Here is a 112357-nt window from a genome sequence, read left to right as displayed (position 1 = left end):
GGAGGTGCCGGTCTTCTCCGCCTCGGAGAACACGTTCCGTCCGACGGCGATGATGTACCGCAACCTCGCGGCGATGGCGGTCGAAGAGACGATGCGCGCGCAGCCCATCGACGGCGCGGTCTTGCTGGTCGGGTGCGACAAGACCACGCCTAGCCTGATGATGGGCGCGGCCTCCACCGACATTCCCTCGATCGTCGTGACCGGCGGACCGATGCTCAACGGTTGGTTCCGCGGGCAGCGCGTCGGATCGGGCACCGCGCTGTGGCAGATGAGCGAGGACATCAAGGCGGGCAAGATCGGCCGGGAGGATTTCCTGGAGGCCGAGCAGGCGATGAGCCGATCCTCGGGAACCTGCAACACGATGGGCACGGCCAGCACGATGGCGAGCATGGCGGAGGCTCTCGGCATGGCGCTGTCGGGCAATGCGGCCATTCCGGCGGTGGATGCCCGCAGGCGCGTCATGGCCCAGATGTCGGGTCGGCGCATCGTGCAGATGGTCAAGGACGATCTGAAACCGTCGGACGTGATGACGCGCGCGGCGTTCGAAAACGCGGTCCGCGTCAACGGGGCGATCGGCGGCTCGACCAACGCGGTGCTGCACATGCTGGCGCTGGCCGGGCGTGTCGGGGTCGAGTTGACGCTCGATGACTGGGACGCGCTGGGCCGGGACGTGCCGACCATCCTCAACCTGATGCCGTCGGGCGAGTACCTGATGGAGGAATTCTTCTACGCCGGCGGCTTGCCTGTGGTGCTCAAGCGGCTGGGCGAGGCGGGTCTGTTGCATCGTGACGCGCTGACCGTTTCGGGCGGGGGCATCTGGGACGAGGTCAAGGATGCGCGCAACTGGAACGAGGATGTGATCCGGCCCGCCGACCGTCCGATCACCGCGAGCGGCGGCATCGCGGTGCTGCGGGGCAATCTCGCGCCCGAGGGGGCGGTACTGAAACCGTCCGCCGCGTCGCCCCGCCTGATGCGGCATCGCGGGCGCGCGGTCGTCTTCGAGGACATCGACGACTACAAGGCGCGGATCGCCGACGATGCGCTCGACATCGACGAGACCTGCGTGATGGTCCTGAAGAATTGCGGCCCACGCGGCTATCCAGGCATGTCCGAGGTCGGCAATATGGGCCTGCCGCCCAAGGTGCTGAAGAAGGGGATCACCGACATGGTCCGCATCTCGGACGCGCGCATGTCGGGCACCGCTTACGGGACCGTGGTCCTGCACACCGCGCCGGAAGCGGCCGTCGGCGGGCCGCTCGCCGTGGTTCGGGACGGGGACATGATCGAGATCGACGTGGCCGCGCGCCGGTTGCATCTCGACGTCCCGGACTCGGAGCTCGCCGCCCGGCTGGCGGACTGGACGCCGCCGGGTGATGCGCCCACGGGTGGTTATGCCAGACTGTTCCACGACCATGTCGAAGGGGCCGAGACGGGGGCGGATTTCGACTTCCTCAAGGGCTGCCGGGGACGGGAGGTGCCACGTGACAGTCACTGAGATCGCGCTGGTCGGCATCGGCAAGATCGCCCGCGACCAGCACATCCCCGCCGTCCAGGACAATCCTGCCTTCCGGCTGGCCGCGACGGTCAGCCGCTCGGGCGGGGTGGAGGGGGTCGAAAACCACGCGACGGTGGAGGCGCTGCTCTCGGCCCGGCCCGATATCTCCGCTCTGTCGCTGACCATGCCGCCGGGGCCGCGCTACGAGGCCGCCGCCTGCTGCATCGCGGCGGGGCGCCACACCATGCTGGAAAAGCCACCCGGCGCGACGGTGGCCGAGGTGCTGAAGCTGGACCGACAGGCCCGCGCGGCCGGTGTGACCCTGTTTGTGACCTGGCATTCGCGCCATGCGCGCGCGGCGGATGCGGCGCGGCGCTGGCTGGCCGGACGCGCCGTGCGGTCCGTCCGGATCGACTGGCGCGAGGATGTGCGCAAGTGGCATCCGGGGCAGGATTGGATCTGGCGGCCCGGCGGGCTGGGCGTCTTCGATCCGGGCATCAATGCCCTGTCGCTGGCGACGGCCATCCTACCGGTGGAACTGCACCTGACCGCGGCGACGCTGGTTTTTCCGGAAAACCGCGATACGCCGATCGCCGCCGATCTCACCTTCGCCGGCCCGGAGGGGATCGAGGCGACGGCGGGCTTCGACTGGCGCGAGCAGGGCGGGGAGACCTGGCAGATCGCCGTCGAGACCGATGAGGGTCCGCTGGTCCTGACCGATGGCGGCGCGCGCCTGATGATCGACGGCGCGGACCAGCCGGTGGAGGGGCCGGGCGAGTACCCATCGCTCTACCGCCGGTTCGCGGAGTTGATCGACACGGGCGCGAGCAGCGTCGATGTCGAGCCGCTGATCCACGTCGCCGATGCCTTCATGCTGGGGCGGCGCGTGACCGTCGCGCCTTTCCACGACTGAACGACCGGAGTTTCCATGACCGAGCTTACTGGACAGCACTATATCGCGGGCGACTGGGTCGACGGCGGTGGGAGCTTTTGCTCCGACCCGGTGTCGGGATCCCCTTTGACGGTCTGCGCGGGTGGGGCGGCGGAAATGGACGCGGCCCTGCGCGCCGCCGAGGAGGCTTTCGTCACCTATGGCTGGATGCCGCGGGAGCGGCGGGCGGAGTTCCTCGACGCGATCGCGGAGGAGATCGAGGCGCGCGTCGATGCGATCGTGCAGGTCGGGATGGCGGAAACGGGATTGCCCGAACCGCGCCTCAGGGCGGTGGAGTTGCCACGAACCGCCAATCAGCTGCGCCTGTTCGCCGCGCATGTCCGCGACGGAGCCTATCTCGACCGACGCCATGACGCAGCACTGCCGGAGCGCCAGCCGATGCCGCGCCCGGATCTGCGGATGATGCAGCGGCCGCTCGGCCCTGTGGGCGTGTTCGGCGCGTCTAACTTTCCACTCGCCTTCTCCACCGCGGGGGGCGACACCGCCGCGGCGCTCGCCGCCGGGTGCCCCGTCGTCTATAAGGGCCATCCGGGTCATCCGGGCTGTGGGGAGCTGGTCGCCCGCGCGATCGCGGCGGCGGCGGGGAGGACCGGGATGCCCACGGGCGTCTTCGGCTTCGTTCAGTCGAACACCAACGAGGCAGGCGAGGCACTGGTCACGCATCCCCTGACGCGGGCCGTCGGATTCACCGGGTCCTATCGCGGCGGCAAGGCGCTGTTCGACCTTGCGATGGCGCGCGACGAGCCGATCCCCTTCTTCGGCGAATTGGGAGCGGTCAATCCGGTCTTCGTCCTGCCCGCGGCACTGGCCGCGCGGGGAGAGCGGATCGGTGCCGACTGGGCGGCTTCGCTGGTCATGGGGGTCGGTCAGTTCTGCACCAATCCCGGTGTCGTGGTGCTGCCCAACGGTGCGGGGCAGGACGCGTTCGTGGAGGCGGCCCGCGCCGCACTCGCAGGCACGCAGGCGCAGCCGATGCTGACGGCGGGGACCGCGGGGGCCTACCGGGACGGGCTCTCGGCGTTGGCCGGGGTTGGCGGCGTCGAGACGCTGCATTCCGCTCCGGGCGAGGGGCGCGAGGGTGGGCCGGGGCTGTTCGCCGTGTCGGGCGACGACTGGCTGCAACAGCCGGAGCTGGCGTACGAGGTCTTCGGTCCGGCGGGGCTGGTCGTTCGGGCCGCCGACGCCGACCAGGTGCAGGCCATCGCGCAAGGGCTTTCGGGACAACTGACCGCGACCCTGCAGATGGAGGACGAGGACCTGCCGATCGCGCGGGCGCTCATCCCTGTGCTGGAGCGCAAGGCCGGGCGGGTCCTGGTCAACGGCTTTCCCACCGGGGTCGAGGTGGCGGATGCGATGGTCCATGGCGGGCCGTTCCCGGCCTCCACCAATTTCGGCGCGACGAGCGTGGGGACGCTGGCCATCCGGCGGTTCCTGCGGCCCGTCTGCTATCAGAACATGCCTTCGGAACTGCTGCCGGAGGATCTGAGGGACTGAGTGTCCCTCGCACGGAATGGCCGGACACCGGGGGGAACCGGGGTCCGGCCTGACAAAGGGGTCGTCGCGAAAGGACCAGCCCCGTTCATCAAAGGGAGTGAAACAATGAAGAGCATACTTTTGGCAAGTGCCGCGATCGTCGCGGGCACCGCAGCCTCGGCCCAGACGGTCGGGTTCTCGCAGATCGGATCGGAATCGGGCTGGCGTGCCGCCGAAACGACGCTGACCCGTCAGCAGGCCGAGGAACGCGGGATCGACCTGCGCTTTTCCGACGCGCAGCAGCGGCAGGAGAACCAGATCTCCGCGATCCGGTCCTTCGTCGCGCAGGGCGTGGACGCGATCCTGCTCGCCCCGGTCGTCGCGACCGGCTGGGACAGCGTGCTGGAGGAGGCCGCGGAGGCGGAGATCCCCGTCGTCCTGCTCGATCGTCTCGTCGACAGTTCCGACGAGCTTTACCTGACGGCGGTCGGCTCCGACCTGGTGCACGAGGGGGAGGTCGCGGGCCAGTGGCTCGTCGACAACAAGCCCGAGGGCGAATGCCGCGTGGTGGAGCTTCAGGGCACCACCGGCTCTTCCCCCGCGATCGACCGCGCGACGGGATTCCGCAACGCGATCGAGGGCAATGCCGATATCGAGATCGTGCGCAGCCAGACCGGCGACTTCACCCGTTCGGGCGGCAAGGAGGTCATGGAGAGCTTCCTGCAGGCCGAGAGCGGCAACGACATCTGTGCGCTCTACGCCCATAACGATGACATGGCGCTGGGGGCGATCCAGGCGATTACCGAGGCAGGCATGGATCCGGGCGGTGACATCCTGATCGTGTCGATCGACGCGGTGCCCGACATCTTCCAGGCGATGGCGAACGGGGATGCGAACGCGACGGTCGAGCTGACGCCGAACATGGCCGGTCCCGCCTTCGACGCGCTGGAGGCGTACTGGGCAGACGGGACGGAACCGGAGAAGTTCATCCAGACCGAATCCCGTCTCTACACGCAGGCCGACGATCCGCTGGCAGAGTACGAGGCTCGCAAGGATCTGGGCTATTGATCGGGAGGCCGGGGTGGGTCACCGCCCCGGCCACTTCCGGCGACGAGGACGAAACGATGCTTCTGACCATCCGTGACCTCAGCAAGTCCTTTCCGGGGACGAAGGCTCTGGACGGCGTGGATTTCGACCTCGCCGCGGGCGAGGTCCATGCCCTGCTCGGCGAGAACGGTGCGGGCAAATCCACGCTCATCAAATGCATGACCGGCGCCTACCGGCGTGATGCCGGGGAGATTCGGCTGGACGGAGAGGCCGTCTCTCCCGCCAGTACGGCGGAGGCGCAGGCGCTGGGCATCGGCACGGTCTACCAGGAGGTCAACCTGCTGGAGAACCTGACCGTGGCGCAGAATCTCACCTTCGGGCGGGAGCCGCGCCGCTTCGGCCTGGTGGACGGGCGCAGGCAGCGGCGACAGGCGCGGCGGATGCTAAAGGACTACGGACTCGACATTGATGTCGGGCGGGATCTGGGCAGCTATTCGGTCGCCATTAGACAGATCGTGGCGATCGCGCGCGCGGTCGAGGTCTCGGGCAAGGTCCTGATCCTCGACGAGCCAACGGCGAGCCTCGATGCGACCGAGACGCGAATGTTGTTCGATATCGTCCGGCGCCTTCGGGATCGCGGGCTGGGCATCGTCTTCGTCTCGCATTTCCTCGACCAGGTATTCGACTTGACCGACCGGGTCACGGTGCTTCGCAACGGGTGCAAGATCACGACGGAGAAGACTGCCGAACTCGACCGGCTCTCACTGATCCGGCACATGCTTGGGCGAGAGCTGGAAGCCGTGGAAAGTGCCGGGGCGCAGGCCCCCGCGCAAGGCGTCGGCGGCAAGGAGGCCGTGCGGTTCGACGGGTTCGGCCGGGCAGGGCTGGTCGAGCCGTTCGACCTGACCGTGCGCGAGGGGGAAGTCATCGGTCTGGCGGGGCTGCTCGGATCAGGGCGGACGGAAACCGCCGAGCTGATGTTCGGCGTCCGTCAGGCCCAGACCGGCACGGCGACCGTGGACGGAACGCCGACCGCGCTCACGTCCCCGCGGGAGGCGATCGCCGCCGGGTTCGGATTCGCCCCCGAGGACCGGAAGATCGACGGCATCGTGCCGGACCTCTCGGTGCGAGAGAACATCATCCTCGCGCTGCAGGCGAGGCGCGGATGGGCCCGTCCCATCCCGCGGGCCGAGCAACACCGACTCGCCGAGGACTATATTCAGAAGCTCGATATCCGCACTTCGGATGCCGAGAAGGCCGTGGGCGAGCTGTCCGGCGGCAACCAGCAGAAGGTCGTGCTGGCGCGCTGGCTGGCGATGAACCCGCGCTTCCTGATCCTGGACGAGCCGACGCGCGGGATCGATGTCGGCGCGCATGCCGAGATCCTGCGCCTGATCGCACGTATTACCCAAAGCGGCATGTCGCTGCTGGTGATATCGTCCGAACTGGACGAACTGGTCGCCGCGGCCGACCGGATCATCGTCGTGCGCGACCGCGCCCATGTGGCGGAACTGACCGGCGCGGACGTGTCGACCGACGCGATCGTCCGTGCGATCGCCGCCCCCGACGAAGGGAGGGCCGCCTGATGCCCCGCGCAATTCGCCGCTGTTTGCCGCAAATCGTCACGCTGGCCGTGCTGATTGTGCTGGTGACGCTCTTCTTCCCGCAATTCCTGACGATCTCGCTGGAGAACGGCCGCCTGACCGGGCCCGTGGTCGACATCTTGAAGCGCGGCGCGCCGGTCGCCCTGCTGGCCGTGGGCATGACGCTGGTGATCGCGACGAAGGGCATCGACCTGTCCGTCGGGACGGTGATGGCGATATCGGGGGCGGTCGCGGCCTGGACGCTCGCATCGGGGATGGGCGTGCTGCCGGCCTTGGGCCTGGCGGTTCTGGCCGGGCTCGCCTGCGGGCTGTGGAACGGGTGCCTGGTCGCCTTCGTCGGTATCCAGCCCATCGTGGCGACGCTGATCCTGATGACCTCGGGCCGTGGCATCGCGCAGCTCATCACGGAGGGGCGTATCCTGACCTTCTCGGAGCCCGCCTTCGCGTGGTTCGGGTCCGGCACGGTCGTGGGCATACCCGTCCCCGCCCTGATCTGGCTCGTCACCGGCGTTGCGGTCGCGGTCCTGATGCGGCGCACCGCCTTGGGGCTGCTGGTGGAATCGATCGGCATCAATCGCGCGGCATCGGCGCTGGCGGGCGTGAACGCGCGGGTGTTGCTGTTGGCCGTCTACATGGCCTCCGGTCTGTGCGCTGCTTTGGCCGGGATCATCGCAACGGCCGACATCCGCGGAGCGGACGCGAACAATGCCGGGCTGTGGCTCGAACTTGACGCGATCCTCGCCGTGGTGATCGGTGGCAACTCGCTGCTCGGCGGGCGCTTCTCCATCGCCGCATCCGTGCTGGGCGCGCTGATCATCCAGACCGTGGACACCGGCATCCTGCTGGCCGGTTTCCCGTCCGAATACAACCTGATCATCAAGGCGGGGCTGGTGCTGGCGATCCTTCTGGTCCAGTCCCCGAACCTCGCGGCGCACTGGTATTTCCTGCGCGCCCGGCTGGGACGAGGGCGGGATGCCGGGACACTCGCCGACAAGGAGGCATCGTGATGTCCGTGAACCCCAGACTGTTCCCGCTGCTCGCCACCATCGCGATCTTCGTGGCGGCCTACATCATCTGCTGGCTGCAGTTCCCGTTCATGCTGTCGACCCGCGTGGCCGGAAACCTGCTGACGGACAATGCCTATCTCGGCATCGTCGCCGTGGGGATGACGGTCGTCATCCTGTCGGGCGGGATCGACCTGAGCGTCGGCTCGGTGATCGCGTTCTCGGGCGTGTTCATCGCCGTCATGCTTCGCGATACCGGTCTGCATCCGCTGGTCGTGTTCGCCCTCCTGCTGATCGTCACGACGGCCTTCGGCGCGGCGATGGGAGCGATCATCCACTGGCTCGCGATGCCGGCCTTCATCGTGACGCTGGCCGGCATGTTCCTGGCGCGCGGCGTGGCCTACATGCTGACCATCGATTCAGTGGCGATCGACCATGCCTTCTTCGACATGCTGCAGGACGCCTATTGGCGGATGCCGGGCGGGGGGCGGTTCACGCTGATCGGGGGGCTGATGCTGCTCTCGATCCTTCTGGGGACAATCGTCGCCCACCGGACCCGGTTCGGGGCCAGCGTCTTCGCCATCGGGGGAGGGGCGGCGACCGCGCGGCTGATGGGGGTGGAGGTCGCGCGGACCACGATCGGGATCTATGCGTTTTCGGGGCTGATGGCGGGGATCGCGGGGATCGTGTTCGCGATCTATACCGGCTCGGGCTACCCGCTCGCGACCGTGGGAACCGAGCTGACGGCCATCGCCGCTGTCGTCATCGGTGGGACGCTCCTCACCGGGGGGGCGGGATACATGTTCGGAACGCTGTTCGGCGTCTTGACGATGGGCTTGATCCAGACCTACATCGTCTTCGATGGGTCACTTTCTAGCTGGTGGACCAAGATCGTCATCGGGGCTCTGCTGCTGTCGTTCATCGTCCTGCAGAAGGGGTTGCTGAGACTGACCTCACCGACCTGACGGCGCGGACGGACCGGTTTGGTCGAAGGCGTCGCGGTGCTCTGCCGCCGCCGATCGCTATGGCTCGATGGACAGCCAAAGCTCGTCAGGGTCGAGATGCGTGTAATCCAGGCGCTGGGCTTGCAGCCAGCGTTCGAGATGGCGCAGGAAGTCGGCGGGGCCGTGCTGGACCGGGCGGTAACGCGGGCTCCAGCCCGGCGATCCGCCCCAATTGTCCCACGGACGCTCGGCATTCAGATGCGGTCCGAGGCGGCAGCCGACGAGGGCCACCTTGCCGACGGACTCAAGCGTCTGCCGGGAGATGATCCCGCTGCGGTCTGAGCGGGAGCCGAGCGAGACCTCGCAGGCCGGATGATCCGCCGAGGCGTAGGGCGTCGCGCGGACGCCCTCGAACCATTGCCGGGCGACGAAATGGTGGCCGGGGGCCGTGCCCTCTGCCGTGAAGTCGCAGTCGTGGCAGACGAAGCCGTGGGCCGCGTCGATCCGCGTCGACGGGGCGAGCGCCCAGGTCCGGTCGGTCCGCCCGATGCGCGTGCGGATCTCGCAGCGCTCGAACAGGGCCGTCGCGCCCCCGAAGATGAAATCGACATCGCCTTCGATGAGGCAGTCGGTGAGGTGGGTCCGGCCCGTCCCCTGGAGGTAGAGCGTGTCCTGATGGCTGGTGAGGCGCAGATCGTGCGCGTGCAGCCCGTCAGCCTTCGCCATGTGCAGGGCAACGGCCTGGTGCTGTCCGTCCGCGTCGGGCCGGTCGCAGGCGTGAGTGTTGGTGATGTCGAGATGGGCGAGATGGGTGCCGTCACGCTCGACCCGCAGGACGGCGCTGTTGTCGGTGCCGATATGGGTGCGGGCCGCGATGCGCTCGTGGATGGCGCGGCTGGCCGGGTGAGCCTGCCGGAAGACATTGCCGTAGCGGCGCCGGTACTCTGCGCCCGGCATCCGTGCATCGATATCCGCGACGAGCCGCGCGCGGTCGGGTCCGGGCCGTCCCCGGATCGTCAGGGGCGGTCCGGGGCGCGGGATGTAGACGGGGCCGGTATGGGATCCGGGTGCAAGCTCGACGGTCAGACGCCGGTCGCCGCCTTGCAGGCTGGCGTGATCGACAGCTTGCTGGAGCGTCGCGAAAGCCTTGGGACTTGCGGGATCGACCAGAAGATCGGGCGGGGCGTCACGGGGCGGGGGGCCTGCCATGTCGGGGCCGAGAACCGCCGTCGCGAGGTCGGGCGCGCGCGGCATCAGCCCACCGCGATCTCGGCGGAGAGGTCGGAGCGGACCAGCGATGCGGCCATCATCAGCGGGCCGACCCCCTTGGGATCGTCCACGCGCAGCCGCTCGGATACGTAATAGGCCGCGGTGCCGTCGCGGTAGCGTCCCTCGAACTGCCCCAGACCGGCGACATGGCAGATCCGCTGCATCCGGCGCTGTCCGTCCGGGTCACGCTCGACGCAGGCCGCGACAGCCCGCAGTGCGCCGCGCCCGTCCGGTGCGGCGAGGCCGAGGGAGGCGGCCTTGAGAAAGGCATAGGTGAACATGGCCGAGGCGGAGCTTTCGGCATAGTTGCCCTCCAGATCCGGCTGGTCGATGACCTGCAACCACAGGCCGTCGGAACGCTGCACCTCTCCCACCCGGCGGAGGAGCGATTCCGTCCGGGTGCGAAATGGGGCGAAGCGGTTGGGGCCGACCAGCTCCGCGATATCGACCAGCGCCATCGCCAGCCAACCGAGCGCACGCGCCCAGTGCGCGGAGGTCTGGCCGGTGTCGGGGTCGGCCCAGGGCTGCTTGTGCGTCTCGTCGACGGCGTGGGCGTAGAGGCCGGTCGCGGGCACATGAGTCATCTCGAGCGCGGTGTCGAGCTGCGCGAGCGCGTCGTCCACCAGCGCAGGTGTACCGATCCGTTGGCCATAGCCGATCTGGAACGGCAATCCCATGTAGAGCCCGTCGAGCCAGACCTGCCAGGGATAGCGCAGCTTGTGCCAGTAGACGCCCGAGCGCGTCCGTGGGTGGGTCGAGAGCTGATCGGCCAGCCGGGCCGCCGCGGCGAGGTAGCGCGGATCGCCCGTGATCTCGTCCAGCGCCAGCAGGGCGCGGCCCGAGAGGATGTTGTCGATGTTGTAGTCGTGGGGATCGTAGCCCGCGAGCCGGTTTCCGTCGCCGATCTGCGCGTCGACGAGGCGGACGAGGTGGTCGCGCCAGCGCGCCTCTCCGGTCTGCCGCCACAGCAGTTCCAGCCCGCGGTAGAGCAGGCCGTCCTCGTAGCACCACGCGCCGCCCTTGTAGGGGACGTGGGCGGTGGCGTAAGCGTCGAAATAGTCGCTCAGCATGGGGTCTCCTCGGAACTGGTCCGCGCGACGGTGTCGACGGTGCCGCTCACCTCGGCGAACTCGCTGAGCATCGCGATGCCGGCGACGGCCGCCACATGCAGGGCCATCAGCGGCGGGGCAGGGGGGGCGTCGGCGACGGAGATGCTCACATCGTCGAGCCGGATGCCGGACACCGGCGCCTCCGGCAGGCCCAGGATCGCGACACCCGCGCAGGTGACGTCGCGGGCGGTGACGCGCGACAGGGCCACGTTCTCGATGACGGGGGTGTTTTCGTCGACGGCGCGCGGGGCGCGGGACTGAACCCAGTCGTCCTTGCCGTCGGGGTCGCAGAAATAGAAGGCGTTGATGGCGAGCGGGGTCGCGACGCCCGTCATCGCCACGTCCTCCATCACGATGTTGCGGATGCGGCCGCCGCGTCCGCGCCGGGTCTTGAGACGCAATCCGCGATCGGTGCCGACGAAGTCGCAGGCGGAGATGCGCACGTTCTCGACCCCGCCCGACATCTCGGAGCCGATGACGACCGCCCCGTGTCCGTGCTGCATGCGTGAATGGCGGATGGAGAGGCGGGTGCAGGGGGCGAGGTGATCGTCCTCGCCCGCGGGTCCCCGCTTGCCCGCCTTGATCGCGATGCAGTCGTCCCCGACCGAGAAGTCGAGTCCGGTGAGCCGGGCGTCGGTGCAGCTTTCGGGGTTGAAGCCGTCGGTATTGGGGCTGTCCTTAGGGTTCAGGATGGTCAGCGCCGCGGCGCGCAGGCGGTCGCAGCGATAGGGGTGGATGGTCCAGCTCGGTGCGTTGCGGCAGGTCACGCCGGTCAGGATGACGTCGTCGCAATAGAGCAGGTGCATCAGGCGCGGGCGGCGCGCGCCGTCGCGCGTTTCCTTCGGCCAGCTCCACCAGTCGCCGCGATCCCCGCCGCCGTCGAGCGTGCCGCGCCCCGTGATGGCGAGGCGGGGGCAGTCGATCGCGGTGATGAGGGCGGCGAAGCAATTTTCGGGCAGACCTTCCCACGAGCCGAGAGGGCGTCCCGAGCGGTCACGGGCGGGCAATTGCGGCCAATCGGCGCGTGAGGCGGGCGCGGCCAGTTCCGCGCCGCCCGCGAGATGCAGGACCATGTTCGGGCGCAGGAACAGGGGGCGCGTCTCGTAGCGGCCCGGCGGGATGTGGAGCGTCCCGCCCTCGGGCACGGCATCGAGGGCGTGTGCGATGGCCTCGGTGCAATCGGTGTCGGGCGCCGCGCCGTGATCGGTTATATCGACGAGCCCTGCGCAGGCGGACGTGCGGAAAGTCATTTCCCCGAGCCGGGTCGCCAAGCGATAGTCGGTCGCGGGCACGAGGTCGTCGAGGAACAGGGTGCAGGCCTCCGCCCGCCCCGTCTGCACGGGCTGCTTGGTGCCCGCCTGCTCCAGCTGCCAGTCGAGCGGGCGGGGTTGCGCGTGGCGCGCGCCGGCGGGCGCGATGAGAAGGGCGGCCGTTCTTGGCGTGACGGCGAGAACCTCGAAAACGGTCATGTCATGCGATCTTCAATCGAAGCGGAAAGTGGCGGGGCGGGCAGCGGGTCTGCCCGCCCCGGTGACGGCGGGACGTCAGCTTTCGATGTCCTCGAGCACTTCCTCGATGGCCATCATCATCTCGGCGGCGGCTTCGCGCGCGTCGATCTCGCCATAGGCGAACAGTTCGAGGTTGTCCTGCAGCGCGGAGCGGACGTCGGGATGCTCCATGAACGGATGGATCGCGGGCCCCTCGGCGTCGAGAACCTTGTTCTGCGCATCCATCTGCGCGGGGGCGATGGCGTCCGCGCCGACCAGCATGTCGCGCGCGCCGTTGGAGGCGGGCACGCCGCGCGTCGCGCCGAGGGCCATGACGCCCTCCTCCTCGTTCAGCAGGCAGTTGAGGATCTGCGCCGCGGCCTCGGGGTGCTCGGAATTGGCCGAGATGGCGAAGACCATGGACGCCTTGCGGTAGACGCCGGGCGTCTGCTGCCCGTCCTGGCCGAGCAGGCCGACATATTCGATCTCCTGACCATCGGCGAGCGGGTCGGAGATCTTGAAATAGGTCGAATCCCACTGGTAGGTGCCCGCGATCCGGCCTTCGGTCCAGTCGGGGTTCTCATGCAGCGGGATGTTGCCTGCCGCCGCGTGATCGGGCCAGGAGGGCACGACGTGGTTGTCCACCAGCGTCTGGTAGAACTCGATCGCCTCCACCAGCTCGTCCTCGGTCCACAGGAGCTCGTTCGTGGCCGGGTCGATCAGCGGCTTGCCCGTATTTTGCGTGCCGTAGAGGGTCACCAGCAGCGAGGCGTCGAGGCCGATGCCCTCGAACGGGTAGTAGTCCTCGCCCAGCCGCTCCGCGAAGATCGGGCCGGCGGCGATCAGGTCGTCCCAGCTTTGCGGCAGGTCCAGGCCCGCCTGCTCCCACGTCGTGGTGTTGAAGACGAAGAGCCGCCCGGTCGTGGACACGGGAATGCCGTTGAGCGCGCCGTTCTGCGTGCCGCTCTCGATCTGGGCGTCCGACCAGTTCGAAAGGTCGATGATGTCGGAATGGTCGTTGAGATCGGCGAGCCCGTCGCCATCGGGCGAATAGATCGGCAGCCACGGCCAGTTGACCTGCATGATGTCGGCCTCGGTCCCGCCGGCGATCTGGGTCGTCAACTTCTCGAAATGGCCAGACCAGCCGGTGAATTCGGGCCGGATCGTGTGCCCGTGCTTGTCTCCGCAGGCCTGGAGCGCGGCCTGCGTCGCCTCGTGGCGGCTGTCGCCGCCCCACCAGCTCATCCGCAGATCCTCGGCCAGCGCGCCGGTCGCCAGGATCGTCGTGCCGAGCGCCAGAGCGATTGCACCTGTTCGTGTCATGTCTTCCTCCCTTGTTATGGTTCAGTCGTTGCTTAGTGAGATGTTCGCGCCGTCTTCTCCGGTCGCGAAGAGGTGGATCTGCGGGCCGCGGGGCATGAGACCCAGCCGGTCGCCGCGGGAGACCGCCGCGATCTCGGGGGCGGAGGGCGCCACCGCCACAAGCGTTTCGGGGCCGACCCGGACGTGCAGGTTGACCTCGTGGCCCATGAATTCGACGTTCACGACCTCGCCGGTGAAGGCGTCCGCCGCCTCTGCCGGGACGATGTCGAGATGCTGGGGCCGGATGCCGAGGCGCACCGGGCCGTCGGGTGCGGATATGCGGTGGGCCAGGCCGTCGGGCACGCTGACGGTCTGGCGATCGACGCTCAGGCGCGGGACGCCGCCCTCCCGCGTCAGGACCGCGTCGACGATGTTCATTTCCGGCATGCCGATGAACCCGGCGACGAAGGCATTGGCGGGCCGGGCATAGAGCGTGCGCGGATCGGCGACCTGCATGATGCGGCCGTCCTTCATCACGCAGATGCGGTCGCCCATCGTCATCGCCTCGACCTGATCATGGGTGACGTAGACGACGGTGGCCGGACGGCCTTCGCGGCGCAGACGCTTGTGCAGGTCGGTGATGCGCACCCGCATCGACGCGCGCAGCTTGGCGTCGAGATTGGACAGCGGCTCGTCGAACAGGAACACGTCCGGGCTCTTGATGAGGGCGCGGCCCAAGGCGACTCGCTGGGCCTGCCCGCCCGAGAGCTGCTTGGGCAGGCGATCGAGCAGGCTTTCGATCTCAAGGATGCCTGAGACGTCCTCGGTCGCGCGGGCGATCTTCGGCTTGGCCATCTTGCGCAGCTTCAGCCCGAAGGAGAGGTTTCGCGTCACCTTCATGTGCGGGTAGAGCGCGTAGTTCTGAAACACCATCGCGATGCCGCGCTTGCCGGGCACCAAGTCGTTGACCACCCGGTCGCCGATGCGGATCTCGCCGCCGCTGACGGTTTCGAGCCCGGCGATCATGCGCAGCGTCGTCGACTTGGCACAGCCCGAGGGGCCGACGAGGACCATGAACTCGCCCTCCTCCACGTCGAGGTCGATACCGTGCACCGCGCGGAAGCCGTTGCCATAGGTCTTTTCGAGGGACCTGAGTTGAAGTTCGGCCATCAGCCTTTCACCCCCCCGGTGGATATGCCCTGGATGAAGTATTTCTGGGCGAGGAAGAACACGACGAGCGAGGGCGTCAGCGCCAGCACGGTCATCGCGAGGATCTGGTTCCAGTTGAACGCCTCGGTCGTGTCCACCGCGAGTCGCAGCGCCAGGCTGATCGGGTAGTTCTCGACCGAGGAGATGTAGATGAGCGGCCCGAGGAAATCGTTCATCGTCCACATGAACTGAAACAGGCAGACCGAGATCAGCGCGGGCGTCAGCATCGGGATCACGATGTAGATCAGCACCTGGAAGGTGTTCGCCCCGTCGACGCGGGCCGCCTCCTCCATCTCGCGCGGGATGGAGCGAAGGAACTGGATCAGCATGAAGACGAAGAACGCCTCCCACGCGAACCATGACGGCACGAAGAGCGGCAGGTAGGTGTCGAGCCAGCCGAATTCGCGGAAGATCAGATATTGCGGGATGCGCGTGACCACATCGGGCAGCAGCAGCGTCGCGATCAGGATCACGAAGAGCGCCTTCTTGCCCGGAAACTCGAACCGGGCGAAGCCGTAGGCGACCGCGGTGCAGGAGATCGCGGTGCCGATGACCTTCGGGATGACGATATACATCGAGTTGAGGAAGAACCGCCCGAACGTGTAGGGCGTGGAGGTCTGCCAGCCGTCGATATAGCCCTGCAGGGTCGGGTTCTCGGGCCAGAACCACGGGGTCGAGAAGATCTCTTGGTTGGTCTTGAAGCTCGCCCCGATCATCCACAGAAGCGGATAGATCATCACCAGCCCCACGACGATCAGCAGCGTGTAGCGGATCGCGGCGGCGACGCGCGCGCGGCGGCGCAGCTTCAGCTCCAGGTGGGTCGGCGGGCGATAGTCGGCCGGGGCGGCCATGTCGGTCAGGTTCACCATGGCTCAGCTCCTCTTGTCGCCGGCGTAGTAGACCCACTTCTTCGACGACCAGAACGCGATCAGCGTCAGGGTCATGATGATGGCGAAGAGGATCCAGGCGATGGCCGAGGCGTAGCCCATGTCGAAGCTCTTGAACGCCTCGTCATAGATGTAGAGGGGCAGCAGGTAGGTGGATTTCAGCGGGCCGCCTTGCGTGATGATGTAGGGGCCGTTGAACTCCTGAAACGCCTGCACGGTCTGCATGATGAGGTTGAAGAAGATCACGGGCGTGATCAGCGGCAGCGTGATGTGGCGGAAGATCTGCCACGGTCCCGCCCCGTCGATCGACGCCGCCTCGTAGAGCGTCTTGTCCACCGATTGCAGCGCGGCGAGGAAGATCACCATCGCGGAGCCGAACTGCCAGACGCGCAGCAGGGTGATGGTGAAGAGGGCGTTCTGCGGATCGCCGAACCAGTTGACCGGCTCGAACCCCAGACCGGTCAGGATCATGTTCACCAGCCCGGTATTGGCGAAGATGAAGCGCCACAGCACCGCGATGGCGATGGACCCGCCGAGGATGGAGGGCACGTAATAGGCCGTGCGGAACAGGTTGATGCCGCGCAGGCGGTAGTTCAGCACCACCGCGATGAACAGCGCGAAAGCCAGCTTGAACGGCACCGTGATCGCGACATAGGTCAGCGTCACCTTCAGCGAGCGGTCGAAGGTCCGGTCGCGGGTGAAGAGCTTTTCGTAATTGTCGAGCCCGACCCATTCTGGCGCGGACAACAGGTCGTAATCGGTGAAGGACAGGTAGAAGGACGCGATGAACGGGAAGGCGGTGAAGAGCACCAGCCCGATGATGTAGGGGGAGACGTAGAGCAGCCCCAGATATTTGCTGTCGCCGCCCATGCTATGCCGCCCCCCTCAGACCGGCCGGAAGGTGGTGCCCGGTGGCGGTCAGCATATCTCCGAACAGGGTGCGGGCCGTGTCGCGCGGCAGGTGGGCGACCAGCGGGTCGGCGTGGAACAGATCGAACAGAGCCGCGCCGTCTTCGGTCATTACGGCCTGCAACAACGCCTGTTGGCGTGTCGCGTGATCGGCGACGATCGCGGTCAGGGCCGGGGGCAGGGCGCCCGCGTGCACGGGCTGGACGCCGAGGCCTGAGAAGATGGCATTGCTCTCGACGATGGCGCCCTCGGGCAGGCCCGCGATCTGGCCGCGATTGGGAAGGTTCACGTTGCTGACATGCACCCCGCCCCCCATCAGGGCGACGACCTGATCCACCATCGCCTCGTCCGAGCGGGCGACGTTCACCGGGCCGGTCCCGTCCGCGAGCGCGTCGGCCTCGGCCTGCTTCGCCGCGCGGTCGCGGATGCGGTAGTCCACGGGCGTGAGAGCGAAGCCCCAGCCCTCGGGATCGGCGAGATAGTCCGCGACCGGCAGGAACTCGGCCAAGTGCCGGTCGCCCGCGGCGGCGGGGATGCCGAACCGGTCGAGCAGGTCGAACGCCACCCGGTTGCGCGTGCCGAAATAGCGCGCATGTTCGGCATCCTTGCCCGGCTCGGTCTGCGCCCACCCCTCGGCCAGATGGCGGGCGGCGAAGGCGCGGTAGGCGGGCAGCATGTCCCGCCCGGCCAGCGCAATCCGGTCGACGAAGGTGAAGTGGTTGATGCCGAGCACGTTGACCTCGACATCGCGGTGGGTCCAGCGGTCGCCGCCGGCCTCGGCCTCGGCCTCGGCATTGGCGATATGGGCGACCTGTCGGCGGATCTTGGTGACTTCGTGACACTCGCCCCAGGCGCGGATCTGCGGGAAGGCGGCGTAGAGCGCGCCGGTCAGCACGCTCATCGGGTTGGTCAGGTTGCAGACATGTGCGCGGGGGGCATGCTCGGCGATCGCGGTGGCGATCTCGGTGAGCATGGGGATGGCCCGCAGCGCCCGGACGAACCCGCCCGGACCGACCGTGTCGCCCACGGCCTGCGGAATTCCGTAGCGGGCCGGGATGTCGATGTCGTGGGCCATGTCGGCGAAGAGGCCGGGCAGGATCGAGATGACCACCACGTCCGCCCCCGACAAGGCCTCGGTCAAGGTGTCGCAAGCGCGGTAGCGGGCAGGGGTCCCGACCGAGGCCTCGGCGAACCGCGCGCCGATGCGCGCATTGCGCCGGGCGGCCGCCGAGTCGACATCGTAGAGCCGCACCTCCGCGGCGAGGCGCGTCTCCTGCGCCAGATCGGCCATCAGCACGCGCGCCCAGTTCAGCGACCCGCCGCCGACGAAGGCGATCTTCACGTCAATTTCGAAGTCGATATCGTGCATCTGATCCTGCCGTGGACCGCGCCCTTCGACGCGGCACCGCTGGCCATCCTCCCATTTGGCGGATCTCCCTCTCGTGTTGCCCGAGATTTGACCCTGTACGCCATACTAATATGCTAGTTATATATCGAGAATGATGTTAAGCGGATAAAAGAATGGACAAAACCGAACATCTGCCGCTGCGCCACATTCCGATGCAGTCGCTGTCGCTGCGGCTGGCCCGTTCCACCATCCGTATGGTGCACGGGCCACGCTGGACCATCGAGAAGGTCAACCCGGTCCACGACCTGGTGATCTGCCTGTCGGGTTCGGGCCTCTACCATGTCGGCGAGGCGCGCGAGGAAATCCTGCTGCGCCCCGGCGACGCGATGCTGATCCCCGCCTTCACGCGGTTCACCGGGCGGCACGGCGGGGGCGACGCGCCGCTGATCGGGCTTGCGCAGCATTTCTCGCTGGACCTGTTCGGACGCGGCGACGTGGTGGCGGAGATGGCGCTGTCTCGCGCGGTGGCCCTTCCTGACTGGCCGCAGCTGGAGCCATTGGCCCGGCTGTTCCGCGATCAGCCGCCGGGTCGGGCGCTGACGTTGAGCCAGCATCACCAGTTCATGGTCCTGCTGCTGGCCTATCTGGAGGTCGCATTTCTCGGCTGGCAGACGCCGACCACGTCGCCGGCCAATCTCGATCCGCTGTCGATGCAGATCATGATGGTCGCCTCGCGCCTCGCCACCGATCCGCTGGGGGGCGGTGTGCAGGATGCGCATGACGGGGTGCCTTACAATTCCGACTATTTCCGACGGGCCTTCAAGAAGAAGATCGGCGAGACCCCGCAGAAGTTCCGGGAGCTCAAGCGGATGGAATTCGCGGCCAGCCGGTTGGCGCAGGGCATGGCGGTCAAGACCGTCGCGGCGGAGCTGGGCTATACCGATCCCTACTTCTTCTCCCGCATGTTCAAGCGCCACATGGGGGCCAGCCCCTCGACCTTCCGCGACCGGGCCGCGGGTCAGCGGGAGATGCAGGAGGCGCGCTGAGCCTCACATGACCGCGCCGATCTGCCAGGGCAGGAATTCGTTGTCGCCGAGGCCCAGCAGCTCGCTGCGCGTCCTCTGCCCCGATGCCGTCGCGAGGATCAGGTCGAGGATCTGGCGGCCCTTGTCGCGCAGCGAGACCGGACCGCCGAGGATATCACCGCAGCCGAGGTCCATGTCGTCGGCCATGCGCCGCATCAGGTCGTCATTCGTCGCAAGCTTGATCGTCGGCGCGGGCTTCGATCCGAAGGCCGATCCACGCCCGGTGGTGAAGACGACGATCTGCGCGCCGCCCGCGATCTGGCCCGTGGCCGACACGGGGTCGAAGCCGGGCGTGTCCATGAAGGACAGCCCGCGCCTGCGCACCTTCTGCCCGTAGGCGAGCACATCTTCCAGCGGCGTCGACCCGGCCTTGGCGACGGCGCCGAGGGATTTCTCCAGGATCGTCGTCAGCCCGCCGGCCTTGTTGCCGGGGGAGGGGTTGTTGTCCATCGAGCCGCCATTGAGACGGGTGTATTCCTCCCACCATTTCAGGCGCTCGCGAAGGGCTGCGGCCACGACGTCGTTTCGGGCGCGGCGCAGCAGTAGATCCTCCGCGCCGTAGATCTCGGGCGTTTCGGACAGGATGACGCCGCCGCCCAGCCCGACGATCATGTCGCTCGCCAACCCCAGTGCCGGGTTCGCCGTGATGCCCGACAGGCCGTCGGACCCGCCGCATTGCAGCGCGACCGTCAGGGCGGAGACGGGGGCAGGGGACCGTTCGATGCGGTTCACCTCGGGCAACAGGGCGCGGACCTCCGCGACAATGCGGGCGATGGTCGCGCGGGTGCCGCCATTGTCCTGGATCGTCAGGCCGTGGAAGCGGGTCTTCTCCTCCGCCCCGAACATCGCCTTCATCCGGGCGATCTGCATGATCTCGCAGCCGAGCCCGACGAAGACGGCGGCACCGACATTTGGGTGGGTGGCATGACCCCAGAGCGTGCGCTGGAGGTTTTCCCATCCCGGCCCTTCGGAGGCCATGCCACAGCCGGTGCCGTGCGACAGGGCGACCACATCGTCCACTTTGTCGTAACGGTCTAGGATGCCCGAGGCGCGGATCTCCTCAGCCGCGCGCCGGATGACGGTGGCCGAGCAGTTCACGGTCGCGATCAGCGCGATCATGTTGCGCGTCCCGACGCTGCCATCCGCGCGATGGAACCCCTGGAATTCACACGCGGGAAGGCGGGGGATCGCCGCCTCGGCATGGGCCAGATCCTCGCCTGCCAGGGCCGTGCTGGCGTGGTCGCCGAAGGACAGGTTGTGGACGTGGACGTGATCGCCTGCCGCGATCGGCGCGCTGGCATAGCCGATGAGCTGCCCGAACTTGCGGACCGGCGCACCCGGCGCGATGGCGTGGCGGGCGATCTTGTGGCCGGTGGCGACGCGCTTTCCCGCGATCTCGGTCGGTGCCGTCAGGATCGCGACGTCGTCCCGGTCGTCGAGGGTCAGAATGCCGCTCACCGGACCGTACCGGCGACGGCCGCGCGCGCGCCGCTGTTCACCAGCGTCTTGTAGGCGGATGTCACGGCGGCGGCGAAGCGGTCATCTGTCGCGAGGTCGGAGCCGAAGACCTGCTCCACGTCCAGCAGCGCGGCAACCGTCGCGGCGGGACTGTCGGCGGACTGCGACAGCGATTTCAGCCGCGCGGCCAAAGGATCGCGCACGTCTATGTCGGCTCCGGTCTCGTCGATACCGCCGACATAGCGCATCCACCCGGCCACCGCGAGGCAGAGCCCGCGGGGCACCACGTCACGGGCTAGATTGCCCCGGACCGTGCCGAGGATACGTTGGGGCAGCTTCTGGCTTCCATCCATCGCAATCTGCCAGGTCCGGTGACGGATCGCGGGGTTGGCGTAGCGCGTCAGCAGCGAGTCGGCATAGGCGTCGAGGTCCTCGCCCTCGGGCCGGGGCAGGGTGGGGATGATCTCCTGCTGCCAGAGCATCCTGCACAGGGCCGCGAAGGGCGGGTCGGCCACCGCCTCCGCCACGGTTTCGTGCCCGGCGAGGTAGCCGAGATAGGCGAGCGTCGAATGCGTGCCGTTGAGCATTCGCAGCTTCATCAGTTCATGCGCATCGACCGATTGCACGAATTGCGCGCCCGCGTCCTGCCAGTCCGGGCGGCCTGAGGCGAAGCGGTCCTCGATGACCCATTGGCGGAACGGTTCGTGCACGACCATGGCAGGGTCGTGCCGGCCCTCTTGCTGGGCCAGCCGGGCGATGTCTGCATCGGTCGTGGCGGGGGTGATCCGGTCCACCATCGTCGCGGGGAAGGGGATCGTGTCGGCGATCCAGTCGGCGAGGTCTGGCTCACGCCGCCGGGCGAAGTCCAGCACCACCCCGCGCGCGAGCGATCCGTTCGACGGCAGGTTGTCGCACGACAGGACGGTGAGCGGCGGCGCGCCGTCGCGGCGGCGCTGCGCGAGGGCTGCGCAGAGGAACCCGATCGCCGAGCGGGGGCTGTCGGGGTGATCGAGATCGTGGACGATATCGGGATGATCGGGATCGAGCGCCCCGGTCGCGGGGTTGTGGCAGTACCCCTTCTCGGTGATCGTCAGCGTCACGACGCGCACCGCCGGATCGGCCATAGCCGCGATGACGGCGGCCTGGTCCTCGGGCGCGACCAGCACCCTCGCGATCGAGCCGATCAGGCGGTGCCGACGCCCCTCGGGTCCCAGTTCGACGGCGGTATAGAGCCCGTCCTGCGGTTCGAGCTGGTCGCGGGCGTCGGGCGAACGCAGCGAGACGGCGCAGATGCCCCAATCGCCACCTGCCGCCGCCATCGCCTCGTCGGTATAGATGGCGTTGAAGGCGCGGAAGAACGCGCCCGGACCCAGGTGGACCATGCCCACCTTCGGCGCGGGGTCCTGCCGTGTCGGTCTAGCGGGCAAGCCAGCCTCCATCGACGTTGAGGATGGCTCCGGTGACATAGGCCGAGGCGGGCATGCACAGGAAGGACACGGCCCCGGCAATGTCGGCCGGATCGCCCCAGCGCCCGGCCGGGATGCGGTCGAGGATCGCCTTGTTGCGATCCGCGTCCTCGCGCAGGGCCTGCGTGTTGTTGGTCGCGATATAGCCGGGGGCGACGGCGTTCACATTGATGCCGCGCGTCGCCCACTCGTTGGCGAGGATCTTGGTCAGCCCCGCCACCCCGTGCTTCGACGCGGTGTAGGAGGGCACGCGGATCCCGCCCTGGAAGCTGAGCAGCGAGGCGATGTTGACGATCCGGCCCGCGCCCTGCCGCGCGAACACGTCGCGCGCGAAGGCCTGCGACAGCTGGAACACGGCCTTGAGGTTCACGTCCATTACCGCATCCCAGTCGGCCTCGGAGAAATCGACGCTCTCCTCGCGCCGGATGATGCCGGCATTGTTGACGAGGATGTCGATGTCGGGGGGCAGGCCGGCGCGCGCGGCGGGCAGGTCGGCGAGGTCGAGGATCAGCTCCTCCGCCGTGCCGCCCGCGGCGTCGATCCGCTCGACCGTCTCGGCGCAGGACCGGCGGCCCGCCGCGACGACGTGCGCCCCGGCCTCGGCCAGACCCACCGCGATAGCCTGGCCGATGCCGGTATTCGCCCCGGTGACCAGCGCGCGACGTCCGTCGAGGCGGAAGGCCGCGCTCATCGCAGATCCTCCATCGGGACCATGTCCATGTCGGTGAAATCGACATTGTCCCCGGCCATCGCCCAGCAGAACGTGTAGGCGGACGTGCCCGCGCCGCAATGGATCGACCAGGGCGGCGAGATCACGGCCTCCTCGTTGGCCATGACGATGTGGCGTGTCTCGTCCGGCTCACCCATGAAGTGGAAGACGCGCGCATCCTGCGGCAGGTCGAAATAGAGATAGGCCTCCATCCGCCGGTCGTGCAGGTGCGCGGGCATCGTGTTCCAGATGCTGCCGGGCGTGAACTGGGTGTAGCCCATCAAGAGCTGGCAGCTCTCGCAGACCTCGGGATGCAGGAACTGGATGATGACGCGCTCGTTGACCGTCTCGGACGCGCCGAGCTCGACCCGGCGGGCATCCTCCAGCCGGATCAGCTTGGTCGGGCACTGGCGGTGGGCGGGAGCGGACAGGATGTAGAACCGGCCGTCGCCCCGGAACGTGACCGGCCCGGCGCCGAGGCCGACATAGAGCACCTCGCCGCGGGCAAGGGTGTGGGTCTCGCCCCCGACCTCGATCTCGCCGCTGTCGCCGATATTCAGGAACGCCGCCTCGCGCCGGTCGAGAAAGCTCGGCGTTCCCGTCTCAGGCACCGCATCGAGGGTGAGCGATTCCCCGGCGGGTACGGCGGAGCCGAGGATCAGCCGGTCGTAATGCGAATAGACCAGCGTGATCTCTCCTTTCGCGAACAGGTGGCCGACATGGAAGTGATCGCGCAGCCCGGTGGTGTCGAGCCCCTTGGCGGTGTTCGGATCGATGGCGTGGCGGATCTGGGCGTTGGTCTGCGACATGGCGGGGTTCTCCTAGAGGAAGTCGGTACGGCGTGGGGTGAAGGTGTCGATCAGGCGCCCGGTCACGAGGCACTCGCAGCCATGCTCGGCCCCCGACGGGATGACGAAGCTGTCGCCCGGTCCGACTTCGAAGCGTTCGCCATCTATGGAAAAGGCGAAGCGACCGGACTCGACGTATGTCGCCTGCACGTGCGGGTGCGAATGCAGCGCCCCGATGCCCCCGGTCTCGAAACCAAAGGCCACGACCATCAGCTCGGGGCTGTCGGACAGGACCTGGCGGGTCACGCCGTCCCCGGTCGGTACGACCGGAAAAGACTGGGTCGGGGTCATGCGATCCTCGCTCATTTGAACAGCGACGGCAGCCAGAGCGACAGCGCCGGGATGTAGGTGACGAGGACGAGTGCGAAGACCGCCGCGCCGTAGAACGGCCAGATCGTGCGGATTGCGGTCGAGATCGGGAGTTTTCCGACCGCGCATCCGACGAACAGCACCGCTCCCACCGGCGGCGTGCAGAGCCCGATCCCGAGGTTGAGGATGAGGATGATCCCGAAATGGACGGGATCGACGCCGAAGGCCGTCGCCACCGGCAGGAAGATCGGCGTGGTGATGACGATCAGCGGGCTCATGTCCATGAAGGTGCCCAAGAGCAGCAGGATCACGTTGAGCAGCAGAAGGATCACCAGCGGGTTGTCCGAGAGGCCCGAGATGAACGTGACCATCGAGGTCGGCACCCGCAGGTAGGCCAGCAGCCACGCGAACGCGGCGGCCGAGCCGATGACCAGCAGCACCATCGACGATGTGCGCACCGCACCCAGCGTGGCCGCGACGAACTCCGACCAGGGCAGCGAGCGATAGACGAAGATCGTGACGGCGATGGCATAGACGACCGCGATGCAGGAGGACTCGGACGCGGTGAAGACGCCCGAGCGCACCCCGCCGAAGATGATCGCCACCAGCAGCAGGCCGGGGAAGGCGTTGATGAACAGCGACAGGATCGCCCGCCCGCCCGGAAACGGTTCGGTGTCGTAGCCGCGCTTGCGCGCCACGAACCAGGCTGTGAACATCAGCGACAGCGCGAGGATCAGGCCCGGCAGGATGCCTGCGGTGAACAGATCGGCGATCGACATGCGGCCCCCCGCGGCGATCGCGTAGATGATGAGGTTGTGCGAAGGCGGCAGCATCAGCGCGATGATCGAGGACATGACGGTGACGTTCACCGCGTAGTCGCGCCCGTAGCCGCGCTCCTCCATCTGCGGGATCATCAGGCCGCCGATGGCGCTGGCATCGGCGGCGGCAGAACCCGAGATGCCGCCGAACAGCACCGAGGCCGAGATGTTGACCTGACCCAACCCGCCGCGCAGATGCCCGACGCCCGCGCCCGCCAGCGCCACAAGGCGTCTGGCGATGTCGCCGCGGACCATGAGTTCGCCCGCGTAGACGAAGAAGGGGATGGCCATCAGCACGAAGACCGAGATGCCGGAATTCAGCCGCTGGAACACCACCACGGGCGGCAGGCCCAGATAGACGATCGTCGCGAAGGACGAGATGCCGAGGCAGAACGCGACCGGCGTTCCGATCAGCAGCAGCACCGCGAAGGTGCCGAAGAGAATCCAGAGTTCCACCTACGCGGTCTCCTCGTCGACCGGATCGTCTCCGAACCGGCGGGTGGGCAGGCCGACGGCGCGGCGCAGCAATCTCTCGACCGCGAACAGCGCCATCAGCACGCCGCCCGCGATCAATGCGAAATATTCGATGCCGCCGGAAATCCCCAGCAACGGCACGGTGTTCTGCCAGGTCCGCGCCGCAAGCTGCACGCCGTAGACGACCATGCCGAGGGAGAAGACGAGCACCACGATGTCCGAGATCGAATGGAAGATCAGGCAGACGCGTCGCGGCATCACATAGAGCAGGATATCGAAGCTCAGGTGGTTGCCCTCGCGCAGACCTACGGCGGCGCCGAGCAGGATGAACCAGCCCATGACGAGGACCGAGCTGACCTCGGTCACGGTCGGCGTGTCGTTGAGGACGAAGCGGCCCCAGACCTGCCAGGCGATCAGGACCGTCATCAGAACGAGCCCTGCGCCCGACAGCCACAGGGCCGCCTTGGCGACGACGCCGATGGCCGCCGACAGCTTGATCATCGTCTCACGCACGATGGGCTCCCTTCCGCAAGCGGTCCGGGGCACCGAACGGGTCGGTGCCCCGGAGATATGCTTACTCGGTTTCCTGGATGCGGGTGACGAGCTCACGCAGCGCGTCGGAGGTCACGTGGGTGTCGTAGACCGGGCCCATCGCCTCGATGAACGGGGTCTTGTCGATGTCCTCGATGATCTCGACGCCCGCGGCGCGCACCTGCTCTTCGGACGCGGCCTCACGCGCCTGCCATTGCTCGCGCATGTAAGGCACGGCGTCCTTCGCCGCCTGGCGCACCAGCTCCTGATCCTCGGCCGAGAGGCGATCCCACGCTGTCTTGGACATGACCAGCACCTCGGGGACGATCAGGTGTTCGTCGAGCGTGTAGTAGCCCGCCACCTCGTAATGGCCCGAGCTTTCGAAGGACGGCCAGTTGTTCTCGGCGCCGTCGATCGCACCGGTCTGGATCGAGGTGTAGACCTCACCATAGGGCATCGGCGTCGCGTTGCCGCCGAGCGCGTCGACCATGTCGACGAAGACGTCGGACTGCATCACGCGGAACGACATGCCCTCGATGTCATCGATCGAGGTGATGGGCTTCTGGCTGTTGTAGAACGAGCGCGCGCCACCGTCGAAATAGGCGAGGCCGACGAGGTCATGCTCCTCGAACTCGGCCAGGATGTCCTGTCCGATCTCGCCGTCCACCACGCGGTGCATGTGGTCGACCGAGCGGAAGATGTAGGGCAGGGAGAAGACCTTGGTCTCCTCGATGATGTTGTTGAACGGGCCGAGGCTGACCCGGTTCATGTCGATCACGCCGAGCTGGGTCTGCTCGATCGTGTCGGCTTCCTCACCCAGCTGGGCGGAGTGGAACACCTCGATGCACAGGCGCCCGTCGGAGCGTTCCTCCAGCAGTTCGCCCATGTGCTGCACCGCGGTGACCGTGGGATAGCCCTCGGGGTGCGTGTCCGAGGAGCGCAGCGTGACCTCGCAGGCCATCGCGGCTCCGGTGCCGACCATAAGGGCGGCGATCGCAGTCAACGTCGTCTTCATTCTTCTTCCTCCCTGAAGATGGCTGATCAAAGTCTGTATGCTTCTTTCGCCAGCCGGTAAGTGAGGTCGTGGGCGACCTCGAAAGCCTCGCTCTCGCGCAGGCGTCCCGTCGCGACGAGCGTCGCGAGATAGGCGCAATCGGTTCGCCGGGACACGTCGTGCCGGGCCGGGATCGAACAGAAAGCGCGTGTGTCGTCGTTGAAACCGGCGGTGTTGTAGAAACCGGCCGTCTCGGTCGTGGCCTCGCGGAACCGCAGAATGCCCTCGTAACTGTCAAAGAACCACCAGGGCGGGCCGAGTTTCAGCGCCGGATAGGCCCCCGCGAGCGGGGCAAGCTCCCGCCCGTAGACGGTCTCGTCGAGCGTGAAGAGGATGATTGTCAGGTCTGGCTCCAGCCCGACGGCGTCGAGCAGCGGCTTGAGCGCGGCGACGTAATCGGTGGGGCCGGGGATGTCGAAGCCCTTGTCGCGGCCGAACGCGGCGAAGATCGACGCGGAGTGGTTGCGGCGGGATCCGGCATGAATTTGCATGACCAGCCCGTCATCGAGGCTCATCCGCGCCATCTCGGTCAACATCTGCCCGCGGAAGGCGTCGGCATCCTCGGCGCTGGCCGTCCCCGTGCGCACGCGATCGAAGAGCGCAGCGGCCTCCGCGTGGGGCAGATCCTCGGTCCGCGCGGATGGGTGGCCATGGTCCGTGGCCGTTGCGCCGTGCTGCTTGAAGAACGCGCGGCGCGCGCGGTGGGCGGCGAGGTAGCCGTCCCAGGTTGCGGTATCCTCGCCCGTAAGCGCGCCGAGCTTGTCGAGATTGTCGGCGAAGCCCTCGAATTCGGGATCGACGACGGCATCGGGGCGGTAAGTGGTCACGACGCGGCCCGTCCAGCCGCTTTCCGCGATCATCCGGTGCCAGGCGAGGTCGTCCAGTGCGCTCTCGGTGGTGGCAAGCACCTCGATGCCGAACTGGTCGAACAGCGCGCGAGGCCGGAATTCGGGGCGGGCGAGCTTCGTTTCGATGTGGTCGTAGACCGCGTCCGCATTCGCGGCGGAGAGCGGCTCCGTCAGGCCGAACACATGCTCGAACGAATGATCGAGCCACATCTGCGATGGCGTTCCCCGCAGCGAGGCTATGTTTTCCGCGAAACGCCGCCAGATCGCGCGCGGGTCGGTCTCGGTCCGGCCGCCATCGGCCCGCGGCACGCCGAGGTCGGATAGGGGGACACCCTGACTGACCAGCATGCGGAAGATGTAGTGATCCGGGATGACGAAGAGCTGCGCAGGGTCCGGAAACCTGTCGTTCTCGGCGAACCAGCGCGGGTCGCAATGGCCATGCGGGCTGATGATCGGCAGGTCCCGCACGCTTTCGTAGAGCGCACGCGCACGATCCCTCAGCGCAGGTTCGGCAGGGAACAGCCTGTCGGGATCGGTGAGGGTCATCAAGGGCGGCTCCGGTCGCATCGTGGGGTGATCTGCTGCGTTGATAATCTAATATGCTAGAATGGAGATTGAGTCAAAAGCAATTCACGGCTAATCTGCAACCGACCATTTCGAGGGAGAGGCATGACGGAGCTGACGACGGAACCTGTGACCTTGCCGCTGACCAGACCCAAGGTACCGACGGCGACCGATCTGGCTTTCCAGAGCCTGTTCGACGCCATCGTGGCGCTGAGGCTGCCGCCCGGCGCGAAGGTGTCGGAGACCGATATCGCCAAACAGCTCGACATGTCGCGCCAGCCGGTGCGCGACGCCTTCTTTCGCCTGTCGAAGCTCGGCTTCCTGTCGATCCGCCCGCAGCGCGCCACCCTCATCACCAAGATTTCCACAACCGCGGTACTGGACGCGGTGTTCATAAGGACTGCGGTCGAGGTCGAGTGCCTGCGCGCGACCGCCGCGGCCATCGACGCGGATGGCATCGCCCGGCTTCGGCGCATCATCGATGATCAGCGCGATTGTATCCATGACGCCGATCCGGCGCGGTTCCACCAACTCGACGATCGCTTCCATGCTGCGCTGTGCGACATGGCAGGGCAGGCGGGGGCCTGGGAGCTGATCCAGGAGCAGAAGGCCCACATGGATCGCGTCCGTTTCCTGAGCCTCTCGACCGACCGCCGGCAGCGCGTCCTGAAGGAGCATCAGCGGATCGTCGATGCGCTCGAAGCCGGCGATCCCCGGCAAGCGGACGTGGAGATGCGAACGCATCTGGGCGATATCATGCATGTGCTTCCGCGGCTGCGCGAGGCGAACGAGGCGTATTTCGAAGATGAACACTGAGACGATCGTCGCGATCGGCGAGGCCATGGTCGAGTTCTCGCGCGGGGACGAGGGGCACTGGCATCAGGGGTTTGCCGGCGACACGCTGAATGTCGCATGGGCGGCACGGGCGTTGCTGCACAACGGGCAGGCCGTCGGGTACGTGACCCGCGTCGGAGAGGATGCCCTGTCTACGCGGTTCCTCGGGATGCTGGACAGCGTCTCGATCGGAACGGGATGGATCGGCCGCGATTCCGAGAGGACAATGGGCCTCTATACGATCGAGACCGATGCGGAGGGGGAGCGGAGCTTCTCCTACTGGCGTGGTCAGTCGGCGGCCCGACGCATGCTGGCCGAACCGGACCGGATTTCGGAGGCGCTCGCACGGGCCGGTTTGGTCTATTTCAGCGGGATCACGCTCGCGATCCTGAGCCCGGAGGATCGGACACGGCTGCTCGACCTGCTGACCCGAGACGGGCGCGGGTTCCGCGTGGCCTTCGATCCCAACATCCGCCCGCGCCTGTGGGAAAAGGACGACATCCTGCGCGAGACGATCGAGGCGGCGGCCCGCGCGTCCGACATCGTGCTTCCCACCTTCGACGACGAGGCCGCCGCGTTCGGCGACGGCTCGCCGGAGGAAACGCTCGACCGATACCGAGGACTCGGTGTCGGCGAGGTGATCGTCAAGGACGGGGTCAACCCGACGCGCTTCTGCGCCGACGCGACGGGTGAGGTGCCGGTTCGCGATCCGATCCGCGCGATCGACACGACCGGGGCGGGCGACAGCTTCAACGGAGCCTATCTGGCGGGCCGCCTCTTAGGTCGATCGGTGCAGGATGCGATCGGGATGGGGCAGGCGGCTTCACGCGCCGTGGTCGCAACACGCGGCGCCCTGCTCGACATGGCCGCGCTGCGACGCGCCTGCGCGTGATCCGCCTCAGACCTCTCGGTTCGACCCGTGCGTCAGGGCCATCGCGACGCCCCGGATTTCCGCCAAGCCCTTCAGGCGCCCGATGGCAGGGTATCCCGGTTGCGCTCCGCGCGTGTGGTCGTCGAGGATGTCCTGCCCATGATCGGGCCGCATCGGGATCGTCGCATCGGCGCGCCCTGCGGTCCGGCGGCGCGCTTCTTCGGCCATGACGGCGCGGATGATGGCGACCATGTCGGTCGATCCCGCCAGATGCTCATCCTCGTAGAAGGATCCGGGCACGGTATCGTCCTCGCGCCGGACCGATCGCAGATGCAGGAAATGGATATGAGAGCCCAGCCGCTCGATCATGCCGGGCAGATCGTTGTCGGGCCGCGCGCCGAGCGATCCGGTGCACAGCGTGATTCCGTTCGACGCGCTTGGAGCCGTCTCGACCAGCCAATGGTAGTCGGCCTCGGTCGACATGATCCGCGGCAAGCCCAGCAGCGGCCAAGGCGGATCGTCGGGATGGCAGCAGAGCCGGACACCCAGCCTCTCGGCCTCCGGCACCACGCGTTCGAGGAATGCCGCGAAATGGGTGCGGAGGGTGTCGGCATCGATCGCATCGTAGCGTGACAGGTGCCCGCGCACTTCGTCCAGTGTCCAGTGTTCGGCGGCACCGGGCAGGCCCGCCAGGATATTGGCGGTCAGCGCCTCGGCGGCCGCAGCGGTCAGACCCGCGTGGCGCTCGGCGGCGGCGGCCTGGACCTCTCGCGGATAATCGCCCGCGGCGGCGGGACGCTTCAGGACATGCACGTCGAACATCGCGAAGTCGATCAGGTCGAACCGCATGGCTGCGGCACCCGATCGCATCGGAGCGCGCAGATCGGTCCGGGTCCAGTCCAGCACCGGCATGAAGTTGTAGCAGATCACCTCGATCCCTTCGGCCGCGAGATGCTCCATCGATGTTATCCAGTTGGCAATATGGGCGTCCGCATCCGGCCCGCGGGTCCGTATATCCTCGGAGACGGGTAGGCTCTCGACCACGGACCACTCCAGCCCGGCCTCCTCGATCAGGGCCTTTCGCGCGGAAATGTCCTCCCGCGGCCAGACCTCACCCGGTCGCCGATCATGGAGCGCCGTGACGATTCCTGTCGCACCGGCCTGCCGGGCGTCGGAGAGGGTCACCTTGTCCACCGGACCGAACCATCGCCAGCACTGCTTCATCGTCGCATCCACCTTCCAACTTGCGAGGATGTTGTGGCGAAGCGCGGTTGCGCTGACAATGGAGGAAATCGACCCCGGCGAACCATCGCCATCGTGATCGGTGGGTCTGTCGAGGCACTATACGGCTGTGACCGAAGCCATATTTCGATCTTAGAGCGGCTTCTTCTAGAGAGACACGACCTGCTGAATCGCCGTGATCTGACTTTGCCGCAATGATGTAAGCCACAGGTCGGCCTGGACGCCACGCCAACGCTCGTAAAGTCCGCTCGGAGCTGCGATCCGACGTCCTGCAGCCCTCCCTCGTTCCGAGGTCGTTGCCACGCCAAAGCCGTATTGCGCCAAAGGCATAATCAGAACGTGTAGCAAAACGCCCGAACGTGCCGTTTCACAAGCCGTGCGCGCCTGAGAAGGCTGCTCGAACTGCCGATTTTCTGGAGTTGATCCACTGGAATAGTGGCGGAGAGACAGGGATTCGAACCCTGGAGACGGTCTCCCGCCTACACACTTTCCAGGCGTGCGCCTTCGACCACTCGGCCACCTCTCCGTGAGGCGGGTTATACATTCTGGCGGGCGGAGCGCAAGAGGTCGTGCGGGTCCAATTCCATGCGCTGTCGAGTATGCCGTGACGCATGGACCTGTGCTATTCCTGCGCCGGTTTCAGGTGAAAGGAGCCCGGCCATGAAGGCATTTTGCAAAGCGGCGATCGGCGTCGCCTTCGCCACCCTGTTCTGCGGATCGTCGATCGCCGCGCAGACCGAGGTCGATCCTCGGGACTTCATCTCCGAGTTGGAGGGGCGGACAGCCTGGTTCCGGTCGCTCGACGGCGCGCTCGTCGGCATCGAACGGTTCGAGGGCGATGGCTCGACCTTGTGGCTGCGCTCGAACGGCAGCTGCACGCGCGGTCGTATCACCTACGAGGACGGCGCGCTGTGCTTCCGCTACGAGGATTCACCGTCGGAGCTTCATTGCTGGCGCACCTTCCGGGATGGCGAGCGTCTCGTCGTCGTGGAGGCGACCGCGGGGCTCTCGGTGCAGGTGATCGACCGGATATCGAACGCACCGCTCGACTGCGCGGCGCCGGATGCGGGAGTCTGATCGCGACTGTGCGCAAGCGCACCGACTTACAGCGATTCGAGGCGTATCCATGAGTCGACATCGAAGGGCGATATCAGGAATGTCCCAACGCGGTGCGCATGGCGGTCCATCGTTTCCTGAGGGAGCGAAAGCCGTGTCGCCGCATACCCTCCGCCCTTGGATGTCTGACTGGTGCCCGCACACGTCCCTTGGGTATCCCGTCAAGCCGGAGCGCGGATCGGCCCCCCATCCGCGTTCCGGCGCCATTCGGCCCGCGCGGTCACTCCCCTTTCAGGATATTGGTGGTTTCCAGCAGCACGTCCGGTCGGAGGAAAGTGACGCTGCCGCGCCGGGTCTCGATCAGCTCCTGCTGGACCATCAGGCTCAGTTCGCGGCTGACGGCCTCGCGGTTGGCGCCGACATGTGCGGCCATCTCGGCGTGGGTGGGGGCGGGTTTGAGCACGCCGTCCGATTCCAGCACACCATGCTCGAGCCCTTTGCGCACGAGGTACAGCCGAAGTCGGTCGGCGAGTTTGAGCGCCGTCAGCTCGAAGCTGCGCTGGGTCAGGTCGCGCACCCGCTCGACCATGTCGGCGAGCAGGAGGCGGGCGAGCTCGGGCTCGTCCTGCAGCAGGGCCCGCAGCGTGCGGCCGGGGATGCGGGCCAGCATGGCCGCGGACCGGGCGAAGACGCTTGCCGACCGCTCGCCGCCGCCGATGGCTGCGATCTCGCCGAAATAGGCGCCGGGCCCCATCTCGCCCAGCGCGACCTCACGCCCGCGACCCGAGATCAGGATGGCCATGACCCGACCCTCGAGGACGAGGTAGAAATCGTCCGAGGCGTCGAGATGCTGGACGACCAGTTCGCCTCGTCGGGGCCGGACGATGTCCACGCGTTTCGCCAATGCGTCGAGCGATCCGTCCGAAAGACTGGACAGAAGCGGCACCTGCCGCAAGCGCGAAGGGATGTCACTTCGTTTGGTCATGTCGCAAGAATCCCCCGAAACGCGGTCCCCCGATCCGCGGGCTCACGGCCCGCGAGCCGGACACAGTTAGGACATCGGCCATGAGCGAGGCAAGGAAAACACGCGTGCTCATCCTCGGCGGCGGGTGCGGCGGGGTCGCTGCCGCTCATGCCCTGACTGCCTCGGAGGCGCGCCGGGCCGCGTTCGACGTGACGCTCGTGAGCCAGGGGTGGCGCATCGGCGGCAAGGGGGCGAGCGGGCGCAACCAGTCGGACCACGACCGGATCGAGGAGCATGGGCTCCACCTGTTCCTCGGCTTCTACCGCAAGGCCTTCGGTATCCTGCGGGACGCCTACGCATCGCTGGACGGACCGGCGGACGGCGTGTTCGCCTCCGTCGCCGAAGCGTTCACGCCCCAACATGAGGTCACGCTATGGGCGAGCCCCAACGATGGCGGGGCGGGGCGCTGGAAGCATTACACCCTGCGCGCACCAGAATGGCCGGGGATGCCGTGGGACGCCGATCCCGCAGACCTCGAACGCGCTCCTGCCCGTCTGGCGTCGCTGCTGCGGGTCGGCGCACGGCAGGCCGACGCTCCGCATCTGGCAGAGCCGCTCGCCCGAGACCGGCTCGACCCTGCCGACGCACGAGAGAGCGAAAGCCTGATGCGCTGGTTCCTGTCCGAGTTGAAGGATATGGACTGGGGGCTGGGCCTCCATGTCCTGCGGGATCTGATGGAGATCGGCGGCGCGGTACTGCGGGGCTATTTCGCGGATATCGCTCCGCATGGCTGGAACGCGTGGCACCGGATCGACCATCTCGATTTCCGGCGCTGGCTGATCTCGCACGGCGCGCGCGAGCAGGCGGCGTGGTCGGAGATGATCCGCGTGCTCTACGACCTCGCCTTCGCCTATCGCGGCGGGGATGCGGACGACGTGAACGATGCCGATATCGCCGCGGGGGCGTGCCTGAAGCTGGTGCTGGACCTAGTCGCGGGCTATCGCCATGCGCCGATGTGGCGGATGAACGGCGGCATGGGCGACGTGGTCTTCACGCCGCTGGTCAAGTGCATCGGCCGCAATGGCGGCGAGATCCGGCTGTTCCGCCGGATCACCCGGATCGAATTCGACGATGGCGGCGTGTTGCGCGTCCATATGCAGGTTCAAGCCCGGCCCGCGGGGGCACGTTACGATCCCTTCATCCGCGTCGATGGCCGCGACTGCTGGCCGAGCGCGCCGCTCTGGGACCAACTCGAGCCGGACACGCCGCGGGGGCGGTTCGAGAACCCTTGGGACCACAGCCATGTCGGGACCGAGATGCTCGAGCGCGGTCGCGATTTCGACCATGTGATTCTCGCCATACCGCCGGCGGCCTCGGCGGAACTGACGGAAGACCTGACGGCGCGCAGCCCGCTTTGGTCCGACATGCTGGAGCATGTGGGCCGCTTTTCGGTCGCGACCCATTCGGTGCAGTTATGGGTCGATCGCGCGACCGGCTGGCTAGAGAGCGATACGGTATCCGGCGCCTATGCTCCCTCGCTCGGGACTTGGGCCGACATGACGCATCTGCTGACGCATGAGAGCTGGCCGGAGGGCGAGACGCGCGGGTGCCACTACCTCGTAAGTGTCATCGAGTTGCCGTGCGACCTGCCGCCGTTCACGGTCGGGGCTCCCGAGGTTGTCGCGGCTGCGGATGCGCAGGGTTGCGCCGTCACGGATGCGTGGCTGCACGACAATGCCTGGCGGATGTGGCCCGATCTGTGCAGCAATACCGTGTTCGACCCTGCGCGTGTCGTCAGCCGCCACGACCACGTGAACATCGCGCCGTCCGAGCGTTATGTCCGCACACCGCCGGGCAGCATCGCGCATCGCCTGCCGCCCGACTGGGACGGCGTGCCGAACATGAGCCTGGCGGGCGACTGGACGATCACCTCGATCAACGGCGGCTCCGCCGAAGCGGCGATGGAGAGCGGGCTGACCGCCGCCGACGCGCTCGCCCGCCGACACGGTGTCGCCTAGCGCTGCCAGAGGGTGATGCCGTTGCGCGTGGTGAAGTCGAACGACACCCAGAAGGCGAAGCGCGCCTCGGTCGACAGCCACTCCCCGTTGCGTTTGCCGGTCAGGCCGAGATCGTCGATGATGCGATGGCTGGCGCAGTCGCGGAACGAACAGGTCCATTCGCCCGCGATCAGCCCTCCGCCATGCACCTTGTCGAGATGGGCCGGGCTTTCGGTAACGGCCTGGTAACAGGCGCGGGTCCAGTCCTCCGCGGCGCGGAACTGCTTGAGATTGACCACCGGCACCACGAAGTCGAGTGCCAGCTTGCCGATATCCCATGCGAAGGCCATACCCTCCACCACCGTCTCGATGAGCCCGCGCGAGTGACGCATGTTGCCGCGGATCGCCTCCAGAAAGCCCGCGACATCGTCGAAATCGTCTCGCAGGGCACTCGACGCGTTGTGGCCCGTCGCACGGATCAGGGGTGCGTTCTCGACAGCACGCGCGCTGTCCGAGAAGGTCGGGAAGATCGTCGTGCGCGCCTCGAACCCGCCGGGTCCCGGATCCGTCATCAGGTCGATCTCGCCGATCGTCTTGCGATATCCCCAGATCTCCCGCCCGACGACGAGGCCGGTGTCGACATTGATCAGCAGGTAGGGGACGAAGAAGGTCAGGCGCGGAAAGGTCGCGCCCTCCCGATACTCCCAAAGCGGCACCCAGATCATTGCCTCGCGGTCGCCCTGCACGCCGATGGTCTGGCTGAGGGAGGTCGCGGCCTCAACCTCCAGGAACGTCAGGAGCACAGTGTCGCCAACGGGCTCGTAGCGCAGGCTCGGGGCGCAGGCGGCGTTGAGCTGGCTGTCGACCAGCGCCTGCAGCGCGGTCGGGTCGGCGTCGAGGCCAAAGGCGTAGGCTGTGGCTCCCTTAAGGGCGAGCGGTTGGGGGAAGCAGATCTCCCCATGTCCCAGCCGGTCGATATAGGGGGGGAGGTCGCGCGTGTCGGTCATAGTCGCCGGTCCTTCACAGGTAATGCTCGCCGGGAACGACGAGGGGGATGCCGCTGATCGCGCGAGCGGCTTGCATCCCGCTCATCACCGCGGATTCCACGCAGGTGGTGTTGAGGCCGGTACGAAGATGGCACCCGGCCAGCACGAGATTGTCGAAGCCCGATCCGTCGGCGGTCAGCCGATAGGCGACCTCGCCCGCCGCGGCCCCGACGCAGCATTCCGCGGGGTCGATATTGGCGCGGATATAGGTTTGCTGGGTCGAGAGGGGTTGCGGCTCGCGCAGACACCAATTCGTCGTCGCGTTGGCGGCGATCCAGTCGTCGAACCGGGCCGTCACGTCGGCGAGCGCCTCGGCCTGCACATTGGCGGTGGCGGGGGCACGGAAGGCGTCGGTGCCATAGGCGCCGCAGAAGTAATGGATCGAACCGTGGCCGCCTTCGAGCGGCATCAGCTGGCTCATATCCGCCCAGATGTCGAACGGGCCGGGACCCGCCACGGTCGCCGGTTGCCGATCCCAGCCCAAGGCGTGCGTATCGGTCGGCAGCCAGACCTGCGCGGCGAGGGTCGGCACGAGGCCGATATTGGCGCACATGTCCGCGAAGGGACCGCCCTCGTCGATCAGTTCCTGAGCGAGGCTTGGTTCCGTGTCGTTCACGGGCTTGTAGCCGCCCATCGCGATCCCGAGGATCACCCGGTCGAAATCGCGCCCGCGGCGCAGCTCGATCTTCTCTGTCTTGTAGGGCGGCGACCAGTGGTTCTCGAAATCGACCCCGGCATCGCGCAGGGCCTCGCCGTCTTCGAGCTGGTCCCAGTAGGGCTCCGAAGGCCAGGTCGGCACGCCGTCGATCACCTTCGTCGCGATATATTCGTCCTTGGGACGCGCCTGTCGGGCGAGCGTGATACGGTTGACTGAGGTCCGCGCCGCATCGAGATGCAGGCCGGTCGTCTTGTGGAAGAAGTTGATCTTCACCCCGCGCGCGCGCAGCACGTCGTACAAGGGAGCCACCACGGCTTCGCCCATGCCGGCCTTGACCGTGAACATCACCGACTCCTTGTAGGTGGTCACGATGCGCAGGATGACGCGCAGCGCGGTGCCGGTGCCGACGGAGGGTCGATCATGGTCACCTTCGAGATACCAGAAACAGCAATCGTAGATCGCGCGCACGACCGACGTCGTGTCCACCAACTCGGCATCGGCCCCGTGGGATTTCAGCCAGTCGCGGAACTCGATCGCGTTGAGGTCGTCGAGGCTCTTGCGCCGGATCAGCAGGTCGCAGACCGCCCCCGCCGCTAAGGCGGTGCCCAGATGGAGGACGTCGGCGAACAGTCCGCCCATAGGCAGGCCGCGCTGGCGGTGCGGGCGGAACCTGTCGCGCAGATCGGCAAGGTCGTCATGGGCGTGTTGGTCGGGACAGGCGCCGTTGCCCAAGACCTCGCGCACGTGACCGAACTTGTGATGCTCACGCGCGACGGCCGCGTGGTCGGGATCGTCGTCGTCGCGCAAGGCACCGTGCATCAGGTCCTTCAGCAGCGAGGCGAGCTGCGTGATCATGCCACGAACGGACAACTGGACATGGCCCGATCCGCGCGTGTCGCAATTGTTCGGCCACTCGACGTTCCAGAACCCCCACTCCCCATCCTCCTGACAAGTCCAGAGCGGGGTGAAGTCCTGAGGCTGGAAGGCGTCGAGCCCGGTCTCGAACGGACAGTCGGCCGGGCGGTCCTCCCACTCCGCGTAGATGTCGCGCAGCAGGGCCCAGGCGTTGTCGTAGCATCCGAACCAGAAATGCAGGCCGTGTTCGAGGATGCGGTTGCGCGCGTCCCGCCCCGTGGCGCACTTGCCGCCCAGCCGCCAACCCATCTGCCAGATCTCGACCTCGTAGCGACGACGCAGGCGTGGTGTGGCGCTGAGATGCCACGCGGCGGTCAGCGCTCCGAACCCGCCGCCGAGGATCGCGATCTTCTCCCGCATGGATCGTCCTCCCTGATCGCGATGCCCTAAGGCCCGAAGCGCGTCGACAGGGTGTCGGGGCCGGGGACACCGAAGATCGAGGCGAGCCGGGTCGACTTTTGCAGCAGGCGCGCCGAGGGATCGGTGCGTTTTCGCACAGTCGCGTCATAGTAGGTGGCGGCGGGGCGGGCGATCGGCACCTTGCGTGAGAAGCGCCGCAGGATCCTGGCCGCCTCGCGTGCTTGCGGCATCCAGCCTTCGGATACGCACAGACCCGCCGTCCAAGCCAGAGGCGTCGCGAGATGCCAGGCGGCAGGCGGCCGTTCGCGGGCGAGACGCAGTACTTTATCCACATGCTCTTGCGCATCGGCAGCGTCGCCTTTGCGCGAGGCGATGACGGCGAGCGCGGCGTGGGTCAGCAGACGCTCGGCGGAATTGAGTTGCGGATGGTCGACAAGCCCGGCCAGAACGGAGCCGCTCTCGTCAGGGATTGGCGAATCGGCATCGAGCGCCGCCCCGACCCGCGCGGTCTGAACCCAGACCCGGATCTGCGCGCTCGCGCGGCGGTCGATGCCTTGGACCAGTGAGATCAGGTCGGGATCTTCAGGTCGGAGTGCGCCGCGCGCAAGGCGCATGTGCAGATGTGTCGCGAAGGCTTGCCGCCAGCGGCCCAGCGCGCCGATGCGGTCGTAGAGCGTCATGGCCCGCCTTGCCGCCGCGTCAGCGGTCTGCCAATCGCCGCGACCGGCATGCAGGACCTGTGAGACCAGCGCGGCGAAGGCGCGGTCGGCGTCCTCTCCGCGCTCCTCCGCTGTGTCCCGCGCGCGACCGTCATAGTAGTCGGCCAACGGCGCGAGGCTGGACGTTTCGAACCCGATGGAGAGCGCTGCATACCCGGCGACCATTTCGGGCACCCGTCCGATGCGCTCGGCCAGGTTCAGCGATTGCAAGGTGTGCAGCAGGACATCGCCCAAGCGCCCGTCGAAATAGTAGATCTCGGCCAGGTTCTTGTGCGCCATCGCCGCGATGTCGCCCTGTCGGATGTTGGCCGGGCGGGGGGAACCGACCCGATGGCGGATCTGCCGCGCGAGAGCACCAACCAAGGCTCCGGCCTGACGCACTTGGCTGCGGGGCCGGGGATGGCCGATGCAGTCCAGCAGATCGAGAAGACGGCTCTCGGCAAGCCGCAGCTCGACCGCCTCGAGGGCGGCGAAACCCTCGATCATCAAGAGGTCGGCGTGCATATCGGGCGGCAGCGACGATCCCGTGCGCCCGGCGATCGCGCGCGCAGCCGCGGCATGCGACATGGCGGCGTCATGCGCGAAGAGAGCGGCAGCCTCCCGCGCGAGTTGCGCATGGCAAGCGCTCGCCTCGCGCGGTCGATCGGCGCCGGCCCAATGGCGCGCCGCCGAGGCAAGGTCGTCCGTCTCCGCCAGCATCAGGTGCAGCTTGCGGCGATCCTCGTAAGGCAGCGCGGAATAGGAGACGTCGCGCACGAGGTCCGAGGCGAAGCGGAACCCGTCAGCGGTCTCTTCGAGCAGACCATCTTGCACGAGAGTCCGGGCGGTCGCGGTCGGGTCCGCGCCAGGGCCCAGGTCGAATAGGACACGCGCCTGCACGTCGTTCCCGATCACGGCCGCGACGGACAGCATCTGCCGCGACTCCGCCGACAGCCGATCGAGGCGACCCGTCGTCAGATCGCCGAGCGTTCCGGCCACCCTGGGATCGGTGTCGCTTTCGAGCATCCCGGTGGTGGGCAGGCGCAGTGCGCCACCGCTGACGGACAATTCGCCCGAGCGGTTGAGCGCGATCGACAGCTCCTTGAGGTAGAGCGGGTTTCCGCCGCTGCGCTTGTGAAGTTCGACCAGCGTGTCGCGTTCGCATCGCGGAGAACCGAGCGTCTGCGAGACAAGTCTGTCTGAGGCGTCGAGGTCCAGTGGCGACAGGCGGATGGCGTCCTCCCCGACAGCGCCTGTTTCATCCGTTCGGTAGGTCAATGCAGCGGAGACGCCGCGCGCCACGAGCGCGTCGAGCACGATCCGCGAGGCGGCGTCGAGCTGATGGGCATCGTCGATCAGGATGAGCGCATGTCGCCCCTCGGCCCATTGGGACAGGACCCGCGTCAGGGCCTTCTCGATGCGGACCGATCGGCTTTCGGCGGTACCGGACGCCGTGTCGATCGCTGGGAACAGGCCCTTGAGCGGGTCGAGCGTAGCGAGCAGGCCAGCCGCCTCGGCGGGCAGATCCGGCTTTATGCTCGCATCATCCAGCACCGAGGCCGCGAGACGGGCGGCGGCGTCGAACGGGTTGTCCGTGCCGTCGGGTCGCAGGACCGGTTCGAGTACGGACCAGCCGTCTTCGCGCGCCCGCTGACCGAGGGCGCGCAGTTGGTGCGTACGACCGATCCCCCGCGGGCCCGTGATCCCTATCTCGCCCGGACACCCGCGCTCGAGCCAGGCCGCCAGGCCTTCGCAAAGCTCGCGCTCGCCACGGGCGGGCTGGCTGTCGAGCGACATCACGTCGATCGGCCGGACCCAACCCTTGACATCGATTGGACGGGGCGGGCGCAAGGGGGCATCGTCCGCGCGCTCGGCCGTCGCCATGTCCACCAGGGGCATACGCTCGGCCCGTTCCATCAGCCGCGTCGCCAAGGCGCTCGGGCTGCCGATGGCCGAGACGGTCCAGCTCTCGTCGTGCCCATGCGCGGTCAGGAACATTCGGCCGCTTGCCACGCCGATGGCGCAGCCCAGTTCCGCCGCGATCGCACCCGCGGCCTGCAGCGCACGGCTCTCGCGTCCTGCCGGACCGAGCGGCGGCAGGCCGAAAAGGACGTGGAAGACGATGCCCTTGCGCTCACTGAGCATGTTGACGGCGATTCCGCCCCAGATCGCGCAGATTTCGAGCGCGCGATCGAGTGCGGGCCCGGTTCCCCCGCAGGCGTCCGACAGGTTGCACGACAGGACGGTGACATCGCGGAAGCCGCTTCGCTCCCGCGTGCCCCACATCCGTGCCCAGCTTCGGGCCAAGGGCGTCCTGTCGTGACGCGGGCGAACCGGAAGGGGATCGCCGGGCACGCCCGATCCGCCGATGCGATCCACCGTGCGGCCCGGCATCGCCTGACCGTTCAGGCGCGCGGCCTCCGCCACGGCGGAACCTTCGGCCAACCACAGCTCGGACCCGTCGGCCCCAGTATGGCATATCAGATCGACGCCTCCGCGCGCCAGGCTGATCCGGCACGTCAGCGGCGCGGTCAGCGCGGCATGTGCGGCAGCTGTGGCGGAGCGGGCGGCCTCCGCATCCCCTTGCCACAGCGCGAGGATCGCATCGCCCGCGAAACCGATGATCTTGCCGTCATGCGCCTCGACCGCTCCGATGACGGCATCGAAGTAGCGTGCCATCGCGGCGGAGAGCTCCTCCGCCCCGCGGGGGCCCTTCGCGTCCAACTGCGCGGCCAAGGTGGAGAATCCGACAAGATCTGCCTGCATCACGATCGCATCGCGATAGGTGGCGACCTTGCCGTCGCGCGTCCGATCAGCCTTGGTAGCGGCGTCCCACATGAAATGTCTGTCCCGAACGGCACCGGATGTCCCGCCCGGCCCTTCGGCGAAATCTTGCCGATAGGCGGCCGGATTGCAAATCTCATCGGAACCCGACGTCACCTTGTCATCGCATCTGTGGCGATTATGACTGCCCTGCCTTGGGAGGAGATCAAGCGATGACCGATTTCAGCGCAACGCGGGCCCGGTTCGCCCTGCCGGCCGATCTCATCTATCTCGACGGCAATTCCCTCGGCCCCGTGCCGCGCGCCGCTACCGAGCGCGTGTCGGGCGCGATTTCGGACGAATGGGGCAGGATGCTGATCGGCGGGTGGGTTCAGGCAGGCTGGATGGATCAACCCATGCGTCTTGGCGACCGGATCGGTCGACTGATCGGAGCGGAGCCGGGACAGGTCGTGCTGGGCGACACGCTCTCCATCAAACTCTACCAAGCGCTGGCGGCGGCGCTTGCGCAGACGTCGCGGCGGGTGGTCCTGACCGATACGGGGAATTTTCCATCCGATCTCTACATGGCCGAAGGGCTGATGCGGACGCTCGATGCCGGTCACGAACTGCGCCGCGTCGCGCCCGAGGAGGTTGAGGTGGCGCTGACCGATGAGGTCGGCGTGCTGATGCTCACCGAGTGCGACTACCGGACCGGACGCCTGCACGACATGGCTGCGCTGACCGCCCGCGCGCACGAGGTCGGCGCCCTGACGATCTGGGATCTGGCCCATTCGGCCGGTGCCCTCCCCATCAACCTTGCAGGTGCGCGGGCGGACTATGCCGTGGGATGCACTTACAAATATCTCAATGGCGGACCGGGAGCGCCCGCGTTCATCTATGTCTCTCCACGGCACTCCGACCGCGCATTGCCCGCGCTGAGTGGTTGGCTGGGCCATGACGCGCCGTTCGATTTTTCGCCCGATTACGTAGCCGGGCAGGGCGTCTCGAGGATGCGGGTCGGCACACCGCCGGTACTGCAGATGGCCGCACTCGACGCGGCGCTCGACATCTGGGAGGGGGTCGACATGCAGGCCCTCCGCCGCCGGTCGATCGAATTGTCCGAGCTTTTCATCCAGACCGTCGAGGCGGGAACCGATCTGGAACTCGCGAGCCCGCGCGATGCGTCCCGGCGTGGCTCCCATGTCAGCTTCAGGCACGACAGCGGATATGCCGTGATGCAGGCGCTGATCGCGCGCGGCGTGGTCGGGGATTTCCGCGCGCCCGATATCCTGCGGTTCGGCATCACGCCGCTCTTCCTCGACGAGGGCGATATCCGCAAGGCAGCGGACACGCTGATCGACATCCTCGCGACGGGGGCGTGGGACCGGCCGGAATTCCACAGGCGCAAGGCCGTTACCTGACACTTGCCCGTCCGGCCCGCGGACGGCAAGGTGCCGCCATGAGATACCTCCTTCCCTTTCTGATGGTCCTGCCGCTTCACGCACAGGATTTCGGTCCCGTGAGCGACGGCGATTATGTCGAGACCGATCCGGCCCTCGTGGCGCTGGGACGCGACTTGTTCTGGGATCCGATCCTGTCGGGCAATCGCAACATTTCCTGCGGGACCTGCCACCATCCGCGCTTCGGCACCGGGGACGGGCTGTCGCTGGGGCTGGGGGAGGGCGGCATCGGGCTGGGGCCGGACCGGCGTGCCGACGATGCCAACCTGCCCGAGCAGTTGATCCCGCGGAACGCGCCCGCGCTCTTCAACCTCGGCGCGCGCCAGTTCACCGTGATGTTCCACGACGGGCGGCTGGAGGCCGATCCATCGCGGCCATCCGGTCTGCGCACGCCGATCGAGGACGACATGGTCGCGGGCTTTTCCGGCGTGTTGTCCGCACAGACCATGTTTCCCGTGCTCAGCCCCGACGAGATGGCGGGTCACTACGCCGAGAACGAGATCGCCCAAGCGGTCCGGCAAGGCTTCATCACGGGCGAGGGCGGAGCGTGGAGCCTGCTGACGGCCCGCGTCGCGGCCATTCCGTCCTATGCGAACCGGTTTGCCGCCGCGATGCCCGAGCTTGCCGATCGCCCGCTCGATTTCACCGACATCTCGGACGCGATCGCGGAATTCGTCGCCTTCGAGTGGCGGTCGGATGACAGCGCGTTCGATGCCTGGCTGACCGGCGCGCCCTTGCCGGCGGAGGCCGACTTCGGACGGGAGCTTTTCTACGGAGAGGCGGGGTGCTCGGACTGCCACTCTGGGCCGTTCCAGACCGATCACGGATTTCACGCGCTGGGCGTGCCACAAGCGGGGCCGGGCAAGGCGGCCCGGTTCGAGAGCCATAACCGCGACGAGGGGCGGGGCCGCGTGACGGGCCGTGCCGAGGATGCCTATGCCTTCCGCACGCCATCGCTGCGCAATGTCGCGCTGACGGCACCCTACGGGCATAGCGGCGCCTTCGCGACGCTGGAGGGGATCGTCCGCCACCACCTCGATCCGGCGGATCGTGGCGACGCGCCGGTGCTGGTGGCGGGCTTCACGGCCACCGAACTGTCGGACGTGGATCGCGAGATCCTGCGTGAAGCCGCGCGTCGGGACGATCTGCCCCGGCTCGACGATGCTCAAGTCGCCGCGATCGTCGCGTTTCTCGAATCGCTGACCGGGGCAAGCGCGACCTCGGGTCGGCTTGGTATCCCGGAGAGTGTCCCGAGCGGTTTGCCCGTCGACCGCTAGCGCGTGATGCGGTGCACCGCGCCCGAGCTCAGCTCGCGCCAGTCGGAGATCGCGCCGTCCGGCCAATGCATGCGCATCTCGGCCGCCTCATGGCGGCCCAGCCCGAAATGGTGGGGCAGGGCCTGCCCCCCGCCATGACCGCCGCCGACCGTGATCTCGCGCCAATAGGTGCGGCCGGGGGTGCGCAGCTCGATCCAGCCGCCGACGGCGCGGGCATTGCCGCCGGGCTGTCGCGGATCGACGGCCAGCCAGTGGCCTGTCCCCACGCTGGTATTGCGATAAAGCTCGACCGGCGCGCGGCGGTTCACCACGACGATGTCGAGCATACCGTCCGCGTTGAGGTCGGCCAGGGCGGCGCCGCGACCGCGCGCCATGCTCGCCAGCCCGGCGCTCTCCCCTTGTTCCGCGAAGGTGCCGTCGTCCCGACCCATCAGCAGATTGTTGGGATCTCGCATCGCGGCGTCGGGCATCTGGTCGACATTGCCCTTGGCGATGAACAGGTCGTCGCGACCGTCATTGTCGATGTCGCCGAACTCCGCGTGCCAGCCGGTCGAGGGCCTGCCGTCGCCGCCCGTATAGGGGCGTTGCGAGGCCGTGCCGGTGGCGAAGGGGGCATCGCCCCAGCGCGCGCCGCCCTCGTTGATCTGCAGTCGCTGGTCACCCATCGAGGTCAGCATGATTTCCTGTGTACCGTCGCCATCCAGGTCACGGCTGGCGATGCCCATGCCCCACAGCATGTGCCGCTGCCACCCGTCCGCTTCGGTCAGCAGGCGTGGCTCGGCCTCCAGCGTCCACATCTGCTCGGCCCCTTCGCGCACGTAGTAGTGGCGGTCATTCGACAGGCGCAGCATGGGGGTGCCCGAGCGGACGGGATCGGAAATCAGCATCGAGAGCGGACAGAACCCCGGATCGAGCTGCAGCGGGGCCGCCCAGCCCTCGGCATCGGGGCGATAGAGGAAGTTGGAGTCGCAGGTTCCGAATGGGCCATCGGGGTCCGACCGGTCGACATAATTCCCGATCGCGAGGGTGGGGAACCCGTTGCCTTCCCAAGTCGCCGAGAACGCCGTGCTCCACCTGTCGGCAGTATCGAACGTCCAGGGCGCGGGTGCGAAGCCGCAGTCCGCATCGCCTTCCAGCAGAATGTTCTCTCCGGCCCGCATCACGGCCAGATCGATATGCCCGTCCGCGTCGATGTCGAGCGGCCAAGCGCCGGTGACACCGACGATGCCGGTCGGCTCGGCTTCGAACAAGAGGGCGCCGCCCGGTTCGGAGCGGTTGCGGGCGAGCGTCGCGGGATCGGCACCTCCGGCCAGGAACAGGTCGGGCCGCGTGTCCCCGTCGCAATCCATGACCGCCACGCCACCGCCGACGAAGTGCTCCCAGCCGCCGGTATAGTCGTGGCTCCATCCCTGTGTCGGCGCGTCGTCGACGAAGGAAGGCTGGGCGCTCGCCGATGCCGCCGCGCATAGCAAGGGCAGGACGCTACGCATGGATCACCTCTCCGGACAGCAGCCGCTGCGACAGGCGGTCGAGCGCGTATGCCGCCGCACCCTTGGCCCAGAGCTGATCTTCCCACTTGTGCACGCGGAACTCGACGGGCTTCTCGCCGAGGTCGAGCGTGTTCGCCTCGATCTGCTGGCGGACCTCGTCTCCATAGAGGTAGTCATAGCGCAACTGCTCGCCCGAAAGGATCACCAGTTCGGGGTCGAAGATGTTGACGATATTCGCGAGCCCCACGGCAAAGAGACGCGCGGCCCGGCGGAAGATCGACCGCGCGGCCAGGTTGCCCGCCTTCGCCTCGGCGAAGAGCTGGTCGAGCCGGTCGGGGTCGGCGCGCGGCACATGGGGCAGGGCCATCTCCGCCTCGCGCAGCAGCGCGTAATCGGCGACATAGGCTTCGAGACACCCGCGCTGGCCGCAGCGGCACAGGGCGCCCTCGGGCTGTATCTTCATGTGGCCGAACTCCACGCCCCGTCCGCGCGCACCATGATAGAGCCGGTTGTCGAGCACGATGCCCATGCCGACACCCTGTTCGATCGTCACGACGATGAAGTCCTTGCGCGTTCGCCCGACGCCGAACCACAGCTCAGCCAGCGCCAGAAGGTTGGCGTCGTTGTCGATCTCGACCGGGCAGCCGAGCTCCGCCTGCGCGAGGTCGCGCAAGGGAACCTGCCTGCGAGCGAGGAGCGGCGACCAATGGACCAATCCAAGTTGCGCATCGACGAAGCCTGGCACGCCGATGCCGATGGCGGAGATCGCCTCCCGCGTCAGTCCCGCCTCGGCCAGCCCCTTGTCGAGCACCTGGGCGAGGAGTGCGACGACGCTGTCGGCATCCGAGAACTGGGTCTTGTGGGTGACGCGCGTCTCGACGATCTGGCGTCCCTGGAAATCGAGGAGAACGAGCGTGGTGAGACGATCGCCCAGCTTCACACCGGCGACGACATGCGCGGGTCCCTTTAGCTGCAGCGCCACCCGCGGTCGGCCGCGCGCGGGCCCTGCGGCGGGAGCATCTGCGACCTCCTCGATCAGACCGCGGGCGATCAGGTCGGCAGTGAGGGTGGTGACGGTCGCCGGGCTGATCCCGAGCGCACGCGCGATCTCGACCCGCGCGACCTGGCCGCGGGCGCGGATTTGCTGGAAGATCAGCTCCGTCGCGGAGTGTGCCGCGCCAGTCGTGCTGAAACCGCTTGGTCCGTATCCTATGCCCAGTTCCACGCCTTTTATTCACCTCCCTAAATTTAAACCGCTTTGAATTATCGTGCTGCACCTGCGAAAAGCAGGTGGTCGGGTGTTTGTCTTGTCCGACGCTGCATTTTATGGCGAAATTCGTCAAATATTTTTTGACATGCGAATTTAATGACGCAATGCTCTCGTCACGTACCGGAAGCTCGCGAATCGTGGGCTATCGGACCAATAGGGAGAAAGACATGAAAATCACGAACATCGTCGCAGCAGCGGCCGTCGCAGCCGCTGGCTTCGCGACCCCGACCCTCGCACAGGATCTCACCGTCGGCGTCAGCTGGTCGAACTTCCAGGAAGAGCGTTGGAAGACCGACGAGGCCGCGATCGTTGCCGCTCTCGAGGAAGCCGGGGCCGAGTACATCTCCGCCGACGCGCAGTCCTCGTCCTCCAAGCAGCTCTCCGACATCGAGTCGCTGATCGCACAGGGCGCGGACGCGCTGATCATCCTCGCGCAGGATGCGTCGGCCATCGGCCCGGCAGTCCAGCAGGCCGCGGACGAGGGCATTCCGGTCGTCGCCTATGACCGTCTGATCGCCGATCCCCGCGCGTTCTACCTGACCTTCGACAATGTCGAAGTGGGTCGGATGCAGGCGCGTGCCGTGCTGGAGGCGCAGCCCGAGGGCAACTATGTCATGATCAAGGGCTCGCCCACCGACCCTAACGCGGACTTCCTGCGCGGCGGTCAGCAGGAGGTCCTGCAGGAGGCGATCGACAGCGGCGCGATCACCATCGTCGGCGAAGCCTACACCGATGGCTGGCTGCCCGCGAACGCCCAGCGCAACATGGAGCAGATCCTGACCGCACAGGACAACGAGGTCGATGCAGTCGTCGCCTCCAATGACGGCACCGCCGGCGGCGTCGTCGCGGCCCTGACCGCACAGGGCATGGAAGGCATCCCCGTGTCCGGCCAGGACGGCGACCACGCCGCCCTGAACCGCGTCGCGATGGGCACCCAGACCGTCTCGGTCTGGAAGGACGCGCGCGACCTGGGCGCAGCGGCGGCCGAAATCGCGGTCAGCCTCGCCGGCGGCACTGAGATGGCGGACGTGGAAGGCGCCGAGATGTGGACCTCGCCCGACGGCATCGAGATGTATGCCGAGTTCCTGGAGCCGATCCCGGTGACGCAGGAAAATCTGGGCACCGTCGTCGATGCGGGCTGGATCGAGAAAGAGGCGCTCTGCCAGAACGTGGCAGCGGGCACCGTCGCGGCCTGCGACTGATCCCGACCCTCTGACCATCCTGGTCGGCCCCCCTCCACGCGTGGGGGGCCGATCGCGCGCATCCGGGGCGGACAGGCCCCGGCGGCCTTGCGGCGGCCATAGCCACGCGGCCACTCCATCCGACACCTGAACTCACGGGACACCACCAGATGAGCCAGACCGGCACCTCCGATTCCCAAACCAGCCCCTCCGCCGTACCGGCGCCGACCGGCTTCGCCGCGCTGGGCCTCGACATGCGACTTCTCGGAATGATCGGCGCGCTGCTGGTCATCTGGGTGGGTTTCGCCCTGTTTACCGAATGGCGATTCCTGACGCCGCGCAACATCTTCAACCTGACGATCCAGACGGTTTCGGTCGCGCTGATGGCGACCGGCATGGTCTTCGTCATCGTGACGCGCCATATCGACCTCAGCGTCGGGTCTTTGCTGGCTGTCTGCTCCGCCGCGATGGCGATGCTGCAGACGCAGTTCCTGCCCGATCTGCTGGGCCTCGGCTCGCCGCTGATCTGGATCCTCGCAGTACTCGCGGGGCTGGTCGTCGGCACGACGATCGGCGCTTTCCAAGGCTGGATGGTCGGCTATCTCGCCATCCCGTCCTTCATCGTCACGCTCGGTGGCCTGCTGATCTGGCGCAACGTCGCCTGGTACCTCACGAACGGGCAGACCATCGGCCCGCTCGATCCGACCTTCTCGATCTTCGGCGGCATCAACGGCACGCTGGGCGAGGGGTGGAGCTGGATCGTCGGCCTCGGCCTGACCGTCGCGGCGCTGGTGCTGCTGGTGCAGTCGCGCCGCAACAAGGCCGCGCATGGCTTCCCGGTGAAACCGATCTGGGCGGAGGCCGCGCTAGGCGCGATCTTCACGGTCGTCATCCTCGGCTTCATCCTGATCCTCAACAGCTATTCCATTCCGTCCCGCCGACTGGAGCGCCAGTTCGAGGCGCGCGGCGAGGTCATGCCCGAGGGGCTGGAGATGGGCTATGGCCTGCCGGTCTCGGTGTTGCTGCTGATCGTCGTCGCCATCATCATGACGGTCGTGGCGCGTCGGACGCGGCTGGGCCGCTACATCTTCGCGACCGGAGGCAACCCTGACGCGGCAGAGCTGTCGGGCATCAACACCAAGCTGCTGACCGTCAAGGTCTTCGCCATCATGGGCGCGCTCTGTGCGATTTCGGCAGTCGTCGCCTCGGCGCGTCTGACGAACCATTCCAACGATATCGGCACGCTCGACGAATTGCGCGTCATCGCCGCCGCCGTGATCGGGGGCACCGCGCTGTCGGGCGGGCTCGGCACGATCTACGGGGCGATCCTGGGGGCGCTCATCATGCAGTCGCTGCAATCGGGCATGGCCATGGTCGGCGTGGATGCGCCGCTGCAGAACATCGTCGTCGGGGCCGTGCTGGTGCTCGCCGTGCTCGTCGACATCGTCTACCGCCGCCGCGCTGGCATCTGAGGGAGGACAGACTCATGAAAACCGGAACCCCTCTCGTCGAGATGCGCAATATCTCCATCGCCTTTGGCGGTGTCCAGGCGGTCGACGACGTGTCCATCGATGTTCATCCCGGCGAAGTGGTCGGCCTGCTCGGCCACAACGGCGCGGGCAAGTCGACGCTCATCAAGATCCTGTCCGGCGCCTACCGCGCGGATTCGGGCGAGATCCTGATCAACGGAGAGAAGGTCGATATCCACAGTCCGCGCGACGCGCGCGACAACAATATCGAGACGATCTACCAGACCCTCGCGCTTGCCGACAATCTCGACGCGGCCTCGAACCTGTTCTTGGGGCGCGAGATCACCAATGCGCTCGGCCTCGTGAACGATGACGCGATGGAGGCGGAGACGCGCAAGATCATGGCGCGGCTCAACCCCAACTTCCGCAAGTTTTCGGCGCCCGTTTCGGCCCTGTCAGGCGGCCAGCGGCAATCCGTCGCCATCGCCCGCGCGGTCTACTTCAACGCCAAGATCCTGATCATGGACGAGCCGACCGCAGCGCTCGGCGTGCATGAGACGCAGATGGTCGCCGATCTGATCAAGGAATTGAAGGAGCAGGGCCTCGGCATCTTCCTCATCAGCCATGACACGCGCGAGATGCTGGAGCTTTGCGACCGCGTCTCGGTGATGAAGAACGGACAGCTCGTCGGGACCGAGCGTGTGGAGGACGTGACCGAGGACGATATCCTCGGCATGATCATCATGGGCAAGAAGCCGGAGCGGGCCGCCTGATGTATCTCGGTCTCGATCTGGGAACGTCCGGGCTCAAGGGCCTGCTGATCGACGGTGATCAGGCGGTCGTCGGGCAGGCCACCGTCCCGCTCACCGTCGATCGGCCCCGCTCGGGCTGGTCGGAGCAATCTCCCGCGGCCTGGATCAGCGCGGTTGCGTCGGTCTTCGATGCGCTGGCCGCCCAGCATGACCTGTCGCGGGTCCGGGGCATCGGCTTGTCGGGACAGATGCATGGCGCGACGCTGCTCGACGCGTCCGACGAGGTGCTGCGCCCGTGCATCCTGTGGAACGACACCCGTGCGCACGAGGAAGCGGCGGCGCTCGACGCCGATCCCAAATTCCGGGCGATCACCGGCAATATAGTCTTCCCCGGGTTCACCGCGCCGAAGCTCGCATGGGTCGCGAAACACGAACCGGACGTTTTCGCACGCGTGGCGAAGGTCCTGTTGCCGAAGGATTACCTGCGCCTGTGGCTGACCGGCGAACATGCCACGGACATGTCGGACGCCGCTGGAACCAGCTGGCTCGATACCGCGAAGCGCGACTGGTCCGACGATCTGCTCGCCGCGACCGGGCTGCGGCGCGACCAGATGCCGGGGCTCGTCGAAGGTTCGGCTGTGTCGGGCACGGTCCGCGCGCAGCTTTCCGCACGCTGGGGTCTGTCCTCCGATGTCGTCGTCGCGGGCGGGGGCGGGGACAATGCCGCCTCGGCGATCGGAATGGGAACGGTGCGCGCCGGACAGGCCTTCCTGTCTTTGGGCACGTCCGGCGTACTCTTCGCGGCGACCGACCGGTTCGCGCCGCAGCCCGAAACGGCCGTGCACAGCTTTTGCCACGCTGTTCCGGGGCAATGGCATCAGATGGGCGTGATCCTCGCCGCAACCGATGCGCTCAACTGGTTCGCCAGGATGTGCGGTACGGCAGCGCCCGAGCTGACCGCGACCCTGGGTGACGTGATCGCGCCAGGGCCTACGACATTCCTTCCATATCTGGGCGGAGAGCGAACGCCGCTGAACGACGCAAGCATCCGCGGCGCCTTTATGGGCATCGGTCATGCCGCCGACCGCGATGCGCTGACCCGCGCCGTGCTCGAGGGTGTTGCCTTCGCCTTCGCCGACTGTCGGGACGCCCTGGCGGCGACCGGCACCGTCCTCGAACGGGCGACCGCGATCGGGGGAGGATCGCTGTCGGAGCATTGGTTGCAGATCATGGCGAACGCGACCGGACTGTCGCTCGACATTCCGCAAGCCGGAGATTTCGGCGGCGCATTCGGTGCGGCCCGTCTGGGACTGATGGCGGCGGAGGCCGCCGGGCCCGAAATCGCGACCCCGCCGGAGATCTCCCGCAGCATCGAGCCCGATCCCGGCCTGGCGGACGCTTTCGCCGAGGGGCATGCTCGCTACCGCGAAGCCGCCCGGCTCGCCGCAGCGTTCTGATCACGGCGATCCGCTGGACATCCGCGGCTGGCGCACCGATATTCGGCGTCCGGTCAGGGGGCGGCGACTAGCATGAGTGCACGCAGGAGACGGCTCAGGGTTCTGACCCGACGCGAGTTCTGGCGCGTGGTGCGTTTCCTGACCGTCGGCGCGGGCGTCGCGCTGACCTATGCCATCCTGTTCTTGGGCGCGCGAGAACTCGGCGCCCGTTTGTGGGAGGCGAACACGATCGCCTACGCGGCCTCGGTCATGGTCCAGTATTTCGCCCATACGCTCTGGACCTTCCGCGGCAAGGTTCGCGACATGATGCAGCAGGGCCGGTTCCTCGGCGTCATCGGCTTCGGCGCGATCTTCAGCTTCGTCGCCACGACCAAGGTCGGACCTGCGTTGGACTGGCCCGACGAGGCGGCGGCCGCGCTCGTCATCTTCGGGCTGCCGGTCTTCAATTACATCCTCTACCGCTTCTGGGTGTTCCGCGGGAAGCGCTAGTTCCGGATCGAGGTGATGTCGGCCACCGCGACCTTGCGCCCGTCAGCGAGGATTAGCGCCATGCCATCGCCATCCGCTCGCGCTTCGACGACGCGCGAATGAACCGCGGGTCGGGCGATCAGGATATCGCCATCTGCGACCGGTCCGCGCAGTTCGAATGCGTAGTCGCCGTGCCGCGCCTCCAGGCCCGAGGCAAGCCTCCCCGACCAGCCTTCGCCATCGAAGGGGCCGTCGTGGACGACATCCCCCATCCCGTCGCGGACGACGAGACGCGTCGAGGGCGGCAGGTCGGCTTGGCGCCCGAAGACGATCGGTTCCCCCGAGTATCGCGCCTGTCCTTCGATCGCCACGTCCCGATCCAGCCATGCCGCGAGGGAGCCGGCATCCTGCGCGGTCAGGCTCGCCGTCAGGGCGTCGAGCTTGAGGTTCATTTCCACCTGCTGCTCGACCGAACTGAAGGTCGCCAGCTGTTCGACGAATTGCGTCGATTCCATCGGTTTGAGAGGGTCCTGGTTGCGCATCTGTGTCGTGAGCAGGGTCAGGAAGGTCTGGAAGTCGGTGCTCGTCGAGGACAGGCTTGGCGCGCTTGGCGCGCTTGGCGCACCGAAGGTCCCCGCTGGGTGGGTGGGCTGGATGTCCATGGAATCTCCCTAGATCCGCAGGTCGAGACGACCGGTCGATCTGCTATCTGCATGGCTGACGGCAATCGTTTCCACCCCATCGGAGTCGGATCGGGCGTCGTCCGTGTCGTCGAACTCCGCCTTGCCGTCATCGCGGAATTCCAGCATCGAACTGCCGAGACCTGCATCCTCTAGCCCGATCCTGATCAGGTCGGAATGGCGCCGCATCAGGTCCAGGGCGTCGTCACGCTCCGCGCTTACATTGATCTGCAGGACGCCATCCTGCCTGTCGAAGGTGATCAGCAGACGTCCCAGTTCGGGCGGATCGAGACGCAGTTCGGCATGCCCGCTCCGCCGATCGAGAGAGAGCGTCGCGACACGATCCACCACCTGCCGCGTGGCGAGCTGGGCCAGCTTCAGAGTATCCATGCCTTCGGATTTCAGGGTTGGAGCGGTTGCCGATAATCTGGTTTCGCTGACACCCGGATGTTCTGCCGATGTCGATGGAGCGAGGGCGGCATTTACGTCGCCCACGACTTGGCTCATCGCCTTGGCGGCATTGCGGCCGTGTGGACGAGTCATGGCGCCGGTCGAGATGGCGTCACCGAAAACGGCCTGCGAGAGCTGACCGGAACGGGATACTATGGAGGCGGTTTGGTCCATTGTCGAAGATGTCGAAGCCGACGTGAAAGCCACGCCCTCGGCACGTTCGGAACGATATTTCACTGGCGGGACATGCCGAAGCTCGACGCCTGGATTTTCCGATGCTCGCGGCTGACTATCGGGCATCGAGGCGCGACTGAATGCCTCCGTATCGGCCAGCGCGATGTTGCTCGCCGGAGCCGAATTCTCGACAGCGCCTTGCCGCTCTCGACCGGGCGGCTCAATTTCGGTATCGATCGATGTGGAAGCGGCGTCATGCGCCTCGTGTCTCGGTATCGCTGATCTCACCCATTCTCCGGCTGGATCGAGCGAAGGAATGCGGCCACGGGCGTGGAGATCAAGCCTTTCGGCGGCCACTTCCACAAGCCTGTTTGCGGCATCGGATGGACGTGGTCCCGCTTCGGTCCCCTCGGCTTGCTCGCCTTGAATTACCGCCGAAGGCATCGATTCCGACGCTGCGTTCTCCAGGAAGAAGCCCTCCCCGGTACGGTCGAAAGCCGCCGCAGGGCCCTGGATAATAGTAGCGTTGGCCAAGCGCGCCGCATGATCTGCCGTAGTCACAACATTTTCCATGTCCCCGTCGTTAGCGCACGAATCCTTACGATTTGTTTACGCGTCCGGGTTCATTTCTGGTTTCGAAGGAGAACGAGATGATCGACCCAATTCCGACTGCGCCTCCGAGACTTCCGCAGCAAAGCGCGCCAACACATGCGCGCGCCCAACAGCTCGCGCTAGAGTTCGAGGCCGCGTTCCTGGCCGAGATGCTCAGCCATGCAAGTTTCGGGGCACCGCGGCAGGTCGCCGGGGGAGGCGCGGGAGAGGATGCGTTCGCCTCCCTGCTCGCGCGGGAACAGGCGCGCGACTTCGCGAGCAACGGTGGCCTCGGCCTAGCCGGGAAGATCGCCGAAAGCCTGCTGCGACGCGACGAATGATGATGTCGGGCCGGTTGCACGACGTGCGGCAGCTCCTGCTGAACCAGCGGCAGGCGATCCTGCGCGGGGACTACGTGGCCGCCTGCGAGATAGGTGCAATCGAATGCTTGCTGCCGGATCTTTCTCTCGAAGATCTCGACGACGTCTCCGGACTGCTGCGACGCAATCTGGAGTTGCTGGCCATCGCCCGTGATTCCGTGGCCTCCAGTTCCATCCTTTCTCGCGACGTCATCTACGCTGCCGATGGCGGAACGGTCCCGATCGGCGCGCAGCCCCGGTTCGACCAGAAGCGTTAACGCGCGTTCATGCTGATCGAACGAAAAATTTACCGCCTGTTAAGCCGACCCACCCCATCACCGGAGTGCGATTGAAACCAATCGGCGCGCGGTAAGCGGAACGACTTGCGGCGCACACGTCAGAATGACGTTTCCCGGCCGACGGCTTGTCGGTTCATCGAAAGACGGTGCCGAATGCACCGCACAGGAGACTTACATGTCAAGCATTCTGACCAACAACAGCGCCATGGTTGCGCTGTCCACGCTGCGCAACATCAACACGAGCCTAGCACAGACCCAGAACGAGATCTCCACGGGTCTCAGGGTTTCGTCCGCCGCGGACAATGCGGCCGTCTGGTCGATCGCGCAGACCATGCGATCGGACGCCGACGGGTTCGGGGCCATCTCCGAAAGCCTCGCGCTGGGCAACTCGACCGTCGCGGTCGCGCGGCAGGCGGCAGAATCGATCACCGATCTGTTGAGCGATATCAAGAGCCAGGTGATCGCGGCGCAGGAAAGCGGCAACGACAAGACCAAGATTCAGACCGAGATTTCGGCACTGCGCGAACAGGTGACCTCGATCGTGAACGCGGCGCAGTTCCAAGGCATCAACTTGCTGAAGGGATCCGAGGCGATCAGCGTGCTGTCATCGCTCGACCGCAACGGCAACGGGGATGTGTCCGCCTCGCGCATCACCGTCAATCGCAACGATCTTTCGCAAACCCAGCAGACCGCCGGCACGACGGCCGTGACGGCCGGCGACCTGATGACGGGTACCCGGACCGGATCATCCTTCGCCGGCGATGCGACGACGCCAACCGCGCTCGTGGCCTTCACCGATGGCGGTGTCGAAGAGGGCGCGACCTACACGATCACGCTGAACGGCACGGGGACCGGATCCGCCACCGGAGGTACGCAGAGCTTCACCTACGTCGCGACCGGGAACGATACCGAATTGACGGTGTCCAGCCAGCTGAAGAGTCAGATCGACACCTACATCGCCGACAATTCGCTAAGCAACTTGAGCACCAGCCAGAACGCGACGACCGGAGAACTGACGATCAGTCTCGGCGGCGGATCGGGTGCCAACGACCTCACCGTCGACTTCGAGGAGCATGTCGGTGGTGTGCTGGCAGGCGGCCTCGCGGCTCTTGCCGACATGGACGTGACCACGGCAAGCGGGGCGCAGACCGCCCTCACCGACATCGAGGCATTGATCGATACGGCCATCGATGCCGCCGCCTCGTTCGGATCGGTCCAGGGCCGGATCGAGACACAGGCCAACTTCGTCAGCGGGCTGACCGACTGGCTGAATTCCGGCGTCGGTGCCCTGGTGGATGCGAACATGGAAGCGGCGTCCGCGCGGCTCCAGTCGCTGCAGGTCCAGCAGCAGCTGGGTGTCCAGTCGCTGTCGATCGCGAACCAGGCTCCGCAGACGATTCTGTCGCTCTTCCGCTGATACGGTCGGGAGGGCAGCCCGCCCTCCCGCCTCCCATACGGAACCCGATTGACAGGAGACCTGTAGATTGACTGCCCAGCTTGCTCACACCAGCTATACTTCCGCCCGAACGACCGTCGGCAGCCTTGCGCAGAACGAGTACGGTATCATTGCGCGGATCACAGCGCGGCTCGAAGATGCAATGGACCTCGATACGGTGACCACCGGCTATGCGCGGCTTGCCGAGGCTTTGTTCGAGAACAGGCGCCTCTGGCTGGCGCTCGCGTCCGATGTCGCACATCCTCAGAACGCGCTGCCCGCCGAATTGCGGCAGCGACTTTTTGCACTCGCAGCCTTCGTGCAGGTTCACAGCGAGCGCGTTCTGCAGGGTTCTGCAGATCCCGCCGATCTCGTAGCGATCAATCGCGACATCATGAGCGGGCTCGCAGGTGCGGACGGATCCCACGGATGAGCGGCCTCATCCTCAAACTGCGCCCTGGGGAGCGGGTCCTGATCAACGGCGCCGTCATCGAGAATGGCGATCGCAGGGCACGTCTGGGCATCTTGACACCCGGTGCCCATATCCTGCGGCTCCGCGACGCAATCCACCCGGATGACGCAACGACGCCGACCGGCCGACTCTGCTATCTGGCGCAACTGATCATCGCGGGTGAGGCGGAGCCGGAGGAAGGGCTCGCCCGTCTGTCTCAAGGCGTCGAGCAGCTGGGGCAGGTCTTCACATCGGGTGACGGTCACGTACTGCTAACCGAAGCGAAGTGGCATCTCGATTGCGGTCAGACCTACAAGGCGCTGCGCAAGCTCAAAAGCCTGATGCCGATCGAGGCGGCCCTGTTCGAGCTGTCAGCCATGCGAGCCTAGGCAAAGACGTGCAAGACGGAAGAGGCTGACAGTTCAACGCCCCTCGCTGCCAAGAAGGGCTGCGAGAACATCGAAAGCTTGGGTCGACGTCTCGAAATCGTTTCGCAGGCAAAATTCTTCCAGTGATGGGATGTTGTGGGAAACCTCTTCGAGGGACTTCCGAAGCCTGTTCTTCACATCGGAGGTCATTTCAAGCGCTGGCCCCGCGAGACCGTGCCGTAGCCGTCGAGAGAGTTCATACCGATCAGATCCGAAAACCCTCGGGGCGAGGCGCGACCTCGACCTGGCGATGTCGCAGACGGGATCGACACCGGTTCGCAACGTTTCCTCGAAAGCGATGACGTTGTCGAAGGATTGATAAGGATCTTCATCAACGTCTTTCCAATCGTTTCGGTATATGGATGCCAGAACAAAGGACGTGATCGGTCCGGTGCGGATTTGCGGCTGACCCGAAGGAGGGACCAAGACGCGCTCTGCGTCTCGCAGCGGAGCTCGCAAATCGATGCTCCGGATCTCCCTCGGCCCGATTGCCCGCCGATCGATGAAGAGGGCCACGCGTGCCCCTGCGCGGCTGTACAGTCTCGCGAGCCTGAGCGCACTGTCGAGGAGGAGGGTCCGCATTGCCGGAGACGGATCGCCGCCGGTCCTCATGCGGACCATTCTGGACGGCTGCCTATCATCGGCGGGTGCGTCGAAATCTTCACCCCCGTCGCCATCGAAGCCGACGAGGATCGTGACATCGGCATCGATCCGCTGCGAAAGACGCGCGGTGAAGTGCGACCGATCAGCGGTATCCGGCCAGTAAACGGCGTGGGCCACTCCCTCGATGACCGGCGCGAGAGTATCGATGGCCGCCAGTCCCGTATCGATCTGGCGAAACTGCACCCGTCCCCCCGTCCCGTGGCGGAAAGCCGGGAGAAGCGGAGGCTTGCCCCGACCATCGAGCGGCCTTCCGAGCGGATCGATCACCCTGCCACGCCAGTCGCGCCCTCCGTCGAGATCATGCAGCGTGATCGCGCGAACCGCCTGGCCGCAGCGCAGCTGATCAATCTCACATAGAGGTACGATCTCGCAAGATGTCGACGACACGGAGGTCACGCGCGCATGCAGCCGGTCGTCGACGAGACAGATCTGCCCGAGCGATATGTCAGATCCCATACCGGACACTTTCACCGAGTCCACGGAGATTTCGGTGAGCCGCCCGTAGCGACGCGTGCTTTCGATGCTGCGGATGCGGGCTTCGCGTTCCTTCAACCCTGCCATGTGCCGAACCTCCTCGCCTTTGATTACCCTTTGTTCACTTCCGAAGGTTAAGCCGAGGTTGAGAACCGAAGGGAGAAGCCCGGATGAGCGACAGCAACTCGATCCTGTTCCACGCGGCGAATGCGGCCCGCCATGCCTCGGCGCGCCAGGCCGTGCTCAGCAGAAACATCGCCCACGCCGATACGCCCGGCTACATCGCCCGAGATCTCGAACCGTTTCGGGCGCTCGTAGACGGCGTGATGAGCGCCCATGCCACACGCGCGGGACATGTCGGTGCCGGGGGCGACCGGACCGGCTGGCGCAGTCTGGCCCTGACACAGGCGCAGCTGGGCAGCGCAAACGGCAACACGGTCGATCTCGAGGACCAGATGATCCGGGCCGCCGATACGCGACGGCAGCACGACATGGCCATGACGCTCTATTCCAAGTCGATGGACATCTTGCGTCTTGGCCTTGGGCGAGCGCGGTAAAGGGAGCGCGACGTGACCGATTTTCTCGATTCGATGCGCAATTCCGCTTCGGGAATGAGCGCCCAGACCATGCGGATGCGGATAACCTCCGAAAACATCGCGAATGCCGATACCCCCGGCTATCGGCAGAAGACCGTCAGTTTCGAGCAGACGACCGCAACCGGCGGTGTGCGTGCCCTTCCGCCCGAACTGAGTGAACGCCCGCTCGAGCGAATCTTCGCACCGGACCATCCGCTCGCAGATGACGACGGCTATTACGATGGCTCCAGCGTCAACCTGATGGTGGAGATCGCGGACGCCCGGCAGGCGCAGCGCAGCTACGAGGCAAACCTGCGCATGTTCGATCAGGCCCGCTCGATGGCGTCGTCGCTTCTCGATCTCTTGCGCCGCTAGAAAGGAGGCTTTCATGGATATTTCGAGCAACTCGGTCGGTCAGGCCTATGCCGCCGGCCGTCAGGCGATCAAGGCGCCGGCCCCGCAGGAAAGCCCATCCGTGTTCGCGCGGGCGGCGGGCAGCTTCACCGAAGCGATGCGCGCGACCGAGAACACGGCGATCGGAGCACTGTCTGGCCAGGTCGACACACACTTGATGGTGCAGGCGCTCGCGGAGACCGAACTCGCTGTCGAGACGGCGGTGACCTTGCGAGACAAGGTCGTCGAAGCCTACCAGGAAATCCTGAGGATGCCGGTATGACCGAGGGCGCATTGCTCGATCACCTCAGGGAGGCTCTCTGGTCCGCGCTCATCGTGTCCTTGCCCGTCCTGACGGTCGCACTCGTCATCGGGCTGGCGATCGGCCTGTTGCAGGCCCTGACGTCGGTCCAGGAAATGACGTTGACCTTCGTGCCGAAACTCGCGGGCATCCTGGTCGTCTTCTGGATCACGATGGACTATTCGGGGCGGGTCCTCGTATCGCTCTGGGATCGCAGCATCCTGCCGGCCATCGGCGGATCGTGAGGCGGCGATGGAACTGACCAGCCATATCGCGCTGTCCCGGCAGACATCGCTCGAACGCGAAATGCGCACGATCGCCCAGAACCTCGCCAACATGTCGACCACCGGCTACAGGCGCGAAGGCATGATTTTCTCGGAAAGCGTGCAGGCCCTCGAAAGCGGTGGCTCGGTGTCGATGACGGCGCTCAATGCACGCTATTCGTCCGAGCTCGCGGGCGGGATGACCCGCACCGGCGGGACGTTCGACATCGCCATCGAGGGGGACGGTTTCTTCCAGACGATCGGAGATGCAGGAGCGAGACTGACGCGGGCGGGCGCCTTCGTCATGGATGCTCAGGGCGCTCTCGTGACCACACTGGGCGAACGTCTTGTCGATGCGGCGGGCGCGCCGGTTGTTCTTCCTCCGGGTGCTTCCGACATAACGATTGCCGGGGACGGGACGATGACCGCGGATGGCGAGCCGGTCGCGCAGATCGGCCTGTGGACCACCGCGCCAGGCGCGTCGCTCGAACGGGAGGACGGCGTCAGGTTTCGGTCCGACCAGCCCTTCGTCCCGGTCGAAGAGGGCGAGATGCGACAGGGCTTCCTCGAGGATTCTAACGTGCGCCCGGTCGAGGAGATGACGCGGATGATCGAGGTGCAGCGCGTCTACGAATTCGCTCAGACGCTGCAGGACCGCGAGGACGAGCGGACGCTGAACACCATACGCACCTTGGGCCAGGCGCCCCGGTAGGACAGGAGAACTTCCATGAGAGCATTGTCGATCGCGGCCACGGGCATGGATGCGCAGCAGATGCGTGTCGAAGTGATCTCGAACAACCTCGCCAACATGAGCACCACCGCCTACAACGCGCGGCGCGCGGAGTTCGCCGACCTGCATTACCAACAGGTCAGCAGGGCGGGGACCATCAACGCCTCGGACGGCACGGTGCTGCCCACGGGCGTGCAACTCGGACTCGGCGTTCGCGCGGCTGCCGTCACCATGCACGTGGCGCAAGGCTCGCTGCGGGCAACGGGGGGCGAGCTCGACCTCGCGATCGAGGGGAACGGCTATCTGGAAATCGCTTTGCCGAGCGGGCAGGCGGGCTATACCCGCGACGGCGCGCTTAAGCGCGGGGGGGACGGACAGATCCTCACCTCCGACGGTTACGCTCTCGTACCCGACATCACCATACCGGCGGACGCCCGCAGCCTCTCGGTGAATGCACAGGGCGAGGTCTACGCCTATTTCTCGGACGAGGTCGAGCCGCAGCTGATGGGGCAGATCACCCTCGCGGACTTCACCAACGAAAAGGGTCTGGAGGCGATCGGTGGCAACCTGTTCCTGGAGACGGAGGCCTCCGGCCCGCCGGTGATCGGGACGGCGGGGGAGGATGGCCTTGGCACTTTCCGCCAAGGCTATCTGGAGGACAGCTCGATCGACGCGGTCCGGGAGATGACCGAGCTGATCGAGGCGCAGCGCGGCTACGAGCTGAACGCGAAGGTCATCACGGCGGCCGACCAGATGCTCGCCGCAACGACTCAGATCCGATGATCCGGGCCGCTGTCCTGATGATGCTATGGGCGAACGTCGTCTGCGCGCAATCGGTGCAACCGCTTCGCGCCATCCGTCCCGAGCAGGTCATCGGACCGCAGGACGTGGTCGCGATGGCGGACTCCTGGCCAGGCGCCGTGACGGCGATCGATGCCGTCGTGGGGTTGGAGGCGCGCGTGACCCTCTATCCCGGCCGAGCGATCCTCGCGTCCGATCTGGTGGCGGAGGCGACCGTCGAACGCAACGCGGTCGTCATGCTGACATACCGCTCAGGCGCGCTTTCCATCTCGGCAGAGGGACGTGCGCTAGGCGACGGGCGTCCGGGTGAGCGCATCCGCGCCATGAATATCGCGTCGCGCACGACGGTCTGGGGCACGGTGATGCCCGATGGAACCTTGGAGGTCGGACAATGAGAAGACTCGCCTTGCTTGTGCTGCTGGGTGGCTGCGCCACGTCGGAGATCGGGCAGACCCCCGACGTCACGCCGATCGACGCGCCGGAGAACCGGATCATAGCCGCGGTCAGCCCCGAACGTCTCGCGCTCAGCCAGGCGAGCGCGCGGTCTCGCGATCCGCTGGCGGCGGGCGGTTCCCTCTGGACCTCGGGGCCGAGTTCCCTGTTCGGGGATCGTCGGGCGAGTGCGCTGGGTGATATCCTGACTGTCGTGATCGACATCGACGATGGGGCCGAGATCCGCAACGCCACCGACAGATCGCGGTCGGGGCAGGAAGGGCTCTCCATCGATTCCCTGTTCGGTCTGGCGGACTCGATCGCGGATTCGGGGGTCGCGCTTTCACCCGGCGTATCCGCGAATTCGGCCTCCGGCTCCTCGGGGAGCGGCCGCACCCGGCGGCAGGAGGAGATCGAGATGCGCATCGCCGCCACGGTGGTGGATATCCTGCCCAACGGTCATCTCGTCGTGCTCGGTAGTCAGGAGGTCCGCGTGAACTACGAGCTGCGCGACCTCCAGGTCGCGGGCATCGTACGCCCCGAGGATATTTCCCGCCGCAACGAGATCACCTATGACAAGATCGCGGGCGCGCGGATCGTCTATGGCGGGCGGGGTCAGATCACCGACCTGCAGCAGCCACGCTATGGCCAGCAGATCCTCGAACGCGTGCTGCCGTTCTAGGAGGAGACGATGCGCAAGATCCTGATCGTGCTCGTTCCCGCCTTGGCCATTGTAGCCGGCGGGGCAGCGGCTTGGATGCAGCGGGACGGTACCGTTCAAACGCCGCAGCCCGAGGCCGGGGGGACCGAACTCGTCGAACTGCCCAATCAATTTGTGGTGCCGCTGACCCGCGGCGACGACATCGCCGGGCTGATCGCCGTCTCGCTCGCCGTTGAAGTGGCGGAAGGGCACTCCGAAGCGACCCTCGCGCAGGAGCCCCGCCTGCGCGACGCCTTCCTGCAGGTCCTCTTCGACCATGCGCGCAGCGGCGGGTTCGCGGGCGACTTCACCGGCGGGACGAGCATGGGCGAGTTGCGCGCGCATCTCGCCCTGACCGCGCGGGAGGTGGGCGGACCAGCGCTTAAAAGTGTCCTCATCACCAATCTTGCCAGGCAGGATTTCTAGGACCGGTCGCGCTGCTGTCCGCGGCAACCGCGATCAGAGGACCGAAGCCTTCTTCCGCATTTGTTCGGCGAAGCGCAGCGCTGCCGCGATCGCGCGATAGGTATCTTCGGGAATCTCGGCTCCGACCGGCAAATCCGCGTGCAATCGCCGTGCCGTCGGTACGTCGCGGTAGATCGGAATGCCATTTTCCGCCGCGACCTCGCGGATGCGCGCCGCAATTTCACCCGAGCCCTTGGCGAGGCAGACCGGGGCGGACCCCGGACTTCGGTCCCAGCCGAGCGCGACGGCGATCTGGGTCGGATTGACGAGGATGACATCGGCGTCGGGCACGTTCGCCATCATCTGGTTGCTCGCGATCTCGCGCGCCCGCCGCTGGCGCTGTGCCCGCTGCGTGGGATCCCCTTCGCTTTCCTTCGTTTCGTCGCGAAGGTCCTTATAGCTCATCCGCAGCTTTCGCCGGTGATCGAACCGCTGCCAGAACAGATCGACGACGGCCATGACGCAGGCGATCAGCGCAGCCAAGCTCAGCAACGCGATCGTCAGCCGCCCCAGATAGAGTGCGAGCGCCCGGGCGTCCGCGGTCGCGAGGCCGATCATCTCATCATAGGACGCGGCGAGCCAGATAGCGAAGGCGGTCGAGATGATGACAAGCTTGAGCGTGCTCTTCCCGAACTCGAACAGCCCGGCCGCGCCGAACTTCTTCTGCGCGCCCTTGAGCGGACTGATGCGATCGAGCTTCGGCACGAGGTTCCCGCCGGTGAAGACGATACCGCGCTGCGCGACAAGCACCAGTGCGACCACGGCGAGCGGCACGACCAGCAGCGAAGCCACGGTCCCAGCGACCCGCGGCATCGCGTGCGAGGCAGCGGCACCGGGCCGAGGGAGTGCCGCCATGTCGAATTGCCGCGCCAAGGTCGTTCCGAGATCTTCGACGGCGGTCGCCCCGATGACGAGCAGCGCGAGCCAGAGGCCGAGATAGGACGCAGCCACCAGCACATCCTGGCTGCGGGCGATGTTGCCCTTGCGGCGCGCGTCGTCGAGCTTCTTCGCCGTCGGCTCATGGGACTTCTCCCCACTGTCCTCGCCAGCCTCGCTCACGGCATCGCTCCGAACGGATCGGCCAGGACCCCGCCGATCGCTCCGGTCCAGAGCGTCAGGATCGCCGGTGCGCTCACCAGCATGAGCAACAGCGCTGCCCCGGTAATGGCGGGCGCGCCGACAAAGGCGACCATCAGTTGCGGCATTGCCCTGTTGATGGCCCCAAGCGCGAGGTTATAGGCGAGCGCCGTCACGATGAACGGCGCGGCGAGCGTGACCCCCATCGCGATCGCATCGGCGGAGCGACGGATCGCCCATCGGGCCAGTTCATCTGACGGGGGGAACCGTCCGACGGGCACGGCATCGTAGCTCAGCACGATCGCCTCGACGATCCGGACATGCAGCCCGAGCGCCAGCGCGAGGGTGATCCCGGCGAGGGTCAGGATGCTGCCGAGCGCAGGCATCGGATCGGGCATCGCGGCTGCGTTGCCGATCTGGGCTATGGAGGTGGACTGGCTGGCGATGGAGCCCGCGAATTGCAGCGCGAAGACGAGGAACCGAACCGAGAGGCCGAGTACAACGCCGACTGCGATTTCGACGAAGAGGCCCGGCAACAGATCCACGTGACGCCCGGTTTCGACCAGCGGCCAGACGGCTAGGGTGAAGCCGATCGCCACCACCAGTCTGACACGGGCCGGAAGCAGCGTGGACCCGAAGCCAGGCATCAGCAGGACCGCCGCCGCCACCCTGCAAAACAGCAGGATGATCCCCTGCAGGTTGGGGAGGACGGCCGACAGGACCTGCTCGAGCAGTTCCGTCACGCGGGAACGGAGCCGAGCATCGCGGGGCGCACCTCGCGGTCGATTTCGTCATAGGACAGGACCGGGTTGCGGATGCCGCGTGCCGACAGGATCGAGCGGACGAACCGCCGACGCCGGGCCGGGAGGATGATGGCCGGATTGCGCCCGACCTCCGCGAACTTGCGCGACTGTTCCGCGACACCGTCGGCGAGCCGGTTGATTTCGGCCGGGGGCAGGGCGACCGTTTCCGCGTCCTCGGACTCGTAGCGTGCGAACAGGGCCTCCCATCCCATGTCGAGCTGGATCAGCGGAAGCGCGCCATCGGCCTCCAGCAGCGGTGCGGTCAGTTGGAATGCCAGCCGTCGGCGCACATGCTCCGTCAGGATGTCGGGCGGGGTCGATTTCGGGCCGGCCTCGGCCAGTGCTTCGAGGATCAGCGGCAGATTCCGGATTGAAATCTGTTCGTCGAGCAGCAGGCGCAGGACTGTTTGCAGCGTGTCGAGGGGAACGGGATCGGGCAGGTACTCGTCGAGCAGACGCTTGTTGGCCGCCGCGCGATCGGCATCGGACACCGTGACGAAGGCGTCCAGCAGCTTGCGCAGCGCACGGCGGGTGAAAAGCCGGGCAAACTGCCCTTTGAGCAATTCCAGAAGGTGCGTGGCGATGACCTCCGTCGGGGTCACGATGGTCAATCCCGCCCGCTCCGCCTCGCCACGTTGCTCAGGCATGATCCAGCGGGCTGGGGCGCCGTAGACCGGCTCAAGGACATCGCGCCCCTCGGGCGCATCGGCGGCGCGATCGGGCAGCAGCATCAGCAGGGCCTTCGGATCGATCCGGTCGCGCGCGACCTCAACGCCTTGGATCCGCACGGAATATTCGCCCGGAGCCGAGGCAGGGTCGTCGGTGAGCCGGATCTCCGGCAGGATCAGGCCGTAGAGTTCCGCGATGTGGTTGCGCATGTTGACGATGCGCGTGTCGAGACCCGAGGCCGGGTTCATCGCGGTGGTCACCAGGTCGGGGGCCACCGTCACATGGATCTCGTCGAGATCGAGGATGTCGCCGATCCCGCGCACTGGCACTGTCGAAACGGTGCCGGCCTCGGCACCGGCACCGGCAGGCTCCAACGTCTCGAGGGCCGCTTGGCGTTTGAAGCCGTAAAAGGCCGTCGCGCCCAACCCGATCGCACCGATGACGAATGGCAGGAAGGGCAGCCCGGGCACCACGGCGAAGACGAGCATCAGGGCCGCCACCGTGGCGAGCGCCATCGGGTGTTCTCCAAGCTGCGACAAAACCGCCTTGTCGGCCGCATCCGTGGCCCCGCCCTTGGCCAGCAGCAGCGCGGTTGCGATCGAGATGATGACGGCCGGGATCTGGCTCACCAGCCCGTCGCCGACGGTGAGGATCGCATAGGTCTCGAAGGCCAGGCCCGCGGGCATGCCTTGCGCGAACATGCCGATCGACAGGCCCACCACGAGGTTCAGCAGCGTAATGAGCAGGCCCGCGATCGCGTCGCCCTTCACGAATTTCGACGCCCCGTCGAGCGAGCCGAAGAAGGTCGTTTCCTCCTGCTCGATGCGGCGGCGTTCCTTCGCCTCGTCATGGGCCATCGCGCCCGCGGCCATGTCGCTGTCGATGGCGAGCTGCTTGCCCGGCATGGCGTCGAGCGCGAAACGCGCGCCGACCTCGGCCATGCGGCCCGCTCCCTTGGTGATTACGATGAAGTTGACGATCAACAGGACGCCGAAGACGACGAGTCCGAGGAAGACGCTGCCACCCATCACGAACATGGCGAACCCCTCGATCACCCCGCCTGCCGCGTGGGTCCCGGTATGGCCCTGACCGATGATCAGCTTGGTCGAGGAGACGTTGAGCGACAGGCGCAGCATCAGGCTCGCCAGCAGAATCGTGGGGAAGGCCGAGAAATCGAGTGGGCGCGAGATGAAGAGCGTGTTGGCGAAGATCAGGATCGCCAGCCCGAACGACGCCGCCAGCCCGAGATCCAGCACGAAGGCGGGCACCGGCAGGATCATCATGATGATGATCGCCATCAGCGCCAGCGTCATCAGGACCGTCGGCTGGTAGAGCGTGCGGATGTCGAAGCGCCCCATCTCAGCGCCCTCCGAGTGGACCGGTCGCGCGCCGCAGCAGCGGCCCGGTCGCGCGAGTCAGCAGGCCGGACGTGCTGGCCGTCCGCACCGGGCTCGCGGGGACTGGTGGCTCCAGCGCCTCGGCGATTTGGGTGGGCAGGTCCGCGCGGATCGTGTCGAAGCGCGCGCGGTATCGCCGGGCATGCTCGGGCGTTCCCGAATGATACCGCCCCGCCGCCGCCGACCAGTCGCCGCGTTCCGCGTAGTGGGACGCCAGGTAGCGCGCCGCGTAATCCGCATTGGCAGAGGGGTCGAACATCGCCGTTACGGTTCCGAAATACTCCCCATGCCAACGCCAGTTGAGCTGGAAGCATCCGACATCGAAGCTGGTCCGTCCGTCCGACAGCGCCTGCCGGGCGAAGGCCTCGGCCGATTGCCGGTCGTCGAACCAATGCCCCTGGCCTTCGAGATTGATCGTCCAGGGCCAAGGCCGAAATGCGTCGTCGCGCGTGCGCCCCGTCTCGGTCAGCGTGATCGCATGCAGCACGTCCGGCGGGACGTCATGTGCCGCAGCGGCCTCGGTCGCGCTCGCTTCGCAGATCGCCGGATCGGCCTGCGCGTTCGACGCCCAGGCCATCGCGAGCGCGATGACGTATCGCATGGCGGATTCTCCTGCCTCGTATCCCTTGTCGAGTCAGGGTTAATCGGCGAACGTTACCGGAACCTTTCCACCGCTGCTATTTCGCCAGATGCGCCAGCACCTTCTGCGCGGTCAGCCGGGAGACGCGGACGTTGCTCTCTCCCGTCACACCGGCGATGTGCGGCGTCAGGATCAGGTTGGGCAGGTCGGGCAGGTGACTTGCCTCGGCCAGCGGCTCCTCCTCGAACACGTCGAGCGCGGCGCCGGCCAGCCGACCTTCCGTCAGCGCGGCCCCGAGCGCACGCTCGTCAACGACTCCGCCGCGCGCGGCATTGACCAGAACCGCGCTAGGTTTCATCCGCGAAAGCGCGGTCGCGTCGATCAGATGGCGGGTCTCCTCGGTCAAAGGCACATGTAGGGACACGGCGTCCGCCCGGTTCAACAGCGTCTCGAGCGGCAGTAATTCCACCCCCTCGACCGCATCCACGAACGGATCGTGCGCGATGACTTCCATGCCCAGCGCCCGCGCCCGGCGCGCCGTCTGCCGCGCGATGGCGCCGTAACCGATCAGGCCGAGGGTCCGCCCCCCGATCTCGCTGCCCATCAGCGCCTGCCGCGGCCACTCCCCGGCGAGCATCCGCGCGCGCGCCTGATAGGCACCGCGGATCAGCATCATCACGGCCGCGATGACATATTCCGCGACGGCGTCGTCATTGGCGCCGGTGGCCGGATAGACCGTGACGCCCGCCGCGTCGCAGGCTGCAACGTCGATATTGTCGAGCCCGACGCCGAGCCGCCCGACGCATCGCAGCCGATCGCCCGCAGCAAGGATTGCGTCGCGGACCTGCGTCCGGTTGCGCACGATCAACGCCCGGACATCGGCCATGCGCGCGGGAATGTCGTCCTGCCTGTCGGCAAGCTCGGGCGCATAGTCGACGGAATGAGTTTCGCGCAGCAGGTCGACCGCCGCCTCGTCCATGAACTCCGTGATGAGGATATCGGCCATCAGGCGAAACTCCGTTCGTGAAAGGGTCGAAGATCGACCGGCAGCCCGGTCCGCACCGATTGCTCGGCCGCGGCGCCGACGGCGACGGCGATCAACCCGTCCGCGACGGTGACGTCGGGCGCACCACCCTCGCGGATCATGCGGGCGAATCTTTCATGCTGGAAGAAGGTCGAGCCGTGATGATCTCCGGCCGCAAGCACCGCCTGGTCGACATGGATGTCGTGGACCTCCTCCATCCGGGTGCCGCGGTTGGAGATGACAAGGCGCGAGGCCCGCTCGCTGCCGCCGGGGGCGAAGCGGGCGGGGCCGGGGATCATCGCGTCGATGCGCGCCTTGTCGCCGGTGGCCGAGATCACCTCTTGCCAGTAGGAGCCCTCGGCGAACATGCACAGATCAAGCATCGCGCGACTGCCATTGTCGAATTCCACGATCACGAAGGCATGGTCGAGTATGTCGGGCACCCGGCCGTCGACGCTCTCCCCCGCATGGTTCACCCCGCCCGAGCCGGAGGCGAAGACGCGGACCGGCTCCGCCTGCAGGATCAGCCGCATCAGGTCGAAGAAATGGCAGCATTTCTCGACGAGGGTGCCGCCGGTCTGTGCGTTGAAACGATTCCAGTGGTTCACCTTGTCGAGAAACGGGAAACGATGTTCGCGGATCGAGAGCATCCGCAGATCGCCCGCGCGGCCATCTGCGACCTCCTCGATCAGGCGGGCCACGGGCGGCATGTAGCGATATTCCATCGCGACCCAGACCGGGGCGGCGCGGTCCTCGGCCCAGCGTGCCATGTCCTCGCACTCGGCGACCGAGATCCCGAGCGGCTTCTCGCACAGGATCGGCAGGTCCGTTTCCATGCAGTCACGCATGATCGCGTGGTGCAGGTGGTTGGGCGCGACGACGATCAACGCGTCGAGTCCCCCCGCAGCGATCATCTCCGTATGCGTGAAATAGGTGCGTACGCCCTCACCGGCGAGTTGCTGCGCGCTGCCCAGCATCGTGCGGTCGGGGTCTGCAATGGCGACGACCTCCGCATCCCCCAGCAACTGGACGTTGCGGATGTGCTCCTGCCCCATCATGCCGGTTCCGATGATCCCGTATCTCAGCGTCATGTCAGATCTCCAGCACCGGTACGCCCATCGCCCCTGCCGCTCGGCGCAGCGCGGCGCGATGGTCGCCATAGGCAAGCGCCATGTGATGTTCGAGCCCGCTGTCGATGACGTCCGACAGCACGTCACGGGCGGGCCGGTCGAAGCGGACCACCCCGGAGGTGCCGGTGAAGGCGTGGGGACGGTCGAGCATCTCTCCGCCTCCGATCACCATCCGGGTTTGGCCGTGCGCCTGGCTCAGCCGCAGCAACGTGACGCGGCCGGCCTTGAGGGCGAACTCGTAGAGCAGGGGCATCTTCCGGTTGGTGTGGATCGTCGCCGAGGGCTGCTCCGCCGCCATCGACGCCGGGGCCTGGCCGCAATGCCAGACGATACCCGTATCGTCCTTCACGTCCATGTCGACAAGATCCACGAGGAATACGGGCGCGTCCGCGGCCTCCTGCAACAGCATCTGCGTGACGGAGCCGTAGACATCGGCCTCGCACGCACATGGGACGCGGGCCTCGCCCAGCATCGCGACAGGCCCGCAGACCGCACCGCCATATTCCGTGAAGGTCTCAGGCCAGCAGCGGATCGCGAAGGCGTCGTAGCGCCCCTCGGCGCGAATGTCGTCCAGCGCCAGTTTGAGCCGCAGGGACCGGTCTAGCTCATCCTGGTCGACGGATCCGAGGCCGGTCAGCGTCCGGTCCGCCTCGACGCGCAATGTATTCGCCCGATCGGCATCGACGCTCCTGGCCGTCTCGAACAGGGTTTCGAGGGGAAGTGACTCGACTTCCACACCGGTCAGGCTGTGCAGGGCGTCTGCATCATAGGCGCAGGTGTCGAACCCGTCGGGATGCGTACCGATCCGCCCGACACGTCGTCCGCGCAGGGCCTCGACGATCGGGGAGCTGTCGCTGGCAACGGGCTCCGGCTGCAGCCGCCCCGCCCGGCGGCCGCCCGCCAACAGATCGGCGAGATCCTCGCGGGCAGAAGGCTCCGGCGCGGCGTAGAGCCAGCCGAAAGCCCGCCCGTTGAGACCCAGCGCATGGCTCGCCAGATTGAGGCCGCAAAACGCATTCAGCCTTAGCCTCCCGCCGTCGCGGGGTTCCGGAATGGCCCAGAGCGCGAGCGGAGGATCGGGGAAGGCCTTGGCGATCTCCACCGTCATCGCCGCGTCGGTGAAGGTGACTTGAAGGATCAGGATACGGTCCAATCCGGCATCGTGCAGATCGCGAACCGCACCGCGCGCCGCCTCCGCATCGAATAGCAGGTTGCGCGGCCCGATGATGTCGTGCGTGCTGTCCTCCAGCAGCCCGATCATCGAGTCGAGCATCTGCGCCGCATAGTCCGTGTCGAACGTCGCCCGCCCAAGCGGAAGGATCCCGATGCGCGCCATCAAAGCTCTCCATAGCCGGTGCGGAAGCTTGCATCGGAAGGGATGAAACGCGGCCCATCGGGGCCGTAAGCCTCATGCGCATGCCACGGCGTCGCCTCGGCGCGGGTCAATTCGTTGATCTGCCGCATATACGCGACCGCATCGCCGTCGAGCTCGGCCCGCATCGCGTCCCAGTCGGGGAACTTCGCAAAGGCATCCAGCCAGATCGCGCGGCCCGCAAGGTACCCGCTCGCCCCTGCACGGTAGGCATGGGCCAGCACGTTGCGGAACTCCGGTTTGCCCGCGCCCGCGCTCAACATCACCCAGGGACGCCCGGCGATGCGCCCCATCTCGTCGAAGACAGCCTGGATCTCAGATGAGCGCGTGTCGGGAATGTCCGAGGCGTTGACGGGACTTTCGAGCTTGAAGACGTCGACGCCGTAATCCGGCCGCGCGAATTCCTCGACCGAGGACAGAACGTCGCCCGCCTTCTTTCCCTGCATCTCGACGTATTCGCGCGTCTGATCGTCGTCCGAGGCCAGCGGGTAGACCAGCAGCTCGAACAGGAACGGGATGTCGAAGCGCGCGCAGGCCTCGCCGATGCGCTTGACGAAATCCTGCTGGCGCCGGTTCACCTCTGGCTCCGCATCGGGGCGGTACCAGGCCAGCACCTTCACTGCATCGCCCCCCATGCGCTTGATCTTGCCCACCGACCAGTCGTCGATCTCCGAGGACAGCCGCCCGCCCGGCGTGTCTTCGAACAGGCTGTCCTCGAGCGTGACGATCAGCCCCTTGGCAGGGTCGAGCCGGTCGAGCCCCATCGGGATCGCGTAATGCGGGTCGAGCAGCATGGCCGTGCTCTCGCGCTGCAGGGTCTCGATCAACAACGTCTTGAACCGGGCGACATCTTCCCAAGGGGCCTCGTCGGTTCCGTGATGGCGCGCGATCGGTCCCTTGATCGGTGGACGCTGGTCGACGGCCGTCATCCGGAAGAAACCGTCTGCATCGGCCATGCGGCGCAGGCCCCACAGCTTGCCGGGCGAAAGGGTCATGTGCTCATCTCCTCGAGAAATCGGTCCGTATCCTCCCGGTCGGGCGCGCCGTCGCGGCCTCCGGGGCGCGTGACTTTCAACGCGGCGGCAGCGTTGGCGAAGCGGATCGCCGCAATCTCGTCTGCGCCTTCGGCAAGCGCCAGGGTGAAGGCGCCGTGCCAGACATCGCCCGCGCCCAGGGTATCGACGACGCGGACGGCAAAGGCAGGCACGTGGCCGTGACGCGCGCCGTCGCGCCAATGGACCCCGTTCGCCCCGTCCGTGACGCAGACCCAACCGCCCAGCCGCTCCGCCGCCACGGCCAACTGCGCCTCGGGCGTCGCGCCCTCGCAGAAATCAGCCAGGCCTTGCGCGGAGAACGCGACGTGGGAGGCGAGCCGCGCCGCGTCCTCCACGATGGGGGCCTCGCCATCGAGTACACCGGGGATTTCCATGTCGCACGCGGCCTGCATGGCTTTCACCGCGCCTTCCTCCCAACGGGTGTCGGCCAGCACGGCATCGAGGCCCGGCAGCTCCCAATCGGGCTCGGGCGGCAGACCGTCGCCGCGAAAGCTCATGATCTGCCGCTCCCCCGCACGGTCCACATAGACCGAGCTGTAGGCGGAGGAGGCGCCTTGGGTCTTGGAGGTCAGGCGGGTGGACACACCCTCCCGCTGCAGACCGGCGACGATCAGCTGACCTGCGGGATCCTCGCCCAGACGGCCGGCCAGGTGCGCCGTGCCGCCCAGGCGGGTGATCGCGACGGCGGCATTGGCCGCGCACCCTCCACCCACGACCCGCGCTCCGCGCGCCCGATATTTTTCGGGCTGCGAGGGCAGGGTGTCGACCTCGAAGATGAAGTCGATCACGGCTGAACCGACCACGAGGATATCGCTCATCGCGCATCCTCCGCCCGATCGACCGGCAGGCCCGAGGGCACGCTTTCGGGGATTCCGAGGCGACCGGACAACGCGGTCTCGCCAGTCAGGGACGTGAGAAAAGCCAGGATATCCGCGACTTGCGCATCCGTCAGGTCGCGCGGTGCGATGTCGATCCGGGACCGCAGGCGGGCCCGCTCGCGGCTGTCCTGAAGGGGCAGGAAGTCGGCGGCGGCGAGCCAGGGAATATCGGGCAGCGACACGCCCTCCGCGGTCCACGCATCGAACGCGGCTTCGGGATCGAGGTGGTGGCGCACGATCCCCTCCAGCGTCGCGTAGGCGCCGTTATGGCCGTAGGGCGCGGTCAGCGCGACATTGCGCAAGGACGGTGTGCGGAAGCGATAGGCATCCTCGATCCGGTCGCTCTCCCCCATCCGGCCGACGTCGCGCGCATAGGGGTCGAAGCGCCGCGTGCGGCCCGGCCCGAAATGGGGCAGGGCGAGCGCGTGGAACTGCTGATCGGTCAGAAGCGGCCCAGAATGGCAGTCGCCACACCCCGCCGCGCCGAAGAACAGGTCGAGGCCGCGCCTCTGCGGATCGGTCAGCGCGGTCTCGTCCCCGGCGAGAAAGCGGTCGTAGGGCGCGTCGTGGCTGCGCCATTCCGTGGTGATGAAGGCGGCGAGCGCATTGGCGATCTCGACGATGCTCACGTCTTCGGGCTGCTCGATATGATCGAAGGCGTCCACGAAGGCCGCACCATATTCCGGGATCACCCGCACCCGCTTGGCGATGATGGGCCAGACATAGTCGATTCGGTCATAGGCGGCGCCCGCGACCTCGTTTTCCTCCGGGCTGCCTGCCATCTCGACCTCGGACGTCAGGGGGAACAGGGCCTGCGCGGCGACGATGTTGTCGAGGCCGAGGGGCAGGTATTCCTCCGCCGGGGAGTTGAAGCCGGTGCCGAACAGGTCCGACACGCTGAGCCGCCCGTCGTGGAACAGAATGTCGATCGAGCTGTGCCCGAGATTGAAGAGCGCGGGCGCGTTGCGCGGCACCCGCTTCTCCATCCGGCTGTCCTCCAGCGCCACGCGCGTCGTGCCGACACCGCGACCACCCTCGCCGATACCCAGAGGCAGGCCGTCGCCGCCGCCGAACGCATGGTTGTGGCAGGTCGCGCAGGAGATGTTGCGGTTGCCCGACAGGATCGGGTCGAAGAACAGGAGTTGCCCCAACTCGGCCTGCGCCGCGTCGGCCGCTACGAAATCGGCGGGGTCGAGCGTAACGGGCTGTGCGACCGCTGCCAGCGGGGTTGAGGCGATGAGAAGCGCGCGGCACACTCGTCCGACAGACTTGCGGAGACCCTTATGCGCCTTGCCATTCCCATGCTCGCCTTGACCTTCTTGGCCACTCCGATGATGGCGGAGATCGAGGCCGGACGCATCGCGATGGAGGAGGGGCGTTTCGAGGACGCCTATGCCGAGTTCTGGCCCGCCGCGCGCGCGGGCAATGCCGATGCGGAGGAGCTGATCGGTGTCCTCTACGCGATGGGTCTCGGTGTCGAACGCGACGACCGGCGCGCCTTCGAATGGTACTTGCGCGCCTCGATGAAGGGGCATCCCGGCGCCCAGTCTGGCATCGGCTGGTATTACGAGGTCGGGCGCGGCGTGCCAGTCGACCTGGTGCGCGCCTACATGTGGTACACGCTCAGCGCCATCGGCGGCGACCCGGACGCGGCGATCTCGCTGGAGGAGGTCGTGAAGAAGATGACGCGCGAACAAATTGACGAGGCCCTGGTGCTGGTGAACGATTATCGGCCCTGGCTCTACCCGTTCCGGTAGGCCCGGTGGGACCGGGGCACGCCCGAGCGCGCCCCGGCCGGTTTTCGGATCAGTTGAGGTCGGCCTCGTAGCCCGCGTTCAACTCTTCCTCGGCCTCGGAGACCGCGGTGCGCAGCGCTTCCAGGATCTCGGGACCGCGGTCCACGTTCTCCTCGAACCAGGTGTAGACCGGCTCTGCCGCCTCGGCGAAGGCCGCCTTCTCCTCGGGCGTCGGGACGTAGAGGTCGCCGCCCCCTTCGACGAAGGCCTCGTAGGCCTCGATCGACTTGCGCTTGGGCGAGGCGAAGGTCGCCTGCTGCAGCGCGTAGAACCCGTCGACCACCACGCGGCGCATGTCCTCGGGCATCGCCATGAAGCTCTCGTTCGACATGAACCACAGCGCGCCCATATAGGCGTGTCCGTCCAGCGTCAGGTACTGGAGCCCCGCATCAGGGAAGCGCATACCCATGATGTCGGTGATGCCGTTCTTGGAACCTTCGACCACCCCGGTCTGGAAGGAGGTGAAGAGCTCGGGCCACGGGATCGGGGTGGGGGAGGCGCCCAGCGCGCGCACCAGTTCTTGCGGCAGGTCGGCGACGACCGTGCGGATCTTCAGCCCTTCCATATCCTCGGGCGACGCCACGCGGCGCTGGGTGTTGGCGAAGTTGCGCCAGCCGCCGGTGTTGCCGATGGTCATCAGGCGGATCGTGTCGCCGCTGTCCTCCAACGCCATGTCGCGCATGGTGCGCACGAAATCGCCCGACAGCACATGCTCGGCCACGCGGTCGTCCGACATCAGGTAGGGCAGGTCGAGCACCTGGACGTAGGGGAAGATGTTGGCCGCGCCGCCCGAGGTCGAGATGTAGATGTCGATCGCCCCTTCCGAGACGCCTTGGAGGCACTCCGCGCCGGTCGAGCAGAGCTGCGTGCCGATGAACAGCTCCACCTCGATCGCGCCGTTCGACGCGCTCTCGACGTAGTTCTTGAAGACGACGAGCCCGTCATAGTCCTCGTCATTCTCGTTGGAGTTCGCCGTGGCGCGCAGGGTGAATTCCTGTGCGCTGGCCGCGGTGATCGCCGATCCGCTCAGCACGGCCCCCAGCATGAGGGCCTTGAGCCCGGTAGAAATCTTCATCGTTCATCCTCCTGTTGGTTGGGTCGTCGGTTTGGCCCGCTCAGCCGTAGAAACTGTCGAGCAGGCGGGGAAGGGTCAGCGAGATCGCGGGCACGTAGGTGATCAGGAAGATCACCGCGATCTCGACGGCGAGGAATGGCAGGATCGCGCGGGAGATGGTCTCGACCCGCTCGCCCGACACGGACGAGGCCACGAACAGCACCAGCCCCATCGGCGGCGTGGCCAGGCCGACGGTCAGGTTCACGCTCATGATGATGGCGAAATGCACCGGATCGACGCCCATCTCCACGAAGATCGGCCCCAGGATCGGGCCGAGGATGATGATGGCCGGACCGGCGTCGAGGAACATGCCCACGACGAACAGCAGCAGGTTGATGAGGAACAGCAGCACGAGCGGGTTGGAACTGAGCGTCAGAACGAACTCCGCCATGCTCTCGGGCGTGCGGCTGAGGCTGACCACCGTCTTGAAGGCCATCGCTGCACCCACCAACAGCAGCACGACGGCGGAGGCGAGCGCCGCGCGCTTCAGCACGCCCGGCAGGTCGCGGAAGGTCATCGAACGCAGGATGAAGAGGCTTACGACCATCGCATAGGCGGCAGCGAGCGCCGAGGCTTCCGTCGGGGTGGTCACGCCCGTCAGGATGCAGCCCAGGATGATGACCGGCGTGAGCAGCGGGAAGAACGCCTTGAGGCTCGCCTTGCCCCGCTCGGGCCAGGTCGCCCGCTCGGACGCGACAGGGAAATCGTACTTGTCCGCCATGATCTTCGTCACCAGCATCAGCCCCGCGCCGACCAGCAGGCCCGGGATCAGACCGGCGGCGAAGAGATCGGCGACGCTGACCTCCATGACGTAGGCGTAGATGATCATGATGCCCGAGGGCGGGATGATCGGCCCGATGACCGAGGAGGCGGCGGTGATCGCCGCCGCGAACTTGCGCGTGTAGCCCTGCCGCTCCATCGCCGGGATCAGCATCGAGCCCAGCGCCGAGGTGTCGGCGACGGCCGAACCGCTCATGCCCGCAAACAGCATCGAGCTGAGGATGTTCACATGCGCCAGCCCGCCGCGCAGATGCCCCATCAGCGCCTGGCTGAATTCCACCAGCCGCATGGTGATGCCGCCGCGGTTCATCATCTCGCCCGCCAGCATGAAGAACGGGATTGCCATCAGCGGCGTGGAATTCATGCCGGTGTAGACATTGCGGTAGAGGATCGCGAGGTCGCGCATGAACCGGTCGTCGCCGTTCATCAGCGCCTCGGCCCAGATCAGCAGTCCGGGCGCGGCCAGCAGTCCGAAGAAGATCGGCAGGCCCAGCAGCAGGAACAAAAGGAAGACCGGCAGGAAATAGACCAGCATATCAGTCGGCTCCCGCCACGATCTGCGCGGGATCGGGCGGAATGTCCGCCTCCGGGTCGAAGATGCGGATCACCGTCTTTAGCATCAGCTCGACATTGACGAGGAACAGCAGCCAGATCCCGACCAGCAGCGACGCCATCATGTGCGAGCTCGGCATCTTGGCCCAGCCGAACTCGACCGTCCTGTTTTCGAGGCTGGGGAAGAAGAAAGTCTGCAGGCTTGATGTCTTGAACGTGCCCGAGAACCCCGTCACCTCGCTCCAGCCGATTTGCGCCCCGACGGTCAACACGGTCTGCGCGAGCATCAGGAGCAGCAGGGTCAATACCAGCGACGGCACGCGGGGCAGGGAGCGCACGGCCATATCGATCGAGACGAACCCGCCCCAGCGATAGGCCGAAGGCGCGATCAGCCCCGTCATCCACAACATCATGAAGCGAGCGAATTCCTCGGTCCAGTTCGGCGCGGCGTTGAAGACGTAGCGCATCACGACCTGGTATAGGATCACGACCGTCATCAATCCGATCAGCACCCACGCGATGAAACGTCCTGCCGCCAACAGGCGGGAATTGACCGCGACGAGAGCGCGCAGCAGCGTGGTCAGAAGGGTCAAGTGTCCGGTCTCCCCTTGAAGGCCGCGAGGCACTCCGAGCAGCCTTCTATCGAGGCCGTTGTTTCCCACGCTTCGCGAAGCGAAAGCGCAAGTCAAGCCTCTTGCCCGCCTCGCGTCGTCAGGATCCGCGTTCCCGCCTCGGCGCAAAGCGACGCGATCCGGGGCGGCACGTCCCGGTCGGTGATCAGCGTGTGGACCTGCGACAGCGCGCCGATGCGGACCGGCGCCGTCCGGCCGAACTTGGAAGCATCGGCCGTCAGGATGACATGGCGGGCCGATTGCATGATCGCCGCCGCCACCTGCGCCTCTCGCAGATCGTGATCCATCAGGGCGCCGTCAGGCTCGATCGCGGCCGCCCCGATCAGGGCGTAATCGACGCGGAACTGCTGGATGAACTGGACGGCCTGCTCCCCCACGATCGCCCCGTCACCCGCGCGGACACGGCCGCCAGCGATCAGGATTTCGAGACCCGGATACGCTCGCAACTCATTGGCGACGTTGATATTGTCGATCAGAAGGCGCAGGCCGGAATGCCGGGTCAGTCGGGTCGCAGCGGCTTCGGTCGTCGTGCCGATATTGACGAAGACCGTGGAATTGTCCGGGATCAGGCTGGCGCACATCGCTCCGATCGCCGACTTGGCCGCCGCCGCGATCTGCCGCCGGGCACCGTAGTCGGCATAGCGGGCGGGATCGGCGCGCACCGCGCCGCCGTGGATGCGCGCAAGGCGACCAGCGCGCTCCAACGACCGCAGATCCTTTCGGATCGTCTGCTGCGACGTTGCGTGGGTTCGCGCCAAGTCCGAGACCGACACCCGCCCGCGCCGCTCGATCTGGGACAGAATCTCGTTCTGACGCTGGGTCTGATCCATGCCGATCCGTTCCAAGTGTTTCGTTTTTATGACAAAGCGAAACTGTCCGCGCAAGATTTGCTCTTATTCACTCGGATTCGGCGTCGATGCGAACCTTTCGGCCTCAGCATCATTGATCGCAGGAGCGGGCAGGCCTATCCCGGAGGGTGAGGGGGTGGCTTCGTCCACTCCAAACGGGACACAAGACTGGGGGCGCCTCGTGGACGACCTATTCGATCTCTATGTCATCGGCGGCGGCATCAACGGCTGCGGCATCGCGCGCGACGCGGCGGGCCGCGATCTGCGCGTCGGACTGTGCGAGATGGGCGACCTCGCCGGGGCGACGTCTTCCGCATCTACCAAGCTGTTCCACGGCGGCTTGCGCTATCTCGAATATCTCGAGATCAATCTCGTGCGTAAGGCGCTGGTGGAACGGGAGACGCTGCTGACCGCGATGCCGCACATCTCCTGGCCCATGCGGTTCGTCCTTCCCTTCCACCCGGAGATGCGCTTCGAGGGGGAAACACCCGTCTCGCGGATGCTGAGCAAGGTGATGCCTTGGATGAAGGGGCGACGGCCCGCCTGGCTGGTCCGCCTGGGGCTGTTGATGTACGACAATCTCGGCGGTCGAAAGATCCTTCCGGCGACCAAAACGCTCGACCTGACGACCGACCCGGCGGGCGCGCCGCTCGACGATCGGTTCGAGACCGCCTTCGAATATTCCGACTGCTGGGTGGAGGATAGCCGCCTTGTCGTTCTGAACGCCCGCGACGCCGCGGAGCGGGGGGCGGAGATCCTCGTTCGCACCAAGTGCGTCGGGGCCGAACGCACTGGCGATCACTGGGTCATTGAACTCGAGGATGTCGAGACAGGCGAGAAGCTGACGCGCCGCGCCCGCTGTCTCGTCAATGCGGGCGGGCCCTGGGTCGAGAACATCGTGCGCAACACGGTCCGGGTGAACTCCTCCGAAGGTGTGCGGCTGGTGCGCGGCTCGCACATCGTGGTGAAGCGCCTCTTCGATCACGACCGTGCATATTTCCTGCAGGGGACCGACGGCCGCATCATGTTCGCCATCCCGTATCAGGAGGATTTCACCCTCATCGGCACGACCGACAAGGACCATGACGGCCCGCCGGGCGAGGTGCATTGCACCAAGGAGGAGGCCGACTACATGCGCCGCTTCGTCGCCGATTACTTCAAGACCGACATCGCCGAGGACGACATCGTCTGGACCTATTCCGGTGTGCGTCCGCTCTACGATGACGGCGCGAAATCCGCGACGGCGGCGACGCGGGACTACGTCCTGTCGCTCGATACCGCCGGCGGTCAGGCGCCGCTGCTGAACGTCTTCGGCGGCAAGATCACGACTTATCGCAAGTTGTCGGAGGCCGCCTTCGCGAAGCTCGCCACGGAGCTCGAGACCGGTGAGGACTGGACGGCAGGCGTCGCCCTGCCTGGCGGCGACTTTCCCGTCGATGGCGTGGACGCCTTGCGCGAGCGGATCGTGGAGGCGGCCCCATTCCTCGATGCGAAGACCGTGCGCCGCCTGCAGAGGGCCTATGGCACCGACGCCCTGCGCATTCTCGACGGCGCGACGGTCGAAGGCGATCTGGGTCGACATTTCGGCGCTGGTCTTTACGAGCGGGAGCTTGTCTGGCTGATGGACAGGGAATGGGCGCGGACGGCCGCGGACGTGGCCTGGCGGCGCTCGAAGCTGGGCCTCCGGCTGACGAAGGAGGAGGTCGACGCGATCGACCACTGGATGCGGAAGCGTCGCGCACAGCTTTGATCAGCCGGGCGCAGGTTCGCCGCCCGACTGCTCGACGAAGGGGATCGCATCGTCATCCGTGCAGTTGCCGGGCCCGGCGTCCGGCTCGGTCAGGTCGATCAGCTCACGCAGGTGTTCCGTCACCTGCTCCGACGGACCCCTGTTGAGGCGCAGGCCTTTGGCCAGACCCTTCGCACCCAGGCGGGCATCCGCGATCTTGAGGCTGCGCGCACCGTCGACCTTCATCCGCAACTCGACGTGATCGACCGCCTCGCGCAAGAAGGGGATGACGTCGCCGGGTTGCCAGTCGGCGATCTCGGCCATCGGCAACTTCATTCTGTGCAGCGCCGCGGTCAGCTCGATCGGAGCCAGCGCCGCCTCCCGCTGCATGTGCTGGCGCCAGATGCCCGACGTGTCCTCGGCCACCGGCAGTTTCTCGCGGGTGCCGCGCAGCCCGTCGAGGACCGACAGGGGAATCAGAAGTTCCATATCCGCGTTGCGTGCCGCCTCGCCGATATCGAGGTTGAGCCCGATCGCCACGACGTCCGCCCCGCTCGGCGCGATCGAGATCTGGGTGGCGTTCTGCTCCAGCGATGTCAGCACCAGCGGATGTGCCGCGGGGCGGCCCGTTACCTCTTCCATCGCGTCCGTGAAGGCGGTCATGGCTGCCGAAAGGAAGTCGCGGCACAACTCCATGTCGATCGCGGTCAAACTGCGCGTGGTCGGCGTCGGCGCGAGCTGCGGGTTGCCCCCCATGCGCAGGTCGACCAGGTGATAGACGAAGTCCGAGCTGAGATTGATCAACGTCGCCGTGTTCGTGCCTGGAACCCGCCCCAATCCCAGCATGGCGGGAATTGGTATCCGCTCCATCACCCTGCCGAGCGGATGGACCTCGCTCTCCATCAGGATTGCACCCGTCGTCGTCTTGAACAGATCGCGTGCGACCCGTTCGATCGCACCGGCGAAGCGGGTCGCGATTTCGGAGAACTCGGGCAGGGGGACCCGGCCGACCGCGCGCGTCTCGATCTTCCGAGCCAGGATATTTTGGGGCATCTCACTCACGGCTTAGCGTCCTGTGGCATGGAGCCGGTTCTGGCACGCCGGGAATTAACAGCCGGTTACTGCGACCGTTTATCTAAAATGCCCGTCAGAAGGCGCGGACCCGGGCCCAGCCTTTCGCGTTGATCAGACGTCATCAGGAGGCCGGGCAATGCCGTCACGCAAATCGAACGAGCGACCCATCATCGTCAAGAGGCGCAGGGCCATCGCCGTCCACTCGCATCATGGGGGTGCCTGGAAGGTTGCCTATGCCGACTTCGTCACGGCCATGATGGCCTTCTTCCTCCTGATGTGGCTGTTGAACGCCACTGATGAGGATCAGCGCATGGCGATTGCCAGCTATTTCACGCCCGCGATCTCCATTTCGCAGACATCGGGCGGAGGCGACGGTGCGCTGGGGGGCGACTCGATCTTCACCGAAGAGGTCCTGCCACAGGATGGAACGGGTGCCACGGACGTCAGCCCGACGGATCGAGCGGCGGCCTCTGGCGATGACGCGACCGACACGGTGGCCGACAGTTCGGCGGGGCGCGAGGCGATGGTCGAGATGCTCGACGCCGCGATCGCAGCCGATCCAGACCTTGCGCACATGCTCGATTTCCGGGCCAGCGACGAGGGCCTGATCATCGACATCACCGGTCGCCCGGAGGCGCGGCTCTTCGCGGAAGGGGATGCGTCGCCCAGCCCTGCCTTGCAACGGGTGCTCCGAGTCTTTTCGGAAATTTTGCCGATCGTGGCCAACGACATCTCGATTGCGGCCTATCGCGACGCCGATCCGCGCTCGACGCTCGGGGCGCGCCGGGCGCAGGGTGTGGCGGCCGCGTTGTGGAACGCGGGCGTGGAGCCGACCCAGATCGCGCGCGTGACCGGGCTTGCGCTTGCTGCCGCGCCCGCGGGCATTCCGTCCCGCGAGGACGATGCGGTGACAGTGACCTTCCTGCGTCTGTAAAATTCGAGCGATTAGCGGATTGTTAAAGGAGTGGTTGCACAAGGAGGGCGAGTGACGGGTTGAAAGGACACCATCGTGAGCATCTCCTCCTCCATGAATGCGGGCGTATCGGGCCTCAACGTGAATGCCAGCAAGCTGGCGACCATCTCCGACAACATCGCGAACTCGGCGACCTACGGCTACAAGACGGCCGAGAGCGATTTCGCATCCGTCGCTCTCGACACCGGCGGTGGAACCTACACGGCGGGGGGCGTGCGCGTCTCGACTTTCCGCAACGTGGAGCAGAAGGGCTCGCTGGTCACCACTGACAACGCCACCGATATCTCGATCGCAGGGCGCGGCATGCTGCCCGTGACCACGGTGGAGGATATCGACGCGGTCGGGGACAACCCGTTGCTGCTGGTAAGCACAGGCTCCTTCCAGCCCGACCATGAGGGCATTCTGCGCACGCAAGGTGGGCTAGCGCTGATGGGCTGGCCGGCGAGCCCCGATGGCAGCGTCCCGCCCCAGGCGCGGGACAGCGCCGCGGGTCTCGAACCCATCCGGATCGCGTCCAGCGGCCTCGCCGCGGAGGCGACGGAGAATATCAGCTTCGGCGCAAATCTGCCCGCCGCCGCGACCAAGGCCGGGGCCGGAGCCATCCCGCTGCCGGTCGGCATCGAATATTTCGGCAATCTCGGGACGTCCGAAACGCTGACCGCCACCTTCACGCCCCGGATTCCGGCCAGCGGCCAATCGAACACCTGGACGCTGGAGCTGTCGGACACCGCCAGCACCGCGAACCCGATCGCGCATTTCGAGATCGGCTTCGATGCCTCGCGCACGGGCGCCGGTGCGATCGACACGGTCGCGATCCCCGACGGCACGCCCCTAAACAGCGAAAGCTACGATCCGAATACCGGAGAATTGTCGGTGAATCTCGGCGGCGGCCCCGTCAAGATCCTCATCGGACGGCCCGGCGCTGATGGGCAACTCACCCAGCTGTCCTCCGCGTTCGCGCCCAGTGCCATCACGAAGGACGGTGCCCCGGTGGGCAACCTGTCGACCGTCGAGATCGACGAAGGCGGTATCCTGCGCGCGATCTACGATACCGGGTTCGCGCGGACGCTCTACCAGGTGCCGCTCGCCGATGTCCCGAACCTCAACGGACTGAGGGCCGTGGACAACCAGGCCTTCGCGCTCACGGCGGAGAGTGGCTCGATGTTCCTCTGGGATGCCGGCACCGGCCCGACGGGTGCCACCATCGGGTTCGCGCGGGAATCCTCCGCGACCGATATCGCGGCGGAACTGACCGCCCTGATCGAGACGCAGCGCGCCTATTCCTCGAACGCGAAGATCATCCAGACCGTCGATGAGATGCTGCAGGAAACCACCAACATCAAGCGCTGAGGTTCGTAGCATGTCGATCGGCTCCGCACTCGCCAACGCCGCGTCCGGGCTCGCACTCAGCGCCCGTCGCGCAGAACTCGCCTCGGGCAACATCGCCAATGCGATGACGCCGGATTACGCGCGCCGCGAGATCGCCATCGGGTCGAGCCGGACCGGCGGCGTAACGGCAGGGCCGGCGCGAACGGCCATCGATGCCGCCGGCTTCGCGCGACAGCTCTCAGCTGGAAGCGACGCCGCATCCGCATCGACGACCGCCAGTGCGATGACGCGCGCCGCCGCACTGCTTTCGGCGCCGGACGGATCGAACGGCCTCCCGGCGCGAATGACAGAGCTTGGGAACGCCATTTCACAGGCGGCAGCCGACCCGACCGATACGGCAGGCCTGCTCGCCGTGCTCGAAGCCGCACGCTCCGTGACGGGAGGGCTCAGGAATGCCGCTGACGGCTTGCAGCAGTTGCGCGCCGAGGCGGATGCCGCGATCAGCGCGAGTGTCGAGACGATCAACGACTCCTTGATAAAGATCGCCGAACTGAACGACAGGATCGTCGTCGAGCGTGTCGCGGGCAGATCCACCGCCAGTCTGGAACAATCGCGGCGGGAGCAGATGATCGTCCTGTCCTCCCAGATTTCCATCGAAAGCGTGCCGCGCGATCATGGGCGAATTGCTCTGTTCACCGCTGCGGGGGGGATGCTCCTCGACGGCCGGCGGACCGAATTCGCCTTCGAGGGCACAGGCATGATCACTCCGTCACATGGCCTCTCCGATGGCACTCTCGGGGCGCTCGTGGTAGATGGTCACGCCATCGCGATGACGTCGACGGGCCTATATGTCGGCGGTGCTCTCGAGGCTCACTTTCGGCTGCGCGATGAGATCTTACCCAGAATCGCCGATCGGCTCGACCACGTCGCGGCATCGCTCGTGACCCGGCTCGAAGCCGCGGACGATACCCGCATCGCGGGGCAGGGAGCCTTCATTTCGGTCGGAGGAAATGCGCTGGACCCGTCTTGGGGGCCCGGCCTCGCGGGACGCTTGTCAATTGCGGTTCAGACCGATCCGGACGCGGGCGGCAACCTGATTACGCTGCGCACCGGCATCGGGGGATCGGGTTCGGTGCTGGCGGAGATGTCGCGCCAGTTCGGTGACCCCGCCGCTGATCTTGCCCCCACGGGCGATCCGGCTTCGCGCGACCCGACCGGGCATCTTGCGGCCGTGAACGCCGCGCTGCAGTCGAAGACGCATTCCGCCGAGCAGATGGCGGCCGCGCGGGCGGCGATCGCGACGGAAACCGGCGCTACTCACGCCGCGGCGGTCGGGGTCGACACCGATCGGGAACTGCAGACCTTGTTGACGATCGAGAACGCCTTCGCCGCGAACGCACGTGTGCTGTCGATCGTCGATACCATGCTGCGCGAACTGTTGGAGATCTGAGCATGAGAGCGGATATCACGGACCTGTCCAGCCACCTGAGGCTAACCACCCAGCGCAGCCGCATCGCATTCGACATGCAGATCGCGCATCGCGAAATGACGTCGGGCAGGGCGACATCGATCGCGAAGAAAGGCCCCGCCGCCGCGTCTCGTATCGAGGCGATTCGAGTGGAGCGTAGCCGCCTCATCGCCGATGCCGATACGCTGACGACCTTGAAAGGTCGGTTTCACCGTATGGATCTCGGGCTCGAAGGCGTTGAGCAGCAAATCGTCCACCTTCGCGATGCGCTGGCGAGCGCACAACGTCATCCGCAAGCGCTCTCCGCGGCGTATGCGACGATTTCCGCCATTCTCGCGGATATGGGAGACGTCCTGATCGAAAACGCCCGGACGGCCGGTGCTCCGAGGCCGGAGGCGACCAGCGGTGAACAGCTTGCGCAAGTCATTTCGGACATCGTGAGCGCGCCCGATCCGTCAGCGGCTCTCGACGCCTATCTCGACCCCGGCGGATCGTTCGATGCGGATTTCGGTGGCGCCCCGGTCGTTGCCGAATTCTCCCTCGCAAGTGGTCGGGACGCCCCGACGCTCTCGTCGAACTTCGCAGACGCGGTCCGTGAGACCGTTCGCTCCCTGGCCGAACTGGCCATCGGGGAGGGTAAGCAGAGCGGGGCAGATGCCGTCACCCTTGCAACACGCGCAGCCGATTCGGCAACCTGGTCGCGCACGCTGACCGGTGCCGCGTCGAAGCATGCCGAGGACCTGGAGGTCTCGAACGCAGCCCGGTTGGCGGCACTGGACAGCGAGCGCAACGGCCTCGATCTCGTAGACCCTTACGAGGCAGCGACACGCGTCCGCGCCTTGCAGGACCAGATGGATGCCGTGTTGCTGGTCACGCGTCGAATGTCGGACCTGTCGCTCGTGAGGTACATGCGATGATCCGGCTGCTTCTCACTCTCATGCTAGCAGCATTGCCGGCCGTCGGCGAAACGGTCCGCATCAAGGATCTCGTCGAATTCGAGGGAGTGCGTGGCAACGATCTGGTCGGCTACGGACTCGTGGTGGGGCTCGATGGAACTGGCGACACCTTGCGCAACACGCCTTTCACGGAAGAGGCGATGTCCAACCTGCTGGAGCGGTTGGGCATCAACGTCGCCGGTGAGCAGTTCCGGCCGCGCAATGTCGCGGCCGTGCTCGTGACCGGGGCCCTGCCGCCCTTCGCGCGCGCCGGGGGGCAGATGGATGTGACCGTGTCCACGATCGGTGATGCCCGAAGCCTGCTCGGCGGAACGCTCGTCATGACGCCGCTCAATGCGGCGGACGGGGAGATCTATGCCGTGGCCCAGGGGCCGGTGATCGCCGGCGGCGCCAATGTCGAGGGGGACGCCGCATCGATCACGTTCGGGGTGCCGACATCGGGGGTGATCCCGGCCGGTGCCCGGATCGAGCGCGAGGTCCCCTTCGTCTTCAACGACCTGACGAGCGTCGACCTGGCCCTGCGAACGCCCGACTTCACAACCGCGGCCCGGATCGAGACATCTATAAACGGCCGGTACGGTGGACAGATCGCGCGCATGGTCGACGCAGGAACGGTGCGGCTCGATCTGCTGTCGGTCCCCGAACTGACCCCCGCGCAGGTCATCGGCAGCCTCGAGAACATCGAAGTCACGCCTGAGCAACGCGCGCGGGTCGTGGTCGATCAGCGCTCGGGTACGATCGTGTTGGGATCCGACGTCCGCATTTCTCGCGTCGCGGTGAGCCAGGGCAATCTGACGCTGCGTGTCGAGGAAGCGCCCCTCGTCGTTCAGCCCAACCCGTTCTCGACCGGTGGAGCGCCGATCGTCGTGCCGCGCTCGAATGTCGAAATCGAGGAGGAAGGCGGGACCCGACTGGCACTGCTCGACGACGCCGTCACCCTTCCCGATCTGGTCGCCGGGCTCAATGCACTCGGCGTCGCGCCGCGCGACATGATCGATATCCTGAAGGCGATCAAGGCGGCGGGCGCGCTGCACGCCGAATTCATCGTGCAGTGACCGCCTCGCTCAGGACCGCGCCGCCCAGCCGACTTCGCGCAATACGTGCCAGTAGGATGGGGAGACCCGCATCCGCGCGGCATGGCCACGCTCCACCATCATTCTGTGCACTTTCGGAAGTTTGTGAGCGGGCAAGTGCATCACCAAGTGATGCTCGAGGTGATAGTTCACCCAGTATGGCGCGACGAAGAGCCGCCAGAGCGGACCGGCCATCGTGGTGCGTACGTTCTGCAAGGGATCTTCGGACTGTTCCACTGCGCCGTGCTCGGCGATATTGCGGACGCGCAGCACGAGTTGGAACCATGTCAGCAGCGGCAGCAGCCAGAACGCGAGACCCCACCACCATGCGCCGATCAGCCCGAGCGCGGTCAGGATCGCGACGTTTACAAGCAGGGACACTCCGAACGACGTACCCTTGAAGGCGCGGGCCATGCGCTCCTTCGCCTCCGCTTCCTCGATCGCGTCGTGATCCCCGGCGAGCCGCAACCACAGGACGAACTGCGCGACGAGCTGCTTGACGCCGGTCTGCCCCGTCAGATCGCGCAGCGCCTTGCGGATCAAGCTCGCCCTCGTCGTCGGAAAGGCCTTCGACAAGGGCAAATCGGGATCCTTATCGGTCTGCGTGAAGCGGTGATGGGCGAGGTGGTAGTGCCGATAGGCCAGCATGTCCGCAAGGATGGGATGACCACAAAGCCATGTCCCGGCGAATTCGTTCAAGCCACGCGTACGGAACAGTGCTGAGTGCGCGGCTTCGTGCATCAGGATCGCCAAACCCAGTTGCCGCGAGCCGACGATCATCACGGCCAGCAGGAACGTGAATGCATTCGGCCATAACGCGAAGCCCGTGATCGCCAGCCCGATCAACCCCCAGCAATGCAGCAGCAACCAAGCGCCCCACAAATCGGAGCGCTGCGCGAGCGGACGGATGTCATCCGACGTCAAGAATCGTTTCGCGAATTGCATGCATGTCCCTCCCACTTGGACGATCCTACCAGTCCCGGCCTTGGTCAAATGTGACGCAGCGCCGGGACGCGCACGGGGCTGGAACGAGCCCATATGTTCCTGTATTGTTCCGGCGGAGGAGGCTTCGATGGCCCAGCGCGACACCTTGGAAAAGCTCGAAATCCTGGCGGATGCCGCGAAATACGATGCGTCCTGCGCCTCGTCGGGCGCGACGCGTCGAACGTCACGCGCGTCGGGGGGGATCGGATCGACGACCGGTTCCGGTATCTGCCACAGCTACGCGCCCGACGGGCGTTGCATCAGCCTGCTCAAGATCCTCCTGACCAATTTTTGTATCTACGACTGCCGATATTGCGTGAACAGGGTCAGCTCGAACGTTCAGCGTGCGCGGTTCTCGGTCGACGAGGTCGTCAAACTGACGCTGGATTTCTACAAGCGCAACTACATCGAGGGGCTGTTCCTCTCCTCGGGCATCATCCGCAATTCCGACTATACGATGGAGCAGATGGTCGAAGTGGCGCGCAAGTTGCGCGAAGAGCATCGGTTCGGCGGCTACATTCACCTCAAGTCGATTCCGGAAGCGAGCCCCGAATTGCTCGAGGCGGCGGGGCGTTATGCCGATCGGCTCAGCATCAACATCGAATTGCCGACCGATCGCGCGATCTCCGATTTCGCGCCGGAGAAGTCGGGTACGCAAATCCGCAGCGCAATGGCCGATCTTCGCAATCATCTCGAGGCGGCGAAACCTTCCCCGATCGAGATCCGGCGCAACCGTGCCCGCCCGCCACGCTTCGCTCCCGGCGGGCAGAGCACGCAAATGATCGTCGGGGCGGATGAGACCGACGATGCGACGATCCTGAAGACCTCGACCACGCTCTATTCGGGCTACAAACTGAAGCGCGTCTACTATTCCGCCTTCTCGCCCATCCCCGATGCGTCCGCCGACCTGCCGCTGGTTAGGCCTCCGCTGATGCGCGAGCATCGGCTATACCAAGCGGACTGGTTGCTGCGGTTCTACGGGTTCGAGCGGGATGAGATCATGGAAGGCGGGCAGGGAGGTATGCTCGATCTCGATCTCGACCCGAAGCTGGCCTGGGCCCTTCGTCGGCGCGAGCTTTTCCCGCTCGACGTGAACCGCGCGCCAAAGGAACTCCTATTGCGGATTCCGGGACTGGGAACGCGGGGCGTAGACCGGATCGTGAAGGCGCGACGGTTCGGCGCGCTTCGCCTCGCCGATCTCGCGAAGATCGTCCAGAGTGTGGCCAAGCTGCGCCCCTTCGTCACTTGCGTGGACTGGACGCCGGGCGGGCTGACGGACAGCGCCAACCTGCGTCAGAGCTTCGCGCCGAAGGCGCGCCAACTGCAATTGATATGATCGCGGCGCGGCTTGCATCCCAGACCGATTACGACGGCTGGCGTCAGGCGGCGCGCGCGCTGGCCACGAACGGGGTCGGAGCAGAGGACGTTGATTGGCAGGTCGGCGCAGCAGGGCTCTTCGATGCGATCGAGGGCGATCTTCCGCCGCCGCGCGGTGAACTGCGTGTGCCTCGCGCCTTCCCGCAACTTGCGCAGAACATCATATGCCACCGCGACCCGGAGCGGTTCGCCAAGCTCTACCGCCTGCTCCTGCGCCTGCAGCGCGAGCCCGGCGCGCTGGCCGACGAGGTCGACGACCTGGTCCGCTGGGCCCGAAAGACTGACAAGGAAATCCGCCGCGACCTGCACAAGATGCATGCCTTCGTGCGCTTCCGCAAACTGGGCGAACGGGACGGGCGCGAGGTCTTCGTCAGCTGGTTCGAGCCGAGCCATCGCATCGAGCAGCGGACGGCGGGCTTCTTCGTGGACCGCTTCACGGGGATGGATTGGGCCATCCTGACGCCCGAGGCGCGGATCATCTGGGACGGCGGCGAATTGTCCTTCGGACCCGGCGGCTCACCGGCGGAAGTGCCCGAAAGCGATGCGATCGAGGACCAGTGGCGCGGCTACTACCGGGCGATCTTCAATCCCGCGCGGTTGAAGCCCAAGGCGATGCAGGCCGAGATGCCGAAGAAATACTGGAAGAACCTGCCCGAGGCGGCCCTGATCCCGAGCCTGATGGCCGAGGCCGATGGCCGCGCCCGCCAGATGCAGGATGCCGGGCCCACCGCGCCCGCGCCGCTCACCGATAGGATGAAGCGGCCGGAGCGGGAAGTGGACCTGACCACGCTCGACGGGGTGCGCCGCGCCGCCGCCACCTGCACCGCCTGCCCGCTGCATTGCTCCGCCACGCAGACCGTGTTCGGCGAAGGGCCGGCGCGCGCGCGCCTGATGCTGGTCGGGGAGCAGCCGGGCGACAGGGAAGACCTCGCCGGGCGCCCCTTCGTCGGCCCGGCGGGGACGCTGTTGCGCGACCGGATGCAGGCCGCGGGGATCGACGCGGGGCAAACCTACCTCACCAATGCGGTGAAGCACTTCAAGTTCACCGTGCGCGGCAAGCGGAGGATCCACCAGAACCCCTCGGCGGGTGAGATCGATGTCTGTCGACAATGGTTCGAGCGGGAGCGCGACCTGGTCCAACCGGACCTCACGCTCGCGCTCGGCGCGAGCGCCGCCCGCGCGATCGTCGGTCGGGCGGTCAGGTTATCCGATATGCGGGGAGACGTGATCGAGATGCCCGGTGGCGGCCGCGCCGCGTTCACCGTGCACCCGTCCTACCTGCTGCGCCTGCCCGACCCGCAGAGAAAGGCCGAGGAACTGGCTCGGTTCGATGCGGATCTTCGGGCGGCCATGCAGATTGCGGGCGGCTGAACGCGTCCAGCCGCCCGGTCGTATTAGGCGAAGTTGACGTGGTTGGTCACGCCCACATCGGGCTGGTGTTCGTCGCTGACATTGGAACGCAAGATTTCCCAGCCGAACCGGACGGTGGAGGAGGTGGAGGCCCAGATCGCCGCGTCCTTCAGTTGGAAGCGCAACAACGCGACCTCCGGGTCATCCTTCTCGCCCAGCCAAGCGGCCACGACGCTGTTCCAGTACTTCTCCTTCAGCGCCGGATCGGTCTCCTCGCTCAGGCGACCGCGCATGCAGGCGTGGTAATCGTGATCCTCGCCGACATAGGTGTAATGCGCCTCGGCCCCCGCACCCATCGCGGCAAACAAATCCGTCTGCCGCGAGGTGAAGAAGAACAGCGCCCCGCCGGACGGATCGGTGAAATGGCTCATCGGCTGCATGTGCTGGCCCGAGCCGGAGACGCCGAGCATACCGGCAGTGTGGCCGTCGAGCTGCTCGAACAATTGCTTGCGCGGGTCGTTCCGCGCGAGGTCCAGATCGCTCATGTCACAGGTCCGCGTCGAAATTGTCGGGCTTGGAATAGGCCAGCATCTTCTCGATCTCGTCGATCGGATGATTGGTCAGATCCTTGTCGATCTCCTCGACCAGGCGATCCTGCACCTCCTTGTGGTACTCCTTGCGCAGCTCGCCCAGCGTCGAGGGGTCGGCTGCCAGCACCAGCTTGTCGAATTTGCCGGCATGGGCGGCCTTGTAGAGGATGTCCGCCAGATCCTTGGCGAAGCGCTCCTTCTCCAGCTGGTGCCAGTCCGTATCGTCGACGGCGGAGCTATGGACGTTCGGGCCGTCGTTGAACCGGCCGGGACGGTTGGCAGCCTGCTCGCGCGTCGGCGGATTGTCCTGCTCCTCCTCGCGGAAGACGTCGAGATTGGGATGTTCGGCATCGCCCTTGTTGACGAGGAACAGAGCCTTCTCGCCATCGGCGACGACGACCCAGGTGCCTTCCTTGACCTGCAGATCCTTCATCACTTCTCCTCCTCGTCCTGCTTGGTGACGCGGGTGACGCCGGCATCGGTGTCCTGTGCGCGCTTCATCTCGTCCTGCGTTCCGATATCGCGGGGCAGGCGTCCGCCCTCGCGACCGCCCTGGCTGACGCTGACGTCGGCCTTGAGCTGGTCCTCGAGTTCACGGCGGCGTTCGCGCTCCCCCTTGCTCTCGGGAGCTTCGCCTTCGTATTTCCGGGAGGTGTCGTCGCTCATCGCTGTCTCCAATTCATTGCTTCAATGAATAGGAAACACGGGGCGCGGGGGCAGGGTTCCGGGATTTTCGGCCCGGAACCCGAATGTCTCACTCGGGCCGGTAGGGCTCGACCTTGCGACCGGTCGGCGGAACCGCGTCTTCGGTCGCGGTGGCGTCTTCGGTCTCGTCGTCCTCGTCCTCGCTCTCGGCTTCGATCGGCCTGGCGGCCTCGACCGGACGCGCCTTCACGGGCGCGGGATCATGCCGCACTCGCGCCGCCGAGGCAGGCCTGGCCCGGCCGCTCTTCTCGCGGGAGAAGACCAGCATCGTCAGATCCAGATCGTCCGAGCCGCGCAGCATCCCGCGCTTCACTTCCGTCTCCACCTGCTCGGCGCGGACGTAGATCCACCCCCCGCGCGCCTCTTCGTTGAGGACATCGGTGAAGGTCCGGGTCATCCGATCGACCGAGTTCTTGACGCCCTTGTACTTGCGCGGGGTCGCGGGCAGCGGCACGACCTTGTATTCCATCTCGGCCAAAATCAGTCCTCCAGACCCAGTTTGCTCCGCACGATGGCCTGCACGGCCTGCGGATTCGCCTTGCCGCCGGTGGCCTTCATGACCTGACCGACGAACCACCCCGCAAGTTTAGGATTGGCCTGCGCCTTTTCCACCTGAGCGGGATTCGCGGCGATCACGTCGTCGACAGCCGCTTCGATCGCGCCGGTATCCGTCACCTGCTTCATGCCGCGCGTCTCGACGATCTCGGCCGGGTCGCCGCCTTCGGTCCAGACGATCTCGAACAGGTCCTTCGCGATCTTGCCCGAGATGTCGCCCTTGCCGATCAGATCGACGATGCCGCCGAGCTGGCGGGCCGAAACCGGGCTGTCGGCGAGCGACAGGTCCTGCTTGTTCAGACGCCCGAACAGCTCGTTGATGACCCAGTTCGCCGCCATCTTGCCGTCGCGCCCGTCCGCCACCGCCTCGAAGAAATCGGCGCTCTCGGTCTCGGCCGTCAGGACGCCGGCGTCATACTCGGTCATGCCGTAGTCCAGCACGAACCGCGCCTTCTTCTCGTCGGGCAGCTCGGGCAGGCGGGCGCCGATATCGTCGACCAGCTTCTGCTCGACCACTAACGGCAGCAGGTCGGGGTCGGGGAAGTAGCGGTAGTCATGCGCTTCCTCCTTCGACCGCATCGAGCGCGTCTCGCCCTTGGTCGGGTCGTAGAGCCGCGTTTCCTGATCGACGGTGCCGCCATCCTCCAGGATCGCGATCTGCCGCTTGGCCTCGTAGTCGATAGCTTGCTGGATGAAGCGCATGGAGTTCATGTTCTTGATCTCGCAGCGCGTGCCGAGATGCGAGAAATCCTGCGTCTCCTGGTATTTCTCGTAATCGCCCGGACGGCAGACCGAGACGTTGACGTCCGCGCGCAGGTTTCCGTTCTGCATGTTGCCGTCGCAGGTGCCCAGATAGCGCAGGATCTGGCGCAGCTTGCGCACGTATTCCGCCGCCTCCTCTGGTCCCCGGATATCGGGGCGGGAGACGATCTCCATCAGCGCGACGCCCGTGCGGTTCAGGTCGACGAAGGACATGTGCGGATCCATGTCGTGCACCGACTTGCCCGCATCCTGCTCCAGGTGAATGCGCTCGATACGCACCTTGCGCCCGATGCCGGGCTCCATGTCCACCAGGATCTCCCCCTCGCCGACGATCGGGTGGTAGAGCTGGCTGATCTGGTAGCCCTGCGGCAGGTCGGGATAGAAATAGTTCTTCCGGTCGAAGGCGCTTTCGAGATGGATTTCCGCCTTCAGCCCCAGCCCGGTGCGGATCGCCTGCTCGACGCAATACTGGTTGATGACAGGCAGCATTCCCGGCAGCCCCGCATCGACGAGGGCCACGTTGGAGTTGGGTTCGGCCCCGAACTCGGTCGAGGCACCGGAGAAGAGCTTCGCCTTGCTCGACACCTGCGCATGGACCTCCATGCCGATCACCAGCTCCCAGTCGCCGGTCGCTCCGGCGATCACCTTGGGCTTCGGTTCGGTATAGGTCAGTTCGCTCATGTCCCGCCCTCTCGCATCGGCTCACTGCGCGCGGTTCTAGCGGCGGGGCCGGGGGGCGGCAAGGGCGGCGCTATCCGCCCTTCACGATTCGCCAGCGATGCGCGGCCCCTTGCACGCCGTCATCGTGAAGCGCATGACCCTGTTCCGCGCAGAAATGCGGGATGTCGACCACGGCGGCCGGATCGTCCGTCAGCACCCGCAATACCTCGCCGGGGGCGAGCGCCTGCAGGCGTTTGCGCGCCTTCAGGACGGGCAGGGGGCACAAGAGGCCGGTCGCGTCGAGTTCGTGGTCCATCCCTTCGCCATAAGCCCGCCGCGATCCGGGCGCAAACGGGAATGTGAGGGCGTGACACTCGCCATGCCCACGCGGCTCCGCTATCTAGGCCGCGGAACGGGAGATCGCGATGTTCGGACTGGAAATCCTCGACGCCTCGATGGGCACCGCCCTGTTGATCGCGATGATCGCGGGGCTGATGAGTTTCCTCAGCCCCTGCGTCCTGCCCATCGTGCCGCCCTATCTCGCCTACATGGCCGGGGCTTCCATGACCGAGCTGACGGATGCGGACCGCACCGATCCACAGCGGCGCAACGTCATCCAGGCCGCGCTGTTCTTCGTGCTGGGCCTTTCGACCGTCTTTCTCATCATGGGAGCCGCCGCCTCGCAGATCGGGCGGGCGTTGCTGATCTACCAGCGCGAATTCGCGATGGTCGCGGGCGCGGTGGTCATCGTGTTCGGCCTGCATTTCCTCGGCGTGTTCCGCATCGCGCTGTTCTACCGCGAGGCCCGTGTCGAGGTCGGCAATCGCGGCGGCAGCCCGCTGGGGGCTTATATCCTCGGCCTCGCCTTCGCCTTCGGCTGGACACCGTGCATCGGTCCGATCCTCGGCTCCATCCTCAGCCTCGCCGCGCAGGAGGCGAGCGTGGGCCGCGGGATCGCGCTGATGGCCCTCTATGCCGCAGGCCTCGGTATCCCATTCCTGCTGGCCGCGATCTTCCTGCGCCGGTTCATGTCGGCGATGACCCGCATTCGCCCGTACATGGGCGCGATCGAGAAGGCGATGGGCGTGCTGCTGCTGATCGTCGGCGTGATGATGTTGACGGGGGCGTTCACCGATCTCAGCTTCTGGCTGCTCGAACGCTTCCCGGCGCTCGCCAGTTTCGGCTGAATTATCCCTTTCCGGCTCAAGGCACGCGGGCTATCCCGGAGGTCATGAGCGAGCCTGCCCGTCCCGTCCGCCGCCGTGCGGCCTTCTTCATCCCCGGCTTCGACCCGAGCGGAGCGCGCCGCTATCGCGAGCTCTATCGGGATCAGGGGCGTCAGCAGGCGGCGATTTCGGGCTACGATCTGTATGTCGACGGCACCCCTTGGCCGGGCGACGCCTATGGCTGGCGCGCGCGCCTGACCGAAGACGGCCAGGACAGCGAGGGCGCGCTGCGCTTTCTGGGCTGGTCCGACCTCGTGCGCGACGCGATGAGCGACAGCATCCTGCATGCATACTGGCTGATGTGGCGCACGGCGGCGATCTACATCTTCTCTGGCGCCTTCTTCCGGTTGGTCGCGTTGCGCTATCAACCGATGCTGCTCGCCATCTATCCGATCTTCATGCTGATGACCTATTTCAACATCGCCTTCTTCACGTCGGTGGTGGTGCATCGGCTGTGCCCGCCCGGCATCGACTTCGTGGTCGGACTGGTGGTGTTCGTGGGCCTGATGCGCCTGTTGTGGAAGCTCGACGCGGACCGGTTTCTCGGCAATTACCTGATGAGCGATTTCGCCTATGCCGCACGGCATGGCGGCCGGATGCCAATGGGCCTAGCCGCACGCATCTCAGACTGGGCGGATATCGTCGAGGCGGAAGCCGGCGCAGACGAGATCCTGCTGATCGGCCATTCCTCGGGCGCTGCGCTTGCCGTCCACGTCGCGGCCGAACTCGCGCGCCGGGGGCAGGGCGAGTTGTCGCTGCTCACGCTCGGACATGCCGTGCCGATGGTCAGTTTCCTGCCGACCGCCACCGACCTGCGCCGCGATCTGGCCGAGGTCGCGCGAAACGAGGCCATCTATTGGCTCGACGTGACCGCCCCCGCGGACGGCGCCTGTTTCGCGCTGTGCGATCCGGTGGCCGTGTCGGGCGTGGCGCGCGAGGGCGACGCCAATCCCACCGTGATCTCCGCCGCCTATACCGAGACGCTGTCCGACACGCAGCTCGGCCGCAAGCGCTTCCGCTTCTTCCGCAAGCATGTGCAGTACATGTGCGCCTTCGACCGACCGGGCGACTACGATTACTTCCGCATCACGGCGGGCGCGATGACCTTGCGCGACCGCTTTGGCTGGCGCGGGTCGAGCGCCAGCCGCCGGACGCGACCCACCAGCCGCTACAAGTCGACTTCGTGAGCGTGATCCCTCCCATGCCCGACAGCCGCCCGCCGGGGATCTCGATCCTCGCGCGCTGGCGCAGGTTTCGACGCGACATCTTCGCCAGCCAGCCCGAGCGCCTCTATCGTGCGCAGATGGCAGAACTGCGCGCCCCGCGCTATCGCAGCTTCACTGTGGTCCAGCCTGAGGTGGCACGGCACGTGCTGGCGGAAGCGGACGCCTTTCCCAAGAGCCGGGTCCTCGCCCGCACGCTCGCGCCGCTGCTGGGGCGCTCGGTCTTCGTGACCAACGGCCCGGAATGGGCACGTGGCCGTGCGATCATCGACCCCGCCTTTTCCGGCGGACGCGTGCGCCAGATGTTGCCGCGCATGCGGGAGGCGGGGGAGCGGATGCTTCAGGGGATCGCGCCCGGTGTGGTGGAGGTTGAGGAACTGACCGCCCGCGTCACCGCCGACGTGATCCTGCGGGCCATGTTCTCCCGCCCGATCGACGATGCGCTGGCGGGCGAGGTGTTCGAGACCTTCCGCGCTTACCAGCGCGTGCAACCGCTCGCCTCGCCGATTGACGTGATGCGCCTGCCCGACTGGTTGCCGAGGCGCCGCCGCGGGCAGCGCGAGGCGGCACGGCTTCGGCAGGTCATGGCTCGCATGCTGGCGGCGCGCACCGGCGACGAGGAGGACATGATCGCCCGCCTCGGCGCGCTGTCGCCCGAGGCGCTGCTCGACAACGCGGTAATGTTCCTGCTGGCGGGGCACGAGACCTCGGCCAGCGCGCTCAGTTGGGCGCTCTTATGCCTCGCCCTCGACCCTGCCACCCAAGACCGCGTCGTGGCCGAGGTCGGGACGGGCGAGATCCCCGATTTCCGCCAGCTTCCCTTCACCCGCGACGTCTGGCGGGAGGTGCTGCGCCTCTACCCGCCCGTGCCGATGCTGCCGCGCGAGAGTGCCGCGTCCACCAGCCTGCGCGACCGCCCCGTGCGTCCCGGCGATCCGGTCATCCTGTCGCCCTGGCATACGGGCCGCAGCGAGCGGGTGTGGGACGATCCACACGCCTTCGACCCCGACCGCTGGTCGCGCGCCGTCCCGTCCGAGGCGTGGTTTCCTTTCTCGGCAGGCCCGCGCATCTGCCCTGGCGCGGGCTTCGCCACCGCTGAGGGCGTGCTGTTCCTCGCCATGATCGTGCAGAAATGGCGCGTCGAGCCGATCGAGGGCGACCTACCGCGACCCGTCGCTCACCTTACCGTCCGTTCCGCCGACGGCATCCGGCTGCGGTTCACCGAGCGCGTCGCGTAGCACATGGACCCGGATGGCGGAGGCGAGGCCGGTCTCCATGTCCCGGCTTTCGTCCACCTCGCTGACCAGCGCATTCAGCGACAGCCCGCGCCGCGCGGCGATCGCGCGGAACGCCTGCCAGAACTCCGGCTCCAGGCTGATCGAGGTCCGATGGCCGCGCAGCGTCACCGAATGTTTCTCAGGCCCGCTCACAGGTCCTTCGCGAACCACACGCGGGGCCGCCCGTCCTCGACCGCGCGATGGGTTTCCGCGTAGCCCAGCCGGGGATAGAGGGCGAGGTTCTCGACCATCCTCTCGTTGGTGTAGAGCACGACGCGCGTAAAGTCGCGCCTGCGCCCTTCCGCCTCCATCGCCGCGATCAGGTTGCGGCCGATCCCCTCGCGCTGCCGCGCGGGCTCGACGGCGACGTTCTCGATCAGCCAGTCGCCATCATGGGGTCTCGCACAGATCAGCCCGCCATCGCAGACCCACAGATGCGCGGCCTCGATCTCGGGCGCAAAGTCCTGCACGCGCGGCGGCAGATCTTCACCCAGCTCGGCGACATATCGGTCATAGGCGGCGTGCGAGATCCGCGTCGCCTCCGCCAGATCATTAGGCGTTGCAGGCCGGATCACCGCTTCTTGCCGTCGTGATCGCGGGCTGCGCGTGCGGCCTCGGTCCGCGCGCGATCCTTCTCCGCCTTCGTCATGCCGTGGAACGCAGCATTGCGGTCGGCCTGTACCTTCTTCTCGGTGCGGGCCGCCGCCTTGCGGAAGCGATTGAGGTTGGTGACGTTGCTCATGGCGCGAATGTCGCCTGTGCGCGTGAGCGGCGCAAGCCCCCAGCCCGATCCTCCCCCGCAGGGCGGGGGAGGGGGTATCCGGTCTATTTCGGGCCGAGCATGTCCTTGGGCTGCACCACCCGGTCGAAGGTCTCGGCATCGACGAAGCCCAGCGCAATCGCCTCTTCCTTCAGCGTCGTGCGGTTCTTGTGCGCTGTCTTGGCGACCTTGGTGGCGTTGTCGTAGCCGATCTCTGGCGCCAGCGCCGTGACCAGCATCAGGCTTTCCCACATCAGCTTCGAGATCCGCTCCTCGTCCGCCTCGATCCCGCTCACGCAGTTGTCGGTGAAGGCCACCGCCGCATCGCCGAGCAGCTGCATGGATTGCAGCAGGTTGTAGATCATCATCGGCTTGTAGACGTTCAGCTCGAAATGACCCTGCGACCCGGCGAAGCCGATGGCCGCGTCGTTGCCCATTACGTGCGCGCAAACCTGCGTCAGCGCCTCGCACTGGGTGGGGTTCACCTTGCCCGGCATGATCGAGGAGCCCGGCTCGTTCTCGGGCAGCATCAGCTCGCCCAGGCCGCAACGGGGCCCGGAGCCGAGCAGTCGGATGTCGTTGGCGATCTTGAAGAGCGAAGCGGCGACGGTCTTGAGCGCGCCCGACATCTCCACCACCGCGTCGTGGGCGGCCAGCGCCTCAAACTTGTTGGGCGCGGTGACGAAGGGCAGGCCGGTGATCTCGGCGATATTCGCCGCGACCGTCTCGGCGAAGCCTTCCTTGGTGTTCAGCCCGGTGCCGACCGCCGTGCCGCCTTGGGCCAGCGGATAGATGTTCTTGAGCGCCTGGCGGACGCGCGCGATGCCCTGCTCGACCTGGTAGGCATAGCCGCCGAATTCCTGGCCCAGCGTCAGCGGCGTCGCGTCTTGCGTGTGGGTGCGCCCGATCTTGATGATGTCGGCGAAGGCCTTGGCCTTCTCGTCCAGCGCGCCGTGCAGTTTCTCCAGTCCCGGCATCAGCACGTCGGTCGCGGTGGTCGCGGCGGCGATGTGCATGGCCGTAGGGAAGGTGTCGTTGGAGCTTTGCGACATGTTGCAGTGATCGTTCGGGTGTACCGGGTCCTTCGACCCGATCTCACCGCCCAGGATCTCGATCGCGCGATTGGCGATGACCTCGTTGGCGTTCATGTTCGACTGCGTGCCCGACCCGGTCTGCCAGACCACCAGCGGGAAGTTGTCGTCGAGCTTGCCCGCCCAGACCTCGGACGCCGCCTCGACGATGGCATCGCCGATCTTCCGATCGAGGCTGCCCTGCGCCATGTTGGCCTGCGCCGCCGCCTGCTTGATCGCGCCCAGCGCGCGGACCAGGGCCACGGGCTGCTTCTCCCAACCGATGGGGAAGTTGAGGATGGAGCGCTGCGTCTGCGCGCCCCAGTACTTGTCGGCGGGGACCTCCAGCGGTCCGAAGCTGTCGGTCTCGGTACGGGTCTGGGTCATGGGAATGCCTCTTGCCGGTTGTGCTCGGCGCCCGTCTTAGCGGCAGGCGCGGGCCACGGCAACGCGGGCGTCAGCTCTTGCGGAAGCTGTCGAGGCTCACGACATCGGCGCTGCGGTCTGGCGGGCTTTCCTCGACCGGTTCCTCGGCAACGGGGTCGGGTTCCGCATCGGCAGGCGGCGGGCCGTCCTGCGGCTCGAAGCGCAGGCCGAACTCGACCGATGGATCGACGAAGGTCTTTACCGCATCGAAAGGCACCACCATCGGCTCGGGCGAGTTGCCGAAATTCAGCGTGACGGCGAAGCGATCGTCCATGACGGCGAGGTTGTCGAACCACTCCTGCATGACGATCGTCATCTCCTCCGGATACCGCTCCCGCAGCCAGTCGGCGAGGTCGACGCCCGGATGGGTGGTGTCGAAGGTGATGAAGAAATGATGCGCGCCGGGCAGTCCCTCATCCGCGACGCGCTGCAACACGTCGCGCAGCAACCCTTGCAAGGCGCGGTGCATCATGTGGCCGTAATTGATCTGCGCGCTCATCGAACCCCCGTCATCGGCTTGTTCGACCATAGCCGATTCGACCGGGCACGACAGGGGGGATTGCAAACGCGGTCGTAAAAATATAACTATAAAACTAGTTTTATCGAATAATGGGGTGTCATGCAGACCGAAATCGCCGCACAAGGATTCGCCGCGCTGGGATCCGAGGCCCGGCTGGAGGTCGTGACCGCACTGGTGCGGGCGGGGCAGGGCGGATTGACCGTCGGCGACATCCAGGTCCGCACGGGCATCGCGCCGTCGACCCTCGCCCATCACCTGCGTTTCCTGACGGCGGCCGATCTGGTCGAGCAGACGCGGGAGGGGCGCACCGTGCGCAACCGCGCCCGGTTCGACAGGCTGGAGGCACTCGCCCGGTTCGTCCTGAACGAATGCTGCGTCGAGGACACGGCCCGCACCGAGGAGACGACCGATGTCTGACATGTCTCTCGCAACCCGCCAGGCCCTGCGCCCGAGTGCATGGTGGCTGATCGCCGCCATACCGCTCGGTGTGGCGCTGCTCGACCCGACGGCCTTGCCCGATACGCTCGCCTTCGCGGTCCGCGCGTTGATGGGCACCTTGCCGTTCATCGCGGTCGCCGTGCTGATGATCGCGGCGTTGAAGGCGACCGGGGCCGAATGCGCCATCCGCGGTGCCTTCGAGGGGCGTCAGAGCCGCGCCATCGTGCTCGCCGCACTGATGGGCGGGCTGGCGCCGTTCTGCTCGTGCGAGGTGATCCCCTTCATCACGGGGCTGCTGGCGGTCGGTGTGCCGCTCGCGCCGGTCATGGCGTTCTGGCTCGCCTCGCCATTGATCGATCCGCCCAGCCTGATGATCACGGCGGGCGAGCTCGGCTGGCATTTCGCGGTGGCCAAGGCGCTGGCCGCCGTGGCGCTCGGTCTCTTCGGCGGGTTCGCGATGCGCCTGTTCCAGGAGGGCATCTCCGACCCCCTGCGCCCGCGCAGCACGCCCGGATGCGGCTGCGGCCCCCGCTTCGACGGTCGCCCGCACTGGCGGTTCTGGGAGGAAGCCAAGCGGCGCGAGACTTTCCGCCGCGAGTTGACGGAGAACGCCGTGTTCCTGCTGAAATGGCTGACCCTGGCCTATCTGATCGAGGCGCTGATGGTCCGCTACCTGCCCGCAGGGGCGATCGCCGGCCTCGTCGGCGAGGACGGGATCCCGACGGTCGCCTTGTCCGCGCTGCTCGGGATGCCCGCCTACCTGAACTCCTACGCCGCGCCCGCGCTGGTCGGCGGATTGATGCAGGAGGGGATGTCGGCCGCCGCCGCGATGGCCTTCATGATCGGCGGTGCAATCAGTTCGGTCCCGGCGATGGCCGCGGTGTGGAGCCTCATCAAACCCCGCGTCTTCGCGCTCTATCTCGGCCTCGGCATGACGGGCGCGACGATCGCGGGCCTCGCCTATGGCTGGGCGGTGGCGGGATAGGAGGAGAAAGTGCAGGCTTCTGTTGCCAGGTGCCTGCGAACCCCGCTCAACGCTGCAAGGCGCTAAGACTTAAGTTTCGGTATTAGGCACCGCTTACGCGGCGACTGCCACCGGAGCATGGTTGTCATTTGCAACTATACTGTTTGAACCGATAACGGTGGTATCTCACCGAGCGAAAGCTACATCTTTAGACGTCCGTCGATACTGTTTCGGCCCCATCGTCCCGCAAATGACGGGTTGCACGGCCAAGGCCGCGATTGGTGGAGCCGCCGGGTACCGCCCCCGGGTCCGAGCCGCTTATTACATGCGCGTTTATCGCCATAGTCCCCGAAGGAACCCGACAAATGTAGCGGTGGCCGGGCGCCGTTTCAAGCGCCCGGATGCGCTTACCAGTGCCCGGTATTGCCCATCGAGGCCCAGGGCTCCTGCGGCTCCTTCGCATCGCCCTTTTGCAACAGCTCGATCGAGATGTTGTCGGGCGAACGGACAAAGGCCATGTGCCCGTCGCGCGGCGGGCGGTTGATCGTCACGCCCGCATCCATCAGCCGCTGGCAGGTCTCGTAGATGTCGTCGACCCGGTAGGCGAGATGTCCGAAATGGCGGCTGTCGTCGGGCAGCGCATCGTCGCCGTCCCAGTTGTGGGTCAGCTCGACATCGGCGGTGCCGTCGTCCTGACCCGGCGGGCAGAGGAAGACCAGCGTGAAGCGCCCGCCCTCGTTGTCCATGCGCCGCCGCTCCTTCAGGCCCAGCAGGTCGCAATAGAACTTCTTGGATTCCTCGATGTCGCGCACGCGGACCATCGTGTGGAGGTACTCGATGCTCATCCGGCATTCTCCCTGGTTTGCAGGCGGTCGCGGTAGACGATCGCCACTTGCACGAAACTCACATAGAGAAGGAGATACCACGATCCAGCCTTCGCGATCGGCGCGAGGCCGAAATCGGCCTGCCCGGCATAGACCCAGGTGCCCGTCGCGGTGCCCACGCTCTCCGCCAGCCACAGGAAGATGGTGGACAGCCCCGCCGCCAGCACCAGCGGCATCCGGTGCCGCCGCGTGACGGTGTACTCGACCCATGTCCGCCCGAAGACAAGCACAGTCGCGCCCATCAGCAGGTAGCGCAGGTCCGGGCCGAAATGGTGCCAGAAGAAGTTGAGGTAGATCGCGAGCCCTAGCAGCCACCCCAGCCACTCAGGCGGATAGGGCGCGAAGCGCATGTCGAACAGCCGGATCACCCGCGCCATGTAGGACCCGACCGAGGCATACATGAACCCGCTGAACAGCGGCACGCCCGCGATCTCCAGCACGCCGGTATCGGGATAGTCCCACGAGCCCATGCGCAGCTTGAAGACCTCCATGATCGTGCCCGAGACGTGGAACAGCACGATCACACCCGCCTCTCGCCACGATTCGAGCCCGGTGGCGAGGAACAGGACCTGAATCGCCACCGCCGCGGTCACGAGGAAATCGTAGCGGCTCAGTCCCCACGCATCCCGCCAGACCAGATGCGTGCCGATCAGCAGCGCCAGCATCAGCCCGCCGAACAGGCAGGCCCAGCCCTGCTTCAGCCCGAACATCACGAATTCCGCGAACCTGTCGGGCAGGCGCGGGCGCATCCAGTCGCCCAGCCGCCGCTCGATGGCGAGCTGCGAAGGGTTGTTCCCCATCCCTCTGGCCCCCTATACCGTTCGGGATGAAAGACCCGATTTCGCACCCCGGAACAAGGCGGAGAGCCCCATGCCCCTGACCCCCGACCAACAGGCCGAGATCGAGGCGGCCCGCAGCGGCGAGAGCATGACCCTGCGCGCCACCGTGCCGGGGATGGAGGCGCATCTCTACCGCGCGCATGAAGTGCTCGATCACGGTTTCGTCCGGGTCATCGACTACATGGGCGACGACAGCGCCATCGTGCAGGCGGCCCGCGTCTCCTACGGCAAGGGCACGAAGGCGGTGCAGAACGATGCGGGCCTGATCCGCTACCTCATGCGCCACTGGCACTCCACGCCCTTCGAGATGTGCGAGATCAAGCTGCATGTGAAGCTGCCTGTTTTCGTCGCGCGCCAGTGGATCCGGCACCGCACCGCCAACGTCAACGAATACTCCGCGCGCTACTCGATCCTCGACCGGGAGTTCTACATCCCCGCGCCCGAGCAGCTCGCCGCGCAGTCGAGCGTCAACAACCAGGGCCGCGGCGCGGTACTGGAGGGTGAGGAGGCCGCCCGCGTCCTCGACATCCTGCGCGCGGATTCGACCCGGTCCTACGACAATTACGAGGCCATGCTCAGCCAAGAGGGGCAGGAGGGTCTGGCCCGCGAGCTCGCCCGCATGAACCTTCCCGCGAATGTCTACACGCAGTGGTACTGGAAGGTGGACCTGCACAACCTCTTCCACTTCCTGCGCCTGCGCGCCGACGCCCATGCGCAATACGAGATCCGCGTCTATGCCGACGCGATCTGCCGCATCGTCGCCGACTGGGTGCCGCACGCCTATGCCGCCTTCGAGGATTACCGGCTCGGCGGCGCGCAGTTCTCGGCCCGCGGCTTGGACTGCCTGCGCCGGATGCTGGCCGGAGAGACGGTAGAGCAAGCCCACAGCGGCATGTCGCCGGGCGAGTGGCGGGAGTTCCGCGCGGCGCTGGATGCGAAGGGCTGAACCCCGAGATGACAGCGCAGCCGCTCCACATCACGTTCACGATCTGCACACGCAACCGGCTCGACCTGCTGGAAAAATGCCTCACATCGCTCATCGACCAGCCGGTCCCGGACGGTGTCCGCCTCGACTTCGTCGTCTGCGAAAACGATACCGAGCCGAAGTCCAAGCCGCTTTGCGACAGCCTCGGCTCCCGCGTGATCTACGTGCAGGAGCCCGAGCCCGGTCTCAGCCCCGCGCGCAACACTTCCGTCGAACGGGCGCTCGAAACCGGATGCGACTGGATCGGATTCTTCGATGATGACGAAGAGGCCGAGCCGGGCTGGGCCGACGCGATGGTCGTCGAGATCCGCCGCGACCGCGCGGATGTAATCACCGGCCCGGCATTCCCCTATTCCGATCCGCCGATCCCGCAATGGGTCCTGTCCGAGGAGCGCGAGCCGAAGCCGACGGGAACCACCATCTCGTCTGCAGGAACGAACGATACCGTCTGTCGCCGCTCTCTCTTCGCCGTGGACGGTCTCGGCCTTCGGTTCGACCACGCTCTGCGGTTCAGGGGCGGTTCCGACTCCGAGCTGTTTTTGCGTGCGCGATCGGCAGGAATGGGATTCGTATGGTGTGAGGAGATGGCGGCGGTGGAGTGGTGGCCGGCCGAGCGGGCGGCCGTGAAAGGTCAGCTGAGACGCGCCCAGCGGCTTGCGGAAAACAAGTACGACCGCCTCGTCCGCCAGGTCGGCGAATCGAAATCGAGGCGCAAGACCGTGCGGAATTTCGCGTCGCGGATCGCATCGTCCGCGACCGTTCTGGGCACGATCACGTTTCCCTTCGATCGCCACCTTGGCCGTCGCCGACTTTTGAGCGGCGCTTGAAAGGCGTGGCAGATTTCCGGCTACGCGAACGCGATGACCGGTCGCGTTCGGGAAGCTTTACGGGGCGCTCGCTGATGGCAGCGCCGCATGATGGCCCCACACCCTCGCACATGCCGACGGTGTCCCAATTCGTCGGATGGCAGGCGACCTGGCTTCGGACGCGGTTCCTTGCTCACAGACTTGCTGAGTGAATGCTCGTGATCTTCGACCTGCACATCACGCTCACGATATGCACCCGTCACCGGCCTGAATTGCTGGAGGCTTGTCTTCGTTCGCTGCTCCGGCAGAAGGTGCCCGACCGCGTTCGTCGCGACCTGATCGTCTGCGAGAACGACGACCAACCGAAGGCGAAAGCCTTGTGCGACAGCCTTGGCCCGCGCGTGATCTACGTGCAGGAACCCGAACCGGGTCTCAGTTCGGCGCGCAACAGGGCCATCGAGACCGCCCTCGACATGGACTGCGACTGGATCGGTTTCATCGACGATGACGAGCAGGCCGAGCCGGGGTGGGTCGAGGCGCTGACGGCCGAGATCCGTCGCGACCGCGCAGATGTGATCACCGGGCCGGTAACCCGCGCCTACGAGACGTCGCCGTCTGCCTGGTATTCACCCTTCGACGAGAACCGCAAACCGACCGGCGCGGTCTCCAAGACCATTGAAGCAGGAAAAACGGTCTGCCGGCGGCATCTGTTCGATGCGGACGGGCTGGCGCTGCGGTTCGATCCGCGGTTGCGTTTCGTCGGGGGAGAGGACAGCGACCTCTTCGGGCGTGCGAGGGCTGCCGGTGTCCGGTTCGTCTGGTGCGACGAGATGGTCGCGGATGAGTTCTGGACCGCCGCGCGCCTGACGCGAATGTTCCACCTGCGGCGGGCGCTACGGCGGGCGGAAAGCCGCGTCTATATCCTGTCTAAGCGACACTCGCGCCTGGCGGCCGTACCTATGTCGCTGGCCAAGTCGACGATCTGGAGCCGCGAGACGGCGCCGTGCCGCATCCATCAGGCGTGGGAAAAGCTCTTCGCCGGATGGGGCGGCTTGCGCGGCTCCCTCGGCTTCCTGTCGGAGCCCTATCGCGGGCGCTGAGCCCATTCGTCACTTCCCGCCCCCCACTATGCGAAGGACACAGAGTGGATCGTACCAGCATCGTCGAGACGCAGTTCCGCAACCGGCTCGAAGCCGACGACCTGCCAGCCGGACCCACGCCGGTCGACGGGCTGCGCCCGGATCGCGCCCGCGCCCTGTTCGCGGCGCAATGCCAGAGCCGCGCGCTCGACCTGACCGCGCGCGACATGCAGAAGGCCGGGCGGGGCTTCTACACCATCGGATCGAGCGGGCACGAGGGGATGGCGGCGGTGGCCGAGGCGCTGCGCACTGACGACATGGCCTTCCTTCATTACAGGGACGCGGCGTTCCAGCTTGCCCGCGCCGAGCGCGTCGACGGCATCGACGCCGTGCGCGACATGCTGCTCAGCTTCGCCTGCGCGGCGGATGATCCGATATCGGGCGGGCGGCACAAGGTGCTCGGCTCCAAGGCGCTCGCCATCCCGCCGCAGACCTCGACGATCGCCAGCCACCTGCCCAAGGCGATGGGCGCCGCCTATTCCATCGGCCTCGCCCGCCGGCGCGCGCCCGCGCTGCGTCAGCTTGCCGAGGACGGGATCGTGATGTGTTCCTTCGGCGACGCCTCGCTGAACCATTCCACGGCGCAAGGCACGATCAACGCCGCCTGCTGGACCGCCCGCCAGGCGGCGCCGCTGCCGCTGCTGTTCGTGTGCGAGGATAACGGCATCGGCATCTCGACCCCCACCCCGAAGGGCTGGGTCGCCGATACCCTGCGCGCGCGGCCCGGCCTGCGGTACTTCTCCGCCGATGGCTGCGATCTTTACGCGACCTTCGCGGTGGCGCGCGCGGCCGCGGATTATGTGCGTAGCCAGCGTCGGCCCGCGGTGCTGCACCTCTCGACCGTCCGCCTCTACGGTCATGCCGGGGCCGACCTCGCCACCAGCTACCTGCCGCTCGCGCAGGTCGAGGCGGAGGAGGCGCGCGATCCGCTGCTGCACTCGGCTCGTCTCCTGCGCGACGCGGGGGTGATGAGTGCGCGCGACGCGCTCGCCCTCTACGATGAGACCCGCGTCCGCATCTCCGCCCTGTCGGAGGAGGTGGCCGCCCACCCGCCCCTGCAAGGCGCCGCCGCGGTCATGTCCAGCATCTTGCCCCCCGCGCGGCCCGCACCGCGGGTGAACGGCCCGGAGGCCGACCAACGGATTGCGACCTTCGGCGCGGATGCCCGCAATCTCGACACACCCCAGCCCATGTCGCGCCTCATCAACTGGGCGCTGACCGACCTGATGCTGACCCATGACGAGATCGTCGTGATGGGCGAGGATGTGGGCCGCAAGGGCGGGGTCTACGGCGTCACGCAGCGCCTGCAGAAACGCTTTGGCGCGGACCGCGTGGTCGACACGCTCCTCGACGAGCAGAGCATCCTCGGCCTTGCCCTCGGCCTCGCGCATAACGGGTTCGTCCCGATGCCCGAGATCCAGTTCCTCGCCTACCTCCACAATGCCGAGGACCAGCTGCGCGGCGAGGCGGCGACCCTGCCGTTCTTCTCCAACGGCCAGTTCGCGAATCCGATGGTGCTGCGCATCGCGGGGCTGGGCTACCAGAAGGGGTTCGGCGGGCATTTCCACAACGACAACTCGCTCGCCGTGCTGCGCGATATTCCCGGTATCGTGATCGCCTGCCCCTCGGACGGGGCGGAGGCCGCGATGATGCTGCGCGAGAGCGTGCGCTTGGCTCGCGAAGAGAACCGCGTCGTCGTCTTCGTCGAGCCCATCGCGCTCTATCCCATGCGCGATCTCATGGCGGAGGGCGACGGAGGCTGGATGCGGACCTATCCCGCGCCGGACCGACGCCTGCCGCTGGGCGAGGTCGGGGTGCACGGGGAGGGGACGGACCTCGCCATCGTGACCTACGGGAACGGACGCTACCTCTCGACACAGGCGCAGGCCGACCTCGCCGAGGCCGGGATCGACGCGCGCATCGTCGATCTGCGCTGGCTCGCCCCCATGCCGGAGAAGAGCCTCCTCGCCGCGATCGCGGATTGCGCCGCCGTCCTGATCGTCGACGAGTGCCGCCGCACCGGAGGTCAGGCGGAGGCGCTGATGGCCCTCTTCGCCGAACGGAGAAACGGTCCGATGGCGCGTGTGACGGCGGAGGACAGCTTCATCGCGACCGGTCCCGCCTATGCCTCGACGCTGCCGTCACGCGATGCGATCGTCCGGGCGGCGCGAACCTTGCTCGGGAAGTAGGCGCACTGCTCCAGAGGCCTTGCGCTCTCTCTCGGGATCGCCTGCCGGTCATCGCATTGGTCATCGATGTAGCGGCGAGACACTGGGCGGGTATCTGGTCTCGGAGGCGAAATGCTGTGGGCGTGACCTGCCGGTACGGGGCAGGGCGATCGGTATTGCCCTCGGCAAGACAGTCGGCGGTCGGTGCCGCATGACTTGCACCTCCCATCGGGATCGCCCGCTGGTGACGACGGCGTTGTCGGGTAAGGCCGCGAGGTGGAACGGCGGCAGGTCGGTCTTACTCGCGCGATGCCGTGAGGGCGGTCGGCTGGGAAAAAGGCAGGCTGATCGGTATCATCGGGGCAACACGGGCTCGGCAGCGGATATCTCACACTTCTCTTCTCTGCCGGATCGCCGGCCGGTGATTGCCTCCCCCGCCGGTGAAGCCGAGGGGGGCGGGGAGGGGCATAGGGTTCTTCGGGTAAGCCTACTTGGGTATAACCTGTCGGCCCTGCGGCGAGGCGATCGGACTCGGCTGGGTCGGTACAGTGTACTCGGAGTCGTCGCCATTCATCGGGGCCGCCCGCCGCTGACTACGTCGCCCGCAGGTGGAGGTGCGAACCGGCGGGCGCAGAATATGCTCTCACAAGCCCGGGCCGTCGGTGCGGTCTGTCGGCAAAATCGCAGGGCGATCGGTTTCACACGAACGAGCAGATCTGACCGGTCCTGCGGGTCCCGAAAACACCGATTGCTGAAGTATCCGCGCGGCCACAGCTTCCCGCAACCCGTGCATAGTTTTGCCACGCAAAGGGCCGAGCTGATCTAGCGCTCGGCCATGCCACGGGTGAAAGGACCAGCCGCTCTGGCCATGCGCGCCGGACACGACCGTTCTTCGCCACGTGGCCTCAGTTGCGCAGGATGATGCGGTCCTGACGGATCGAGGCTTCGCTCAGCTGTTCGATGAAGGACATGCCGAGCAGGCTGGTATGCAGCTGGTTCGGCTGGGCCACCGCTCCCTCCACATCGCGCACCACGACGCCGCCGATGCGAATCTCGTCGAAGGTGACGGGTGCGACGAAGCTGCGCCCGTTCGCCGTCGTCACGGGGCGGGTGAAGTCGAGATCCGCATCCCCCAGCCCGATTCGCCGCGCATCGTCATAGCGCAGCAGCACCAGCGACGCGCCGGTGTCGATCAGCAGGCCGACGGCGGTATCGTCGATATCGGCCACGGCCCGGAAATGGCCGTCCCAGGCGCGCATCAGCATGACCTCGGGCCGCAGGCTGGCGGGCTGGGTCTGCTCCTCCACCGGCTGCTGCAGGATCGACAGGGCCAGCAGCTCCCCCTGGTTGCGGAAGCTGTACGTGCCCACGAGGATGATCGCCGTACAGGCCCAGACGATGGGCAGCACGGGCATCCGACCGTTGTGCATGAAACCGCGCGTCACCGCGATGCAGGCGGCGGCGGTGCAGATGCAGACGGTCATCGCGAACTGCGTCACCGGCGACAGCGCGTCGAGCGCGCCGGACACGACAAGGCCGCTGAAGACGACCGCGAACAGCAATGTGATCGGCCAGAACATATCTCGCGTATCCCCAAATCCGCGTGATCTTCGGACCACATTGCGCCATCGGCATCTTAAGGCCAAGTTAATTCGCGATGAATTTCGATCAGTCCCGCAGGCGCGTGGCGCGCCCGCCACGGCGTTTGGGCGCGTGGCGCGCCGCCCGCTCCGGCAACTCTCCCATGATCCGCCGCCGCTCCGCCGGATTGAGTCGCGACCAGCCGCCGATCTCATCGATCGTGCGGTGACAGCCTACGCACAGGCGCGAGGCCGGGTCGATCACGCAGATCTTGACGCAAGGGCTCTCGATCTCGTCGCGCTTCCACACCTCGTCGCTCATCCCGCCCCCATGTGCCGCAGCCGGTCGAGAAAGCCCTGCAGGATATAGGAGGCCGCGACCGCGTCGATCTTCTCGGCCCGCTTGGCGCGCGACGTGTCCGCCTCCAGCAAGGCCCGCTCGGCGGCTACGGTCGACAGCCGCTCGTCCCAGAACCCGATAGGCAGGTCCGTGATGCCAGAGAGGTTGCGCGCGAAGGCACGTGTCGATTGCGCGCGCGGTCCCTCGGAGCCGTCCATGTTGCGCGGCAGGCCCAGCACGATGCCAGCGACGTCACGGCTGGCGGCGAACTCGATCAGAGCGGCGGCGTCGAGCGTGAACTTTTTGCGTCGCACCACCATTTGCGGCGTCGCGACCATGCGCAGCCCGTCCGACAGCGCGACGCCGATCGTCTTGGTGCCCAGGTCGAGCCCCATCAGCGCGCCCGACCGGGGCAGGGCGGCGACCAGCGCCTGGGGCGTGTCCGAGACGCTCACGGCGCACCGCCGATCCGGGCGAGCGCATCCGGGGCGTTCGCGAAAGCGGCGGAGGCCGCGGTACGCGCGGCGTCGGCTTGTCCGCGCTGGCCCTGCACTTCGTAGGCGCGGATCAGGCGCAGCCATTCCTCCAGCGTGCCGCCTTCCGCCTCGAGCCGTGCGGCGAGCCCCGCCACCATGTCGGCGATGCGCGCCTGCTGTTCGGCTTCCGGGGCCGCGGCGATGGCGAGACGGCTGCGATCCTCCGACACGGCCAACGCCAGGTCCTGCGGCAGGTCGCGGGCGGCCAACTCGTCGAAAGCGGCCTCGGCCTCCGCCAACCGGTCCTGCTGCGCCAGCGCACGGGCGAGGTAGTAGGCCGACCACACGTCGCCGGGCAGCGCCTCGACCGCGCGGCCGAGGACGACCTCCGCCTCGGGCGAGACATAGCCGCCCGCGGCGACCACCATGAACTCGCCCAGCGCGGCGAGATCCTCGCCCGCCGGATTTGACTGGAGTTCCACGACCTCCTGCTGGATGGCGCGACCCTCGGCGAAGACGCCGATCTGCATGTAGCTCTGTGCGAGCAGGCGGCGGCCCTGCAGGTCGGTCGGGCGCTCCTCGATGATCTCGCGCAGGCGGCCGAGCAGTTCCGCGTCGCGGTCGGACAGCTCGGGCGGCGGGGTCTCGGCGGCGACGAAGCGCTCAGCGACCTCTTGCGACGGGCGCATCTGCGGCGCCTCTCGTCCGGCCAAGGGCAGGTCGGGGCGCCCGTTCCCACCGATCAGCGCGTAAGTGCCAAGCCCGCCGCCGACGACCAAAGCCGCCACGCCCAGCATCGCGATGCGCGTGACGCCGGCAGGCGCGGTCCCGGCCGAGGCCCGCTCGCGC

111 protein-coding genes, 1 tRNA gene and 1 other RNA gene (1 of these 113 cut by a window edge) are annotated in these 112357 nt (G+C 66.8%); 51 read left to right on the top strand and 62 right to left on the bottom strand.

Going from position 1 to position 112357, the window contains the following annotated elements; genetic code table 11:
- The 7 genes from araD to yjfF form a co-directional block, all read left to right on the top strand.
- Positions 1–1495, top strand: partial view of an L-arabinonate dehydratase gene (araD, locus tag RX333_RS06645; protein ID WP_316014140.1) — the 3' portion only. The gene continues 248 nt to the left of window position 1, outside the view; only the last 1495 of its 1743 coding nucleotides appear in the window; its start codon lies beyond the left edge, outside the window; its stop codon occupies positions 1493–1495.
- A complete protein-coding gene (locus RX333_RS06640; RefSeq protein ID WP_316014139.1) occupies positions 1482–2408 on the top strand; it encodes a Gfo/Idh/MocA family protein in 927 nt (308 codons plus the stop codon). The genes araD and RX333_RS06640 overlap by 14 nt, the downstream gene beginning before the upstream one ends.
- Positions 2409–2423: 15 nt before the next feature.
- A complete protein-coding gene (locus RX333_RS06635; RefSeq protein WP_316014138.1) occupies positions 2424–3941 on the top strand; it encodes an aldehyde dehydrogenase (NADP(+)) in 1518 nt (505 codons plus the stop codon).
- Between the two features lie 105 nt (positions 3942–4046).
- The gene (gene ytfQ, locus RX333_RS06630; RefSeq protein WP_316014137.1) at positions 4047–4988 is read left to right on the top strand and encodes a galactofuranose ABC transporter, galactofuranose-binding protein YtfQ; all 942 of its coding nucleotides are present in this window, start codon (positions 4047–4049) and stop codon (positions 4986–4988) included.
- Positions 4989–5044: 56 nt separating this feature from the next.
- Positions 5045–6553, top strand: coding sequence for a sugar ABC transporter ATP-binding protein (locus RX333_RS06625; protein WP_316014136.1), 1509 nt, complete (start codon positions 5045–5047; stop codon positions 6551–6553).
- Entirely contained in the window at positions 6553–7578 is a 1026-nt protein-coding gene (locus RX333_RS06620) for an ABC transporter permease (RefSeq protein ID WP_316014135.1), read from the top strand. The genes RX333_RS06625 and RX333_RS06620 overlap by 1 nt, the downstream gene beginning before the upstream one ends.
- On the top strand, positions 7578–8540 hold the full coding sequence (gene yjfF / locus RX333_RS06615; RefSeq protein ID WP_316014134.1) for a galactofuranose ABC transporter, permease protein YjfF: 963 nt from the start codon (positions 7578–7580) through the stop codon (positions 8538–8540). The genes RX333_RS06620 and yjfF overlap by 1 nt, the downstream gene beginning before the upstream one ends.
- 57 nt (positions 8541–8597) lie before the next feature.
- Here yjfF and RX333_RS06610 read toward each other — a convergent pair whose 3' ends face one another.
- The 8 genes from RX333_RS06610 to RX333_RS06575 all read right to left on the bottom strand — a co-directional run bounded on the left by RX333_RS06610 (position 8598) and on the right by RX333_RS06575 (position 18060).
- Positions 8598–9773 carry a pectinesterase family protein gene (locus RX333_RS06610; RefSeq protein WP_316014133.1) on the bottom strand — a complete coding sequence of 392 codons (1176 nt, stop codon included), beginning with the start codon at positions 9771–9773 and terminating at the stop codon, positions 8598–8600.
- The gene (locus RX333_RS06605; protein WP_316014132.1) at positions 9773–10858 is read right to left on the bottom strand and encodes a glycoside hydrolase family 105 protein; all 1086 of its coding nucleotides are present in this window, start codon (positions 10856–10858) and stop codon (positions 9773–9775) included. Before RX333_RS06605 ends, RX333_RS06610 begins: the two co-directional genes overlap by 1 nt.
- Complete coding sequence (locus RX333_RS06600) at positions 10852–12366, bottom strand: glycoside hydrolase family 28 protein (protein ID WP_316014131.1); 1515 nt, start codon at positions 12364–12366, stop codon at positions 10852–10854. Before RX333_RS06600 ends, RX333_RS06605 begins: the two co-directional genes overlap by 7 nt.
- Before the next feature lie 75 nt (positions 12367–12441).
- Positions 12442–13707, bottom strand: a complete 1266-nt coding sequence (locus RX333_RS06595; protein ID WP_316014130.1) for an ABC transporter substrate-binding protein — start codon at positions 13705–13707, stop codon at positions 12442–12444.
- Between the two features lie 21 nt (positions 13708–13728).
- Positions 13729–14856 (bottom strand): ABC transporter ATP-binding protein, encoded by a 1128-nt coding sequence (locus RX333_RS06590; protein ID WP_316014129.1) that lies wholly within the window; start codon positions 14854–14856, stop codon positions 13729–13731.
- Entirely contained in the window at positions 14856–15704 is an 849-nt protein-coding gene (locus tag RX333_RS06585) for a carbohydrate ABC transporter permease (protein WP_410056054.1), read from the bottom strand. The genes RX333_RS06590 and RX333_RS06585 overlap by 1 nt, the downstream gene beginning before the upstream one ends.
- A gap of 63 nt (positions 15705–15767) precedes the next feature.
- Positions 15768–16652 carry a sugar ABC transporter permease gene (locus tag RX333_RS06580; protein WP_316014127.1) on the bottom strand — a complete coding sequence of 295 codons (885 nt, stop codon included), beginning with the start codon at positions 16650–16652 and terminating at the stop codon, positions 15768–15770.
- A gap of 1 nt (position 16653) precedes the next feature.
- Positions 16654–18060, bottom strand: coding sequence for an alpha-galactosidase (locus RX333_RS06575; RefSeq protein ID WP_316014126.1), 1407 nt, complete (start codon positions 18058–18060; stop codon positions 16654–16656).
- Positions 18061–18212: 152 nt separating this feature from the next.
- Here RX333_RS06575 and RX333_RS06570 point away from each other — a divergent pair, with 152 nt between their 5' ends.
- A complete protein-coding gene (locus RX333_RS06570) occupies positions 18213–19085 on the top strand; it encodes a helix-turn-helix domain-containing protein (RefSeq protein ID WP_316014125.1) in 873 nt (290 codons plus the stop codon).
- Positions 19086–19088: 3 nt separating this feature from the next.
- Here the strand turns inward: RX333_RS06570 and RX333_RS06565 are convergent, their stop codons facing one another.
- The 9 genes from RX333_RS06565 to uxaC all read right to left on the bottom strand — a co-directional run bounded on the left by RX333_RS06565 (position 19089) and on the right by uxaC (position 28185).
- Positions 19089–20582: an altronate dehydratase family protein gene (locus RX333_RS06565; RefSeq protein WP_316014124.1), complete on the bottom strand. Its 1494-nt coding sequence runs from the start codon at positions 20580–20582 to the stop codon at positions 19089–19091.
- Entirely contained in the window at positions 20579–21964 is a 1386-nt protein-coding gene (locus RX333_RS06560; RefSeq protein ID WP_316014123.1) for a mannitol dehydrogenase family protein, read from the bottom strand. Before RX333_RS06560 ends, RX333_RS06565 begins: the two co-directional genes overlap by 4 nt.
- A gap of 34 nt (positions 21965–21998) precedes the next feature.
- Positions 21999–22739: a 2-dehydro-3-deoxy-D-gluconate 5-dehydrogenase KduD gene (kduD, locus tag RX333_RS06555; RefSeq protein ID WP_316014122.1), complete on the bottom strand. Its 741-nt coding sequence runs from the start codon at positions 22737–22739 to the stop codon at positions 21999–22001.
- Entirely contained in the window at positions 22736–23566 is an 831-nt protein-coding gene (gene kduI, locus RX333_RS06550) for a 5-dehydro-4-deoxy-D-glucuronate isomerase (protein WP_316014121.1), read from the bottom strand. Before kduI ends, kduD begins: the two co-directional genes overlap by 4 nt.
- Positions 23567–23578: 12 nt before the next feature.
- Positions 23579–23896 carry a cupin domain-containing protein gene (locus tag RX333_RS06545; RefSeq protein WP_316014120.1) on the bottom strand — a complete coding sequence of 106 codons (318 nt, stop codon included), beginning with the start codon at positions 23894–23896 and terminating at the stop codon, positions 23579–23581.
- Between the two features lie 11 nt (positions 23897–23907).
- On the bottom strand, positions 23908–25188 hold the full coding sequence (locus RX333_RS06540) for a TRAP transporter large permease (protein WP_316014119.1): 1281 nt from the start codon (positions 25186–25188) through the stop codon (positions 23908–23910).
- A complete protein-coding gene (locus RX333_RS06535; RefSeq protein ID WP_316014118.1) occupies positions 25189–25719 on the bottom strand; it encodes a TRAP transporter small permease in 531 nt (176 codons plus the stop codon).
- 61 nt (positions 25720–25780) lie between these two features.
- Positions 25781–26752, bottom strand: a complete 972-nt coding sequence (locus RX333_RS06530) for a TRAP transporter substrate-binding protein (protein ID WP_316014117.1) — start codon at positions 26750–26752, stop codon at positions 25781–25783.
- 26 nt (positions 26753–26778) lie between these two features.
- A complete protein-coding gene (uxaC, locus tag RX333_RS06525; protein ID WP_316014116.1) occupies positions 26779–28185 on the bottom strand; it encodes a glucuronate isomerase in 1407 nt (468 codons plus the stop codon).
- 123 nt (positions 28186–28308) lie between these two features.
- On the opposite strand from uxaC, the gene RX333_RS06520 reads away from it, so the two are divergent.
- Together RX333_RS06520 and RX333_RS06515 are read left to right on the top strand one after the other, a co-directional pair.
- A complete protein-coding gene (locus tag RX333_RS06520) occupies positions 28309–29019 on the top strand; it encodes a GntR family transcriptional regulator (RefSeq protein WP_316014115.1) in 711 nt (236 codons plus the stop codon).
- Positions 29009–29929, top strand: a complete 921-nt coding sequence (locus tag RX333_RS06515) for a sugar kinase (RefSeq protein ID WP_316014114.1) — start codon at positions 29009–29011, stop codon at positions 29927–29929. Before RX333_RS06520 ends, RX333_RS06515 begins: the two co-directional genes overlap by 11 nt.
- A 6-nt stretch (positions 29930–29935) precedes the next feature.
- On the opposite strand, the gene uxuA is transcribed toward RX333_RS06515, so the two are convergent.
- On the bottom strand, positions 29936–31132 hold the full coding sequence (gene uxuA, locus RX333_RS06510) for a mannonate dehydratase (protein WP_316014113.1): 1197 nt from the start codon (positions 31130–31132) through the stop codon (positions 29936–29938).
- A gap of 454 nt (positions 31133–31586) precedes the next feature.
- A tRNA-Ser gene (locus tag RX333_RS06505) sits at positions 31587–31676 on the bottom strand.
- A 134-nt stretch (positions 31677–31810) separates the two neighbouring features.
- Here RX333_RS06505 and RX333_RS06500 point away from each other — a divergent pair.
- Entirely contained in the window at positions 31811–32227 is a 417-nt protein-coding gene (locus RX333_RS06500) for a hypothetical protein (protein WP_316014112.1), read from the top strand.
- Between the two features lie 259 nt (positions 32228–32486).
- Here RX333_RS06500 and RX333_RS06495 read toward each other — a convergent pair whose 3' ends face one another.
- Positions 32487–33191, bottom strand: a complete 705-nt coding sequence (locus tag RX333_RS06495) for a Crp/Fnr family transcriptional regulator (RefSeq protein WP_316014111.1) — start codon at positions 33189–33191, stop codon at positions 32487–32489.
- 104 nt (positions 33192–33295) lie between these two features.
- Between RX333_RS06495 and RX333_RS06490 the strand changes: the two genes are divergently transcribed.
- Positions 33296–35188 carry an FAD-dependent oxidoreductase gene (locus RX333_RS06490; protein ID WP_316014110.1) on the top strand — a complete coding sequence of 631 codons (1893 nt, stop codon included), beginning with the start codon at positions 33296–33298 and terminating at the stop codon, positions 35186–35188.
- Here the strand turns inward: RX333_RS06490 and RX333_RS06485 are convergent.
- Genes RX333_RS06485 through RX333_RS06475 form a run of 3 tightly spaced genes read right to left on the bottom strand, consistent with a single transcriptional unit; the run spans position 35185 to position 41682 of the window.
- Positions 35185–36174 carry a hypothetical protein gene (locus RX333_RS06485; protein WP_316014109.1) on the bottom strand — a complete coding sequence of 330 codons (990 nt, stop codon included), beginning with the start codon at positions 36172–36174 and terminating at the stop codon, positions 35185–35187. The genes RX333_RS06490 and RX333_RS06485 overlap by 4 nt on opposite strands.
- A gap of 13 nt (positions 36175–36187) precedes the next feature.
- Positions 36188–38146: an FAD-dependent oxidoreductase gene (locus RX333_RS06480; protein ID WP_316014108.1), complete on the bottom strand. Its 1959-nt coding sequence runs from the start codon at positions 38144–38146 to the stop codon at positions 36188–36190.
- 26 nt (positions 38147–38172) lie between these two features.
- On the bottom strand, positions 38173–41682 hold the full coding sequence (locus RX333_RS06475; RefSeq protein WP_316014107.1) for an AAA family ATPase: 3510 nt from the start codon (positions 41680–41682) through the stop codon (positions 38173–38175).
- A 158-nt stretch (positions 41683–41840) separates the two neighbouring features.
- Here RX333_RS06475 and kynU point away from each other — a divergent pair, with 158 nt between their 5' ends.
- Positions 41841–43028 carry a kynureninase gene (gene kynU / locus RX333_RS06470; RefSeq protein WP_316014106.1) on the top strand — a complete coding sequence of 396 codons (1188 nt, stop codon included), beginning with the start codon at positions 41841–41843 and terminating at the stop codon, positions 43026–43028.
- Positions 43029–43066: 38 nt separating this feature from the next.
- Positions 43067–44344, top strand: a complete 1278-nt coding sequence (locus RX333_RS06465) for a cytochrome-c peroxidase (RefSeq protein ID WP_316014105.1) — start codon at positions 43067–43069, stop codon at positions 44342–44344.
- Here the strand turns inward: RX333_RS06465 and RX333_RS06460 are convergent.
- Together RX333_RS06460 and RX333_RS06455 are read right to left on the bottom strand one after the other, a co-directional pair.
- Positions 44341–45834 carry a CRTAC1 family protein gene (locus tag RX333_RS06460; protein WP_316014104.1) on the bottom strand — a complete coding sequence of 498 codons (1494 nt, stop codon included), beginning with the start codon at positions 45832–45834 and terminating at the stop codon, positions 44341–44343. The two genes, RX333_RS06465 and RX333_RS06460, sit on opposite strands and share 4 nt — an antisense overlap.
- Positions 45827–47059, bottom strand: a complete 1233-nt coding sequence (locus RX333_RS06455) for an ROK family transcriptional regulator (RefSeq protein ID WP_316014103.1) — start codon at positions 47057–47059, stop codon at positions 45827–45829. Before RX333_RS06455 ends, RX333_RS06460 begins: the two co-directional genes overlap by 8 nt.
- 212 nt (positions 47060–47271) lie before the next feature.
- On the opposite strand from RX333_RS06455, the gene xylF reads away from it, so the two are divergent.
- From xylF to RX333_RS06430, 5 genes are all read left to right on the top strand, one after another.
- Complete coding sequence (gene xylF / locus RX333_RS06450; protein ID WP_316014102.1) at positions 47272–48306, top strand: D-xylose ABC transporter substrate-binding protein; 1035 nt, start codon at positions 47272–47274, stop codon at positions 48304–48306.
- 149 nt (positions 48307–48455) lie between these two features.
- Complete coding sequence (locus RX333_RS06445) at positions 48456–49757, top strand: sugar ABC transporter permease (RefSeq protein ID WP_316014101.1); 1302 nt, start codon at positions 48456–48458, stop codon at positions 49755–49757.
- A 14-nt stretch (positions 49758–49771) separates the two neighbouring features.
- Positions 49772–50527, top strand: a complete 756-nt coding sequence (locus RX333_RS06440) for an ATP-binding cassette domain-containing protein (protein WP_316014100.1) — start codon at positions 49772–49774, stop codon at positions 50525–50527.
- The gene (gene xylB, locus RX333_RS06435; protein ID WP_316014099.1) at positions 50527–51963 is read left to right on the top strand and encodes a xylulokinase; all 1437 of its coding nucleotides are present in this window, start codon (positions 50527–50529) and stop codon (positions 51961–51963) included. The genes RX333_RS06440 and xylB overlap by 1 nt, the downstream gene beginning before the upstream one ends.
- Before the next feature lie 72 nt (positions 51964–52035).
- Entirely contained in the window at positions 52036–52452 is a 417-nt protein-coding gene (locus tag RX333_RS06430; RefSeq protein ID WP_316014098.1) for a GtrA family protein, read from the top strand.
- Here RX333_RS06430 and RX333_RS06425 read toward each other — a convergent pair.
- On the bottom strand, positions 52449–53093 hold the full coding sequence (locus tag RX333_RS06425) for a flagellar hook assembly protein FlgD (protein WP_316014097.1): 645 nt from the start codon (positions 53091–53093) through the stop codon (positions 52449–52451). The genes RX333_RS06430 and RX333_RS06425 overlap by 4 nt on opposite strands.
- A gap of 9 nt (positions 53094–53102) precedes the next feature.
- Positions 53103–54308 carry a flagellar hook-length control protein FliK gene (locus RX333_RS06420; RefSeq protein ID WP_316014096.1) on the bottom strand — a complete coding sequence of 402 codons (1206 nt, stop codon included), beginning with the start codon at positions 54306–54308 and terminating at the stop codon, positions 53103–53105.
- Between the two features lie 77 nt (positions 54309–54385).
- Between RX333_RS06420 and RX333_RS06415 the strand changes: the two genes are divergently transcribed.
- The 5 genes from RX333_RS06415 (at position 54386) to RX333_RS06395 (ending at position 57259) form a co-directional block, all read left to right on the top strand.
- Positions 54386–54667 (top strand): hypothetical protein, encoded by a 282-nt coding sequence (locus RX333_RS06415; RefSeq protein ID WP_316014095.1) that lies wholly within the window; start codon positions 54386–54388, stop codon positions 54665–54667.
- Entirely contained in the window at positions 54664–54963 is a 300-nt protein-coding gene (locus RX333_RS06410) for a hypothetical protein (protein ID WP_316014094.1), read from the top strand. Before RX333_RS06415 ends, RX333_RS06410 begins: the two co-directional genes overlap by 4 nt.
- A gap of 124 nt (positions 54964–55087) precedes the next feature.
- Positions 55088–56401 carry a flagellin gene (locus tag RX333_RS06405; RefSeq protein ID WP_316014093.1) on the top strand — a complete coding sequence of 438 codons (1314 nt, stop codon included), beginning with the start codon at positions 55088–55090 and terminating at the stop codon, positions 56399–56401.
- Positions 56402–56468: 67 nt separating this feature from the next.
- Positions 56469–56852: a flagellar biosynthesis regulator FlaF gene (flaF, locus tag RX333_RS06400; protein ID WP_316014092.1), complete on the top strand. Its 384-nt coding sequence runs from the start codon at positions 56469–56471 to the stop codon at positions 56850–56852.
- Positions 56849–57259 carry a flagellar biosynthesis repressor FlbT gene (locus RX333_RS06395; protein WP_316014091.1) on the top strand — a complete coding sequence of 137 codons (411 nt, stop codon included), beginning with the start codon at positions 56849–56851 and terminating at the stop codon, positions 57257–57259. Before flaF ends, RX333_RS06395 begins: the two co-directional genes overlap by 4 nt.
- A 33-nt stretch (positions 57260–57292) precedes the next feature.
- On the opposite strand, the gene RX333_RS06390 is transcribed toward RX333_RS06395, so the two are convergent.
- A complete protein-coding gene (locus RX333_RS06390) occupies positions 57293–58522 on the bottom strand; it encodes a hypothetical protein (RefSeq protein ID WP_316014090.1) in 1230 nt (409 codons plus the stop codon).
- Between the two features lie 83 nt (positions 58523–58605).
- Here RX333_RS06390 and RX333_RS06385 point away from each other — a divergent pair, with 83 nt between their 5' ends.
- From RX333_RS06385 to RX333_RS06345, 9 genes are read left to right on the top strand one after another with little or no spacing between them, the layout of a single operon-like run.
- Positions 58606–58992, top strand: a complete 387-nt coding sequence (locus tag RX333_RS06385) for a flagellar basal body protein (protein ID WP_316014089.1) — start codon at positions 58606–58608, stop codon at positions 58990–58992.
- Positions 58993–59004: 12 nt separating this feature from the next.
- A complete protein-coding gene (gene flgC / locus RX333_RS06380) occupies positions 59005–59385 on the top strand; it encodes a flagellar basal body rod protein FlgC (protein ID WP_316014088.1) in 381 nt (126 codons plus the stop codon).
- Positions 59386–59398: 13 nt separating this feature from the next.
- Positions 59399–59686, top strand: coding sequence for a flagellar hook-basal body complex protein FliE (gene fliE, locus RX333_RS06375; protein ID WP_316014087.1), 288 nt, complete (start codon positions 59399–59401; stop codon positions 59684–59686).
- Positions 59683–59949 carry a flagellar biosynthetic protein FliQ gene (locus RX333_RS06370; RefSeq protein WP_316014086.1) on the top strand — a complete coding sequence of 89 codons (267 nt, stop codon included), beginning with the start codon at positions 59683–59685 and terminating at the stop codon, positions 59947–59949. Before fliE ends, RX333_RS06370 begins: the two co-directional genes overlap by 4 nt.
- A 7-nt stretch (positions 59950–59956) precedes the next feature.
- Positions 59957–60679, top strand: a complete 723-nt coding sequence (locus tag RX333_RS06365) for a flagellar hook-basal body complex protein (protein ID WP_316014085.1) — start codon at positions 59957–59959, stop codon at positions 60677–60679.
- Between the two features lie 15 nt (positions 60680–60694).
- Entirely contained in the window at positions 60695–61480 is a 786-nt protein-coding gene (gene flgG, locus RX333_RS06360) for a flagellar basal-body rod protein FlgG (RefSeq protein ID WP_316014084.1), read from the top strand.
- Positions 61477–61893, top strand: coding sequence for a flagellar basal body P-ring formation chaperone FlgA (flgA, locus tag RX333_RS06355; RefSeq protein WP_316014083.1), 417 nt, complete (start codon positions 61477–61479; stop codon positions 61891–61893). Before flgG ends, flgA begins: the two co-directional genes overlap by 4 nt.
- Positions 61890–62612 (top strand): flagellar basal body L-ring protein FlgH, encoded by a 723-nt coding sequence (gene flgH / locus RX333_RS06350; protein ID WP_316014082.1) that lies wholly within the window; start codon positions 61890–61892, stop codon positions 62610–62612. The genes flgA and flgH overlap by 4 nt, the downstream gene beginning before the upstream one ends.
- A gap of 9 nt (positions 62613–62621) precedes the next feature.
- A complete protein-coding gene (locus RX333_RS06345) occupies positions 62622–63056 on the top strand; it encodes a flagellar basal body-associated FliL family protein (RefSeq protein ID WP_316014081.1) in 435 nt (144 codons plus the stop codon).
- Between the two features lie 33 nt (positions 63057–63089).
- Here the strand turns inward: RX333_RS06345 and RX333_RS06340 are convergent, their stop codons facing one another.
- The 10 genes from RX333_RS06340 to RX333_RS06295 form a co-directional block, all read right to left on the bottom strand.
- Complete coding sequence (locus tag RX333_RS06340) at positions 63090–64154, bottom strand: flagellar type III secretion system protein FlhB (RefSeq protein ID WP_316014080.1); 1065 nt, start codon at positions 64152–64154, stop codon at positions 63090–63092.
- A complete protein-coding gene (locus RX333_RS06335; RefSeq protein WP_316014079.1) occupies positions 64151–64915 on the bottom strand; it encodes a flagellar biosynthetic protein FliR in 765 nt (254 codons plus the stop codon). The genes RX333_RS06340 and RX333_RS06335 overlap by 4 nt, the downstream gene beginning before the upstream one ends.
- Positions 64912–67002, bottom strand: coding sequence for a flagellar biosynthesis protein FlhA (locus RX333_RS06330; RefSeq protein ID WP_316014078.1), 2091 nt, complete (start codon positions 67000–67002; stop codon positions 64912–64914). The genes RX333_RS06335 and RX333_RS06330 overlap by 4 nt, the downstream gene beginning before the upstream one ends.
- Before the next feature lies 1 nt (position 67003).
- The gene (locus RX333_RS06325; RefSeq protein WP_316014077.1) at positions 67004–67642 is read right to left on the bottom strand and encodes a lytic transglycosylase domain-containing protein; all 639 of its coding nucleotides are present in this window, start codon (positions 67640–67642) and stop codon (positions 67004–67006) included.
- Between the two features lie 76 nt (positions 67643–67718).
- Complete coding sequence (locus tag RX333_RS06320) at positions 67719–68627, bottom strand: hydroxyacid dehydrogenase (RefSeq protein ID WP_316014076.1); 909 nt, start codon at positions 68625–68627, stop codon at positions 67719–67721.
- Positions 68627–69736, bottom strand: coding sequence for a Gfo/Idh/MocA family oxidoreductase (locus RX333_RS06315; protein WP_316014075.1), 1110 nt, complete (start codon positions 69734–69736; stop codon positions 68627–68629). Before RX333_RS06315 ends, RX333_RS06320 begins: the two co-directional genes overlap by 1 nt.
- Position 69737: 1 nt before the next feature.
- The gene (locus RX333_RS06310; RefSeq protein ID WP_316014074.1) at positions 69738–71111 is read right to left on the bottom strand and encodes a hypothetical protein; all 1374 of its coding nucleotides are present in this window, start codon (positions 71109–71111) and stop codon (positions 69738–69740) included.
- Positions 71111–72142 carry a tagatose 1,6-diphosphate aldolase gene (locus tag RX333_RS06305; protein WP_316014073.1) on the bottom strand — a complete coding sequence of 344 codons (1032 nt, stop codon included), beginning with the start codon at positions 72140–72142 and terminating at the stop codon, positions 71111–71113. Before RX333_RS06305 ends, RX333_RS06310 begins: the two co-directional genes overlap by 1 nt.
- On the bottom strand, positions 72139–73020 hold the full coding sequence (locus RX333_RS06300) for a PfkB family carbohydrate kinase (RefSeq protein ID WP_316014072.1): 882 nt from the start codon (positions 73018–73020) through the stop codon (positions 72139–72141). The genes RX333_RS06305 and RX333_RS06300 overlap by 4 nt, the downstream gene beginning before the upstream one ends.
- Positions 73017–74336: a cytochrome-c peroxidase gene (locus RX333_RS06295; protein ID WP_316014071.1), complete on the bottom strand. Its 1320-nt coding sequence runs from the start codon at positions 74334–74336 to the stop codon at positions 73017–73019. The genes RX333_RS06300 and RX333_RS06295 overlap by 4 nt, the downstream gene beginning before the upstream one ends.
- Before the next feature lie 45 nt (positions 74337–74381).
- On the opposite strand from RX333_RS06295, the gene RX333_RS06290 reads away from it, so the two are divergent.
- On the top strand, positions 74382–74837 hold the full coding sequence (locus RX333_RS06290) for a tetratricopeptide repeat protein (protein WP_410056053.1): 456 nt from the start codon (positions 74382–74384) through the stop codon (positions 74835–74837).
- Positions 74838–74886: 49 nt separating this feature from the next.
- On the opposite strand, the gene dctP is transcribed toward RX333_RS06290, so the two are convergent.
- The 4 genes from dctP to RX333_RS06270 all read right to left on the bottom strand — a co-directional run bounded on the left by dctP (position 74887) and on the right by RX333_RS06270 (position 78784).
- The gene (gene dctP, locus RX333_RS06285; protein WP_316014155.1) at positions 74887–75921 is read right to left on the bottom strand and encodes a TRAP transporter substrate-binding protein DctP; all 1035 of its coding nucleotides are present in this window, start codon (positions 75919–75921) and stop codon (positions 74887–74889) included.
- Between the two features lie 70 nt (positions 75922–75991).
- Positions 75992–77305: a TRAP transporter large permease gene (locus RX333_RS06280; RefSeq protein WP_316014069.1), complete on the bottom strand. Its 1314-nt coding sequence runs from the start codon at positions 77303–77305 to the stop codon at positions 75992–75994.
- A 1-nt stretch (position 77306) separates the two neighbouring features.
- Entirely contained in the window at positions 77307–77915 is a 609-nt protein-coding gene (locus tag RX333_RS06275; protein WP_316014068.1) for a TRAP transporter small permease, read from the bottom strand.
- A gap of 92 nt (positions 77916–78007) precedes the next feature.
- Positions 78008–78784: a DeoR/GlpR family DNA-binding transcription regulator gene (locus tag RX333_RS06270; protein ID WP_316014067.1), complete on the bottom strand. Its 777-nt coding sequence runs from the start codon at positions 78782–78784 to the stop codon at positions 78008–78010.
- Between the two features lie 199 nt (positions 78785–78983).
- Between RX333_RS06270 and glpD the strand changes: the two genes are divergently transcribed.
- Positions 78984–80552, top strand: a complete 1569-nt coding sequence (gene glpD / locus RX333_RS06265; protein WP_316014066.1) for a glycerol-3-phosphate dehydrogenase — start codon at positions 78984–78986, stop codon at positions 80550–80552.
- Here the strand turns inward: glpD and RX333_RS06260 are convergent, their stop codons facing one another.
- Complete coding sequence (locus RX333_RS06260) at positions 80553–81584, bottom strand: FliM/FliN family flagellar motor switch protein (protein ID WP_316014154.1); 1032 nt, start codon at positions 81582–81584, stop codon at positions 80553–80555.
- A gap of 157 nt (positions 81585–81741) precedes the next feature.
- On the opposite strand from RX333_RS06260, the gene RX333_RS06255 reads away from it, so the two are divergent.
- The 5 genes from RX333_RS06255 (at position 81742) to RX333_RS06235 (ending at position 87386) form a co-directional block, all read left to right on the top strand.
- Positions 81742–82539, top strand: a complete 798-nt coding sequence (locus RX333_RS06255; protein WP_316014065.1) for a flagellar motor protein MotB — start codon at positions 81742–81744, stop codon at positions 82537–82539.
- 75 nt (positions 82540–82614) lie between these two features.
- Positions 82615–83928: a flagellar hook-basal body complex protein gene (locus RX333_RS06250; RefSeq protein ID WP_316014064.1), complete on the top strand. Its 1314-nt coding sequence runs from the start codon at positions 82615–82617 to the stop codon at positions 83926–83928.
- 10 nt (positions 83929–83938) lie between these two features.
- Positions 83939–85357 (top strand): flagellar hook-associated protein FlgK, encoded by a 1419-nt coding sequence (flgK, locus tag RX333_RS06245; RefSeq protein WP_316014063.1) that lies wholly within the window; start codon positions 83939–83941, stop codon positions 85355–85357.
- A 2-nt stretch (positions 85358–85359) separates the two neighbouring features.
- The gene (locus RX333_RS06240; RefSeq protein ID WP_316014062.1) at positions 85360–86292 is read left to right on the top strand and encodes a hypothetical protein; all 933 of its coding nucleotides are present in this window, start codon (positions 85360–85362) and stop codon (positions 86290–86292) included.
- Entirely contained in the window at positions 86289–87386 is a 1098-nt protein-coding gene (locus RX333_RS06235) for a flagellar basal body P-ring protein FlgI (protein WP_316014061.1), read from the top strand. The genes RX333_RS06240 and RX333_RS06235 overlap by 4 nt, the downstream gene beginning before the upstream one ends.
- 9 nt (positions 87387–87395) lie before the next feature.
- Here the strand turns inward: RX333_RS06235 and RX333_RS06230 are convergent, their stop codons facing one another.
- On the bottom strand, positions 87396–88349 hold the full coding sequence (locus tag RX333_RS06230) for a fatty acid desaturase family protein (RefSeq protein WP_316014060.1): 954 nt from the start codon (positions 88347–88349) through the stop codon (positions 87396–87398).
- A gap of 127 nt (positions 88350–88476) precedes the next feature.
- Between RX333_RS06230 and RX333_RS06225 the strand changes: the two genes are divergently transcribed.
- Both RX333_RS06225 and RX333_RS06220 read left to right on the top strand, forming a co-directional pair.
- On the top strand, positions 88477–89724 hold the full coding sequence (locus RX333_RS06225) for a putative DNA modification/repair radical SAM protein (protein ID WP_316014059.1): 1248 nt from the start codon (positions 88477–88479) through the stop codon (positions 89722–89724).
- The gene (locus RX333_RS06220; RefSeq protein WP_316014058.1) at positions 89721–91136 is read left to right on the top strand and encodes a UdgX family uracil-DNA binding protein; all 1416 of its coding nucleotides are present in this window, start codon (positions 89721–89723) and stop codon (positions 91134–91136) included. The genes RX333_RS06225 and RX333_RS06220 overlap by 4 nt, the downstream gene beginning before the upstream one ends.
- Before the next feature lie 23 nt (positions 91137–91159).
- On the opposite strand, the gene RX333_RS06215 is transcribed toward RX333_RS06220, so the two are convergent.
- The 6 genes from RX333_RS06215 to RX333_RS06190 form a co-directional block, all read right to left on the bottom strand.
- Positions 91160–91660, bottom strand: coding sequence for a pyridoxamine 5'-phosphate oxidase family protein (locus tag RX333_RS06215; protein ID WP_316014057.1), 501 nt, complete (start codon positions 91658–91660; stop codon positions 91160–91162).
- A 1-nt stretch (position 91661) separates the two neighbouring features.
- Positions 91662–92138 (bottom strand): host attachment family protein, encoded by a 477-nt coding sequence (locus tag RX333_RS06210; RefSeq protein WP_316014056.1) that lies wholly within the window; start codon positions 92136–92138, stop codon positions 91662–91664.
- A complete protein-coding gene (locus RX333_RS06205; RefSeq protein ID WP_316014055.1) occupies positions 92138–92371 on the bottom strand; it encodes a hypothetical protein in 234 nt (77 codons plus the stop codon). Before RX333_RS06205 ends, RX333_RS06210 begins: the two co-directional genes overlap by 1 nt.
- An 88-nt stretch (positions 92372–92459) precedes the next feature.
- Positions 92460–92888: a hypothetical protein gene (locus tag RX333_RS06200; protein WP_316014054.1), complete on the bottom strand. Its 429-nt coding sequence runs from the start codon at positions 92886–92888 to the stop codon at positions 92460–92462.
- Positions 92889–92890: 2 nt separating this feature from the next.
- Positions 92891–94408 carry an Asp-tRNA(Asn)/Glu-tRNA(Gln) amidotransferase subunit GatB gene (gene gatB / locus RX333_RS06195; protein ID WP_316014053.1) on the bottom strand — a complete coding sequence of 506 codons (1518 nt, stop codon included), beginning with the start codon at positions 94406–94408 and terminating at the stop codon, positions 92891–92893.
- A 70-nt stretch (positions 94409–94478) separates the two neighbouring features.
- Positions 94479–94703, bottom strand: coding sequence for a sulfurtransferase TusA family protein (locus RX333_RS06190; protein WP_316014052.1), 225 nt, complete (start codon positions 94701–94703; stop codon positions 94479–94481).
- Between the two features lie 109 nt (positions 94704–94812).
- Here RX333_RS06190 and RX333_RS06185 point away from each other — a divergent pair, with 109 nt between their 5' ends.
- From RX333_RS06185 to RX333_RS06175, 3 genes are read left to right on the top strand one after another with little or no spacing between them, the layout of a single operon-like run.
- Positions 94813–95574 (top strand): cytochrome c biogenesis CcdA family protein, encoded by a 762-nt coding sequence (locus RX333_RS06185; protein ID WP_316014051.1) that lies wholly within the window; start codon positions 94813–94815, stop codon positions 95572–95574.
- Between the two features lie 44 nt (positions 95575–95618).
- On the top strand, positions 95619–96800 hold the full coding sequence (locus RX333_RS06180) for a hypothetical protein (protein ID WP_316014050.1): 1182 nt from the start codon (positions 95619–95621) through the stop codon (positions 96798–96800).
- Positions 96797–98074: a cytochrome P450 gene (locus RX333_RS06175; protein ID WP_316014049.1), complete on the top strand. Its 1278-nt coding sequence runs from the start codon at positions 96797–96799 to the stop codon at positions 98072–98074. The genes RX333_RS06180 and RX333_RS06175 overlap by 4 nt, the downstream gene beginning before the upstream one ends.
- On the opposite strand, the gene RX333_RS06170 is transcribed toward RX333_RS06175, so the two are convergent.
- The 5 genes from RX333_RS06170 to RX333_RS06150 all read right to left on the bottom strand — a co-directional run bounded on the left by RX333_RS06170 (position 97997) and on the right by RX333_RS06150 (position 100868).
- Positions 97997–98266 carry a ribbon-helix-helix domain-containing protein gene (locus RX333_RS06170; protein WP_316014048.1) on the bottom strand — a complete coding sequence of 90 codons (270 nt, stop codon included), beginning with the start codon at positions 98264–98266 and terminating at the stop codon, positions 97997–97999. The genes RX333_RS06175 and RX333_RS06170 overlap by 78 nt on opposite strands.
- Positions 98263–98688, bottom strand: coding sequence for a GNAT family N-acetyltransferase (locus RX333_RS06165; protein WP_316014047.1), 426 nt, complete (start codon positions 98686–98688; stop codon positions 98263–98265). Before RX333_RS06165 ends, RX333_RS06170 begins: the two co-directional genes overlap by 4 nt.
- On the bottom strand, positions 98685–98855 hold the full coding sequence (locus tag RX333_RS06160) for a DUF4169 family protein (protein ID WP_316014046.1): 171 nt from the start codon (positions 98853–98855) through the stop codon (positions 98685–98687). The genes RX333_RS06165 and RX333_RS06160 overlap by 4 nt, the downstream gene beginning before the upstream one ends.
- 83 nt (positions 98856–98938) lie before the next feature.
- Positions 98939–100330, bottom strand: a complete 1392-nt coding sequence (gene fumC, locus RX333_RS06155; protein ID WP_316014045.1) for a class II fumarate hydratase — start codon at positions 100328–100330, stop codon at positions 98939–98941.
- Between the two features lie 70 nt (positions 100331–100400).
- Positions 100401–100868 (bottom strand): SspB family protein, encoded by a 468-nt coding sequence (locus RX333_RS06150; protein ID WP_316014153.1) that lies wholly within the window; start codon positions 100866–100868, stop codon positions 100401–100403.
- Positions 100869–100988: 120 nt separating this feature from the next.
- On the opposite strand from RX333_RS06150, the gene RX333_RS06145 reads away from it, so the two are divergent.
- Positions 100989–101306: a metalloregulator ArsR/SmtB family transcription factor gene (locus RX333_RS06145; protein ID WP_316014044.1), complete on the top strand. Its 318-nt coding sequence runs from the start codon at positions 100989–100991 to the stop codon at positions 101304–101306.
- A complete protein-coding gene (locus tag RX333_RS06140) occupies positions 101299–102312 on the top strand; it encodes a permease (protein ID WP_316014043.1) in 1014 nt (337 codons plus the stop codon). The genes RX333_RS06145 and RX333_RS06140 overlap by 8 nt, the downstream gene beginning before the upstream one ends.
- Before the next feature lie 8 nt (positions 102313–102320).
- Here the strand turns inward: RX333_RS06140 and ssrA are convergent.
- From ssrA to RX333_RS06125, 3 genes are all read right to left on the bottom strand, one after another.
- Positions 102321–102688: a transfer-messenger RNA gene (ssrA, locus tag RX333_RS06135) on the bottom strand.
- Positions 102689–102698: 10 nt separating this feature from the next.
- Positions 102699–103136 carry a VOC family protein gene (locus tag RX333_RS06130; protein ID WP_316014042.1) on the bottom strand — a complete coding sequence of 146 codons (438 nt, stop codon included), beginning with the start codon at positions 103134–103136 and terminating at the stop codon, positions 102699–102701.
- Positions 103133–103975, bottom strand: a complete 843-nt coding sequence (locus RX333_RS06125) for a DUF817 domain-containing protein (RefSeq protein WP_316014041.1) — start codon at positions 103973–103975, stop codon at positions 103133–103135. The genes RX333_RS06130 and RX333_RS06125 overlap by 4 nt, the downstream gene beginning before the upstream one ends.
- 70 nt (positions 103976–104045) lie before the next feature.
- Between RX333_RS06125 and thyX the strand changes: the two genes are divergently transcribed.
- The 4 genes from thyX (at position 104046) to RX333_RS06105 (ending at position 109133) form a co-directional block, all read left to right on the top strand.
- Positions 104046–104960 (top strand): FAD-dependent thymidylate synthase, encoded by a 915-nt coding sequence (thyX, locus tag RX333_RS06120; RefSeq protein ID WP_316014040.1) that lies wholly within the window; start codon positions 104046–104048, stop codon positions 104958–104960.
- 8 nt (positions 104961–104968) lie between these two features.
- Positions 104969–105826, top strand: a complete 858-nt coding sequence (locus tag RX333_RS06115; protein WP_316014039.1) for a glycosyltransferase family 2 protein — start codon at positions 104969–104971, stop codon at positions 105824–105826.
- Positions 105827–106023: 197 nt separating this feature from the next.
- The gene (locus RX333_RS06110; protein WP_316014038.1) at positions 106024–106905 is read left to right on the top strand and encodes a glycosyltransferase family 2 protein; all 882 of its coding nucleotides are present in this window, start codon (positions 106024–106026) and stop codon (positions 106903–106905) included.
- A 44-nt stretch (positions 106906–106949) separates the two neighbouring features.
- Positions 106950–109133 (top strand): thiamine pyrophosphate-dependent enzyme, encoded by a 2184-nt coding sequence (locus RX333_RS06105; protein ID WP_316014037.1) that lies wholly within the window; start codon positions 106950–106952, stop codon positions 109131–109133.
- Between the two features lie 884 nt (positions 109134–110017).
- On the opposite strand, the gene RX333_RS06100 is transcribed toward RX333_RS06105, so the two are convergent.
- From RX333_RS06100 to RX333_RS06085, 4 genes are all read right to left on the bottom strand, one after another.
- Complete coding sequence (locus tag RX333_RS06100) at positions 110018–110692, bottom strand: TIGR02281 family clan AA aspartic protease (protein ID WP_316014036.1); 675 nt, start codon at positions 110690–110692, stop codon at positions 110018–110020.
- 88 nt (positions 110693–110780) lie between these two features.
- Positions 110781–111014, bottom strand: a complete 234-nt coding sequence (locus RX333_RS06095) for a DUF1289 domain-containing protein (protein WP_316014035.1) — start codon at positions 111012–111014, stop codon at positions 110781–110783.
- Positions 111011–111427 (bottom strand): Holliday junction resolvase RuvX, encoded by a 417-nt coding sequence (gene ruvX / locus RX333_RS06090; protein WP_316014152.1) that lies wholly within the window; start codon positions 111425–111427, stop codon positions 111011–111013. Before ruvX ends, RX333_RS06095 begins: the two co-directional genes overlap by 4 nt.
- Positions 111428–111483: 56 nt before the next feature.
- On the bottom strand, positions 111484–112357 hold an 874-nt coding region (locus tag RX333_RS06085; RefSeq protein ID WP_316014034.1), incomplete at its 5' end, for a hypothetical protein.

The sequence above is a fragment of the Roseobacter sp. HKCCA0434 genome (assembly GCF_032464675.1).
GTDB lineage: Bacteria > Pseudomonadota > Alphaproteobacteria > Rhodobacterales > Rhodobacteraceae > Pontivivens.
Note: the sequence above shows the minus strand (reverse complement) of the source record. Positions and strands in the feature narration are given on the sequence as shown.

What these genes read in the sequence shown, in the direction of transcription:
- gatB (WP_316014053.1), bottom strand. Translation starts at nt 94,408, where the DNA reads ATGAGCGAACTGACCTATACCGAACCGAAGCCCAAGGTGATCGCCGGA.
- RX333_RS06500 (WP_316014112.1), top strand. Translation starts at nt 31,811, where the DNA reads ATGAAGGCATTTTGCAAAGCGGCGATCGGCGTCGCCTTCGCCACCCTG.
- RX333_RS06210 (WP_316014056.1), bottom strand. Translation starts at nt 92,138, where the DNA reads ATGAAGGATCTGCAGGTCAAGGAAGGCACCTGGGTCGTCGTCGCCGAT.
- RX333_RS06515 (WP_316014114.1), top strand. Translation starts at nt 29,009, where the DNA reads ATGAACACTGAGACGATCGTCGCGATCGGCGAGGCCATGGTCGAGTTC.
- yjfF (WP_316014134.1), top strand. Translation starts at nt 7,578, where the DNA reads ATGTCCGTGAACCCCAGACTGTTCCCGCTGCTCGCCACCATCGCGATC.
- RX333_RS06180 (WP_316014050.1), top strand. Translation starts at nt 95,619, where the DNA reads ATGAGCGAGCCTGCCCGTCCCGTCCGCCGCCGTGCGGCCTTCTTCATC.
- RX333_RS06620 (WP_316014135.1), top strand. Translation starts at nt 6,553, where the DNA reads ATGCCCCGCGCAATTCGCCGCTGTTTGCCGCAAATCGTCACGCTGGCC.
- RX333_RS06370 (WP_316014086.1), top strand. Translation starts at nt 59,683, where the DNA reads ATGACCGAGGGCGCATTGCTCGATCACCTCAGGGAGGCTCTCTGGTCC.
- flgA (WP_316014083.1), top strand. Translation starts at nt 61,477, where the DNA reads ATGATCCGGGCCGCTGTCCTGATGATGCTATGGGCGAACGTCGTCTGC.
- fumC (WP_316014045.1), bottom strand. Translation starts at nt 100,330, where the DNA reads ATGACCCAGACCCGTACCGAGACCGACAGCTTCGGACCGCTGGAGGTC.
- fliE (WP_316014087.1), top strand. Translation starts at nt 59,399, where the DNA reads ATGGATATTTCGAGCAACTCGGTCGGTCAGGCCTATGCCGCCGGCCGT.
- RX333_RS06430 (WP_316014098.1), top strand. Translation starts at nt 52,036, where the DNA reads ATGAGTGCACGCAGGAGACGGCTCAGGGTTCTGACCCGACGCGAGTTC.
- RX333_RS06595 (WP_316014130.1), bottom strand. Translation starts at nt 13,707, where the DNA reads ATGACACGAACAGGTGCAATCGCTCTGGCGCTCGGCACGACGATCCTG.
- RX333_RS06480 (WP_316014108.1), bottom strand. Translation starts at nt 38,146, where the DNA reads ATGCGGGAGAAGATCGCGATCCTCGGCGGCGGGTTCGGAGCGCTGACC.
- kduI (WP_316014121.1), bottom strand. Translation starts at nt 23,566, where the DNA reads ATGTCGCAGACCAACGCCCAGATCCGCCACGCCATCGATCCGAACACC.
- RX333_RS06185 (WP_316014051.1), top strand. Translation starts at nt 94,813, where the DNA reads ATGTTCGGACTGGAAATCCTCGACGCCTCGATGGGCACCGCCCTGTTG.
- RX333_RS06330 (WP_316014078.1), bottom strand. Translation starts at nt 67,002, where the DNA reads ATGGGGCGCTTCGACATCCGCACGCTCTACCAGCCGACGGTCCTGATG.
- RX333_RS06095 (WP_316014035.1), bottom strand. Translation starts at nt 111,014, where the DNA reads ATGAGCGACGAGGTGTGGAAGCGCGACGAGATCGAGAGCCCTTGCGTC.
- RX333_RS06225 (WP_316014059.1), top strand. Translation starts at nt 88,477, where the DNA reads ATGGCCCAGCGCGACACCTTGGAAAAGCTCGAAATCCTGGCGGATGCC.
- RX333_RS06230 (WP_316014060.1), bottom strand. Translation starts at nt 88,349, where the DNA reads ATGCAATTCGCGAAACGATTCTTGACGTCGGATGACATCCGTCCGCTC.
- flgG (WP_316014084.1), top strand. Translation starts at nt 60,695, where the DNA reads ATGAGAGCATTGTCGATCGCGGCCACGGGCATGGATGCGCAGCAGATG.
- uxaC (WP_316014116.1), bottom strand. Translation starts at nt 28,185, where the DNA reads ATGACCCTCACCGATCCCGACAGGCTGTTCCCTGCCGAACCTGCGCTG.
- RX333_RS06310 (WP_316014074.1), bottom strand. Translation starts at nt 71,111, where the DNA reads ATGGCGCGCATCGGGATCCTTCCGCTTGGGCGGGCGACGTTCGACACG.
- kduD (WP_316014122.1), bottom strand. Translation starts at nt 22,739, where the DNA reads ATGAGCGCGGCCTTCCGCCTCGACGGACGTCGCGCGCTGGTCACCGGG.
- RX333_RS06300 (WP_316014072.1), bottom strand. Translation starts at nt 73,020, where the DNA reads ATGAGCGATATCCTCGTGGTCGGTTCAGCCGTGATCGACTTCATCTTC.
- ytfQ (WP_316014137.1), top strand. Translation starts at nt 4,047, where the DNA reads ATGAAGAGCATACTTTTGGCAAGTGCCGCGATCGTCGCGGGCACCGCA.
- RX333_RS06325 (WP_316014077.1), bottom strand. Translation starts at nt 67,642, where the DNA reads ATGCGATACGTCATCGCGCTCGCGATGGCCTGGGCGTCGAACGCGCAG.
- RX333_RS06270 (WP_316014067.1), bottom strand. Translation starts at nt 78,784, where the DNA reads ATGGATCAGACCCAGCGTCAGAACGAGATTCTGTCCCAGATCGAGCGG.
- RX333_RS06125 (WP_316014041.1), bottom strand. Translation starts at nt 103,975, where the DNA reads ATGGGGAACAACCCTTCGCAGCTCGCCATCGAGCGGCGGCTGGGCGAC.
- RX333_RS06465 (WP_316014105.1), top strand. Translation starts at nt 43,067, where the DNA reads ATGAGATACCTCCTTCCCTTTCTGATGGTCCTGCCGCTTCACGCACAG.
- RX333_RS06610 (WP_316014133.1), bottom strand. Translation starts at nt 9,773, where the DNA reads ATGCCGCGCGCGCCCGACCTCGCGACGGCGGTTCTCGGCCCCGACATG.
- RX333_RS06485 (WP_316014109.1), bottom strand. Translation starts at nt 36,174, where the DNA reads ATGACCGACACGCGCGACCTCCCCCCCTATATCGACCGGCTGGGACAT.
- RX333_RS06460 (WP_316014104.1), bottom strand. Translation starts at nt 45,834, where the DNA reads ATGCGTAGCGTCCTGCCCTTGCTATGCGCGGCGGCATCGGCGAGCGCC.
- RX333_RS06260 (WP_316014154.1), bottom strand. Translation starts at nt 81,584, where the DNA reads ATGCCCCAAAATATCCTGGCTCGGAAGATCGAGACGCGCGCGGTCGGC.
- RX333_RS06365 (WP_316014085.1), top strand. Translation starts at nt 59,957, where the DNA reads ATGGAACTGACCAGCCATATCGCGCTGTCCCGGCAGACATCGCTCGAA.
- thyX (WP_316014040.1), top strand. Translation starts at nt 104,046, where the DNA reads ATGCCCCTGACCCCCGACCAACAGGCCGAGATCGAGGCGGCCCGCAGC.
- RX333_RS06415 (WP_316014095.1), top strand. Translation starts at nt 54,386, where the DNA reads ATGATCGACCCAATTCCGACTGCGCCTCCGAGACTTCCGCAGCAAAGC.
- RX333_RS06390 (WP_316014090.1), bottom strand. Translation starts at nt 58,522, where the DNA reads ATGGCAGGGTTGAAGGAACGCGAAGCCCGCATCCGCAGCATCGAAAGC.
- uxuA (WP_316014113.1), bottom strand. Translation starts at nt 31,132, where the DNA reads ATGAAGCAGTGCTGGCGATGGTTCGGTCCGGTGGACAAGGTGACCCTC.
- RX333_RS06495 (WP_316014111.1), bottom strand. Translation starts at nt 33,191, where the DNA reads ATGACCAAACGAAGTGACATCCCTTCGCGCTTGCGGCAGGTGCCGCTT.
- RX333_RS06425 (WP_316014097.1), bottom strand. Translation starts at nt 53,093, where the DNA reads ATGGACATCCAGCCCACCCACCCAGCGGGGACCTTCGGTGCGCCAAGC.
- RX333_RS06440 (WP_316014100.1), top strand. Translation starts at nt 49,772, where the DNA reads ATGAAAACCGGAACCCCTCTCGTCGAGATGCGCAATATCTCCATCGCC.
- xylF (WP_316014102.1), top strand. Translation starts at nt 47,272, where the DNA reads ATGAAAATCACGAACATCGTCGCAGCAGCGGCCGTCGCAGCCGCTGGC.
- RX333_RS06625 (WP_316014136.1), top strand. Translation starts at nt 5,045, where the DNA reads ATGCTTCTGACCATCCGTGACCTCAGCAAGTCCTTTCCGGGGACGAAG.
- RX333_RS06305 (WP_316014073.1), bottom strand. Translation starts at nt 72,142, where the DNA reads ATGACCCTTTCGCCCGGCAAGCTGTGGGGCCTGCGCCGCATGGCCGAT.
- RX333_RS06140 (WP_316014043.1), top strand. Translation starts at nt 101,299, where the DNA reads ATGTCTGACATGTCTCTCGCAACCCGCCAGGCCCTGCGCCCGAGTGCA.
- RX333_RS06420 (WP_316014096.1), bottom strand. Translation starts at nt 54,308, where the DNA reads ATGGAAAATGTTGTGACTACGGCAGATCATGCGGCGCGCTTGGCCAAC.
- RX333_RS06280 (WP_316014069.1), bottom strand. Translation starts at nt 77,305, where the DNA reads ATGCTGGTCTATTTCCTGCCGGTCTTCCTTTTGTTCCTGCTGCTGGGC.
- RX333_RS06410 (WP_316014094.1), top strand. Translation starts at nt 54,664, where the DNA reads ATGATGATGTCGGGCCGGTTGCACGACGTGCGGCAGCTCCTGCTGAAC.
- RX333_RS06445 (WP_316014101.1), top strand. Translation starts at nt 48,456, where the DNA reads ATGAGCCAGACCGGCACCTCCGATTCCCAAACCAGCCCCTCCGCCGTA.
- RX333_RS06240 (WP_316014062.1), top strand. Translation starts at nt 85,360, where the DNA reads ATGAGAGCGGATATCACGGACCTGTCCAGCCACCTGAGGCTAACCACC.
- RX333_RS06405 (WP_316014093.1), top strand. Translation starts at nt 55,088, where the DNA reads ATGACGTTTCCCGGCCGACGGCTTGTCGGTTCATCGAAAGACGGTGCC.
- flgH (WP_316014082.1), top strand. Translation starts at nt 61,890, where the DNA reads ATGAGAAGACTCGCCTTGCTTGTGCTGCTGGGTGGCTGCGCCACGTCG.
- RX333_RS06290 (WP_410056053.1), top strand. Translation starts at nt 74,382, where the DNA reads ATGCTCGCCTTGACCTTCTTGGCCACTCCGATGATGGCGGAGATCGAG.
- RX333_RS06100 (WP_316014036.1), bottom strand. Translation starts at nt 110,692, where the DNA reads ATGTTCTGGCCGATCACATTGCTGTTCGCGGTCGTCTTCAGCGGCCTT.
- RX333_RS06345 (WP_316014081.1), top strand. Translation starts at nt 62,622, where the DNA reads ATGCGCAAGATCCTGATCGTGCTCGTTCCCGCCTTGGCCATTGTAGCC.
- RX333_RS06205 (WP_316014055.1), bottom strand. Translation starts at nt 92,371, where the DNA reads ATGAGCGACGACACCTCCCGGAAATACGAAGGCGAAGCTCCCGAGAGC.
- RX333_RS06580 (WP_316014127.1), bottom strand. Translation starts at nt 16,652, where the DNA reads ATGGGCGGCGACAGCAAATATCTGGGGCTGCTCTACGTCTCCCCCTAC.
- RX333_RS06475 (WP_316014107.1), bottom strand. Translation starts at nt 41,682, where the DNA reads ATGTGGGACGCCGCTACCAAGGCTGATCGGACGCGCGACGGCAAGGTC.
- RX333_RS06150 (WP_316014153.1), bottom strand. Translation starts at nt 100,868, where the DNA reads ATGAGCGCGCAGATCAATTACGGCCACATGATGCACCGCGCCTTGCAA.
- RX333_RS06130 (WP_316014042.1), bottom strand. Translation starts at nt 103,136, where the DNA reads ATGAGCATCGAGTACCTCCACACGATGGTCCGCGTGCGCGACATCGAG.
- RX333_RS06315 (WP_316014075.1), bottom strand. Translation starts at nt 69,736, where the DNA reads ATGACGCTGAGATACGGGATCATCGGAACCGGCATGATGGGGCAGGAG.
- RX333_RS06605 (WP_316014132.1), bottom strand. Translation starts at nt 10,858, where the DNA reads ATGCTGAGCGACTATTTCGACGCTTACGCCACCGCCCACGTCCCCTAC.
- RX333_RS06545 (WP_316014120.1), bottom strand. Translation starts at nt 23,896, where the DNA reads ATGACCCCGACCCAGTCTTTTCCGGTCGTACCGACCGGGGACGGCGTG.
- RX333_RS06395 (WP_316014091.1), top strand. Translation starts at nt 56,849, where the DNA reads ATGAGCGGCCTCATCCTCAAACTGCGCCCTGGGGAGCGGGTCCTGATC.
- RX333_RS06385 (WP_316014089.1), top strand. Translation starts at nt 58,606, where the DNA reads ATGAGCGACAGCAACTCGATCCTGTTCCACGCGGCGAATGCGGCCCGC.
- RX333_RS06255 (WP_316014065.1), top strand. Translation starts at nt 81,742, where the DNA reads ATGCCGTCACGCAAATCGAACGAGCGACCCATCATCGTCAAGAGGCGC.
- RX333_RS06160 (WP_316014046.1), bottom strand. Translation starts at nt 98,855, where the DNA reads ATGAGCAACGTCACCAACCTCAATCGCTTCCGCAAGGCGGCGGCCCGC.
- RX333_RS06560 (WP_316014123.1), bottom strand. Translation starts at nt 21,964, where the DNA reads ATGGTCCACCTGGGTCCGGGCGCGTTCTTCCGCGCCTTCAACGCCATC.
- dctP (WP_316014155.1), bottom strand. Translation starts at nt 75,921, where the DNA reads ATGCTGGGGGCCGTGCTGAGCGGATCGGCGATCACCGCGGCCAGCGCA.
- kynU (WP_316014106.1), top strand. Translation starts at nt 41,841, where the DNA reads ATGACCGATTTCAGCGCAACGCGGGCCCGGTTCGCCCTGCCGGCCGAT.
- RX333_RS06530 (WP_316014117.1), bottom strand. Translation starts at nt 26,752, where the DNA reads ATGAAGACGACGTTGACTGCGATCGCCGCCCTTATGGTCGGCACCGGA.
- RX333_RS06220 (WP_316014058.1), top strand. Translation starts at nt 89,721, where the DNA reads ATGATCGCGGCGCGGCTTGCATCCCAGACCGATTACGACGGCTGGCGT.
- RX333_RS06190 (WP_316014052.1), bottom strand. Translation starts at nt 94,703, where the DNA reads ATGGACCACGAACTCGACGCGACCGGCCTCTTGTGCCCCCTGCCCGTC.
- xylB (WP_316014099.1), top strand. Translation starts at nt 50,527, where the DNA reads ATGTATCTCGGTCTCGATCTGGGAACGTCCGGGCTCAAGGGCCTGCTG.
- RX333_RS06575 (WP_316014126.1), bottom strand. Translation starts at nt 18,060, where the DNA reads ATGCACGATATCGACTTCGAAATTGACGTGAAGATCGCCTTCGTCGGC.
- RX333_RS06145 (WP_316014044.1), top strand. Translation starts at nt 100,989, where the DNA reads ATGCAGACCGAAATCGCCGCACAAGGATTCGCCGCGCTGGGATCCGAG.
- RX333_RS06600 (WP_316014131.1), bottom strand. Translation starts at nt 12,366, where the DNA reads ATGACCGTTTTCGAGGTTCTCGCCGTCACGCCAAGAACGGCCGCCCTT.
- RX333_RS06635 (WP_316014138.1), top strand. Translation starts at nt 2,424, where the DNA reads ATGACCGAGCTTACTGGACAGCACTATATCGCGGGCGACTGGGTCGAC.
- RX333_RS06235 (WP_316014061.1), top strand. Translation starts at nt 86,289, where the DNA reads ATGATCCGGCTGCTTCTCACTCTCATGCTAGCAGCATTGCCGGCCGTC.
- RX333_RS06115 (WP_316014039.1), top strand. Translation starts at nt 104,969, where the DNA reads ATGACAGCGCAGCCGCTCCACATCACGTTCACGATCTGCACACGCAAC.
- RX333_RS06570 (WP_316014125.1), top strand. Translation starts at nt 18,213, where the DNA reads ATGGACAAAACCGAACATCTGCCGCTGCGCCACATTCCGATGCAGTCG.
- RX333_RS06320 (WP_316014076.1), bottom strand. Translation starts at nt 68,627, where the DNA reads ATGGCCGATATCCTCATCACGGAGTTCATGGACGAGGCGGCGGTCGAC.
- RX333_RS06520 (WP_316014115.1), top strand. Translation starts at nt 28,309, where the DNA reads ATGACGGAGCTGACGACGGAACCTGTGACCTTGCCGCTGACCAGACCC.
- RX333_RS06590 (WP_316014129.1), bottom strand. Translation starts at nt 14,856, where the DNA reads ATGGCCGAACTTCAACTCAGGTCCCTCGAAAAGACCTATGGCAACGGC.
- ruvX (WP_316014152.1), bottom strand. Translation starts at nt 111,427, where the DNA reads ATGGGGCTCGACCTGGGCACCAAGACGATCGGCGTCGCGCTGTCGGAC.
- flgK (WP_316014063.1), top strand. Translation starts at nt 83,939, where the DNA reads ATGTCGATCGGCTCCGCACTCGCCAACGCCGCGTCCGGGCTCGCACTC.
- RX333_RS06215 (WP_316014057.1), bottom strand. Translation starts at nt 91,660, where the DNA reads ATGAGCGATCTGGACCTCGCGCGGAACGACCCGCGCAAGCAATTGTTC.